Genomic DNA, 115,343 nt, shown 5'->3' with positions numbered 1-115,343 from the left:
GGGCCGCTCTTGGCGACGACCGCGGCGGTGGCGACCTGCTCCACTTCGAGGACGGCGTTCTCCACGTCCATCAGGTCGATGCGGTGGCCGCGCCGCTTGACCTGGTTGTCGCGCCGGCCGCGCAGGAAGACCAGGCCGTCGGGGGTGATCCGGCCCATGTCGCCGCTGGCGTAGGCGCGGTGGACCGCCCCGTCGCGGAAGGTGACGTGGACGGTGGGGTCGCTCGGTTCGGCACCGCGCAGATAGCCCTGGAAGACGGTGGGGCCGGCGATGTGGATCTCCCCCGGGCCGTCGGTGGGCCGGCCCTCCTCGTCGAGCACGTCGATGAGGACGCCGCCGATGCCGCGGCCGATGGGCATTTCCTGGTCGGCGGTCCAGTCGGGCGGCACCCGATAGTAGGTGCAGGCGTTGGTCTCGGTGGGTCCGTACAGGTTGTAGAAGGGAATCCCGTCGAGCACCTTCAGGTACCGCTCCAGCAGTTCCGGGGCGAACGCCTCGCCGCCGAAGGCCGCGAGGCGCAGGGCCGGCGGCGGGGAGTCGGCGATGCCGCCCTGCTGGAGCATGCCGTGGTAGAGGGACGGCGCGGCCATGAAGGCGGTGATGCGCCGGTCGGCCAGCCATCCGACGACGTCCCGCGGGAAGGACCGCAGCAGGTCCGGCATCAAGACCGTGCAGGCCCCCGCGGCGGCGGCGCTGAACAGGTCGAAGGTGGTCAGGTCGAAGGTGAGGGCGGCCTGGGAGCCGATCCGGTCCTGCGGGGTGAGTCCGAACTCGCCGGCGGCCCACAGTGCGTAGTGGGCGACGTTCTCGTGCGAGAGCAGGACGCCCTTGGGCCAGCCGGTGCTGCCGGAGGTGAACAGGATGTAGCCGCCGGAGTCGGTGGGCGCGGGCAGCGGTGCGGGGCGCTCCTCGGGGGTGAGGACGCGCAGCCGGTGCAGGCCGTGATCGAGGGCGCTCTCGGCGACCGGGGCCCCGTCGCGGGCGCGGGTGACGGCGCGGCGGGCCCCGGCCAGGGCGCGGTCGCAGGTCAGCAGCAGGGACAGGCCCGCGTTGCGGATCATGCGGGCGGTGCGTTCCGGCGGGTCGGCGATGTCGAGCGGCGCGGTCACCGCACCGGCCCGCAGCGACGCGTACAGGGCGATGACGGTGGCCGGGGTCTTGGGCGCGTAGACACCGACCCGGTCGCCGGGTGCGACCCCGGCGGCGGTCAGTTCCGCCGCCAGTGCGTCGACGGCGCGGTCGAGTCCGGCGTACGTCCAGCTCTCGCCCTCCCCCTCCAGAGCGGTGCGCTCGGGGTGGAGCCGCGCGGAGCGGGCCAGCAGGGCGTCGAGGCGTACGGCGGGGCGCCCGGTCATCGGGCGGCCTCCGCGGTCGGCGCGTGCGCGGCGAGGAAGTCGCCGACGGTGTCGATGACGAGGTCGGGGCGGACCAGGTGGGGGTAGTGGTCGCAGCCCTCGGGGACCACGCGGCGGAAGGGGCCGCGCACCGCGCGCTCGGCGGCGTCGACCTGAGCGAGGGAGCCGTACTCGTCCGCGTCGCCCTGGATCACCAGCACCGGAGCGGTGACGTCGAGGTCGTCCTCGATGGACCAGCTGCGGAAGGCGGGCGAGAGCCAGACGCCGCTCCAGCGCTCGAAGACCCCCCGGGGGTCGTCGTGCACCATGGCCATCTTCCTGGCGAGCGGGCCGGCTTCGTAGGAGGCGCGGGCGTTCTCGATGCCGATGCGGTTCTCGTCCTCGAAGTACAGGTGCGGGCCCATCCCCACGACGGCCGCCACGGGGTGCGCCGAGGCGTGGAGGAGTCCGATGGAGGCGCCGTCGCTGTGGCCGACGAGGACGGGCCGCCGCAGGCCCAGCGCGCCGAGCAGCTCGGGCAGCACGTCCTGGGCGTGTTCGTGCATGTAGCGGGGGGTGCGGGGCAGCGGGTCGGGGCCGCTGCCGCCGCTTCCGTGGCGGGAGTAGACCAGGGCGCGGCGCCCGGTGGCAGCGGCCAGCCGGGCGGGGAAGCGCCCCCAGGCCGCGAGGCAGCCGAGTCCGCCGTGCAGGAAGACCAGGGGTGCCAGATCCGGGTCACCGTCGATGACGACATATTCGAGGGGACCGTTGCGCACATCTATTACCGGCACAGCAAAAATCCTTCTCAGTGGTGTATGGCAGCGGAACGGAATTCAGCGGAACCGGGCCGTCACAGCCCTCTGCGGGCAGCGAAGACGTACCGGGAAAGGACGGCCGCCGGGTTCGGCAGGTCCGTAAGGAAGACGTACGGAGCAGAGCGAAAAGGTTTCGGGCAGCGGTCATCGGCGGCCCGACGGGCCGAAGTCGGCGTACCGCATGGATCCGAATTACCGGTGAACGCCCGGCGCCGCTGTCCGGCGGCGCGCGGAATTGACGTTACGAAGCCCGTCCAATGGGCATGAAGGGCCCCCGAAATGGCGCCTGACGGGGTATCCTCCGCCGGGCGCCCCGAAAGAACAGGCGCGCCTTTGCTTTCCCTTTAGCTAATTTTTGCGCCTTGCCAGTCGATGGCGCGCACAGACTGATGATCATGATGAAACCCCCGTTGGACACATGGTCACACGCAGCGCCAGATGTTGCCCTGCCGCGCAGGACGGAAACCCCGCCCGCGTGGCGACACCCAGAACACTAGACACCCGACCGCTGTGGGAGAAATGACATTGCTGACCCACCTATACACTCAGCGAATCAATGTCGACCTACGTCATCTCCGATGTTTTCTGGCGGTGGCCGAGGAAGGCGGCTTCACCGCCGCCGGCCGACGACTCCACCTCGCCCAGCCGACCCTCACCCGCACCATCAAGTCCCTGGAAGAGTCTCTCGGGGTCCAGCTCTTCGAACGCAGCACCCGAAGAACGGAACTCACCGAAAAAGGGGAGAAGCTTCGGGAAAACCTCGGACCCCTGCTCGGCCAACTCGACCGGACATTAAAGGACCTACGGGAAGGGGAGAAACTACGCGTCGGGTTCAGCTGGGGACTTCCCGAGGGACTGTCACGATTCGCCGCCCGGTTCGCGGAGGAGACCGGGACCGGAGTCGAATTCGTCCGCTGCGAGATCCCCCAGGACGGGCTCGGCGCCGGCCAGGTGCACGTGGCCCTGCTGCGCGGCACACCACCGCCCAGGAACCTGCGCAGCCGCTTCCTCTACGAGGAGCCCCGCATCGCGGGCGTCCCGGCCGGCTGGGAGCTGGCCGCACGCACCGAACTCGACTGGGCGGAACTCGCCGATCTCCCGCTGGTCGTCAACACCGCCAGCGGCACCACCTTCCCCGACATGTGGCCCGCCGGCCGCCGCCCGGCGGTGGGCGCCGAGTGCCGCAACTACGACGAATGGCTGGAGCAGGTGGCCGCGGGCCTGGGCGTGGGCACCGCGCCGCTCTCCACCGCCCGCCGCTACACGCACCCCTCCGTGCACCTCGTCCCCCTCACCGGCGCCCCCACCGTGAGCGCCCACCTCGTCTACCCCTCGCACGGCGCCCACCCGCAGGCCGCCCGCTTCGTCAACGAGGCCTGGCGGGCGTCCGACGAATTGCAGACGTAGCCACCGCGCCGGGGCCTGCGCCGGGGGCACGCGCCGGGGCCGGGGCCGGCCCCGGCGCCCGGCCTTGTCGTGGCCGGTCATGCGGCGCCCGCCCGGTCCTCGCCGCCGGCCGTGCCGTCGTCGCCGCGCAGGACCGACCACCGTGCGCGCTGCAGGAGTTGGCCCGGGGGCACGCCCAGGTCGTCGGCGAGGTGGCGGGCGGTGCGGTCGAAGACGGCCAGTGCCTCGGCCCGGCGGCCGCCGTGGCGCAGGGCGCGCATCAGGAGGGCGGCGACCGGTTCGTTGAGCGGTTCCTCCGAGGCCAGCACGGTGAGGGCGGCGACCGCGTCGGCGACCCGGCCGAGCCGCAGCAGCCATTCGGCGCGCCGCCGGGCCAGGGCCACCCGGCGTTCGGCGAGCCGCATGCGTTCCGTCTCGGCCAGCGGTCCCGGCAGCCCGGCCAGCGGTTCGCCGCGGAACAGCTCCAGCGACCGGGAGCAGCGCCGCACCGCCGTGCGCAGATCCCCGGCGCGGGCCGCCGCCGCGGCGGCAGCGGCCTCGTCCTCCATGCTCGCCACGTCCACCTCGGCCACGCCGCTCGCCAGTCCGTAGCCGTACCGGTCGCGGCGGATCACCGAGTCCGGGCGCGTGCCGAGCCGCAGGGGTTTGCGCAGCCGGTAGACGTAGACCGGCACGACGTCCGCGTCCGGCGACTCCAGCCCCCAGACGCCGTCCAGCAACTCGCGCCGGCTGACCGTCCGTCCGGGCCGCAGCGCCAGCGCCGCGAGGACGGCCTGCTGGCGGACCGGGCCGACGTCGACGGGTCTTCCGGCGAGCTTGACCCGCAACGGGCCGAGCAGCGAGATCCGCAGCCGCGGGCCGGGCACCTCGGCGGGTGGCAGGCCGGGGTCCGCGGCCGGCCGTGGTGCGTGCGGGCCGAGGCCGGGGACGACCCGTGCGCGGTCGGCGGCGTGGGCACGGGCGGCGGCGCGGTCGGGCAGCCCCAATTTCCGCAGGATGCCTTCCAGTTGTGCGGGCACCCGGTGGGCCGGCAGGCCGAGGGCGTCGGCGATCTCCGCGTCGTCCAGGCCGCCGCCGAGCGCGTGGAGCACCTCGCGTTCGCGGGCGGTGAGGGGGGTGAGGTGCGGGTGTTCCCGGGCGGTGGCCGTCGTCGGCATATGGTGTCCCCGTTCCGTGGTGCGCTCGTCCGGCCACCGGCGGGCCCGCCGGTGGCCGGTGATCACGGTGGCCCGGTGGAGGAACCGTGGACAGGACGCCGAGGCGGCCATATGTGTCCGGTGGCCGCGCTACAGTCCACGACCTGCGAAGGACGTCGTCTCGGGGAACGTCAACTCACGGGGAGGGGCCGTCGGTTGTGGCCGGTGCGTTCGGTGAGGTGTTGCGGCGGCTGCGGAGCCGTACGGGGCTGACCCAGGAGGAGCTGGCGGAGCGCTCCGGGGTGAGCGCCCGCACCATCCGCGGTCTGGAGACCGGCGGCCGCGTCAATCCACGGATGACCACGGTGCAGGAACTGGCCCGCGCGCTGCCGCTCCGGCCGGCCGAACGCGCGCAGTTGCTGCGGGCGGCGGTGGGCACCGGGGAGGACGGAGGCGCGGGACCGGACGGGCCGGAGGCCTACGCGGGCCCGCCCCCGACCACGGACCCGAACGCGCCGGACACGGCCCCCGATACGGCAGCGCCCGCGCGTCCCGGCACGCCCCCGGACCCGCCGGACCCGCCGGACCCGAACGCGCCCGAGGCCGACGCGGGCCCGCCGACCACGGACCCGAACTCGCCGGACACGGCCCCCGATACGGCAACGGCCACGACTCCGGACCCGTCCCCGGACCCGTCCCCGGCCCCCGCCGCGCCCCGCCCCTCCCCCGGCCCCTTGGCCGACGCCGCCGAGCAGTTGGCGGCAGCCGTGGCCGCCCGCTGGCGTCGGGAGGAGGAGCAGCGGCAGGTCCAGGATCCGTTTCCGCTGCCGGTCCGCTGGCGGGCCGCCGCCGAGGAGTTGGCCGACCACTGGGCCAACATCCGCCGGCTACCGCCCGGTGCCGCGGCCGGGCCGCTGGCGCTGGACGGGCGGTTGGACGGCGTCGCGGCGCTGTACCGGCGGCTGCCGTCCGGGCGGCTGGTCGTGCTGGGGCGGTCCGGTTCGGGCAAGACGGTGCTGGCGCTCCGGTTCGTCCTGGACCATCTCGCGTCGCGGACCGCCGGGGAGCCGGTGCCGGTGATCTTCAGCATCGGCGCCTGGAACCCGACCGCGCTCCCCCTGCGGGACTGGCTGGCCGACCGGCTGACCCGCGACCACCCCGGCTACGCAGCCCAGGGGCCCGGCGGGACGACGCTGGCGGCCGCGCTGGTGGAGTCCGGGCGGGTGCTGCCCGTGCTGGACGGCTTCGACGAGATGGCCGCCGGGCTGCGCCGCCCCGCGCTGGAGGCCCTCAACGCCACCACCCTGCCGCTGCTGCTCACCAGCCGCCCCGCCGAGTACGCCGCCGCCGTCGCCGAGACCGACGTCCTCACCTCCGCCGCGGCGGTCGAACTCACCGACCTCACCGTCGACGACCTGGCCGCCTATCTGCCCCGCACCACCCGCAAGCCCTGCCGCACCCGGCCCGCCGCGAACGCCTGGGAGCCCGTGCTGGGCGCCCTGCGCGCGCACCCCGCGTCGCCGCTCGCCGCCGCCTTGACCAATCCGCTGATGGTCGCGCTCGCCCGCGCCGTCTACAGCGACACCCCGGACCACGATCCGGCCGAGCTGCTGGACGGTGAGCGCTTCGGCAGCCGGGAGGCGCTGGAGGACCATCTTCTGGAGAGTTTTCTGCCGACCGTCTACCGCCATCCGCCGGCGCCGGGCGCCCGGCCCCGCCGCGCCGTCGCCCCGGACCGCGCCCGGCACTGGCTCGGCCACCTCGCCCACCACCTCCACCGGCTGCAGACCCCCGACCTGGCGTGGTGGCGGCTGGGCGGCGGGCTGCGCCGCGGTCCCCGTACGGCGGTGACCGCGCTGGTGACGGGGGTGGCCGTCGGTCTCGCCGACACCGCCCTGGCCGCCGCCTTCGGCGGCCCGTACCCGCTGGTGGACGGGGCGGTCGTGGGGCTGCTGGCCGGGCTGATGTTCGGGCTGGTGCACTGGCTCACCTTCGCGGTCCGGGACCTGCCGGTGGCGCCGTCCGCCGTGCGGCTGCGCCTCGGCGGCGGGCCGGTACGCGGCACGGCCGGCCCCCGGCTGGTCATCGGGACGCTGGGCGGCGCGGTCTTCGGCTCCGGCTACGGCGTGGCCGTCGGCCTGATGCACAGCCGTTTCCGCTGGCCGGCCGGGCTGCGGGCCGCCGTCGTCGACGCGCTCTTCTACGGGCTGGTGTTCAGCGTCGCCGCCGGGCTGAGCTTCTGTCTGCTGGGCCTGCTGGAGCGCCCCCTCGACCTGCGCTCCGCCGCCCATCCGCGGGGCCTGCTGCGCACCCACCGGGCAACGGTGCTGGCCCGGCTCGCCGTGTGGGCGCCCGTCTTCGGGGCGCTGGTCGGGGGCGGTGCCGCGGTAGCGGTCGGCCTGCTGCGCGAGGCGCTGGGGCCCCTGGTGTGGAGCCCCGCCGCCGGGCTGGTGCTCGGCACGCTCAGCGGGGTCGGCGGCGCCCTCGGGTACGCGCTCGCGCTGACCGCCTGGGGGCAGTGGCTGGTGCTCGGCCGGTTCTGGCTGCCGTTGACCGGGCGGCTGCCGTGGGCCGTCACCGCCTTCCTCGACGACGCCTACCGGCGCGGGGTGCTGCGGCAGGCGGGCGCGGTCTACCAGTTCCGCCACGCCCGCCTCCAGCACCATCTGGCGCGGGCCCACCGCGCGGGGTCCGGCCTCCGGGGGCCGCGGAACTGACCCTCGTGGGGCGGTCGGCGGGTGCGGTTACCCCGGACGGTGCACACACCGCGCCCCACACCAGGCGCGGTATGGCCGCGATGTGCTCTGATGACCTGGACTGTACTTCGAGGCGAGCGCGTCGTTCGCGCGTTCCGGTGGCGGCGGGCAAGGGGCGGGCGGTGACCGAGGAGCCGGAGGAGACAACGCCTGGCGAGCCGGCCGACGTGCCGTATCTGTCGCTGTTCAACCTGCCGCTCAGCTCGGACCTGGACCGCCTCGGCGAGCAGATGCACGATCTGGCGCGCGCCCAGCGCACTTTCCAGGGGCTGCTCGGCGCGGTCGTCAGCATCAGCAGCGAACTGGAGCTGCCGACCGTGCTGCGGCGGATCGTGCGCACCGCGATGGACCTCGTCGGCGCCCGCTACGGCGCCATGGGCGTGTTGGACGACAGCGGTGAGCAGCTCGCCGAGTTCGTCCCGCTCGGCCTGACCTCACAGGAGCTGACCGGTCTCGCCGGGGTGGAGCTGCCCCGGGGCCGTGGCCTGCTGGGGCATCTCATCCGCCATCCGCAGCCCCTGCGGGTGGACCGTATCGCCGCCCACCCGGATTCGGCGGGCTTCCCGCCCGGGCATCCCCCGATGCGCTCGCTGCTCGGCGTCGCGATCTCCGTGCGCGGCCGGATCTACGGCAACCTCTATCTCTCCGACCGGAAGGACGGGAAGCCGTTCGACCGGCACGACGAGGGCGTGATCCTGGCGCTCGCGGGAACGGCCGGTGTGGCGATCGAGAACGCCCGCCTGTACGACCAGGTCCGCAACAGCTCGGAGCGGTTCCAACGGCTGCTGCTGCCCGAGCTGTTGGACCTGCGGCCGTTCGAGTCGGGCGCCGTCTACCGGCCGGCGCGTACGCCCGGTCAGCTGGGCGGCGACTGGTACGACGCGGTGAAGCTGTCCGACACCTCGTGCATCGCGGTGATCGGCGATGTGGTCGGGCACGATCTGGAGGCCGCGGCGGCCATGTCGCAGACCCGCAACATGCTGCGGGCGCTGACGTTCGAGGGCCACACCCCGCCGAGCGCCGCCCTGACGCAGCTGGACCGCATCATGGACATGACGGGCGGCCAGCTGCTCACCACGGCGTGCGTGGCCCGTCTCGAACCCGCCGACCGGGGCTGGACGCTGCGGTGGAGCAGCGCCGGTCACCCGCCGCCCCTGGTGGTGGCGCCCGACGGCGCCGCGCACTACCTGGAGGCGGAGCCCGGGCTGCCGCTCCGGGTGGACACCGCCCAGCCCCGGCCCGACCACTCGACCTCCCTGCCGCCGGGCAGCACCGTCATCCTCTACACCGACGGGCTGATCGAACGCCACGACCGCTCCCTGGCGGACGGGATGCGCGCGCTCGCGGCGCTCGCCCGCCACCATGCGCGCGAGCCGGTCGACCAGCTCTGCCGCTCCCTCGCCGACCACCATCCCAGCGACGGTCACGACGACATGGCCGCGCTCATCCTGCGTACGCCCGGTCCGTGAGCCGCCCGCCGGACGCCCGCCCCGGCGCGACCAGCGGCACCACGGCGCTCGCGCCGAGCTTCGGCCGGGGCTCGCGCAGCAGGCCCAACTCGATGGCGGTGCGGGTGAGATCGGCCTTGTTGCCGACGTTGAGCTTGGCCCGGATGCGCTTGACGTACGTGCTGACGGTGGCCTCGGACAGGCCCATCCGGCGGCCTATCTGACCGTGCGTCAGCCCCTCGGCGAGCAGCCGCAGCGCCTCCAGCTCGCGGCGGGCGAGCGAGCGCGGCTCGATGCCGCCGGGCTGCTCCAACTCCGCCCGCAGCCGGGGCACGAGCGTGGCGGAGAGATGGAAGCCGCCGGTGACGACGGTGCCGACGGCGCGCAGCAACTCCTCGTCGTCCACCTGGTCGGTGACGCAGCCCAGCACCCCGGCGCGGACGGCGCCCAGCAGGCGGTAGGGCTGGACGAAGCCGGACACCAGGAGCACCGGGGCGCAGGCGACGAGGCGGTCGAGGATCCGCGCCGGGGACTCCGTGCCCGCGTGGTCGTAGGCGGGCGGGCTGTAGAGGATGGCGTCGGGGGCGCCGGCGCCCGGGGTGAGCGGGAGGTCCTGCGCGCGCTCCACCGAGGCGGCCACCTCGAGCCACGGAGCCCGGGAAAGCGCCCTTTCGAGACCGTACCGGACGAGATTCTGGCGCTCGGCAATGACAATGCGCGCACAGCTGGACATGCGTATTCCTGTCGTCAGATCAACGCGTCGTTCCCCGACCCTTCGAGCGGCACACTAGCGGAGAACCAAGGCGATGCGCTCCAACGTACCGTACCGATCGACCTCTTCGGATCGACGGCTCACGGAGCGGAACACCAAATGCTCCGCCGGGGCCCGCACAATAGCCCCGGGTGCCGCCGGAAGGCACATCGGCCGAGGTTTCCCGATTTCCCGGCGGAGGCCTTTTCCGATTGCCGGTGAGCGGTATTCTGTGCCGCCTGTCCCTTACGGCAAGACAATTGGAGAGTACGTACGTGGCTGATCAGGAAAAGTCCCCGCAGTCCGCCGACGGGGCACCGGGGCGCCTGCCGGAGGAGGACCGGCACGGTTTCGTCGCCGCGTTCGTGGGCGGCGTCCGCTCCGACGGTGAGCAGGGCAGGCCCGGCAAGCGGCTGGTGGCGATCGGCGTCGCGGTCGTCGCCGCACTGGGGCTGGGCGCCCTCGCCGTCGGCGTGCTGACCAGCCCGGACGACAAGAAGAACGAGGCGGGCAAGGTCGCCCCGGCGGGCGCCACCGCCAAGGCCGAGGCCGACCACCACGAGAAGGGCCGGGAGTCCCGCACCGGCGACGCCGGGAACGGCGGCGGCACGGGCGGTTCGGGCGGTACGGGCGGCCTGGGGATCACCCCGGACGGGCGGCAGGACATATCCGCGCCGGACCTCCCGGACCCCGCGGGCTCCTCGCACACCCCGCCGGGCCCGAGGGCCACCACCACCGGCGACGGCACCGTCAAGGCCCGGACCCGCGGCGCCGCCCCGGCGTTCACCGCGCTCGCCGGCTACGGCTGCCCGTCCCACGCGACCGCCGGGTTCTGGATGAAGGACCCCGACTTCAACCTGAAGCGGGAGGGCTGGGTCAAGTCCGGCACCGGCGGCTACACGGGCTCCGGCTGCACCGGCCGGTACGTCTCCGTGCCGATGTCGGGCTCGTCGACGAAGTACGACCCGGGCCAGTACGTGCTCTGGAAGTTCGACCACACCGCGAAGTTCAAGGGCCCCGCGACCTGCCGCCTCTCGGTCTACATCCCGGACAACCCGAAGATCCTCTACGTCGGCGGCCACCCCGCCACGTACGCGGTCTACGACGCCGACCGCAGCGGCGGCACGCCCGCCGCCGCCTTCCGCGTCGACCAGGTGAGCAGCCGCGGGAAGTGGGTCTCGCAGGGGCCGTTCAAGGTCCGCAGCGGCCATGTGACGCTGCGGATGTTCAACACCGGCGTCGACCACACGGCGGCCACGCAGTACGCGCACGACGTCGCCGGGCCGGTCCAGCTGAGCTGCGCACCGGCGTAACCGGACGGGCCGGGTCCCGGCCGTTCCGCGAGGAATCGGCCGGGGCCCGGCCCGTTGCCGCCGGTACGCCGGCGTGCTCAGCCGTCCACGACGGGCTTGCCGGTCGGTCCGGGGAAGGCGGAGGTGTGGTCGGCGTGGGCGTAGTAGGTGCCCGTGCGGTCCATCAGGACCATGTACCGCCCGACCAGTTCGATGGCGTTGGCGCACTCCATCAGCACGTTCTTCATGCCGGGGTACATGACGGGGCCGAACTTCTCGGCCGCCTTCCGCACGCCCGGGTCGTCCTTGACGATCGGGCCGGGGTCGGGCTCCTGCAAGGTCACCTCGTGCGGGTTCCGCCTGTCCACGGTCTGGCTCGGGCGCGGCTTCGGGATGGTGTCCTTGTAGGTCGCCTGCTCGCCGAAGACGGTGTGCGAGGCGTCGGCGGCGAGGACGAGGGACTTGAGGCTCTCGTACTGCGCGACCATGTCGGCGGAGGAGAGCCGCAGGAGTTCCATGCTGTCGGCGAGGTCGCCGACGTTGACGGTGAGGGCCGGATGGGTGGGCGCCTTGGCCGGCTTCTTCTCGCCCCCGCCGCCGTTGGTCTGCGGCATCTCGGTGGTGATGGCCGGGGTGGTCTGCCAGAGCATCGAGAGGGTGGGCGGCGGCGCGGCGGTGGGGGGCGGCTCGCTGTCGCCCGACGTGTCCGAGCCGCCGCCGGAGGAGTCGATGGGCACCCGGTGGGGACCGTACTTGGAGTCTTTCGGTTCCACTGCCACAGTTGCCCTTCCGCCGTGCTCACCCCGGGCGATATCCGGTCCTTCCCATCTCATCCAATGCGGGCGCCCGGCAGACAGGTCCCCGTTCAGTGACATGGCATCACCCCTGATCGGTGACGTGGCTCGTGTCGGAAGAGGGACCTGCATCGGGGTCATCCGCGCACCTAGAGTCACCGCGTGGCCTCTCGTACCTTCACCCTCGACGAGTTCCGGATCGAGCTGGACCGGCTCCACGACACCATCGGCACGGTGGGCGGCTGCACCGCCGCCATCGAGGCGGACGTCGCCGCCGTGAAAGAAGCCTTCCGGCAGGCCGAGGCCGTCTGGCAGTCCCCGTCCAGCGCGACCTTCTCCGACCTCCAGCGCGAGTTCAGCGACCACATGGAGACGCTGGTGGCGCTGTTGCACGAGATGAAGCGGCGGATGCGGGCGGCGTACGACGTGTACCACGAGGTCGAGGCCAGGAACACGAAGAACTTCCGCAAGTAGCGCCAGGGGTGCCGCCCCGGTCCCCGGTGGGCCGGGCGGCACCCCTGGTGCGTCAGGCGTCCGCCGTGCCCTGCGGCACGGCGGGCGTCGCCGTCCGGACATCCCTCAGGGAGCCTGCCTGACCGTTGGTGCGGCGGCGCTCCCGCACACGCCCAGGAGCAGCGGTGAGCCCCAGCAAGGACCCCCGGCCCGATCCCCCCGTCACCTACGGCCAGGTGGGCGGCGCGCACCTCTCGATCCGCGTCGACGGCGAGGCGCTGCGGACCTACGGGGAGCAGATCGGCGGGCCGGACGGCGGCGGCGGTCTCGTCGAGGACCTCGGCAACGAGGTGTCCAAGATCTTCAAGGCGCTCACCGACCTCCAGGTCGGCTGGGCGGGCAGGACCGAGGAGGAGGCCGGGGCCTTCTTCCGGCGCCTGGACGCCTGCCTGACGAGCCTCTTCGGCAAGGGCGGCGACAGCGAGAGCCAGGCGAACAGCGTGCTGGCGCGGGTCGCGTTCTCGCTGACGCTGGCGGGCAACAATTATCTGGCCGCGGAGGACGCGTCGTATCAGGAGTTCGGCGACTTCGCCTCGCAGCTCCTGTCGTGGGGCGGGAGCGGCGGCGGGAATCCGGAGGACGTCACCGACGCCACGAAGTCCGCGATCGGCGAAAAATTCTGACCGCCGAATTCGCACCGCCTCGCCATTTCCCCGCCGATGCTCCGCTTGCGTTTTTCTTGCGCTTTTCTTGCGTCTCGCTGACGTCCCGCTGATATTCCCAGCTCGCGCATTGCCGCGGCCCGGCTCTCCTCCTTTCCTTTTCCGTTCTTCCCCACCCAGGTGATGTCGCCATGTACGAGCCCGATACGACCGTTACCGACAACATCTACGCCCTCGGCAACGCGTGGATCGATTTCGGCGACATGCTCTGGGAGAAGATGGCCGCGATGGACTCCTCGGTCCAGGGCGTCCAGTGGAGCGGCGACGCCCATGAGATCGCGGTCACCTGGGCCTGGGGCCTGCTGCGGGAGGGCAAGTTCAAGCCCGCGGTCCAGCACGCCTGGGACGTCGGCAACGCCATCAACGCGTACGGGGACTTCATCAAGGAGGTGCAGGCCAAGGAGTTGCACGCGGCGCGGATGCAGGCGATCAAGCTGATGCTCGTCACGCTGCTCCCGCTGCTCGCCGTCGTGGCCCTGGCGGTGCTGCTGCCGCTGGGCACGATCCTGGCGGCGCTCACCTCGGTGCTGGAGGCCATGGGCGTGGTCATGGAGGGCATCGCCGTCGCCGCCGCCTACGCCGGCGCCATCGCGATCGACGTGATCTTGAACGTGGTGGTGCAGCTCGGCGCCGACATCGGCGCGCAGGCCCTCGCCGCCGCGGTCACCCACACCGACATGCCGGACTTCGGCAGCAAGGAGTGGTGGAAGCACGAGGCCCTCAACCTCGGGCTCGCGGGCGCGGGCAGCCTCCTCGCCCCCGGTCTGAAGGGGCTGGGCGCGCTGCGGCGGGGCGTGGGCGATCTGACGCGCGGTCCGAAGCTGGCACCGCCGAAGTTCGGCCCGTCGAACTCGTTCTCGCCGAAGGCGGGACTCGGTCATCTCGACGGCAAGGTCGTCAACAAGATGCCGGACGTGCCGGGCGGCACCCTCCCGAACCGGAACAACCTCCTGCCCCCGAAGGCGGACACGGTCCGCCCCGGCGGCGGGCTGCCCCGCACCGAGATCCCCCTGAACGCCGAGCCCCACCCGCCGGTGGGCCCGCCGCGCGAGAGCGGCGGGAGCGTCCCGCCCCGCAATGAGGTCGTGCCGCCGAACGGCGCCCGGTCCCCGGGCGAGGTGCCCCACCAGCCGAACGCCGGCCCGGACGCCACGCACGGCCCGAACCCGTCGCGGACCGACCCGGCGTCCGCGCACGTCCCGACGGGCCGGAACGCCCCGCCCGCCAAGGGAACGCCGCTCCCCGAGGAACGGCCCGGCGGCGCCCCCGCCGACCGCCCCGAGCAGCACGGACCGGGGACGACGCCGCAGAAGGACGCGCCGACGTCGTCGCGGACGGCGGACGAGCACGCCGAGATGCCGCCCGTGACGCAGGTGAACGAGCGCGGTGCGCACAACCCCGGCGCGCCGGGCAAGGGCGTGCACCACGTCGGGCAGGAGGGCCTGGAGAAGGTCCCGGGCAGGGCGCACCTGGATCCCGTGCCGCCCGGCCGCACCCCCGCCGCCGACGTCCCGAACGCCAACGCCCCGCGCCAGACGCCCCACGACGCCCGGACCGGCGACCTCATGCCCCACGGCGCCAAGGGGACCGACACCACCGGCGCCCCCGGCACCGCGAAGAACCAGGACCTCACGGGCAATCCCGGCAACGCCAAGGCCCAGGACCTCACCGGCACCCCCGGCAACCAGAAGGCGCAGGACGTCACCGCGCCTGTCACTAAGGACGCCAAGCCCGTCGGGGAGAACGGCAGGCCGCAGCAGACGGCGCGGCCCGAGCCCCACGCCGCGGCCCCCGAGGGCAAGGCCCCGGCCGAGAAGTCCGCTTCGGTGTCGCACTCCGGGGACAGGGCGTCGTTCGAGAACAAGGCGGCCGGCGACCGCACGGCCACCGGCTCGTCGAAGGAACTGTCCAAGGACCTGCCGGCCAGGAGCGAGGGCAACGCCGCCGCCAAGAACGAGGGCCACGCCGCCGCCAGGAGCGACGGGAACGCCGCGACCAGGAACAACGCCCGCGCCGAGGGCGGGCAGACGCAGACCAAGGCGCCGGCGGAGCGCCCGGAGAACACCTCGGCGTCCGCCGGCGGCAAGGGCGACCGGGCCCACGACGCGGCGGCCGAGGGCGTCCACTCCGGCGACCGCACCCAGCTGTCGCACACCGCGGACGACGCCGTCCACCCCGGGCCCGGTACCGGGGAAGGCGCCGGTGCGCCGCACGCGGGCAGCGGTTCCGGCGCGGGCGCGGCCGGCCGGACGGAGCAGTCCGGCGCCGCCGCCGCGAAGGAGGCGGACGCCGCCAAGGAGAAGGCGTGGGCCGCCGAGAGCGACGCGCTGAAGAAGAACACCGCCGAGCGGCTGTCCACCGCCGAACGGGTCCAGAAGCTCGCCTCCGACGAGCACTTCCACGAGGGCGGACGGAAGCTCCAGGAGAAGTTCACGGACACCACCGGCTCGTCCAAGGCGCTCCGGTCGCTGGACGACGTCGAACGGCAGAAGGTCTTCGACGAGTTGGTGGGGGACGCCCGCGCGAAGTTCGACGAGCTCTTCGGGCCGTTCCGGGAGGGGCGCGACGTCCGGCCCGAGGCGCTGGCCAAGGCCGAGCAGCAGTGGAACAAGGAGCTGGACAGGCTCGGCGACACCGTCCGGGGCCGCGCCCAACTGCACAAGCTCCAGGTGAAGTTGGACGCACGGATCGAGACGAAGGTCGCCGAGGCCCGCAAGCAGTGGCGGGCCGAGGGCCATGAGCCGGACCTCGTCGACCGGTCCGCCAAGGAGTACGAGGAGGGCCTGGGGCACGTCGCCGAGGCCACGTACGGCGAGCTGAAGGCGAAGCCGCACTGGCAGGTGAGCAACAAGGGCCAGCGGTTCGACCAGCTGGCGGGCCAGCTGCGCAAGGGGCTGCCCGAACGGCTGGGCCGCGAGCTGGAGTTCCACGCCACGGCCGGCAAGCATCTCGACGCCTGGCAGGAGTTCGGCGCCGGGCTGAGCGCGGAGGAGCGCACCGCGCTGCACGACCGCTACTCCCGCGGCACCCGGGAGGCGTTCGGCGATCTGGTGGACAAGGAGGCGGCCAAGCTGCTCGCCGCCAAGCAGCGCCTGCGCCCGTTGGCCCGGCTCACCGCCAAGGAGCAGCAGCTCGCCCACGATCTGGCGGTCAAGAAGTGGCCGGTGCGCGAGGAGGAGCTGCTCAAGCGCCTGGACGCGGAGATCCAGGCCGGCCAGGACCTCCGGCGCTTCATCGACGATCTGCCCACCCGCCAGCTGGACAAGGGCCTGCCGGACGGACCGCACGGCCCCGGCCGCACGGAGCTGACCGACAGCGTCCACGCCTCGCTGAAGCGCGACGCCGAGGCGCTCCTGGACGACCTGCGCGGCAAGCCACTGGAGACCGGCGCCCGGGACATCGAGAGGTTCACCCAGGACGGGCTGTCGAAGCTCAACCGGAGCCTGGACGAGCGGTTCCGCTTCGAGCGCGGCGTCCAGGAGCGGTGGCACGCCCACCAGCGCCCCGCCGGTGACCTCGACGCCCCCGGCACGCAGGTGCGCACCTGGCAGAACGAGCTGCGCCACCACGCCCTCGCCGACGTCCGCAAGGGCCTGGGCACCGACTACTCCCCCACCCACGTCGACGATGCGCTGAACCGGCTCGATGCGTCCCTCACCGACATCGGCAAGGCGGCGCCGGAGCTGCGGGCGGGCGCCGAGCGGCTGCCGGAGGCCACCGCCGGCGCGAAGGCCGCCTGGGACGAACTGACCGCCGGGCGCCCGGGGTTGCACGCGCCCACCGCGGACCGCATGTGGTCACAGTTCCATCAGGACTGGATGTCCGGGCACGGCAGGGTCTGGTCGGACGGGCGGCTGGACGGCATCCCCTGGCACGCCCCCGAGCGGGCCCCCGAGGTCCCCTACGACGCCGCGCGGGCGGCCGAGCACCAGCAGGCCCGAGGCCGGCTGCTGGACCACTACGAGACCGTCGTCGACATGGCCGGGACGCAGGAGCGGCACCTGTCGCGGCTGGCCGAGGACGTGCGGCGCGCGGCCCGGGAGTGGCAGCCGCCGCATCTGCGGTTCGAGGGCGCGGCGCACACCGCGGAGCGGGCCGCCGAGGCCGCCCGGAACGCGGCCGGGGCGGCCCGGAAGGCGGCCACCGCGGCGCAGGAGGCCGCCGGGGCGCTGGAGCGGATCGCGGGGAAGGGCGGCCGGGGCGGCGCGCCGGGCCCGAAGTCGCTGACCGCCGAGGAGCGGGCCGCCGCGCCCGGCCGGGACACCGTCCCCGCAGGTCACGAGGTCGGCGAGGCGCCGCACGGCGATGTCGCCAAGGTCCAGGAGGCGCGGGGCGCGGCCCGTGCCGCCGAGGACGCGGCGGGGGCGGCGCGGGAGGCGGCAGCGCGCGCCGCGGACGCCACGAAGGCGGCCCGGAAGGCCGCCGAAGCGCTCCCGGACGGGAAGGGCGGCGCGGCGCCGTCGGCCGATGCGCCGGCCGCGGCCCGGGACGCCGCCGCCGAGGCCCGCGAGGCGGCCGGGGCGGCGGAGCGGGCCGCCGCGCGGGCCCTGGACGCGGCGGGTGGCGCGGGCGACGCCGCGGCCGCCGCCCGGCGCGCCGCGGCCGCGGCCAAGGACTCCGGGGCCCACCACTTCCGGGACCTGATCGGCCGTGACACCGCGTGGGTGCCGGGCGCCGATGACATCAAGGCGGTGGTGGACGACGTCGGCGCCGATCTCCGGCGCGAGTTCGACCGGCTCATCGAGCTGCCCGAACCGGGCCTGGCGAAGAACGTCGACGGCGACGCGCTGCACGAGTCCCTGTCGCGGCATCACCGGCAGCTCATCGACGAGCTGCCCACCCGCTTCGACCGGCGCTACCGCGACGGCGACTGGTACCCGACCGCCGACAAGGCCGTCGACGACCTGCTGGCGACCCCGGAGTTCCGCCGGGACCCGCTCCCCGACGACCTCGTCCGCACCGTCAAGGCCCGCTACGCCCAGGACCTGGCGGCGGCCCGGAAGGCGGGGGCGGACGGCGGCGCGGTCGGCGGCGTCCGCGAGCGGCTCGACTTCGCCCGGCAGGCGGAGCGGCAGGTAGACGACCTGATGAAGCGGTACGACATCGGGGGCGACACGGACCTCGCCGGGCGGAACGTCACCCGCGACGAATGGCGGCGCACCACCCGTGAGCAACTGCTCGACACCTACCGCGACATGCGGGAGCTGCACGCGGCGGGCGTGGAGGCGCGCGAGGCGTCCGACCTCGTGCTGAACGGTGCCGCCCGGAAGCTGGAGGAGCAGCTGCGCATCGAGCGGCAGCTGCCCGGGCTGCGGAAGCAGCTGGACGAGGTGGCGTTCCGGCACGATGTGGACGATGCGGTCGCCGAGGCGGCCGGCCGGAGCCTGGAGAAGGACCTCAAGGCCGCGGTGGACGACGCGTTCGGCGCCTACCACGCCGGTGCCGAGGCCGATCCGCACGCCGCCGGGCGCGCGGCGGGCCACGGCCGCAACAGCGTGGCGGCGCTGACGGGCGAGCGGGGGCTCGCCGGGCGGCTGCGCTACCACGAGGAGCTGAACGCCCACCTCCGTGACCTGCGCACACAGGCCGACGGCAAGGATCTGCTCCTCGATCCGGTGACCGTCGAGCGGGTCCACGACAAGCTCGCCGCGGAGCTGGAGCGGCTCGCCGACACCCATCTGGGCGAGGTGCGCACCGGCCGCTCGCCGCTGGCGGGCGGGGAGTTGGACCCGCGCGTACGGCAGTGGCGCCAGGACGCCCGCGCCGCCCTGGACCGCTTCGACGCCGAGGCGCAGATCGACGAGGCCCGGCAGTCGGCCACCCGGGAGGCGGGCGAGGTCTTCGAGGCGACGTTCGGCGACGGGCTGATCCACCACGTCCCGGCGCACGGCAAGTGGTCCGGCGACGACGGGGTGGCCGCCGCCTTCCGGCGTGACCGGGTCGCCCTGGACGACCACTTCCGCCACCCCGGCGCCGACGATCTGAAGACGTGGCTGGACGCCGAGAAGAACGGCGCCGACGACTTCCAAAAGGGCCTGGACCAGGCCCGGGCGCAGCGGCAGCAGCCGCGCCCCGCACCGGACCTGACGGAACCGCAGCCGAAGCAGAGCGCGCCCGCGGGCACCCGCGACACCGCGAACGTCCCCGTCGACAAGGACGCCCCGCACGGCTCGGGCCGCGACCTGACCGGGGAGCGCACGGCCCCGGAGCAGCCGCGTACGCCGGAGCACGCGCAGGACGGCCCCGGGGCGCAGCAGCAGGTCGCCGAGGCCGAGCCGCTGGAACGGAACTCCGGCCGGCGCACCCAGGAGCAGAACGCCGGCGAGATCCAGGAGCAGGCCGTCCAGGAGCAGCCCGCGCAGGGCCCCGGCCACACCCGCGAGCAGGCCCACGGGTCGCCGGAGCCCCACACGGCCGGGTCGCAGGGCTCCGACCGGCTCCAGCCGCAGCTGTTCGTACCGGAACACCCGTCGCCGGGCCGTGCGGACGAGCTGCTCCGGCCCTGGGAGTACGGGGAGGAGCTGCACCGGCGGTCCTGGAAGTACTACGACTCCCATCTCCGCCCCGACCACTGGGACCGCAGGTTCGAGTCCACGCGGCAGGCCGGGCGCCTCGACGAGGAGTTCAGCAGCCGCTTCGCCCGCGGCGTCCGGAGCGGGCTGACCGAGACCGCGGCCGCCGAGGCCGCCGGGCGCGCGGTGGGCCCCGCGTACGAGCGAGCCCGTGCCGCCTGGCTGAAGGAGCAGGACCTGCGCTCGGAGGTCCGGGCGATGCTCCGGCAGGGCCCGCTCGCCCCCGACCGCGGCCCGGCCGGCGGCCTGATCACGGAGAACGACCTCACCCGCGGCCGGCACCACTGGGACGAGCGGGCCTCGCAGTGGTACCGCGCCCAGCTCACCCGGCTGACGGACGCGTACGTGGCGGCGCACACCGCACCGGCCACGGACGGTCAGGTCCGGCAGACGCCGCAGGAGTGGAACCGCACGGTCCGCGCCGCCGCGCAGCGGCTGAGCGCCCTCGCCGCCCCGATGGCCGCCCTCGTGGACCGGTTCACCGCGTACAGCCGCTCCTACGAGTTCGCGCCGTACTCCGAGTGGAGCGCGGCGACCGAGGGCTGGTTCCGGGCCGAGCAGCACCTCGTCCGTGCGCAGGCGATCGAGGCGCTGGAGCGCGATCCGGGCGCCCTGGCCGAGGTGCAGAGGACGTACGCGGAGCGGATGGCGGTGGTGCGGCGCGGCGCCGAGCTGCGCGAGCACCCGGAGCTGCTCGACGGGGCGCCCGCCCCGGCCACGCCCGTCCCCGCGCACGGGGAGTCCGATGACTGGCGGACGCCGGTCATGCACGAGGCCGAGCAGGCGCTCCGCACGGCGTACGACGAGCTGCTCGCCCGGGAGAGCGCGGAGGCCGCGCACCGGCGGCAGCTGCGCGAGAGCGTCGAGGAGTGGGCGCGCGACGGCGGCCGTCCGCTGTCGCCGCAGCAGGCGGAGCAGCTGACCGACGAGATGTCCCGCATCCGCGAGGACGGCGCGACGCCGGAGGAGCTGCGGGAGTCCGCCGAGGACCGGATGACCCTGGAGCGCATGCGCTCCAGGGCCCGCGCACTGGGGCGGGCCGCCTTCGACGACGCCGTGCGGACCTGGAGCCGGACGCTGTCCGCACCCGGCGCCGCGTCCCCCGCCTTCGTCCTCGACGAGGAGCTGATCGCACGGGTCGCGGCGGCGGAGTGGGAGCTTTTCGAGAAGCGGCTCGACGTCCACGTCCGGATGACGTTCGCCGCCCCCGCGGACGCCCGGGGCACCCGTCTGTCCGCCAACAGGACAGCCGGGATACAGCAGTTGCGCGGCCTGCTCGCCGAACTCCCCGACGCCCTGGACCTGCGGGCCCTGCGGGTTTCGGAACTCCGGCGTGCCGGTGCGGAGTTCGACGCGGCCGTGGCGGCCTTCGGCGACCGGCCGACCGAGGAGCAGCGGGCGCTGCTCGCGTCGTTCGGGGTGCGGGGCACCACGCTGTCCGAGGCCGGGCTCGACGCCCTGCGCGAGCGGCACCTCGCCGCGCTGGACACGGCGTTCTCCCGGAATCTGCGGCCGGACACCGTCGCGGCGGCGCGCGGGGAGGACCCCGAGGCGCTGGCGCGGTGGCGGCAGGCGTACGCGGCGACGACGGCGGAGCTGCCGGTGCAACTGGCCCGGCAGGCCGCCCGCGAGGCCGTTCTCGCGCGGACGCTCACGGACGTCACGGCCGCCGCGGCGGAGCTGGGCGGGGAGTCGGAGGCCGCGCGGGCGTTCCTGCGCCACTTCCCCGCGCTGACGCCCGAGCGGGCGCTCGCCGCCGCCGTGGCGACGGTGCAGCACGCCACCGCCACCGCGGTCGACGCGGCGTTCGAGCGGGCCCTCACGGGCGATGCGGCGAAGCGGACCCTTGCCGGCTGGGAGGCCACGTACGCCGGGCTGGCCGGCGGGGACGTGCTGCGGTCGCGGCTGGTGGCGGTCGCCGCCAAGGCCGCGGCGCTCGCCGGGGCGCAGCAGGAGTTCGCGGAGGCGCTCGCGGAGTGGCGGGCCGCGCACCCCGGGCGGACGCTGACGGACGAGGCGGCCGAACGGGCCGCGGCCGGTTTCCGCGAGCGCGCGGCGGCCGGCTTCGACGCGGCGTTCGCCGGGGCGTACTCCCAGGTCGCGGAGGTGTCCGGCGGCCTCGTGGACTGGCAGCTGCGGTGCGCGCGGCTGGTGGAGACCCTCGACGCCCACCTCCGCTTCGAGGCGGAGGTCCCGGCCGCGCTGAGCGCCGCGGGCGCCGCGTTCGACACCCTCGCCGGCCCCCACCCGCTCGACGAGACCACCCGTGCCCGCCTCAAGGCGCGCTTCACCGACGCGCTGATGACCGCCTACCGCCGGGTGTGGGCCCCGCACGACCTCGCGTCGTCCTGGCACCACGACGACGCCGAACCGGCGTCCGCCGCACAGTCCGGCTCCACCGCCGTGGACGGCTTCGCGCTCGGGGACGGAGCGTTCCAGGAGGAGTTCGCTGCCGCGCAGGACACGGCGCAGGACACGACGCAGGACATGACCGTCCCGCACCCGGTGCCCTCCGTGTCCGGCCTGGCGCGGCCACTGACCCGCTCCCAGGCCGCCCAGGAGGAGCTGGCGGCGGCCACGGACGCGGTGCGGCGGGCCCGGGCGCAGCACCCGGAAGCGCCGGAACACGCCACGTCCGAGGAGCTGTTGACGCAGGTGGAGCGCCGCTTCACCGCGGCGCGGGAAAAGTGGCACGCGGCGCTGACCGACGAGGCGGCCGTCGCGCTGCGGGCGGCCCGGGGTGACGCCGAGGGCGCCGCGGCGGAGCTGCGCCGGGCGTCCGCGGCACGTCGGGAGGCGCTCGACGGCCTCGCGGCGGCCGACCGGGCGCACCGGCAGGCGCGGGCCGTGCTGTGGCACGAGGCGTATGCCTACGCCGAACTGCTGCGGGCCGGGCGGAACGCGGCGAGCGACACGACGGACCGGGCGCCGGACACGGACACCCGGCAGCAGACGGCCGCCGCGGAACCGGAGAGCGCGAAGCGGCGCCTGGAGCAGGCGCGGACCGCCGAGCGGCGGCAGGCCGCGCGGCTGCGGAAGGCCGGACAGGAGGCGCAGCGGGCCGACCTGGCCCGGACCGCGGCCGAGGAGGCGTGGACGGCGGCGCGGCAGCGGCTGGAGGCCGCGGCGTTGCGCGCCGGACTGGCCCCCGAGCAGGCGCGCACCCCGGCCGCGCCGGTCCTGGGCGAGTGGCTGATCCCGCTCCCGGCGCCGCTCGCGCCCGCCGCGGCATCGGCCCTCACGGGCGCGGCGCCGCGCCCGGCGACGGCGGCCGCGCCGTCGCCCGTCGCGGTGGAACGCGCGCTGGAGAGCGCCGAGGACCATGTCGCCGCCTCGCTCGGCACGGCCGAGGAGTACGCGCAGGCGCAGTCGGAGCTCCAGGCGCGGCTGCGGGAGTACGACGCGCTCATCGGCGCCGACCGGCGGGCACGCAGCGCGAAGCAGCCCGTGGACCGGACCGCCCTGGACGACCTGGACGAGGCCCTCACCGCGGCACGCGCCCGGCTCGATGCGGCCTCGGCGGTCCTGCGGGACGCGTGGATGCGCCGGGACCAGGCGGAGCGGGCGGCGTTCGCCCAGCTCACCGCGGTGGAGGAGACGCTCACGGCCGGCGCCGTGGCCCCGCAGGCCACCACGCCCAGCTACGCCGACCTCTTCGACGGAGTCGCCGGCGTCCCACAGGTCCAACCGCCCCACCAGCCCTTCACCGCCGCGCCTCTCACCTACGCCGACCTCTTCGACGGAGTCGCCGGCGCCTCACAGGTCCAACCGCCCCATCAGCCCTTCACCGCCGCCCCCCTCACCTACGCCCAGCTCTTCGACGGCGTCTCCGCCGCCCCGCAGCAGCCGGCCTTGACGCCCGGCCAGGGGCTCCAGGCGGTTGCGCCGGCCCCGGCGCAGGCGCTCGTTGCCCAGCCGGACCCGGTGTTCCTCACCACGCTCGTGAGCCGGCTGCAGGCGCCGGTCGTCGACGCGGCCGCGCTGCACGCATGGCTGGCCGGGTACGCCCGGCCCGCCGACGGCTTCGTCCTCGACGCGTTCGACCGCGAGTTCCACGCTCTGACCGCCGCCACCCTCCCCCGCACCGTCGCCGGGGCCCTGGTGCGCAACGCGCTCGGCCCGGCGGACGCCGTCCAGGTCCTTCAGCACTTCTACGGCCCGGCGGCGCAGGACGACCCCTGGGGCATCGATCTGCGGTATGTCGCCGAAGGGGTGCCGCTGGAGCGGCTGCCGCAGGTCCAGGCGTTCGCGCTGCGGCTCGGCCTGTTCCTGCAGGCCGGGCTCGCCCACCAGGCGCTGGACATGGTCCGGCATCTGGACCGGGATCTGCGCACGATCTGGTCCGTCGACGACGCGTTCCAGGAGCTGTGGCAGGACAGTCTTCGAACCGCCTTCCGGAACCACGCCGCGCAGATCCCGGAAGCGCAGGTCAGGCACGTGCTCGGTGAGGTCACCCGTCAGGAGCCCGCGTCCGAGGCGGAAGCGCAGGCGTGGTACCGGCAGTTGACGGACCTGGAGTACCAGCATCCGCAGCTGGGCCGGCGGCCGTTGCCGAACCGGCACCCGGAGGACGGGTGCTACCTGCGGGCGCACATGATCGCGATGCGCCTCCAGCAGTGGAACGCGCGCGTCTACAAGGTCATCGCCGCCCGCACCGGTCCGCTCCTGGGGCTGGAGACCCGGAACACCGAGCACGCCGCCCAGGAGCTGGGCACCACGGCGGTGCGCTGGAGGTACCACATCGCCGCGGCTGTTCGCGTCCGCGCGGCGGACGGCACGGACCAGCTCATCGTGCTGGACCCCGCCCTAGAGCTCGGGCCGCTGCCCGTCACCCGGTGGCTGGCGGAGATCGGCATCGATCCGCAGAGCGGGAGCCAGCGGTTCATCGGCTCGCTCCGGCAGGTGCGCGACCAGATGGCCGCGGATCAGCAGCAACGGCCCGGCCTTTGGCACTCGGTCCGCAATGTGCTCTATCCCGCGGCGGGCCGGTCCGTCGTGGTCATCAGCGAGGCGGCGGCATACTCGTACGCCGCGCTCCGGCATCCGCAGGTGGACTCGTTGCGGAACGCGGACGCCTACCACCGGGGCTTCGGCACGACCGCGCTCGACACCCATACGGACCGGCACATCCACCGCACCCGGCTGCGGGCCGCCAGGGACGGCGTGGAGCGCGACTGGGGCGGCGACACCGCCGCGGCGCAGCAGTGGGCCGCGGACACCTACGACGCACTGCGGCGGGACCAACTGCTCGATCCGGGCAGCGTTCTGGCGCTGCGGCTGCGCAGGATGCTTCCGGCGCAGCATCCCGATGCCGCACCGGCCGTCGTCGTCACCGAGCAGGACCTCGCCCAGTTCCTCGGCCTCAGCACCGACGAGGTCCTGGCGGACACGGTCTGGGACCTGCCCGCCCCCCTCCCCCAGGGCCCCGTGTTCTCCCGCGCCGTCGCGGAGGAACCGGCCGGGACGATCGGCGGCTGGTTGCGGAACACCGGCGCGGCGGAGCGGGAGGCGGCGCTGACCCGCCGGTTCCGCACGGTCATCGGTCCCGGGACGGACGGCGAGGGGCATCACTTCAGCCACTCGATGCTGGACAGGATCGAGCAGGTCCTCACCGGTCTGCCGCGGCGCGACGTGGAGGAGAACCCGCAGCTCAAGGCCATCATCGACGACTCCTCGGGGACGGCCGCCAGCACCTACGACTACGGCGACCGGACGCTCCGTATCGCCCGCCCGTTCCAGATGCCGTCCTGGATGTACACCTCGCTGGGCCGCGGCAACGCCACGCTGCGGTGGGTGATGGACCTGGTGGCGATGTCCGACTACCCGGGGCTGACCACCGCGGAGATCCTCGGGCTCCGCGGTGCGCCGCGTCATGTGATGGCCGGTGTCTCCGATGTCCTGGCGCGCGGCAACCTCGTCACGTGGACGCTGCGGCACGAGGTGGGCCATTCCGTCGACGCGCGGACACGGTGGGCGCAGGAGCACGCGACGGAGGACATGTTCGGCGGCTGGCAGTCCTACGCCACCGACTACGAGCTCGACGAGGTCGCCAGGGCGTTCCTCGCCCTGGCGGAGATCACCGCGGAGCAGGTCGAGGCGGTCTCGGGCGCCGGCGCGTTCGAGCGCCTCGTCGGCGAGGTGTCGTCCCGTATCAAGCCGGTGGGGTCCGACGGCCCGGATCCGGAGCGGATCGCGCTGATCCCCCGGCAGCTCGCCGGAAGCGACCCGGAACTGCGCGGAAGGCTGACGACGATGACCGGCCTTCTGCGGGCCGCGATGGCGCAGCCGTGGACGCGGGACAACGGCGGCGCCGCGCTGCTGGCGCACGACGGGCGGATCTTCCAGGTCGACAACCAGACCGGCGGCTGGATCAGCTATCTGGCCGCGGCGCGTGCCCACGCGGTGTCCAACTACCAGTTCTCCTCGGCCGCCGAGTGGTTCGCCGAGGCGTACGCGGCCTACCACGACCCGCGGGAGATCGACCCGCCCCGGGAGCGGCTGCACCCGGACGTCCGGGAGTGGTTCCGGCGCGCGGCCGAGCCGCCGACGCTGGAGGTCGACCCGGCGCACATCGGGGGCGCCGAGCTGACGCTGACGACATCGGAGGGAGTGGCCTTCGACGCCGCCGACATCAGCAACCTCGTCATCGTCGCGCCCGGTTCGCTGCTGCCGACCGGCCGGTCCTACCTCGTCGCCGGCGACGTGCCCGAGCGGCTCCTGACCCACACCGATCTCGACCTCACCAATCTGCACTTCGCGCACTTCGCCCCGGAGCAGCAGACCGGCGTCCCGGACGGGAACGGCGGGCAGGTCGTCCGGTACCGGGTGCGCGCGAGCGACCTCGACACGGTGCCCTGGAAGGCGGGCGACCCGCTGTATCTGGCACTGCTGCACGGCGAGAAGGGCTGGCTGACCGTTCCGGTGAACGGCAGGCCCGTCCGGGTGTCGGGCACGTCCTTCGGCCGGATGCTGCGGCGGCGGGACAGCGTCGCCGCGCTGAAGGCACGCGCGGGGAACAAGGCGTGGATCGTGCTGGCCGCCTGCGAGGCGGCGGCCACCGACGAGGCGGGCGACTCGGTCGCGCAGCAGATCGCGGACGCCACCGGCATGAACGTCGCGGCGCCGACCACCAAGGTGGCCGCCACCCCGCACGTCAAGGAATTCAGCTTCCTGCTCTACCACGACGCCCAGGGCAACCGCGGCGAGTGGCGGACGTTCACCCCGCGGAACGCGGCGGCCAAGGCCCTGGTGCCGCCCGCCGTCATCGACGTACCGCGGCCGGTGCCCCGGCCCGACCAGGCGCTGGGGCAAGGCCTCATCGAGGAGGCGGCGCGGAGCGAGGATGAGGCGGTGCGCCGGCCCGCCGTGCCGCTCGACCGGGCCGCCCTCCAAGACCGGCTCGACACGTACGCCCGGCGGGACGACTGGGACCAGCTGCGCAGCCACACGCTCCAGCCGCTGCCGAAGGGCCTGACGGTCGGCGGCAGCCACAGTGCGACGGCCGTCGTCCCGCAGCGGCTGCACTTCGTGTGGCTGGGCGGCCGGATGCCCGCCGGCACCTTGGACAATCTGCGCGTCTGGGCGGAGCACGCCGCCGCGTCCGGCTGGCAGCTGAACCTCTGGCTCGACGACGGCGCCCGCACCGCCCACGACGGGCTGCTCACCGGCGATCTGGCCGGCATCGCCGTCCGCGGCATCGACGACGCGACCCTCTTCGACCGGTTGCCGGCCGAGGTCCGCGCCCCGGCCCGCGATCTCGTCGCCTTCGCCCTCTCCCGCGGCGCCTACGCCGTCGCCGCCGACGTCGTCCGCTACGGCGTGCTGTGGCACCAGGGCGGCATGTACCTGGACGTCGATGTCGCCCCGGGCGCGTTCACGCTGCCCACCGAGGAGCTGCGGCTCGGCACCGGCCTCCCCGACCTGCCGCTGCTGGGGCCGCTGCTCCGCGACGAGACCTCGTTCACCAAGATCCGTAACGCGCTGCTCGCCGATGGATTCGCCATCGGTACGAGCCGTGCGGAGCAGCTGGAGAGCGTGGCGCGCTACCGCTACGCCCGCGGCGACCACGGCAACGGCCTCATCGTCACGCCGCCCGGCACCGCCTTCCTGACGGCGCTGCTGACCCATCTGCCCGTCATCGACGTGCCACCGCTCGCCCCCGGCGAGGACCTGGCGGCGTGGGCGATGGTCCACTCCGGCAAGCTGACCCGGTACCAGCACCTCATCGACTCCGGCTCCGCGATGACCGGCCCGGAGTACCTCGTCAACGTCGCCCGGCGGTACGCCGAAGGCCACGACCTGCCACCGGGCGCGCAGCACCGCCCGCTCGACCCCGCTCTTCGCGACCGGTGGCTCCCGCTCCGGTGGCTCGCCGACGCCGGCCACACCGGCGCCGCCGGGACGGCCCCGGCCGCCGAGCGTCCCCTGCTCGCCCCGAAGCAGCAGGCGGAGCTGGCCTACCGGTTGCGGCCGCGCCGCACCCTGGTCGACCTCGTACAGCTCCGGCCGCAGCAGCCGCTGACGCTGCCGGAGTTCCTGCGCGCCGGTGACCTGGTGGCGCTCCACGACGCGCTCTTCCCCGTGGCGCGGTTCGGCCCCGGCCGGTCCCTCTCCCGGCTCATCGCCCTGCGCCGGCTGACCGACCTCGCCGAGGCCGGGCACGCACCGCGCCACCTGACGCCGACGGTGCTCGACGGCCTCGTCCGGCAGGTCTTCCCGCACACCACGGTCGACGCCGGCAGCCGCCGGCTGCTCGTCGCCGCCGCGCAGGACGCCAAGACGCGGTGGCAGCCCCTCACCCCCGAACGCCTCCGCCAGGCCGGCGAGCGCCACCGGGCCGCGGGCTTCATCGACGTCGGCGTGCCGCAGGCCCAGTCACCGGCCGCCCCGGTCCAGGTGCCGGGAGCGCCGGCGGCCGGTCCGGCGCAGCCGCCGGATCTCCTCGACCGGTGGCACACCCGGCGGTACCACCTGGCCGCCGTGGCACGCGGCGCCGGGCCCGCGACCGCGGCCTCGGAGATCGCCGAGCGGCTCCGGACGGCCGGGCCGGGCGCGACGTCGCTGGTGCGCTTCGCCGCCGCGCGTCCCCCGATGCGCGCGGTCAACGTCGACGGCCGGGTGCTGTGGACCGAAGCGGGCGGCTCCCGCTGGCATGCCGATCCCGCCGCGCTGCTCCCCGCCGGACCGGTCACCGTCGACTCCATCGACGTGGGCGCCGACGGCAGGCTGCTGACGGCACCGCCCGCGCCGCTCGGCGAGGACGCCGGCCTCTTCCCCGAGCTGGTGGCCGACCTCGACGCGCTCCGCGCCCTCGCCGCCGCGGCCCCTGCGTCCGGCACCTTGGATCTCCTCCCCGCCGCGGCCATGGCCGAGGAGAGCGCCGACGCGTACGACGACCCCGATGCCGAGCTGGTCCGCGACGTCGTCCACCTGACCTATGAGCTGCCCGGAGGTCCGGTGGCGGGGGCGGCCGGGGAGACGGCCGCGGAGCACGGCGACGCGTCCGACGACGGGACCGGTCTCGTCGAGGAGAGCGTCGAGGAGGTCTACACGCTCACCCGGCCCGCCCCGGTCCAGGCGCAGCAGTCGCTCGCCTTCCCGGCGGCCCAGGAGAGCCGGCCCTACGAAGAGCTGCACGTGACCTTCCCGGAGGCGCCCGTACCGCCGGTCGGCTTCGGGGTCACGGCGGCCGCCGGGCGGTCGGCGCAGTTCCCGCTCGGCCTGTTCGGCTCCGTCGTCGCCTTCGGCGACACCCGCTTCGACGGCACCGTCCTGCCCGGCGGCCCGCCCTCCGGCGTCCTCGGTGACCTGGTCGCCTCGCTGCTGCCGGCCGCGGACGAGATCGGCGCGGCGCTCCACGGCCGCCTGGCGTCCTCGGTACGCGCCCAACTCGGCGCGCATCTGGACAGGTTGGGGGCCAACAACCTCTCCCGGCGGCTGGTCGACGGCGGGCTGACGCTCACCGTGCCCGGCGGCTCCCGGCGCGCCGGACACACCGTCCGCGTCCGGCTGACCGGCATCCACCGCCACCGCGCCACCCCCGCCGCCTCGCCCTACCTGCCCTACGGCGAGAAGCTGATCGGCCCGCAGGAGGCGACCACCAACCGTTCGACGGGCAGTGCGGAGAACGCCGGCGCGTCCGCCGGTCTGAGCGCCGCCGTCAAGGTGCCGCCGGCGCCGGGCGGCGTGCCGGTCACCCCCAAGGCGGGCGCCGGCCTGTCGTCGTCCCGCTCGTACGACCAGAGCCGGAGCACCAACGCGTACACCAACCCGTCGCTGGGCTACAGCGGCGAGCTGACGCACTTCACCTTCGGCGGTGTCCGGCTGGAGGTCACCACGGCGGGCCCGGGGGTGCCCGTGCGGGGCCGGACGCGCTCGCGGGAGGGCGCGCTCCTCGTCGCCTTCCCCACCGAGCTGACGGATCCGGCCACGAACCGCACCGGCACGCCATGGCACGCCACGCTGCCCGACGCCGCGCCCGACGCGCTGCGCCGCCGCTTCACGCAGGAGGTCCTGCGGTTCTTCTCCGTCGGCCAGCACATCGGCGGTCTGGGGCGCCTGCGCGACCAGGTGATCGACGCCTACCCCACCGACGCCCGGCCCGGCAGCCCGCTCCACGAGTATCTGCACCACCGGCTCGGCGAACTGAGCGTGCTGAACGACCTCGCCCGCGTCCTGAACGGCGGGATGACGCTGCCGCCGGTGCCGCTCGGCGGTGGCCGGACGTTGCAGGGCGGGCTGGCGGGGCAGGTGACCGGCGTCGAGCGGATCGGCGACGCGAGCACCCTGCCGACCGTGCTCAACCTGCGCTGGCTGGAACTCCAGGGCGCCTCCGCCACCACCGGCGGCGGCTTCTCCGTCACCGCCGGCGGGACCACCGGCCCGGGCACCGCCCTGCCCGCCCTCCAGTTCCCGGTGACGCTCGACGCCGGTACGTCCACGTCGTTCAGCTCCGCGGGCGACACCGGCGGCGGGCGCTGGCACAGCGTCCGCTTCAACGGGCGGAGCGTGCCGTTCCTACTGACCGTCCGGCTGACGGCCGGAGTGCGGCCGCTCGGCGACCGCCTCGGCCGCGAGTTCCGGGAGACCGTCGCGGTCGTCGTGCGGGTGCCCGAGGAGCTGGCCGGCGCCTTCCAGGACGCGCTGGGCCGCATCGTGGCGGACGAGAGCCTGGGCCGCCTGCCCCACGCCCCGCTGCCGCTCACCTACCCGCCGCAGGCCGACGCCCCGGCGCCGGTGATCCCGCACGAGCTGACGCAGCCGACGGGCAGTTCGGGTCTGTACGGCCCGGTCGGGCTGTCCGCACTGACGCGGCACGGGCACCACACGGACGTCCGCGAGCAGCTGCGCGAGCAGTTCCTGCACGAGCGGCGGTCCACCGGCGCGCCGGAGTGGACGGCGGCGGAGCTGGTCGCCCTGGAGACGTTTCTCGACACCCACTTCCACACCCAGTCGCTGGGCGCCCGCTTCACCGAGCTGTTCGGCGACCGGGACGCGTCCGCCGCCCCCGAGGAGCAGGGGCTGCGCCGGACGTTCCTGCGGCCGCTGGCCGATGGAGGGAGCGAGGCGGTCCACTTCCGGGTGCGTGCCGAGCGGGTGCCCGCCGCGCCCGGGGAGGCCGTCGCACCGCTCTCCGCCGTCCCTCTGGCGCAGGCCGGTTTCGACCTGTGGCCCAGCGCCATGCGGGACTTCGCCAACTCCCGGTCGAACGGCTCCCAGCTGGCGCTGGGCGTGGGCGTGACGAGCGGCTGGGGCCCGCACGCCGGCCACGGGAGCGAGATGAAGCTGTTCTCCCGCAGCCACACCGCCAAACAGGGCCTGACGTCCTACGGGTATCTGCTGTCCGGCCTCAACTACGCGGGCCCCGCGCACCAGTTGACGTACCGGGTGCGGCTGGTCACGTCCGTGACGGTGCGGAAGGTTCCGGCGCCCGGCCTGACGGGGGCGGCGCACCGCCTCCTTCGCGCGGTGCGGCCCGGCCCGGGGTCACCGGCCGGGCGGACGGCCCCCGCGCGAACGATCGAGGGCGAGGCGCGCTGGCTGATCCCGGCGACCGAACCGGCTCCGGCCGCGCCGGTCACCGCGCCCGGGCCCGGACCGTTGACCCTCACCCAGCACGACCGGGTGCTCGGCGTGTCCGGTACCGCCGCGGTGCGCGGGCGCGCCCTGGAACTGCTGACGGCGCACGGCGTCCCGCCCCACCAGGCACGGGCGCATCTGGAAACCGCCCTCACCCACGACCAGTTGGTGGCGGCGCTGCACACCGGCGCGGGTTCGGCGGTCACCCAGGTGGTCCTGGACGGCATCCTCACCAACCGCCGGGTCCGGCTGCTCTTCCGCGCGGAGATCACCGATGTGGTGGACTCCGGCGAGCCGGTCACGCTGTCGACGATGGACCTCGCGGAGTACTCCACGGGCTTCTCCGACGTACACAGCACCACCACCAACCACCTGAGCCACTCCCACTCCGCCACCTTCTCCGGCGGTTCGGGGGAGATGACGGGCGGGCTGGGGTACGGGCTGTCCCTCTCCCCGAGCAAGGGCCGCAGCCTCGCGGAGATCACCAACGTCAGTCCGGGCGGCTTCGTGGCGCGCACCGCGCTGCCGCACCGCCCCCGCACCGGGCGGGTGGTGTGGCATCTGACGGTGCAGACGAAGAACGTCAACCGGTTCGGCGACTGGTCCCCGGCCGTCGAGCAGGATCAGGTCGAGGTCGCGCAGGGCATCACCTTCCTCACCCCGCAGTGGCCGGCCGCCGGCCCCGCGGAGGAGTGGACGGTCCCGGACACCCTGCCGGTCACCGCGCTGCCCCCGGCGTCGGTCAGCGAACGCTTCCTGCCGTCCGCCGACGAGGACGCGTTGGCGGCGGCTCAGGAGCACGGGCACGACCTGGAGAGCCCCGTCACCCTCACCGAGACGGTCATGACGGAGGTCGGGGCGCTCCTGGCCGCCCACGCCACGGCCGCCCTGGACTCCCAGTGGACGCCGCAGACCCCGGGCACGGCGCTGCCCGGCACCCTGGACACGATTCTCACCCCGCGCACCCTGCACGCGATGGCCGACGCCATGGCGGGCGCCGGCACGGTGCTGCACACCACCGTGCCCGGGGCGGGCCACACCACCCACCTCCAGCTGGTGTTCCGCCTCCACCGCGACCCCGAGGGACGAGGCGCGCACTTCACCCACCGGCTGGCGCCCGGCACCGTCAGCCGCTACACCCAGTGGAACACCCGCCAGGAACTCGGCAGGAGCCGCGGCACGGCCACGGGCCACTCGCTCACCCCGGCGTTCCCGGGCGGCTCGGCATCGCTGAGCCATACGACGAGCACCTCGCAGAGCCTGAGCACGAGCGTGCTGACCCGCCGCCACGACGGCTACACCGTCTCCGGCACCCTGGCCACCTTCCGGCTGGACGGCGTGCTGGAGATCGGCCTCCACCGGTCGGTGGTGCCGTCCCGGGGCGTCACCACCCTCAGCCTCGACCTGGCCCGCCGGGCCACCCACGCCTTCCAGGCGATGAGCCCGGGCCCCGTGGCCACCGGACGGGTGCGGCTGCGTGAGGAGATCACCTTCCCGCTGGAGCAGCTGCCGGACCAACCGCCCGCCGCACGGCGGCCGCAGCCCGTCGCCAACCGGCTGGTCACCCCGCATCCGGACACCGACCTCGCGCGCGCCGCCCGCTTCGCGATCACCGCATCCGAGCTGTCCCGCAGGTCCGTGAGCGTGGTCGTCAACCCGGACGCGGTACGGCAGTTGTTCGACCAGGTGACGGCGGCGCTGCGGAGCTACGGCGCGGAGCCGGGCGATCTGGTCCGCGCCGGGCAACTCTCGCGGGACGGCCTGCACCGCTGGTTCGACCCGCACGTCCTCACCCGCCATGTGCAGCTCCACGGCCTCACCGCCACCCCGGCCCCCGTCGGCCCGGCGCTGCGCGGACCGGGCGGCCCGTTCACCGACACCACCGGGGTGCTCTCCCTCGCCGTGCTGCCCGCCGCGCGGGGCGCCTCCCTCGGCTGGCGTCCGGGGACGTCCGAGCGCAGCGACTACGGCTCCCAGAACAACGGCATGTCGTCCGGCACCGGCCTGGGGCAGAGCCTCTCGGCCGGCTGGGGCCAGGGCGTCGCGCCGGGCGAGGACGGGCAGGCGCCGGTCGCCACGGCGAGCGGCGCGCTGTCGCTCGGCCACTCCGCCGGCCAATCGGTCAGCGGTTCCGGCTGGGCGATGAGCCGCGTCGACGGCGCGGCGCAGACCACCTTGTGGCACACCCATGACTTCGCGGACGCCTACGTCAAGGTGGTGCTGCAAGGCGCCAACGAGCGCGGCGCGCTCCGCTACGGCGGCGCATGCCTCACCCTCGTCTTCCGGGTGTCGGACCTGCTGGCCCTGCGGTACTCGCCGGAGGCCACCCTGCTGGGCCTCGGCGACGTGCGACGCACCGCCGTCCCCACGCCGTCCGGCCGTTTCGTCCCGCCGCGGAACGCGGCGGACCGGCAGGACCCCCTGCTTCTGGACCTGGTCCGGGCCCAGCAGATCCCGGCCGTCCCCGGCGTTCTGTTGTGGCGTGTCCGGGCGGTCGACGACACCACCGTCCTCGCGTACGGCGAGCGCCTGACGCACGAGGAGTTCGAGGCGGCATACGTCCACGACGAGCCGGCCGCGGACCCGGCCACGGCGGCGTACACCGTGACGTGGGGCGAGACCGGTCCGGACGGGTACGTCCACGTGTCCGTGCGGGTACCCGCGGTCGACGCGGCGGACGCCGACGCCGAGGAACCGGACACGCCGGACGTCTCCCTCCCGGTGGCCGCCGGGCAGCCCGTGCGGAATCTCGCCGGCGCGCTGGCGCTGCCGGCGGAGGCGCTGCCGGACCTGGTGGCGCTCACCGAGCGGCTGGGCGAGGTGCCGTACGGGCTGCTGAGCCCGGGCCTGACCGGTCGGGCGGCGGCCGGACTCGTCCGGCTGGCACGGGAGTTGGGCACCCTTCCGCAGGCGTTGACCGAGGTCGCGGAGGCGTACCGCACCACTCCGCAGGAGCTGATGGCAGCCGGCGCGCGGCGGTGGACCGGGCTCGTCTCCCAGATCCTGCGGTGGCCCCCGGTCATCGGCACCGACGCGGCGGCCGAACGCAGCCGGGCGGGCCGGGACCACGCGGTCACACGCGTGCTGCGGGCACTGTTCCTGGGCGGACCGGCGGCGGGACACGCGGTCGCGGAAGCCGTCCGGCGGGCACAGCGCGCGGAAGACCTCGCCGCCCTCCCCCCGCAACCACAGGACCGGCTCACCGGCGAACGGCGCACCGCGTTCCTCGCCGGTGGCTCCGCATCGAGCAGCGGCGGCGGGAGCACCTCGCTCCAGGGCACGGTCACCGTGCCGGGGCCGGAGCGGTTCGTGGCGCCGCCGGTGGAGGAGTTCACCCAGCTCCTGCCGCAGAACGTCCAGGCGGCGCAGCCACGGACGATCACACCGCGGGCGGCACAGGCGACCGCGCCGCAGGCGCCGGCGGTGCCTCCGCGGACCCTGCCCGCACCGGCGCCACGGACCCGGCCGGCCCCGGCGGCGCAAGGCCGACCGGCTCCAGCCGTTCAGGACCAGTCGCAAGGCCGGTCGCAAGGCCAGAAGTCCGCCGCCGAGCGGACGCCGGACCTCCGGGCTCCGGCGCCGCTGCCGCTCGCCAACCTGGGCGCCGCACCGGCGCACACCCCCGGCGCCGCCCAGGACACGGCCCCGGCCGTCCCCGCTCCCCTGGTGCCGCTCGTCGTCGACCAGGAGCTGGTCCACGGGCGGCTGCTGGTCACCCGGTGGGTCCCCGCCGGCGCGCCGGAAGGGGCCGGCGCGGCGCTCGGCCGGCTCCGCTACCGGATCGGCTCCCTGGACACCGAGGCGCTGACCGCGGAGCACCCGGTCGCTCCCCTGCTCGCGACGGGCGGCCGGGGCGACGGGCGGCCGCCGCGTGTCCTGCATCTGAGCGGGGCGGTGTTCTGGGACGACTCGGACGCCCCGGACGTCGTCCGGGCGCTGGTGCGGCGGGTCGCGGCGCTCGCCGCCGACGGCGGCGTCGAACCCGGCGCCGATCTGGTGCTCGTCGAGACCAACGGGGCGGTGCTGACCCCCGGGACGCTCGCGGAGTACGGCTTCGCGCGCCTGGGCGACAGTGCGCTGTGGCACCGCACCGGCACCGATCTGGTCACCTCGATGACGGGCACGCCCCGCCCGGCGAACCTGGTCGTCGAGAACTGCGAGTCGGCGCAGTAGCCGGCGGGCCGGGGCGCTCCGCAGGGGGCGCCCCGGCCCGGTCCACGGTTCCGCCGCCGGGGCGGAGATCCCCAGAACGGGGACCTGGGCGGGCTCCGGCCGAGGCCGCAGGATGGCCGTGGACCGCCGCCGTCCCCCGCCCGCCCGCGGCCGCGGTACGCCCGCGCGCCCGCCTGACGGCCCGGTCCGCGCCCTTTCCGAGCACTCCCCGAGGAGCCCCCGTCATGGCCGACAGCCCGTCCTTCGACATCGCCGCGCTCACCCAGCGGATGCGCGATCTTCAGGGGAACCTGGCGAGCCTGGGCGGACTGAAGGACAGCGCGATGACCGGGCACGCGCGCGGCGGGCTGGTCACCGCGAAGGTGGACTCCGACGGGATGCTGACCTCGCTGCGGGTGGATCCGTCGGTCATCGACCCGGACGATCCGCAGTCGCTGGAGGAGATGGTCGTCACGGCGGTCGCCGCCGCGCAGGCGGCGCTGCGGGACATGCGCGCGAAGCAGGTCGGCGAGTTCACCGAGGGCATGCTGAGCCTGGCGGACGGCCTGCGCACCGAGAACCAGCACTACCGGGACTCCCCGCTCACCGATCCCCTCCTCTCCCGCGCCGCCACCTCGCCCTCCGCTCCCGAGGGCGGACCGGCGGCACGCTGAGGAGGCGTCCGGCGGGGCGCCTTCGTCCCCGCCGGACACGCCCCGCCGGACGCCCGCTACGGCGTCGTCACCGCACCACGTCGAAGACGTTCAGCTGGAGCCCGTTCGGATACGTCGCGTGCTCGGTCAGCGTCAGCTTCCGGGTGGGCTGGTCGGCGGTGCTGAACAGGCGCTTGCCGGCGCCGAGGAGCAGCGGGAAGACCAGCAGGTGGTAGCGGTCGATCAGCCCGGCGTCCGAGAGGTGGTGGTTGAGGGTGGCGCTGCCGTGGACGATGATCGGGCCGCCGTCGGTCTCCTTGAGGGCGGCGACCTCGTCGAGGGAGCGCAGGATCGTGGTCTCGCCCCAGTTCGTGGCCAGGGCGTCCTCGGCGAGGGTGGTGGAGACGACGTACTTGGGCATCGCGAGGTAGCCGGCGAAGTCCGGCACGTCCGGCCAGATCGGGCTGAACGCCTCGTAGCTGACCCGGCCCAGCAGCAGCGCGGTGGCCTCCTCCTGCTCGCGGCCCTTGATCTCGTACGCCTCGGGCAGGAAGTCGACGTCGTTGAACGTCCAGCCGGAGTTGCGGTAGCCGGGCTCGCCGCCGGGGGCTTCCACGACGCCGTCGAGTGAGACGAAGGCGGTGCTGATCAGCGTGCGCATCTGGGGTTCCTCGGGATCTGGGGTCCGGCCGCCGCGGCGGCCACCGGGCCCGGACGCGGGCGCGGCGCCCCGACATGATCGCCGACCGCGCGGCCCGGGGGAAGCCCGTGCGTCACCTGCGCCCCGTCCGTCTCAACCGTCCGGAGCACGCGGCGGCCCGGCGGCGGGCTCCGGGAGCGCCCCGGGACCCGCCGCCGGTCAGCTGGTCAGAAGGCGACGGTGGAGACGGTGTGCACCACCGGGTGGCCCGGCTCGTCGAAGCTCACCGTGATCCGCTGCGAGGGCTGCGGCTTCGGGCGGTGTTCGCTCAGCCCCGCGAACTGGCCGTCGCCGGTGAAGTCCCAGCCGACCTGCGCCGCCTGCCGGGGTGTGATGGTGACCTCGCCCTTCTTGAGCGCGCCGGTGCTGCTGCCGATCGCCTTCAGATAGCGCTCCAGGCCCACGCCGTTGGTCCGGAACTGGACGTAGAGCGAGCTGGTGTCCCAGGAGTTCGTCTCGTAGTAGTAGACGGGCGTCGAGCCGAGCGGCACCGGGACGTTGTAGATCCGCTGCTGCACCTTGCTCGGGAAGGCGTTGGTCAGGCCCGTCGCGGCGGCCTCGGCGTCCTTCGTCCCGCCGCTGTCGCGGCTCTGCTCCGCGGAGATCACGATGTAGCCGGCGGGGATGGTGATCAGCAGGAAGACGATCACCGCCATCAGCCAGCGGCGGGGCGTCTCGCGGCCCGGTGCGGCGGCGGGCGGCGGGGCGGCGGCGCCCGTGAGGTCCTGGGTGGTCATCGGCGGCCGGTCCGTTCGTAGCGTTCGTAGCGCTCCACCCGGCGGCGGTTGGCGCGCCGGAAGCGGCGGGCGACCAGCCGGGCGAGGTCCGCGGCACCGACCATGCCGGCCTCGGGGCCCAGCTGCGCCTTGGCGATACGGGCCTCGGGGCGGTAGCCGCGGCCGGTGAGGGTGCGGCGGAAGGCGTCCGTGGCGGGGCCGATCAGCAGGTCGTCGGCGGCGCTGACGCCGCCGCCGATGACGAAGCAGGACGGGTCGAGGGCGGCGGCGAGGTTGGCGATGCCGACGCCGAGCCACTGGCCGATCTCGGCGAGCAGCTCGACGCACATCGCGTCGCCCTCCCGCGCCAGCTCGGTGATGAGCGGCCCGGTGATGTCGGGGACGTTGCCGCCCACCCGCTCGATGATGTTGTACGCGACCGGGGAGTCGGCGGCGGCCAGCTCGCGGGCCTCGCGGACCAGGGCGTTGCCGGAGCTGTACTGCTCCCAGCAGCCGCGGTTGCCGCACGGGCAGCGGTGGCCGCCGGGCACCACCTGCATATGGCCGAACTCGCCGGCCACCCCGTACTTACCGCGCTTGACCTGTCCGTCCTCCAGGATCGCGCCGCCGATGCCGGTGCCCAGCGTGATCATGACGAGGTGGTCCTCGCCGCGTCCGGCGCCGAACCGCCACTCCGCCCAGGCGGCGGTGTTGGCGTCGTTGTCGACCATGACGGGGACGGCGAGGCGGCCCGCGAGGCGGTCGCGGAGCGGTTCGTTGCGCCAGTTCAGATGCGGGGCGAAGAGGACGTTGGAGCGGTCCGCGTCGACCCAGCCGGCGGCGCCGATGCCGACCGCGTGCACATCGTGGCGGTCGGAGAGGTCGAGGACCAGCTCGGTGATGGTGTCCTCGACGACCTTCGGACTCTTGGACTTGTCCGGCGTCTCGGTGCGGACCTGCTCCAGGATCACGCCGTCGGCGTCGACCACGCCCGCCATGACCTTGGTGCCGCCGATGTCGATGCCGACGGTCGGGACGCGCGGCGCGGTCAGGTGCGAGCGGCGCTCACGGGTCCCGGCGGTGCGCAGCACGGTCGCCCGGGCGGGCCCCCTCGGGACGCGTTCACGGTACGTGCTCATCGGCCCACCTCGCCGTGGCTGCGGTGGTGGCCCGGTCGGCTGTGTGCGCGCAAGAGTCGTCTCGTCCCTGCGGGTCGGGAGGCCGGTCGGGCCTCGGTGTGCGGGCGGGGCTGCGGTGCGGGGGCCTTCCCTTCCGGTCCTCGCGACCCCCGGGTGCACGGGTTTGGTGCGATTGTGCATCACCGGCCAGGTCCGGCGCACCGCGGCGTGGGGGCGCGGGCGCATGCGCCGCGCGCCCCGCGGCGCGCTCAGCCGGGCCGGTGGCCGCCGGGGAATTCCCCGGGTGCCTCGCGGGCCAGCTCGTGGCTGAGCTGCTCCAGCTCGCTGCCGCCCGCCATTTGGCGGGTCAGCTCCTCCAGCGAGATCTCCGACCGGGCGTGGCTGCCTGCCATCGCCCCGCGCTTGAGGAGGACGAAGCGGTCGCCGACGAGGTAGGCGTGGTGCGGGTTGTGGGTGATCAACACCACGCCGAGCCCGGCGTCCCGGGCGGCCGCGACGTACTTGAGGACGACGCCGGACTGCTTGACGCCGAGCGCCGCCGTCGGCTCGTCGAGGACGAGGACCTTGGCGCCGAAGTAGACGGCGCGGGCGATGGCGACGCACTGCCGCTCACCGCCGGAGAGGGTGCCGATGGGCTGGTCGACGTCGCGCAGGTCGATGCCCATCCGCAGCAGCTCGCTGCGGGTGGTCTCGCGCATGGTGCGCACGTCGAGGCGGCGGAACGGGCCGCGGCCCAGGGTCGGCTCGGAGCCGAGGAAGAAGTTGCGCCAGACCGGCATCAGCGGGACGACGGCGAGGTCCTGGTAGACGGTGGCGATGCCGCGGTCGAGGGCGTCGCGCGGGTTGACCAGCCGGGTCTCCTCGCCGTCGATGGTGAAGCTGCCCGCGTCGTGCTGGTGCAGCCCCGCGATGATCTTGATGAGGGTGGACTTGCCGGCGCCGTTGTCGCCGAGCACGCAGGTGATCTCCCCGGCGTGCACCTCCAGCGAGACGCCCTCCAGCGCCTTGACGTTGCCGTAGAACTTGCTGACACCGGCCAGCTCGACGAGCGCCGTCATGCCTTCTCCTCCGCCCGTTTGCGCACCCATGCGTTCAGCAGTGTGGCGAGCAGCAGCATCGCCCCGAGGAAGAACTTGAACCAGTCCGGGTTCCACTGCGCGTAGACGATGCCCTTGCTGGTCATGCCGAAGATGAGGGCGCCGACGGCGGAGCCGATCGCCGAGCCGTAGCCGCCGGTCATCAGACAGCCGCCGACGACCGCCGCGATGATGTAGAGGAACTCGTTGCCGACGCCGTCGCCGGACTGGATCGCGTCGTACGAGAACAGCAGGTGCTGGCCGGAGATCCAGGCGGCGAGGGCGACGCCCATGTACAGCCCGATCTTGGTCTTGTGGACCGGGACGCCGACGGCGCGCGCCGCGTCGTCGCCGCCGCCCACCGCGAAGATCCAGTTGCCGACGCGGGTGCGCAGCAGGATCCAGGTGGCGACGGCGACCAGCGCGATCCACCACAGGATGGTGATCTGGATGTCGACGCCGCCGAGCGTCAGATGCGAGGCGAAGACCGCGCGGGCGGAGTCGAAGCCCTCCATGTCGGCGATGGACTTCGTGGAGACGGTGCCGCCGATCAGCTTGGTGAAGCCGAGGTTGAGGCCGGTCAGCATGAAGAACGTGCCGAGCGTGATGATGAAGCTGGGCAGCTTCGTCCGGGTCAGCAGGAAGCCGTTGAAGAACCCGATGGCCAACGTGACCAGCAGCGACACCCCGACGCCGACCCAGGTGTCGGCGGTCATCTGGTAGCTGAACATCGACGAGATCAGCGCCGAGCTGACCACCATCACACCGGCCGAGAGATCGAACTCCCCGCCGATCATCAGCAGCGCGACGGGAACGGCCATGATGCCGATCGTCGACGACGCGTACAGGACGGTGGAGAGGCTGGCGGCCCGCAGGAAGGGTTCGGCGACGAAGGCGAAGAAGACGAAGACGGCGAGGGCGCCGACGACCGAGCCCAGCTCGGGGCGGCCCATCAGGCGGTGCAGCGGGGAGCGGCGCAGCAGCCGCTCGTCGCCGGCCGCGGCGTCCGCGAGCTGTGGCGCCGCGCCCTTTCCGGCCGGGCTCATCGAGTACCCCGCTTCGTGTACTCCTGGAGGGCCGCGGCGTCCTTCTTGGTGATCACCTGCGGTCCGGTGAGCACGGGCTTGCCGCCGCCGAGCATGTCGGAGTTGTACTTGTACAGCCACAGCAGGTCGATCGCCTCGTACCCCTGGAGGTAGGGCTGCTGGTCGACGGCGAAGCCGAGGGAGCCGTCCTCGATGCCGTCGGCGACCTGCGCGTTGAGGTCGAAGGTGTCGATCTCGGCCTTGCTGCCGGCCTGCTCCTTGGCCTTGACGGCGGTGGGCGCGAAGGGCGCGCCGAGGGTGACGACCGAGTCGATCGACGGGTCGGCCTGGAGCTTGGACTCGATGGACGACTGGACGTCGGGCATGTTGGTGCCCTCGACGTACAGCTTCTGCAGCTCGCCCTTGAAGGTCTTCCTCGTACCGTCGCAGCGCTGCTCGTGGCCGACGTTGCCCTGCTCGTGCAGGACGCAGAGGGCCTTCTTGCGGCCGCGGCGGTTCAGCTCCTCGCCGACCGCCTCACCGGCGACCGTCTCGTCCTGGCCGATGTGGCTGAGCGCGCCGAACTTCTTCGAGTCCTCGGCGCCGGAGTTCACCGTGATCACCGGGATCCCGGCCTTCTCGGCCTTGGCCACGACGTCCTTCATGGCGTCGGGCTTGGCGAGGGTGACGATCAGGCCGTCGACCTTCTGGTCGATGTAGGACTGCACCAGCTGGCTCTGCCGCTGGGCCTCCTTGTCGTGGCCGTAGACGAACTTGATGTTGTCCTTGGCCGCGGCCTGCTGTGCGCCGTTCTGGACGATGTCCCAGAAGGTGTCGCCGTCCCCGGAGTGGGTGACCATCGCAAAGGTCCACCTGGGGGTGTTCACCGCCGCCTTGCCGCCGGCGGCCTGCGCCGCCCGGGCGTCCTCGGCACGTTTGCCTCCGGTACTGCTGCACCCCGCGAGGGAGGCGCCGAGCACCGCCGCCAGCACGGCGCCCATGACGCGTACGCCTCTTCGAACCCTTGCCACGAGGTCTTGCCCTTCCGCCGATTGTCACGCTCTGTCGGGGAGTCGCCGCGTACCGTTCCCGGAACGCCGGCCCCAACCGACCAAGTATCCGTTACCTGCGATCTGTACCGGTTCGTGGGGTCTGGCGCCGGGCCGGCGGCGGTGGCTCCGGCCCGGGAGCGTAGCCGAGGGACGCCGGCGGAGCGGGACCACGGGGGAAGAACGGGCGGGGCGGGCACTGCTCCGGCGGGCGGGGACGCCACGGCCGGCAGCAGGCTGCCGGGCGCCACTGTCACCGACAGGAGGAATCCGAGGCGGCGGCATCCGCAGGCCGCCGGGGCGCCCGCAGGTGCGACACCCGGGCCGGCGGCAGATTGCGCCATACGACGACGCCGCCGTCGCCCTCGCCGTAGCGGTCGGAGAACTCGGCCAGTACGTCCGCGACCGCGCGGTGGCGGGCGGCCTCGGCGCGAGGGGCGAACAGCGTGCGCAGGGCCAGCGTGCCGAGATAGCCGAAGAAGGTCAGATGCCCGCCGGGGACCAGTGCGGCCAGGTACCGCTCCATCACGGCACGCACCGTGCCGGGGTCGAAGTTCGCGAAGGGCAGACAGGAAACGATCATGTCGTAGCCGTCCTCCGAGAGCGGCATGCGGCAGATCGACCCGTGGACGATCCGGATCTGCCCGGACGCGGCGGCCAGCGCCGGATCCGACCGCAGCGCCGAGGTGAGAAGCCGTACGAACCGGGGGTTGATCTCGACGGCGTCCAGCCGGTCGCCCGGCCCGATGCGCTCCGCCAGGGCGCGGGTGACCGTACCGGTTCCCGCGCCGACCTCCAGGACGCGCAGCGGACCGCGGCCGCCGGGGGCGGGCAGCGGCGCGGCGAGCCGCCGGGCGAGCGGGGAGCCGCTCGGCGCGACGGCGCCGGTGGCGTGCATGGAACGGGTGGCCTCGCGGAGAAACACGGCGGCGCCGTTGCGCCGCCGGGCGCCGACCGGGGCGGAGGGCGAGGGAGCGGATGTGGCGGTGGCCGGTGTGTGAGTCATGCCCGTGACGCTAGGCAGCGGCCGAACCCGTTCCATCGGCCGTTCCGCCCCGGCGACCCTGTACGAAAGTAGGGGGCCGGAGCCGCCAACCGACCGAGGTGAGACGGATGTTGCCTGCCTATGGTGACCTGGTGAACAAGGTGACGGGCCGCGTCCGGCCGTGGTGGGCCGAAGCGCTGCTGGTCTGCGTCGTCGGCGCGGGAACGGTGCAACAGGCATACATGGGTGCGGGCGCCACGCTGCTCAGCCCTCGCGTCGGGGTGGCCCTGCTCTTGACCCTCTCGGTCCTGTTGCGGCGCCGCCGGCCCGTGTACGCCGTCGTGAGCACCACGGCGGGCGCGGTGTCGCTGGGATTGTTCTTCCCCCTGTTCGTCGTCTTCTTCCACCGCGTCTCCCGAGGCCGGTACCGCTTCGAGGGGCTGTGCGTGGTGGTCGCGGTGATCGGAAGTTCGCTGGCGCACCCGGGGGACAGCCTGTGGATGACCCGCAAATACGGGCCGCTGATGGTGTTGCTGATCGCGCTGGCCATCGGACAGGCCAACCGCCTCCGGGTGGAGCGCGAACTGCGCATCGAGCAGGCCCGGCTGGAGGAGCGCGCCCGCATCGCCGCCGAGATGCACGATGTGCTCGCCCACCGGCTCACGGTCATCGCCCTGCACACCGGCGCCCTCAAGCAGCGGGCCGCCGGCCTTCCCGAGCCGGTGGCCACCCGGATCGGCCTGCTGCGCACCGCGTCCACCGACGCGCTCGGAGACCTGCGGCACGTACTGGGCGTGCTGCGCGGCCACGACGCCGGAACGACGCCGGCCTCCCGGGTGCCCGGCTTGCCGGAACTCTCGACGCTGATCGATGAGGCCCGGGCGGCCGGACAGCAGATCGAAGCGGTCATCGAGGGCGACCCCCGCTCCCTGCCCGCCGGCTACCGCCTCGCCGTTCACCGGCTCGCGCAGGAAGCCTTGACCAACATCCGTAAACACGCCGCCGGAGCGCCCGCGCACCTCGAGGTGTTCTACGGCCCGCCGCATTGCACAGTGGTGATCCGCAACCCGGCCGGCACCTCGGCCGAAGGTGCGGCCGAGGGGCCCGGCTACGGCCTGGTCGGACTGACCGAACGGGTGGCCGCGCTCAACGGCCGTCTGGAATACGGGCCCACCGCATCAGGAGGCTGGCGGGTGGCGGCCACCATCCCCTTCGACGACCGGCACGACAGGAGGGCGGCGTGATACGGACAATGATCGTCGACGACGACGGCCTGGTCAGGCTGGCACTCGCCGACATCCTCGAAGGCGCCCCCGGCATCACCGTCGCCGCCCAGGCCTCCGACGGCCGCGAAGCCATACAACAGGCCGGCGCACGGCGCCTGGACGTCGTGCTGATGGACGTGCGGATGCCTCACATGGACGGAATCGAGGCCACCGGACGGCTGACCGCGCTGCCCGAACCGCCCAAGGTCATCATGCTCACGACGTTCGACCTCGACGAGTACGTCTACGACGGGCTGGCCGCGGGTGCGGTCGGCTTCCTGCTGAAGGACACCGAACCGGACCACATCATCCGAGCCGTCGAAGTCGTCGCCGACGGACAGGCGATGCTCCACCCCCATGCCGCCCGACGGCTCATCGAACACCATCACCACACCGCACGCGGCACCTCGGCAGCCGCCCGGAAGCGGGTGGGACGCCTGACACCGCGCGAGACCGACGTACTCGGGCTCCTGGCGAGCGGGGCTTCCAACGCCGAGATCGCCACCGGCCTCGGCATGCGGGAAAGCACGGTGAAAGCGCACGTCAGCCGCATCCTGGCCGCCCTGGAGGTGGACAACCGGGTACAGGCGGCGCTGTGCGCGAGAGACGCCGGGTTGACGGGCTGAAGCCGCTGCGCCTCTGCGCGCTCGCATTTTTTTGGGGGGCGGCGAGCGGATGGTTGAGAACGAAGCCGGTGGCGTGCGGGCATGGGGCCTGGAGATTCTGGGGGTGCAGCGCCCGGGGTGGAGTAGGGTTCCCGGGGTCGACCAGGCCTCCCCGATCGAGGATCAGCCTTTGACCCCGTACTCCCTGGCGTTCTACGTGGACGTCGTCGCCACCGGAACCTTGCTCGGCGTGGGTCCCGCGGGCTCTCCCGACCAGGTCACCAGGGCCCTGGGACCGGACCTTGCCGAGAACTCCTTCGGCAACCACAGCCTGTGCCGCGACTACGGCCTCGTCGAGTTCTCCTGGGACCGCGCACGTGCCGACCAGCCCTGGTCAGGCAACCACTTCACCCTGCAGGTGCACAGGCTCGCCTGCCGGGACCGCACCCTCGTGAACGAGGAGCTCCGCGCCCGGTACGGGCGGTTCGCTTCCCGGCTCCGGTTCGAGAAGCTGCGACGCCTGCTGGAGCGGCGCGGAGTTCCCCTTCTGGAGATACCGGAAATCCCGGCGAACGCTCCGTACTTCCGTACCTTCTGGCAGCCCGATTCCCAGGTAGCCGTCTCCACCATCGGTACCCACGGTGAGTACAGCACTCCGGACAATCTGAAGGTCGGCGACGTGTACAGCATTCACGCCCCGATGACGGCCGAGGAAGTCGAGTGCCGAAAGGGGCAGGCCGGACAGCACCAGGGTGGGCCGGGGCGCGCAACTCACAGAGGCCTTGCCGGATGAGCAACCCTCACTCAGCGGGTGCCCGCCTCGCGCAGCCTCGCCAGGATGCGCGTCAGGGCCTCCCTGGCCGGCAGATGCGTCAGGCCCTCCGTGAGGGGGAGATGCACGGGGCAGAACCACACGCAGTGCTCCGGGTGGCCGGCCCAGTCATCCGGGTATGTCTGCGTCGGCCGGAAGTCCACGAGGGTGAACTCCTCGTTCGCAAAGGCGGAATGACCGCACGGAACGCGGCACAGGGCGCAATGCGGCGGCATCATCGGGTGCTCTCACTCTCTGCCGGGTCGAGACCTGCCGACCGCTCAGCGTAACCAACCCCACGAGCCCAGTCTGCCGCCGCAAAGGCGAACGGAGCCGGGGCGCCCGCCCACCCGGCTCCCCGTCCGCCCCCGGGTCACTTCATCCAGGCGTCCTCGTACTTCCGGTACGTCCCGTCGTGCGTCGCCAGGTGGACCCACTGGTTGACGTACGCGGTGAACTCGGCGTCGCCGCGCGGCAGGGCGTACGCCTTCTCGGAGAAGGTGAACGGCTCATCGGGGTGGAGCGCGCACAGCTCCGGGTGGATCTTCGCCTGGTAGCGCGTCTCGCCCGCGTCGGTCATCATCACATCGGCGCGGCCGGCGATGATCTCGTCGAAGATCGTGGTGTTGTCCGGATGGACGGTGATCTTCGCCTGCTTCAGCCGCGCCCGTGCGAACTCCTCGTTCGTCCCGCCGGGATTGACGACCACCCGCGTTCCCGGCCGGTCGATCTGCTCCAGCGTCCCGTACTTCTCCTTGTCCGCGCAGCGCACGATCGGCGTCTTGCCGTCCTCGCGGGTCGGCTCGCTGAACGCGACCTTGCGGGCCCGCGGCAAGGTGATCGAGACCCCGCCCATGGCGACATCGCACCGCCCCGCGGCGAGGTCCCCGACCAGCGACGCCCAGGTGCTCGCCACGTACCGGGGCTCGGCGTCCAGGCTCTTCGCCAGGTCCTTCGCCATGTCGATGTCCACACCGCGGTACGCGCCCGTCTTCGGGTCGCGGTAGGTGTAGGGCCGGTAGTCGCCGGTGGTACAGACCCGCAGCACCCCTCGGCGCGGCACCGCGTCCAGCAGCGAGCCGCCGGGCTGCGGACGGTGCGTCCCCGCCGCGGTCGGCGCCGCACCGGGCGCCGGCGCGGGCGTGGCCGCGGACGGCGCGGCGGCGGTGGCGGCGAGCAGCACGGCCAGGGCGGGAAGAACGGCGGAACGCTTCATACGGCGGGCTCCTGACGGGGGTGAGGCCGGGGCGGGGGCGGCGCGGACAGCGTGGCAGAGGGGGCGGGGCGGGTGAAGGGGGTGATCGGTGGGTGGGACGGGGACGGGGCGCCGATCCCACGGGCGCGGCTCCGCCAAGTCCGCCACACTGGGCCGTACTTGCCCGACGATCATTTCGCGGAGCCGCTCGCTTCGCGAGAGACTGGAGAGAGCGCGATGCCGCAGCAGCTGGACGTGGTGCTGACCAAGGCCGGACGGACCAAGATCCGGTATCCGGCCGAGGTGCTGGCCGACGACGGCGCCCGGATCTCCGTCCTGGCCGCCTGGGCGGCGCCCGGGGTCCGCGACTTCGGCTTCGTACGCTTCGAGCCCGGCGACGAGTTCACCGAGCACTACTGGCGCGATCGCTGGTACGCCGTCAAGGAGGTGCGCGACGGCCGGGGGACGCTCAAGGGCTGGTACTGCGACATCACCCGCCCCGCGGTGGTCCGCGACGGCGCCACGGGCCCCGCGGAGCTGACGGTGGAGGACCTGGATCTCGATCTGTGGGTGTCGGCGGACGGCTCCCAGGTGCTCCGCCTGGACGAGGACGAGTTCGCGGCGAGCGGCCTCGCCGACCACGACCCGGACGCCGCCCGCCAGGCCCGCTCCGCCCTCGACACCTTGGAACGGCTCGCGAAGGAGGGCGCCCTGCCCGCTCTGCTGACCGCTTGACCACCACTCAGCCGACACTCACCCGACACGGGATCCGGCCCGCCCCGGGCCTTCCCGGACCACGCCTTCCCGGGGCGGACCACTCCTTCCTGGACCACGCCTTCCCGGACCACGCCTTCCCTGGCCGGGCCCGCGCGAGCCCGGCCCGCGACCGGCGCCCACCGCCCGAAGAGGAGAGACGACCGTGCCGCACACCCTGAACCTCTGGCGCCACCGGCTCGGGACCGTACCCGGGTCGGTCTGGCGCCGGACCGATCTCCGGGTACTGATCCTCGCCGACACCGGGCTCACCGCCCTCCCGGCAGAGATCGGACGATTGCGCCGGCTGCGCACCCTGGATCTGGGCCACAACGCCCTGACCTCACTGCCCGACGAACTCGGCGCGCTGACCGAGCTGACCGGCTGCCTCTACCTCCACGACAACCAGCTGACCCGGCTCCCCGACTCGCTGGGCCGGCTGACGCGGCTGCGCTACCTCAACGCCGGCGACAACCTCCTCACCGCGCTGCCCGAGACCGTCGGCGCCATGACCGGCCTCATCGAACTCCGCGCCGAGCACAACCGGCTCACCACGCTGCCCGGCACGATCGGCCGGCTGCACCGCCTGCGCGAACTCTGGCTGCGCGGCAACGCCCTCACCCGGCTGCCGCCGTCGGTGGCCGCACTGCACGAGCTGCGCCATCTCGACCTGCGGGACAACGCCTTCACCGAACTGCCCGGGGCGCTGGCGGAACTCCCCCGCCTACGCCACCTCGACCTGCGCAGCAACCGCCTCGCCGACCTCCCGGAATGGCTCGCCCACCTGCCCGCACTGGAGAAGCTGGACCTGCGGTGGAACGCCGTCGCACCCGACCACCCGCTGGTGACGGCCCTGGAGCGGCAGGGGTGCGTCGTCTGGACGTGAACGCCCCGCACCCGCCACTCGTCGGGCCCTTTCTCCCGTAACCGGAGCCGGAGCCATAGCCGTAGCCGCAGCCATCGCCCCCTTCTTCGTCCTCGTACGAACTCCTTCCGTACTCGTAGGGCCTCCCTGCCGGCAGATCTCAGTACTCGTAGAACTCCGCCGCGCTCTCCGGGACCGGGGCTCCGGAGGCGGCTTCCACGAGGCGGGGCAGCAGGGCGGAGGCGCGCTTGGTCACGGTGTCGCGGTCGCCGTCCGAGAGGGCGGAGCCGAGGCCGACGGCCGCCGCGCCCGCCGCGATCCACTCGGGGGCGCTCTCGACGCTCACCCCGCCCGACGGGAGCAGCGGCGCCTGCGGCAGGGCGGCGCGGATCTCGCCGAGCCAGGACGGCCGGCGCTCCGCCGCGGGGAACACCTTGAGCGCATCGGCGCCCAGCTCCAGGGCGCGGACCATCTCGGTCGGGGTGGCGACGCCGGGGAAGACGGGGACGCCGTAGCGGTGGCCCGTACGGATCACCTCCTCGTCCAGGCTCGGCGAGGACAGGAAGCGGGCCCCGGCGTCGACCGCCATCCGGGCCGACATCGCGTCAAGAACCGTCCCGGCGCCGATGACCGCGTCCTCCCCCAGCTCACGGGTGAGCGTGGTGACGGCCTCCAGCGCGAACGGCGTGGTCAGGGATATCTCCAAGGTGGTGACGCCCGCCGACAACAGGGTGTCGGCGGTGGCGCTCGCCTCGTCGTACGTCGTGCTGCGCACGATGGCGAAGACCCGCTGCGCCAGCGCGGCCCGGGTGATCTCCCAGCGATACACGGCAGTTCGCCGCCCTTCCTCGTCCGTGAACGACCGTGCCCACCCGGCCGCGGCCGGTACGGCGGTCTCCGCGCGCGGGCGACCCGCGACAGGTCGGAGCATTACCGTCGATGCCCGGTCATTTCTTGATTCGACCGGAACGCTACCGGCAGCCACTGACAATTCTCCCGTGGGGGGCCACCGTACGTCCCCGAAGCGGCGACATCCCAGGGATCTTTCAGGGTTACCCGCGCGGCAACTCCCCGCGACCGTCCTGACCTCGGGCGTCGCCCCGCCGCCCGGTGCGGGAACCACCCGGAACGGGGACCGCACGGGGACCGGACCGGTGACGGAAGGGAGCGGGACGGCGGCGGACCAGGGCCGGAAGGGATCGGCCGCGGGCCGCCCGGCGGTCCCGGAAACGACGCGACGGCGGCCGGGATGCCCGCAGCATCCCGGCCGCCGTCTGTGCCCGGTGGGTACCGGGCGCCGGCTCAGCAGCCGAAGTCGACGAGGTCGAAGGTCGCGTAGTGGTCGGAGGTGTAGTAGTCCTCCTGCTTCTTCTCACCGGTCACGATGCGGCGCGCGCCGCGGTCCGGGGAGCCCGGGGTGACGACGGTGAACTCGTGGTAGTAGCCGGAGCTCTGCTTCGGCAGGATCCCCTCGCGGTTCGAGAAGACCGTGCCGTCCTTCGGGTAGGGGTAGGGGCCGCCCTTGGCGATCAGGTCGAGGGTGTCGTGGGCCTCGGCGGGCAGCTTGGACTGGCAGATCTTGCCGACGCTCGCCACCCGCACGTGCTGCGCGGACACCGCCGCGTGCGCCGTGGCGGTGCTCGGGGTGGCCGCGACGGCGGTGCCGCCGAGGAGAAGGGCCGATGCGAGGGCGCCCGCGGCGCCGATCCTGGTGATCCGTGGGGGGATTCTCATGGCCCCAAGCATGACGCGCGTAGACATGGCCCTGTCAATGCCAAGGAGCGGAAGTTTCCCGGCCGTTCACGAGGTTCCCCCGAAAGGAGCAACGCGGCCACGCCCGCGCCCCTTTGCGGTCACCCCCGCCCCCGACACACCACCACCGCACCCCGACTCCCCTGCGCCGAGCGGCCGTTGCGGCTCCGCACACCGACCGCCCGCCACCCACGACCACTCGCCGACCGCTCGCCGACCGTCGGCCCCCGATTCCCCCCTGCGGCTCAATGATCCGACCACTTCGCCGCACACGGCTCCCCGCTCCGCATCACGTCGCCCACGCCCTCGGAGCTCGCGCCTCGCACAAGGGCACCCGCGCGAGATCCCTCCGAGGGAGAGCAGCGAGCCCCGTACGGGATCACCCGGAGGGGACGGAAGAGAGGGCCGGGCGGTCTTTGCCTCTGGGGCAAAACTTTTGCCTCAGAGGTCAAGGCTGGCTATACCGGATACATGACCGAACTCCCGCAGGACGCCCCCGCCGAGGCGGCGGATCTGCCCACCGTCGCGCCCCGGCTGCGCGATCTGCGGCGCCGCAGCGGGCTGACGCTGGAGACGGCCGCCCGGCGGGTCGGGCTGTCGCCCGCGCATCTGTCCCGGCTGGAGACCAATCGCCGCCAACCGTCGCTGCCGATGCTGCTCGCGCTGGCCCGCACGTACGGGACCACGGTATCGGACCTCCTGGGCGAGACCGCGCCGGAGCGGGATCCGATCATGCGGGCCGGCCGGACCGAGCCGTCCGAGGCCGGCGGCTGGACGTACTGGACGGTCGGCGGCGCCGGCCGGGCCATGCAGGCGCTCCGGGTGCACGTACCGCAGCGGGCGCAGGGCGATCTGGTGCGGGTGCATCCGGGCGAGGAGTGGCTGTACGTCCTCACCGGGCAGCTGCGGCTGACGCTCGGCGAGGCGGTGCATCTGCTCGGCCCCGGGGACGCGGCGCACTTCGACTCGCTGACCCCGCACCGCATCGCCGCGACCACCCACGCCGGCGCCGAGCTGCTCTTCGTCCACACCCTGCTGCAGAGCGGCGCCGCCGAGCTGTGCCTGGGGGACGACGCCCCGCGGCGCGGCCTGTGAGCGCCCATCGCCTTCGGTGCCGCGGAGCCGCCGCGCACCGCACCGCTTCGTGAGGGAAGGACGAACGCCGTGCCCGACCACTCCACCTCCGCCGTACCGGGAACGCCCGACGCCACCGACGCCGACGCGCCGCCGCCGACCTCCCGGACGTATGTCGAGAACAAGCCGCCGCGCGGGCTCTACGTGCGGGTCTTCATCTACGTCGTGGCGACGCACGTGCTGCTGGCGTTCATGAGCGTGCTGGTGTACGCGGCCAAGACGCGCTGACACAGCCGGGGCGCCCCGGGCCGCCGGGCGGGCCCGTGCGGGCGGTGCTCGCCCGGCCTTTCCGGCGCGTCGGCGGGCCGTCCGGTACCGGGCCAGCACGCTGAGGGCACACCCCACGGCCGCCGGGCCGCGCGCCGCGCACGGTGCGGCGCCGTGGGCGGCCGTCCCGTACCGGAGGAGATGCCGCCATGGTCCGACCCGCCGACACCGCGCCCCGGCCGACCTCGGACGCCGTTCTCGACGCCGCCGTGCGCGCCCTCGCCCCGGACTCCGGCGCGAACCGGGCGGTCGAGCGGATCGCCGCCGGTCAGGCGCCGCGCACGGTGTTCACCACGCTCGCGCTGGAGCAGCACCGGGTGATCGCCTCGGACCGGCTCAGCTTCCGCCATCTGACGCACCGGGCCGACGCCGATCCGCCGGTCGCGGCCTTCTTCGATCTGCTCGCGGACGGTGAGACGGTCGCCCTGGAGCGGCTGGACGCGCTCAACGAGGCGCTGGGGATCGCCCCGGCCACCCTCGACGGGTACGAGCCGCGGCCCGGCTGCCAGGCGTACCCGTCGTACGTGGCGCGGCTGGCGCTCGGTGCGGAGCCGGTCGATGTGGTGATCGCGCTGACCGCGAACTTCGCCTCCTGGGGCGCGTACTGCGCCAGGGTGGGCCGGGCGGCGCGGGAGCACTACGGCCTGCCGGACGCGGCGTGCGGGTTCTTCGACCTCTTCGCGAAGCCCTCGCCCGCACTGGACCGGCGGGCCCTGACGGCCGTCGCGCACGGGCTGGAGACCGGTCAGGCCCGGCCCCTGGAGGCGCACCGGCACGGCCGGCTCCTCCAGGCGTACGAGCTGATGTTCTGGGGCGCGCTGGAGGCGTGAGCGGTGCCCGGCCGCCGGTGCGGGCGGCCGGGCGGCGCGTCAGCCCCGCTCGGGGCGGGTGAGGAGGTCTCCGGTGGGCGCGGCGAGGGTGGCGCCGTCGTTGATCTTGCGGCCGCGCAGCCAGGTGGAGCGCACCACGCCGTGCAGGGTCTTGCCGGCGTACGCGGTGATCTTGTTGCGGTGCTGGAGGGCGGCCGGGTCGACGGTGAACGTCTCGTCGGGCGCGAGGACCGCGAAGTCGGCGTCCCGGCCCGCCTCGATGGCGCCCTTCCGCCCGAGGCCGACCAGCGCCGCGGGGGCGGTGGCCATCCAGCGGACCACGTCCTCCAGGGAGTGGCCGCGGGCGCGGGCCGCCGTCCAGATGGCGGGCAGGCCCAGCTGGAGGGAGGAGATGCCGCCCCAGGCGGCGCCGAAGTCGGCGGTCTTGAGGTCGGCGGTGGACGGCGAGTGGTCGGAGACGATGCAGTCGATCGTGCCGTCGGCCAGGCCCTGCCACAGGGCGTCCTGGTTGGCGCCCTCGCGGATCGGCGGGCAGCACTTGAACTCCGTGGCGCCGTCGGGGATCTCCTCGGCGGTCAGGGTCAGGAAGTGCGGGCAGGACTCGACGGTGATCCGTACGCCCTCGGCCTTGGCGGCGGCGATCAGCGGCAGCGCGTCGGCGGAGGAGAGGTGCAGGACGTGGACCCGGGCGTCCAGCCGCCGGGCGAGCGCGATCAGGGCGGCGATCGCGTCGTCCTCGCAGACGCGCGGGCGCGAGGCGAGGAAATCGGCGTACTTCGGGCCGCTCGGCACGGGCGCCGCGTCCAGGTGGTGCGGGTCCTCGGCGTGCACGATCAGCAGGCCGCCGAAGCCGGCGATCTCCTCCAGGGCGAGGGCCAGCTGCTCCTGGTCCAGCTCCGGGAACTCGTCCACGCCGGAGGGCGACAGGAAGCACTTGAAGCCGAAGACCCCGGCGTCGTGGAGCGGGCGCAGGTCCTTGACGTTGCCGGGGATCGCGCCGCCCCAGAAGCCGACGTCGACATGGGCCTTGGCGGCGGCGACCTCGCGCTTGGCGTCGAGGTGGGCGGTGGTGGTGGTCGGCGGGAGGCTGTTGAGCGGCATGTCCACGAGCGTGGTGATGCCGCCCGCGGCGGCCGCGCGGGTGGCGGTCCAGAAGCCCTCCCACTCGGTGCGCCCGGGGTCGTTGACGTGTACGTGGGTGTCCACCAGGCCGGGCAGCAGGACGTCGTCGCCGAAGTCCTCGACCCGCGCGCCGTCCGGCACCGCGGCGTCGTGCGGCCCGACCGCCGTGATCGTCCCGCCGCCGACGGCGACGGACGCGGCGCGCGTCCCCTCCGGGGTGATGACGCGCGTACTGCGCAGCACCAGCTCTACTTCGGACACCCGGTCCCCTCCTCGTCTCTCGTGCTCCGTGCGGCCGGCGACCGGCCGCGGGGCCGGCCGGGCCGCACGGTGGCGTTCACCAGGCCTTCAACAGACTGTTGAAGGAGTTTTGCCGCCGGATCCGGGCCCGTCAAGACCCCCCCGGGCCTGGCGGACGCCCTCCCGGAGCCGCCCCGGCCAGCGCTCACGACGGGAGGACGGAAATCCTCTTCCCACCACTGGCCGATTCCACAAAATGGATAATAAGTTTCGCGGAGCAGAACGTAACCAGGGCCATCGGCCAGGTCAAGGGATCACGGACATCGAGATCACGGCCCGGACCGAGTTCCGCGACCGAGGCGCTGACCGGCGCGAACGACTGTGCGGTACGCCGTGTGTCCGGGAAACGGGACCGGTAGGCTGCACCGGTCGGGCCCGGCGCCCGTACCAGCCGTGACCGACCCCTCCGCCCCGAAAGGAAAGCGACGTGCCGCCGTCCAGCGCCAGCACCTCCGCCGCCGATGCCAAGCCCGCGGGCGGCGGTGTCCAGTCCCTTGAGCGCGCCTTCGATCTGCTGGAGCGGATGGCCGACGCCGGGGGCGAGGTCGGCCTCAGCGAGCTGTCCGCCAGCAGCGGCCTCCCGCTGCCCACCATCCACCGCCTGATGCGCACCCTCGTGGCCTGCGGTTACGTCCGTCAGCAGCCCAACCGCCGCTATGCGCTGGGCCCCCGCCTGATCCGCCTGGGCGAGAGCGCCTCGCGACTGCTCGGCACCTGGGCGCGGCCGTTCCTGGCCCGGCTGGTCGAGGAGACCGGCGAGACCGCCAACATGGCGCTGCTCGACGGCGACGAGATCGTCTACGTCGCGCAGGTCCCCTCGCGGCACGCCGTGCGGATGTTCACCGAGGTCGGCCGGCGGGTCCTGCCGCACTCCACCGGCGTCGGCAAGGCGCTGCTCGCCGGGCACCCGCCGGAGGAGGTCCGCGCGCTGCTCGGGCGGACCGGCATGCCCGCGGCGACGGAGAAGACGATCACCGACCCGGACACCTTCCTCGACGCGCTCGCCGAGGTCCGGCGCCTGGGCTACGCGGTCGACGACAACGAGCAGGAGATCGGCGTCCGCTGCTTCGCGGTGCCGGTCCCCGACTCCCCCACCTCCGCGGCCATCTCCATCTCCGGACCGACCGGCCGGGTCACCGAGGCGTCGACGGAGAAGGTCGTACCGGTCCTCCAGGAGGTCGCCGCCCAGCTGTCGGTGGCGCTGGCCAACCAGACACCGGCCTGAGCACCGCCGCGTCCACCGCGGATCCCGGTTCGCCGGGTGGCCCGTGGTGGCGCGCGGACCGGCCCCGGGGTGGACGTCCCGGGGCCGGCCGTTTGCCGGCGTGCGGCCCGGACGCTTCCGGGATGCTCGGCCCCGGACGCTTCCGGGCGGTCCGGCCGCCTCCCGGCGCCTCAGCCGCGTCCCGGCGGTCTGCCGAACCGTTCGACGCCCGCGCGGACGTCGGCCAACGCGGGCGACAGGGCGCTGACGGACCCCACGGCGCCGGCGATCAGCAGCAGCGAACGGCGCAGCCGGGGCACCTCGGGCAGCCCTTCGCGGACCATCGCCTCCAGGGCGGCCAGTTCGTCGTCGGCCACCGCCCGATCCGGTAACTCATAGGACAGCAGGGCCAGTTCGCGGCGGAGCCGGACCACCGCGGTGCGCAGTTCATACCTCCGCGGATCGACCCCGGCCACGCCGGGACATCCGCACCCCCCTTGCCTCAGCTCCACGACGACGGCGTCCTCCAGGGAAGTTGAGCGTTCGACAATGCGGGACAGTTAACGCCACGGCGCACCGGATGCGCCATATGCGGGACACGATCCGTCCGGGCTCGCCGTCGGCCCCGGGCGGCGGCAGGGACCGACGGCGGGATCCGCACCCGTTCGGCGGGGCGCGCCGACGCCCGGAGCCGTCCGCCGTACGCCGTCGCGCACGGCGCGCGGCCCGCGCGGCGCGCCCCGCAAAACCCTCCAGCCTTCCCGCCAGGGGCCCGGACCACTCCACCGCACATCTGCTCACCCGCCCCGCCTTCCGCGTGAGCGTCCGCCGGGGCAGGCGTACGGAGCCCCGGGACGGAGCAGCATCCTTCCGGGCATATCCGGTATATCCCAGAATCGGAGAACGCGATGGACTCTCAACGCGACCCGTACAGCGACCCCGAGCCGGAGCACGGCCACGACGCGGCCCCCGACGGGCGCCACACCAGCGTGGTCCAACTGATCTGCCGCGCCTACGGACTCGCGGACGCCTCGGAAATCACCGTCGAGCACATGCACCGGTACGTCACCGAGCGCCGCCTCGCGGAACAGCGTACGCACGGCATCCGCGGCGCCCTGCGGCCATGGATCCCCCGCCCGCGTACGGCGGGCGACGCGGGCTGACGCCGGCGGACCGCCGGAGGCAGGAGGGACCGAAAGCCGGCAGGGGCCGGGCGCCGCGAGCCCGCGTGGCACCGCTGGGCGGCGCCCGGCCCCCGGGGCGCGGCGCCATGGGGTATGCACTCCCCCATGACACCGACACCGCACCCGTCCACTCCGGCACCGCCCCCGGGGCGCCCGCCCCACCCGGGAAAGGTGGCGGGGCTGCTCCTCGCCGCCGGGGGCGGGCGGCGGCTGGGCGGGCGCCCGAAGGCGCTGCTGGAGTTCCGCGGCCGGCCGCTGGTGGAGCATGCGGCGCGGGTGCTGCGGGAGGGCGGCTGCGGCCCCGTCCACCTCGTCCTGGGCGCCGCGGCGTCCGAGGTGCGGGCCCGCGCCGACCTCTCCGGCTACGCCGTGCACACCAACCCCGACTGGACCTCCGGAATGGGCTCCTCGCTGCGGACGGGCCTGGCCGCGCTCGCCGGTTCGGGGTGCGGGGCGGCGCTCGTCATGCTGGTGGACCAGCCGGGCATCGGCCCGGAGGCGGTGGCGCGGGTGGCGGCGGCGTACGACGGTCCGGGCGCACTGGCGGCAGCCGCGTACGAGGGGCGGCGCGGGCATCCGGTGCTCTTCGGCGCGGACCGGTGGGCGGAGATCGCCGCGACCGCCGAAGGCGACCGCGGCGCCCGCGCCTATCTGCGCCGCCACGGCGCCGAACTGACCCTCGTCGAGTGCGCGGACATCGCGGCGGCGGACGACATCGACACCCCGGAGGATCTTCACCTCCTCGGGTGAACGGCGGCTGCGGGGTGGGGAGTTCGGGTGGCGCCACGCGGGGAGCTTTCAGGAACCCTTCCCGAAAGCCGGCCCCCTGCCGCGCCGGCGCTCCCGGGCCTCCTCCCCCGGAATCAGGCCGCCTCCGCACCGCACACGGCATGGCACTCGGAGCCACCACGGGGCCGCTTCTGTCGACCCGGAGAATCTCGACATCAACAAACGATTGAACTTCCGCGATAAGGAAACTAGTCTCCACTGGTCAGAAGCGCCCTGAACCCGAACGGCGCCCGCGACCGTACGAACGACCCCGCGGCACCCCGTGCCGCGCGGCCCGTGGCGGCCGCCCGGCAGCGCCGCTGAATGGAGTGACAGCTCATGTCCGCACCAGCGCCGTCCCCGCTGGCCCTCGCCCACGTCGACCCCGCGCGCGTGCCCGCGCGTCAGGACGAGGTCCTCACCGACGCCGCACTCGCCTTCCTGGCCGAGCTGCACCACCGGTTCACCCCGCGCCGCGACGAGCTGCTCGCCCGGCGCGCCGAGCGCCGCGCCGAGATCGCCCGGACCTCCACCCTGGACTTCCTGCCCGAGACCGCGCACATCCGCGCGGACGACAGCTGGCGGGTCGCCGAGGCGCCCGCCGCGCTCACCGACCGCCGGGTGGAGATCACCGGCCCGACCGACCGCAAGATGACCATCAACGCGCTGAACTCCGGCGCCAAGGTCTGGCTCGCCGACTTCGAGGACGCCTCCGCTCCCACCTGGGAAAACGTCATCACCGGCCAGCTCAACCTCACCGACGCCTACGAGCGCCGCATCGACTTCACCGACCCGCGCTCGGGCAAGTCGTACGCCCTCAAGGACGCCGCGGAGCTGGCGACCGTCGTCATGCGGCCGCGCGGCTGGCACCTCGACGAGCGGCATCTGACGGTCGACGGCAAGCCCGTCCCCGGTGCGCTGGTCGACTTCGGCCTGTACTTCTTCCGCAACGCGCAGCGCCTCCTGGACCTCGGCAAGGGCCCGTACTTCTACCTGCCCAAGACCGAGTCGCACCTGGAGGCCCGCCTCTGGAACGACGTCTTCGTCTTCGCCCAGGACTACGTCGGCATCCCCCGGGGCACCGTCCGCGCCACGGTCCTCATCGAGACGATCACCGCCGCGTACGAGATGGAGGAGATCCTCTACGAGCTGCGCGACCACGCCTCGGGGCTGAACGCCGGCCGCTGGGACTACCTCTTCTCCATCGTCAAGAACTTCCGCGACGGCGGCGCCAAGTTCGTGCTGCCGGACCGCAACGCGGTGACGATGACCGCGCCGTTCATGCGCGCGTACACCGAACTCCTCGTCCGCACCTGCCACAAGCGCGGTGCGCACGCGATCGGCGGGATGGCCGCGTTCATCCCCAACCGCCGTGATCCGGAGGCCAACGAGAAGGCGCTGGCGAAGGTGGCGAACGACAAGGACCGCGAGGCCGGGGACGGGTTCGACGGCTCCTGGGTCGCCCACCCCGACCTGGTGCCGATCGCCCGCGCTTCGTTCGACGCGGTCCTCGGCGACCGGCCGAACCAGAAGGAGCGGCTGCGCGAGGACGTCGACGTCAAGGCGGCGGCCCTGATCGCCATCGACTCGCTGGAGGCGAAGCCCACCTATCAGGGCCTGGTCGACGCGGTGCAGGTCGGCATCCGGTACATCGAGGCGTGGCTGCGGGGCCTGGGCGCCGTCGCGATCTTCGGCCTGATGGAGGACGCCGCCACCGCCGAGATCTCCCGTTCGCAGATCTGGCAGTGGGTCGACGCGGGCGTCGTCTTCGAGGAGGACGGCCACGCGGGCGAGAAGGTCACCGCCGAGCTGGTGCGCTCCGTCGCCGCCACCGCGCTGGCCGACATCCGCGCCGAGGCCGGCGAGGAGGCGTTCGCCGCCGGCCGCTGGCAGCAGGCCCACGACCTGCTGCTCCAGGTCGCCCTCGACGCCGACTACGCCGACTTCCTGACCCTTCCGGCGTACGCGGTCCTGGAGGGCTGAGAACGGCGCCCGCACCGGCCCAGGGCGCGGCCACCGGGGTCCGCCCACCGCCGCCGCCCCCCGGCTGCCCGCACCGGGCGGCGGGGGCGGCGGCGGGCCGGGCGGGCGGCGAGTACGCTCGTCGGCATGCCGCCGCCCCCGCCCGAGCCCGTCCGCCACGGCGGCGGCGCGCCCCGGCCGGCGGGCCGCGCCTTATCGGAGGGACGGCGGACGGCGGACACCGCCCGGACCGTGCTCTTCGCGGCGCGCAGCGCGGTGGCGCTGCACCGCCTCCTCGACACCCTCCCGGTCTTCGCCGGTGACCACCGCATCACCCGCGTCTTCTCCCTCGTCCCCGGCTCGGACTTCTCCACCGACGCGCTCGCGGCGCTGGAGGCCGCCGGGGCCCGCACCGTCCCCTGGAGCCAGGCCCTCGGCACCACCTACGACCTGACGCTCGCCGCCAGCCCCAAGGGCGATCTGCACCGCCTCCGCGGGCCGCTCGCGCTGCTGCCGCACGGCGCCGGGTTCAACAAGTCGCTGCCCTCCGACGGTTCGGCCCGTGCGGCGTCCGGCCTCGACGCCGCCTATCTGGTGCGCGGCGGCACCCCGCTGGCCACGCTGCACGCCCTCGCCCACCCGGGGCAGATCGCCCGGCTCGCCGCCGGGAGCCCGGAGGCCGCCGCCCGGGCCACGGTCGTCGGCGACCCCACCCTGGACCGGCTGCTGGCCTCCCGGGGCCTGCGCGACCGCTACCGCGCCGCGCTCGGCGCCGGCGGCCGCCGGCTGATCGCCCTCACCTCGACCTGGGGCCCGCGGTCGCTGCTCGCCCGCCACCCCTCGCTGCCCGCCCGCCTCACCCGCGAACTGCCGCTGGACGAGTACCGGTTGGCGCTGCTGATCCACCCCAACGCGCACAGCAGCGCGGGCCGCCACGAACTCACCGAACGCCTCGCGCCCGCCCTCGCCGCCGGTCTGACGATGGCCGCGCCGTACGAGGAGTGGGCTTCGGTGCTGGTGGCGGCCGATGCCGTGCTGTGCGACCACGGGTCGACGGCGCTGTACGCGGCGGCGCTGGGCCGCCCGCTGCTGTCCGTGTGCGACGGCGGCGACGAGCTGATCCCCGGCACCCCGATGGACCGTCTCCTCGCGGCGGTTCCCGTCTTCGAGAAGCCCGGTGACATCGCCGAGGCGCTGCGCACGCACCGCGCCGAGCACGTCACCGACATCGCCGCCGCGGCCTTCGCCGAACAGGGCAACGCCCTGCCCCATCTGCGCGCCCGGCTCTACGCCTGCCTGGGCCTGACGCCGCCCACCACGCCCCTCGCGCCCCGGCTGCTGCCCGTACCGCGCGCCGCCGCGCCGCTCCCGGCGGCCTGCGCGGTACGCACCCGGGTGCACGGCACGGCGGTCTCCGTGGTCCGCCACCCGGCGGCCGACGATCCCGAGGACCGCCCCGGTGACGAGGGCCCCGACGCCCCGGCCGGGCATCTCGCCGTGGAGGAGGACGCGGCCGGCGTCCCGCTGGCCCAAGGGGCGGCGCTGTTGTTCCGGCGCGCCCGGGGCGGGCCGGGCGACGCGGCGTGGACCGCGGCCGGCTGGATCGACGACGCGCTCGCCGCGTACCCGGGGCGCCGCACCGTCGCCGCCGTCCTCACCCCGTCGCTGTCGGTCCTGCGCCGCCGCGGCGGTCCGCTGCTGGCGGCGCGGACCGAGCCGTACGACGAGGCGGGGCGGATCGTCCGCCCGGACCAGGCGGCGGTGCTCTCCGCGCTCCACGCCTGGCTCACCGCCACCCCGGACGCCGCCGCACCCGCGACGCTGGCCTGCACGATCGGGGCGCGCACCTACCGGGTCCACGTGACGGAGGGGACGGCGGAGCAGGCGCGCCGGGAGCTGTGAGGCCGAGCGCCTGGGCGGGGGGGCGGCGAGGAGCGTGCCGGCGGAACGGCCGGCGCCCGACCACGAAAAAGGCCCCCTCCTCGAATGAGGAAGGGACCTTGTCCAGAGCGCCCGGCAGGCCTTGCACCTGCATTTCCCACCGGTTGGTGGGCGTCTTTCCTTGGACCACGAACGCACGCTCCACCCGCCGTTCCCGGGGGCGAAGTTGCACCATGATCATATCGGATCGCGGCGGCGCCACGCACCACGCCGGCCCGGTCGGCCCCGCATCCGCCGGCTCCCCGCCCCGCCCGCCGGAAGCGGGCCCGCGCGACCTCCGGCGCCGCCTCACGCCCCCGCGGCCGCCCCGCCCTCCCGTGCCCGGATCGCCGCGGCCCGCTCCCGGTGCCCGGCCGCCGCCTCCGCGCGCCCGGCCTCGTCCTCCAGCTCGGCGAGGGCGTCGAGGACCCGGGCCTCCTCGAAGGTGGAGCCGCGCCGCCGGGCGGCGTCGAGCGCGGCCCCGAAGCGGCCGCGCGCGGCATCGAGGCGGCCCTGGCGCCGCTCCACCCGGCCCAGCGCGAGGACCGTACGGGCGGTCATCCGGTCCCGCTTCAGCTCCTGCGCCGCCGCGTGGGCCGCGGTCAACTCCGCCTCCGCGAGGCCGAGTTCGCCGAGGGCCTCGCGGGCCAGGCCGAGCTGGTAGGTGAGCAGCATCGCGCCGTAGGCGTTGTTGATCTCGCGGTGGATGGTGCGGGAGCGCACATAGTCGGGGACGGCTTCGGCCCAGCGTCCGCTCTCCGCCCCGAGGCGGCCGCGGAACTCCAGCGCGGAGGCGTAGAGCTTGCGGTCCGCCTTCTCCTGCCCCAGCAGTTCGGCGCCGTGCACCGCCGCGGTCAGCTCCCGTCCGGCGTCGGCGAACCGCCGCTGCTCCCACAGCGGACGGGCCAGCTGGCAGCGCATCCGGATGGTGGCCCGGAGGTTCTCGGCGCGCTGCGCGGCGTCCCGGCCGAGGGCGAAGGTCACCGCGGACCCGGCGCTGTGCGGATGGTCGAGCAGATGCGTCCACAGCGGTTCGCACAGCGCCCAGGCCAGGTCGTACCAGCCCGCGTCGTGGGCGATCCGGACGCAGGCGTGCAGGGCGCGCCGCTCGGCCGTCAGCCAGCGGTGGGCGACGGCCTTCCGCTCCGGCTCCGGCGCGTCGAGGTCCACGTCGTCCGCGCCGGGCACCGGCGGAGCGGCCGGGGCGAGGGTCAGCCGCGGGCCGGCGGCGCGGGTGTCGGCGCGCTGGGCCTGGCGCAGGTACCAGCCGACGACGCGGCGCAGCCCGTCGGCGCTCTCCTGCGGGTCGCCGTCGTCGCGGGCGCGGCGCAGCGCGTGGGCGCGGACCAGCGGGTGCATCCGCGGGCGCCGGACGGGCGGCCCGGCCGCGCCCTCCTCCGCGGGGTCGCACACCACGTCGACCAGCCCGGTGTCGGCCAGCTCCGCCAGCGCGTCCTCGGCGCTCTCCCGGTCCGTGCCCAGCAGCGCCGCGACGGCCGCCTCGGAGATCACCTCGCCCGCCTCCGCGGCGAGCAGCCGGTACAGCCGCCGGGCCTGCGGGGCGAGGTCGCGGTAGGCGGCATCCCATACGGGCTCGATGTCGGGCACGCCCTTCTCCCGGAGTTCGGTGGCGAGTCCGGCGAGCAGCCGCGGCCAGCCGCGGTGCCGGTGCCTGCGCACCCAGCGCCCGGCGACCCGCAGCGCCGCGGGCGAGCCCGCGCACAGCCGGGCCAGTTCCGCGGCGGTCTCGGGCGCGGCGGACAGCTCGGGGTCGTCGACGATCCGCAGCAGCAGCCGTACGGCGTCGGCCTCCCGCAGCGGTTCGAGGGACAGCTCCACCGCGGCGGCGTGCTCCAGGTCGTCCAGGCGGCGCGATCCGGCGAGGATCACCACGCTGCCGGCCGACGCCGGGAGCAGCGGTTCGGCCTCCGAGGCGTAGCGGACGTTGTCGATGACGACGACCAGCCGGCGGCGTTGGGTGCGGTCCCAGTACTGCGCGGCGCGCCCGGCGAACGTCGGCTCCACCCACTCGGGGGTCACGCCCAGATCGCGCAGCAGGCGGGCGAGCACATCGCTGAGGCAGACGCCGCCGTCGTGCCGCATGCCGTCGAGGTCGACGTAGAGGACGCCGTCCGGGTACCCCTCGCGCAGGGTCCGGGCGAGCCGGAAGCCGAGGGTGGTCTTGCCGACGCCGCGCAGTCCGCGGAGCGTGACGATCAGCGGGCGTTCGGCGTCGGGGCGGTGGCGCTCCCACTCGCGTACGGTCCGCAGGACGAGGGCCTGTTCGTCGTCCCGGTCGGTGAAGTGGGGCACTTCCGGAGGTAACTGACAGGGCGGCCGGTGCTCGTGCGACTGGTGCAGGTGCAGCTCCCGGACCGAATCGGCCTGGACCAGGCTGTTGACGTGGGCCTGACCGCCCACGCTGTTCCGCGTCTCCTCGGCCATACGCCAACTGTATGTGGTGCGCCCTCGCGGCGTGCGGCACTTCGCCGGGGCGGGCGCGGGCGCGGCGCCGCCCGGACTCCGGACGGACAGCTTCGCTGGTGGCGGGGGCACGAGGCGCTCCGGACCGCTCCCGTCCCGCGGCCACTCCCCCGCAACTCCCTTTGTCCGTAAGGGAATCGGCGTCCACGGGGTTGTGCGCGACAGCTATACGCGCCCCCTCAAGTCTGGTAGGAAAGCTTCCTAACGATTGGGGAAACCCCCACAGCCCACTCCGAAATCGGAGGATCGTATGCGCTCCCGGTCGATAGGGTCACGTGTGACCAAAATATCCACCCGCGTCGTCCTCGGCGTGGCACTGCTCGCCGTCCCCGCGACCGCGGTCGCGGCGACGTCCATCCCAGGCGGCAAGCCGGATTCCGCCACACACTCCACGCACCCCTCCCGTGCGGCGTCGGGGCTCGACGACCCGGCGAAGAAGGAAATCGCGATGAAGCTGGTCTCCAGCGCGGAGAACTCCTCGCTGGACTGGAAGGACCAGTACAAGTACATCGAGGACATCGGCGACGGCCGTGGCTACACCGCCGGCATCATCGGCTTCTGCTCCGGCACCCACGACATGCTCGAACTCGTCGAGCTGTACGCCAAGCGCAAGCCGGACAACATCCTGGCGAAGTACCTGCCGGCGCTGCGCAAGGTCGACGGTTCCGACTCCCACGCGGGGCTCGGCGACGCGTACGTGAAGGACTGGAAGAAGGCGGCGCAGGACCCCGACTTCCAGAAGGCGCAGAACGACGAGCGGGACCGGGTGTACTTCAACCCGGCGGTCAAGCAGGGCAAGGCCGACAAGATCGGTGTGCTCGGGCAGTTCGCGTACTACGACGCGATCGTCATGCACGGCGACGGCGACGAGGACACCAGCTTCTCCAGCATCCGCGAGCGGGCCCTGAAGAAGGCGAAGCCGCCGTCGCAGGGCGGCGACGAGAAGAAGTACCTCAACGCGTTCCTGGACGCCCGGGTCTGGGCGATGGAGCAGGAGGAGGCGCACAGCGACACCAGCCGCGTCGACACCGCGCAGCGGGTCTTCCTCAAGGACGGCAACCTCGATCTGCACACGCCGTTGAAGTGGAAGGTCTACGGCGAGGACTTCCACATCGGCTGAGCCGGTGCGGGAGGGGGAAACCCCGAGGGGAAGCGGGCGGCGGCCCGCGGCGGAGACGGCCGAGGCCGTTCCGGCGCGGGCCGCCGGTTGCGTTCAGCGGCGGTGGCCGGGGAGCCGGGGTGCGTCGTCGGCCGAGCGGCGGGCGGGCTGCGGCGGGACGGTCGGGGCGGCGGCCGGGGGGTCCGCCGGAGCGGGCGGCGGGGGTCCGTCGCCCTCGCCCGTGGCTGCGTCCGCGGCGGCGGGCTCCGCGGGCCGGCCGCCGAGGTGGTTGAAGGCCAGGTTGAGGACGAGGGCGATCAGGGCGCCGGTGCTGATGCCGGAGTCCAGGACGACCAGCAGGTCCTTGGGGAAGGCGTGGTAGAAGTCCGGCGCGGCGATGGGGATCAGGCCGATGCCGACGGCGGCGGCGACGATCAGCGCGTTCTCGCCCTTCTCCAGCGCCGCCGTGGCGAGCGTCTGGATGCCGCTGGCGGCGACCGAGCCGAACAGCACGATGCCCGCACCGCCCAGCACCGGCAGCGGCACCAGCGAGATCACCGAGGCGGCCACCGGACACAGCCCGAGGACCAGCAGGATCGCGCCGCTGACCGCCACCACGAAGCGGCTGCGGACCTTGGTCATCGCGACCAGCCCGATGTTCTGCGCGAAGGCGCTGGTGGCGAAGCCGTTGAAGAGCGGGCTGAGGGCGGTGCCGAGGGTGTCGGCGCGCAGGCCGCCCTCGATGGTCCGCTCGTCGGCGGGGCGGCCGACGATCCGGCCGAGGGCGAGCATGTCGGCGGTCGACTCGGTCATGCAGACCAGCATCACGATGCACATCGACACGACGGCGGCGGCGTTGAACTGCGGTGCGCCGAAGTGGAACGGCGTCGGGAAGCCGAGCGGGGCGGCGCCGGAGAGCGCCGCGAAGTCGGTGAGGCCGACGGGGATCGCCAGCAGCGTGCCGGCGATCAGCCCGAGCAGGATGGAGATCTGCCGCAGGAAGCCGCGCAGCACCCGCCGCAGCACCAGCACGATCACGAACGTCGCCGCCGCCATCGCGATGTTGGTGAGCGAGCCGTGGCCGGGTGCCGAGGCGTCGCCGCCCTGGGACCAGTTGAAGGCGACCGGCAGCAGGGAGACGCCGATGAGGGTGATGACGGTGCCGGTGACCACCGGCGGGAAGAAGCGGACCAGCTTGGAGAAGTAGGGGGCGAGGAAGAAGCCCAGCACCCCGGCGATGATGATCGCGCCGAAGATGACCGGCAGCGCATGCTCCGGTCCCTGGGCCTTGCCGATGGCGACCATCGGGGTGACCCCGGCGAACGACACCCCGTTGACGAAGGGCAGTCTGGCGCCGACCTTCCAGAAGCCGAGGGTCTGCAGGAGCGTGGCGATGCCCGCGGTGAAGAGGCTGGCGCCCACCAGGAACGCCGTCTCGGTGGGGCTCAGCCCGCAGGCCGGCCCCACGATCATCGGCGGGGCGACCACCCCCGCGTACATGGCGGCCACGTGCTGCAGACCGCTGGTGAACATCTTGAGGGGCGGGAGGAGTTCGTCGACCGGATGGGTGCTCCGGTCCGACCCCGGCGTTGCGGCCACTGCGGGCCTCCTGTCGATTTCCGCGCGGCTCCTGCGGGGAGCGGGCGCTTTGCTGTCACGGAGGGAGTGGTGCGGGTGGTGCGCGCGCTCGGGGATGCCGGCGCGGTGGGGGGTGTACGGAGATGACCGCGCGGGTGGGCGGCGAGTACGGGACGCCGGTGGGCGGAGTGCGGAGGGCGGCGGTGCGGTGCTCGTGGCGGCACGGCCGTGGCGGGGCGGTGGTCCCGGGGCCCGGGGACGCGGGGTGCGCCCCGCGTCCCCGGGGTCGGGCGCTCGCGGAGCCGCTGGGGTTCCGCGAGCCCGGCCGGGAGCCGTCCCTCCCGGTCGGGTTCGGTGGGTGGCGCCGCCGGTCACCGGCGGCGCCACGGATGCGGTGCCGCGGGGTCAGTCCCCGGCGGCGATCCGGGTCAGGCGCCGCGCCTCGTCGCGGGCGGCGCGGGCGACGGTGTCCTCGTCGACCCGGGTGAGGTGCCCGTCCTCGACGACCGGGCGGCCGCCCACGAGGGAGAGGGTCACCGGTGCCGCCGCCCCGAAGACCAGCGCGGTGACGGGGTCGGCGATGGAGGAGTGGGCGAGTCCGTCGAGCTTCCAGAGCACCAGGTCGGCGAGTTTGCCGGGCTCCAGCGAGCCGAGTTCGCCGGCGCGGCCCAGGACCCGGGCGCCGCCGTGGGTGCCGAGACGCAGCGCCTTGCGGGCGGTGAGCGCGGCCTCCTTGTGGGCGCCGAGGCGGTTGATGAGCAGGGCGTTGCGCAGCTCGGTGTGGAGTTCGCCGGATTCGTTGGAGGCGGTGCCGTCCACGCCGAGGCCGACGGGGACGCCGGCGGCGAGCATGTCGGGGACGCGGGCGATGCCGGCGGCGAGGCGGGCGTTGGACGACGGGCAGTGGGCGACGCCGGTGCCGCTGCGGGCGAAGGCGTCGATGTCGGCGTCGTTCATGTGGACGCAGTGGGCCATCCACACGTCCTCGCCGAGCCAGCCGGTGGTCTCGAAATAGGCCGTGGGGCCCATGCCGAACAGCTGGTGGCAGAACTTCTCCTCCTCCACCGTCTCCGAGCCGTGGGTGTGCATCCGCACGCCCTTGCGGCGCGCCAGCTCGGCGCTTTCCCGCAGGAGTTCGGTGGAGACGGAGAAGGGGGAGCAGGGGGCGGCGGCGAGGTGGACGAGGGAGCCGAAGGAGGCGTCGTGGTGGGTGTCGATCGCCTCCTCGGTGGCGAGCAGGGCGCCTTCGGTGGTCTCGACGGCGAAGTCCGGGGGCAGTCCGCCGTCCTTCTCGCTGCGGTCCATCGAGCCGCGGGCGAGGGTGAGCCGGGCGCCGATCGCGGCGGCGGCCTCCAGCTCCGCGGCGACGAGGTCCCCGGCGTCGTGCGGGAAGACGTAGTGGTGGTCGCAGGCGGTGGTGACGCCGCCGCGGACCATCATGCCGAGGGAGCCCTGGGTGGCGGCGGCCAGCATCGGCGCGTCGATCCGGGCCCAGATCGGGTAGAGCGCGACCAGCCAGTCGAAGAGGTTGTGGTCGGTGGCCAGGCCGCGGGTGATCCACTGGTAGAAGTGGTGGTGGGTGTTGACCAGCCCGGGGGTGACCAGGTGGCCGGTGCCGTCGATGCGGCGGGTGACGTGCGCGAGGCCCGCGGGCGCCGGGCCCGCGCCCACCGCCTCGATGGTGTGGCCGGCGATCACGACGTGTCCGGTGGGGTGGACGGTGTCGTGGGCGTCGACGGTCGCGACGGCGCAGTTCTCGATGACGATCCGCCCGGTCGCGCGGTCAGGGGATGCCGGTGCTGCCTGCGCTGTCGGTGCTGCCGGTGCTGTCATGGGACTTCCTGCTTTCACTGCGGCGGTCGGGCACGGCAGGGCCCTAGGAGATTTGAGTGCCGGAGCCGGACGGGGCGGCTGACAGTACCGCTGTCCGTGAGGTGCGCCGGGTGCCGAGATGGTGGAAGAACAGGTTGAGCAGGACGGCGACCAGGGCGCCGGCGCTGATGCCGGAGCCGAGGACGGTCTGTGCCCAGGCGGGGAAGCCGGCGTAGAAGGTCGGCGCGGCGAGCGGGATGATGCCGGCGCCGAGTGAGACGGCCACCAGGATGATGTTGGAGCTGTCGTCGAGCCCGGCTTCGGCGAGGGTGCGGATGCCGCTGACGGCGATCGAGCCGAAGAGGACGATCCCGGCGCCGCCGAGGACCGGCATCGGCACGAGCGAGACGACCGCGCCGAGGACCGGGAACGCCCCGAGGACCAGGAGAGTGCCACCTGCTGCGGCGACCACGTAGCGGCTGCGGACCCGGGTCAGCGAGACGACGCCGACGTTCTGGGCGAAGGCGCTGGTGGCGAAGCCGCCGAAGACGGGCCCCAGGAGGGTGGCGAGGCCGTCGGTGCGCAGCCCGCGGGTGAGGGTGGCGCCGTCGCAGCGGCGGTCGCAGATCTCGCCGAGCGCGAGCATCCCGGCGGCGGACTCCGTCATCAGGACGAGCATCACGATGCAGAGCGAGAGGATCGCGGCGGGCTGGAACTCCGGCGGGCCGAAGGCGAAGGGGGTGGGCAGTGCGGCGACGGGCGCGGAGCGCAGCCCGTCGAGGCTGGCCATGCCGAAGGGGAGCGCCGCGAGGGTGCCGATGACCAGGCCGAGCAGCAGGGCGACCTGTTTGCCGAAGCCCTTGGCGAAGCGCTGGATGAGCAGGATCACCAGGAGGGTGAAGGCGGCGAGGGCGAGGTTCTTCATGTCGCCGAACCCGGGGGCGCTCTTGTCGCCGCCCTGGGCCCAGCCGACCGGTACCGGCATGAGGGTGACGCCGATGAGGGTGATGACCACGCCGGTGACCAGCGGCGGGAAGAAGCGGAGCAGTCTGCCGAAGAACGGGCCGACGGCGAGGCAGAAGACCCCGGCGACCATCACCGCCCCGTAGATGGCGGGGAGTTGGTGGCCCTTGGCGGTGGTCTCCGCGATGGCGAGCATCGGGGTGATCCCGGCGGAGCTGGCCGCGTTGACGAAGGGCAGGCGGTTGCCGACGGCCTTGCGGATGCCGAGGGTCTGCAGGAGGGTGGCGCAGCCGGCGATCAGGAGGCCGGCGGCGATGAGGCGGGTGCGGCCGGCGGCGTCCAGCCCGACGGCCTGGCCCATGATGAGCGGCGGGGTGACGACGCCGGCGTACATCGCGGCGATGTGCTGGAGGGCGGCGGGAATCAGCCGCTTGGGCCCCGGCTTCTCGTCCACGGGGTGGACGGCGGGGGCGGGTTGGTGCCGGTCGTGCGGGTGCTGTGCCATGGGTGGGTCCCCTCGAGGATGCGCGTCCCCTCCCCCCTGGGCGCGGGGAGGGGACGCTGGGGCGTGTCCGTGCGGCCCGTCGTCCGTCCGCAAGCGGATCGTGACGGGGCTTCGCGGACACGCCCCTGGGCACGGCGCTGCGTCCAAGCCGTCAGAGGTTGGTCAGATCCTGGGGGATCAGGGCTTCGACACCGTCGCGCAGAACAGTGGCTTCGATCAGGCCGTACGGGCGGTCCGCCGCGTAGTAGACGGCGCCGTCGGCGGCATCGTTCTTGAGACCGAACGGCTCCAGGTCCACCTTGAAGTGGTGCTTGTTCGGGAGCGAGAAGCGGATCTCGTCGATCTCGGAACGGTTGTTGATGATGCGGGACCCCATCTGGTACAGGGTCTGCTGGAGCGAGAGGCTGTAGGTCTCCGCGAACGCCTCCAGCATGTGCTTCTTGACCTGGGCGTAGGAGCGTTCCCAGTGGGGCATCCGCTGGTCGTCGTCGGTCCAGTTGAACCGCCAGCGGCTGGAGACCTCGGTGGCGAGGATGCGGTCGTAGTCCTCCTTGAGCGTCGTATACTTGTCCTTGATGTAGCCCCAGAACTCCGAGTGGGTGGAGTTCATGACGACCAGGTCCTTCAGACCGGAGATGATCTGCCAGCGCTCGCCGTCGTAGGTGATCTCCGTCAGGCGGGTCTCCTGGCCCTTGCGGACGAAGGAGTGCTTGACGTCGTCGGCGCCGATGAAGCGGGAGTTGCCGTCGGAGGTGGCGATCCGCTCCCAGGCGTACTCCTCGATGCGGATGCGGGCCCGCTTGATCGGTTCCTGGCTGGTGACGAAGTGGCGGGCGAGGTGGATGCCGAACTGCTCCGCCGATTCGATGCCGTGTTCCTTGGCGAAGGCGTACACCGTGTTCTTGGTGGTGTCGGTGGGGAGGCAGTTGGCGTTGGAGCCGGAGAGGTGGACCTCTTCGAGGTCGCCGGAGAGGGCGACGGAGACGTTGAGGTCCTTGATGTGATGGGTGTCGCCGTCCCGGACGATCTTGACGACGCGGTTCTCCGCTTTGCCGTACTGGTTCTGGCCGAGCATCACAAGGCGGGGCGTGGCAGGGCGGTTGGCGGTCATGTCGGTGCTAGCTCCCTCGGTATACGGAGTAGCCGAACGGGTTGAGCAGCAGCGGTACGTGGTAGTGCTCGCCCGGGTTGACGGCGAAGGTGATCGCCACCTCCGGGAAGAAGGCACCGCTGTCCCTTACGCGGGGGGCGTCCTGCTGTTCCTCGGCTTGCTGACGGGGGCGGGACTCGAAGTACCCCTCGACGGCGAAGTCGAGGCGTACGTGGGTGGTGCCTGCCGGCAGGGCCGGCAGGTCCTTGCAGCGTCCGTCGGCGTCGGTCGCGGAGGCACCGTGGGCGTGCCAGTCGCCGTCGCGCCCCGAGCGCACGGCGAGCGTGAGGGCGACGCCCTCGGCGGGGCGGCCCACGCTGGTGTCCAGGATGTGGGTGGACACCGACGTCGGTGCGGCCGTCTCGCTGCTCATGCGGGGTCTCCTTCGGCGGTCTCCGTCATACGGTGCAGACGGATGCGGTTGATCTTGCCCAGCTCCGCCCGGACGATCGCGCGTTCCTGCTCCGGCGCGTTGCCGAGGCGGGCCCGGACGGCGTCCCTCATCTGCTCCCCGGTGCGTCCGGAGGCGCAGATCAAGAAGACGTGCCCGAACTTCTCCTGGTAGGCGAGGTTGAGGTCGAGCATCTCCTCCTTGAGCGCGGCGGAGGCCGAGGCCATGCCGCTCTGCTCGCGGGAGGAGGTGGGATCGCCCGGCTTCGGCCTGCCGATGGGCGGGTGCCCGGCCATCGCCTCCGCCAGGTCGTCCGCGGTCAGCTCCGCCGTGGCGGCGTCGCTGGCTGCGTACAGGGCGTCGGTGGTGGCGTACGGGCGGCGGGCGGCGAGTGCGCTCCCCCAGGCCTTGCTGGCGCAGACCTCGTGCAGTGCGGCGAGTGCCGTACCGTCGTCGGCCGCGTTGAACCGGGCGAGGCCCGGGGTCGTACTCGAAGACACGGGAAGCCTCCGTGGCCTGATGCTGATGGCTGCTTGGCTGGGGAACAGCTAAGACCTCCGGCAACATCACGTCAACACTTTGTTGAAAAGTCGGCAACGCAAAAGCCGCCGCCCGGATTTTCCGGACGGCGGCTCGCGCCAATCGGCCGCCGTGATAGGGCCGTTGCGGGCTCAGTCCTCCCGCTTCGCGGCGTTCTCCCTGTTCAGGTAGTTGTAGACGGTGAAGCGGCTGACCCCCAGCGCGCCGGCGACGGTCTCCACGCCGTGGCGGACGGAGAAGGCGCCGCGGGTCTCCAGGATGCGGACGACGGACTGCTTGGCCTTGCGGTCGAGATCGGCCAGCGGCACGCCGTGGCGGCGCTCCAGCTCGGCCAGCAGATGATCGAGCGATTCCGACAGATGCGGCAGCCGCACCGCGACCCGCTCCTCCCCCTCCCAGGTGAGGACGACGTCGTCGCCGCGGGCGAGCTGAGGGGCGACCATCTGCCCGCCCATCGCGTCGACCAGCGGCTTGACCGCCCGGACGAACGGGTGATCCGCGGGCTCCGTCACCGGGCGCCCTCCCCGGACCCGGCGCCGTCGACCACGTTGACCTGGAGGGAGACGCGGGTGGCGCCCGCCTCCAGGGTGTCGCGCAGCAGGGCGGTCACCGCGTCGAGGACCCGCCCGGCGTCGCCCTCGGCGGTGTTGCCGAACGGGCCGACGTCGACGGCGTCCAGCCCGGCGCCCGTGACGACCTCGCGCGCCACCACCGCATGGGCGGGCGCCTCGTCGAGATCGAACGGTTCGGTCGTGAACTCCACTCTCAATCGCACGCCGCTCAACCTACGCGGGCACCGCCGCCACCACCAGAAAATGCCCCGGCCCCCTCTTGACAGCCGCCGAGACCGCCAGGCACTGTTCCGTTACGCAGAAAGAATATTCCACCATGCAGAATATTCACTCAGTACGCGCCATGCCCTTGATCTCTCACTCGGAAGGAGCGTCGGGCCTCATGGGGTTCACGGACACACGCTTCAACGTCAACCTGTCGATCCTGTTCACCGAACTCCCGCTGCTGGAGCGCCCGGCGGCCGCGCGGGCCGCGGGGTTCACGGCGGTGGAGCTGTGGTGGCCGTGGACCGACGCGCCCGTCCCCGAGCAGGCGCAACTCGACGCCCTGCGGGACGCGTTGCGCGATGCGGGCACCGCGCTGACCGGCCTGAACTTCTACGCGGGGCAGCTGCCGGGGCCGGACCGCGGCGCGCTGTCGCTGCCGGGTGAGGAGTCCGCGCGGTTCCGGGCGAACGTCCCGGTGGCGGTGGCGTTCGGCCGCTCGCTCGGCTGCACCGCCTTCAACGCGCTCTACGGCAACCGCGTCGAGGGCGTCGACCCGGCCGAGCAGGACGCGCTGGCGCTGGAGAACCTCGCCTTCGCGGCGCGGGCGGTCGGCGCGGACGGCACCTTGCTGATCGAGGCGCTGAACGTCCCCGAGTCGCCGCGCTGCCCGATCGTCTCCGCGCCGAAGGCGATCGAGGTCGTCGACGCGGTGAACGCCGCGACCGGCCTGGACAACGCCCGCTTCCTGATGGACCTCTACCACCTGTCCATGAACGGCGAGGACCTCGACGAGGTCATCGACCGCTACACGGGCCGCACCGCGCACGTCCAGATCGCCGACAACCCCGGCCGCGGCGCGCCCGGCACCGGCGACCTGGACCTCGGCGGTCTGCTCGCCCGGCTGCGGAAGAACGGCTACGACGGCTACGTCGGCCTGGAGTACAAGCCCGGCGACGGCCCCTCCGCGGGCGCGTTCGGCTGGCTGCCCGCGCCGCTGCGCGCCGCGCACTGACCCCGCCCGCCGCCCCCTGCCGACTGCGAAAGAGGCTTCACGATGAGCAACCTTCCCAAGATCGCATGGATCGGCCTCGGCATCATGGGCTCGCCCATGGCCGAGAACCTGATCAAGGCCGGTTACGCGGTGACCGGCTACACCCTGGAGGCCGACAAGCTCGACCGGCTGGCCGCGGCCGGCGGCACCGCCGCGGCGTCGATCGCCGAGGCGGTCCGCGAGGCCGATGTGGTGATCACGATGGTCCCGGCCTCCCCGCAGGTCGAGGCCATCGCGTACGGCCCGGACGGCATCCTGGAGAACGCCCGGCACGGCGCGCTGCTGATCGACATGTCCTCGATCACCCCGCAGACCAGCATCGATCTGGCCGCGAAGGCCGCCGCCAAGGGCATCCGGGTGCTGGACGCCCCGGTCTCCGGCGGTGAGGCCGGTGCCGTCGAGGCGGTGCTGTCGATCATGGTCGGCGGTGAGCAGGCCGACTTCGACGCGGCGAAGCCGCTCTTCGAGGCGCTGGGCAAGACCATCGTGCGGTGCGGTCCGCACGGCTCGGGGCAGACGGTCAAGGCCGCCAACCAGTTGATCGTCGCCGTCAACATCCAGGCGTGCGCGGAGGCCGTGGTCTTCCTGGAGAAGTCCGGCGTCGACCTCGGCGCGGCCCTCGACGTCCTCGGCGGCGGGCTGGCCGGCTCCACGGTCCTGGCGCGGAAGAAGGAGAACTTCCTCAGCCGCGACTTCGCCCCCGGCTTCCGGATCGATCTGCACCACAAGGACATGGGCATCGTCACCGACGCGGCCCGCAACGTGGGGGCGGCGCTGCCGGTCGGCGCGGTCGTCGCGAATCTGGTCGCCTCGCTGCGCGCCCAGGGCGACGGCGGGCTCGACCACTCCGCCCTGCTGCGCGGCGTGGAGCGGCTGTCCGGGCACTCCGCCGGCGCCTGATGGGCGGCGCGCCGCGGCGCGTCCCCGCGCTGGGCGGCGTGGTCCGCGCCCTGCACGGGGCGGGCTGCGACACGGTCTTCGGCTGCCCGGGCGACGCGCTCGACCCGCTGTACGCGGCGCTCGATGCGGCCGGCATCGCGCGCCTCGCGGTCCGGCACGCGGAGAGCGCGCCGCACATGGCGATCGGCTGGTCCCGCGTCCGGGGCCGGGCGGCGCTCGCGGCGGTACCGGGCGACGCCGGTGCCGCCCGGGTGCTCCCGGCGCTGGCGGTGGCCCTGGCTGATGCGGTGCCGCTGGTGTGCGTCGTCGGCACCGGCACACCGGCCGGCCCGAGCGGCGCGCCGGACCCGGTACGGCTGGCGCGGCCGCTGGTGAAGTGGGCGGTGCGCGTCGAGCAACCCGCCCGGCTGGCCTGGGCGTTCCGGGAGGCGCTGTGGACCGCGCGGGAGGGGAGCGCGGGCCCGGTGCTGATCGAGCTGCCGGCGGCGGTCGCCACCGCCACCGTCCCCGCGGGCGGGCCCGGCGACCTGCCGCCCGCACCGCCCGGCCCGGCCCGGCCGCCGGCGCCGCCCGCCGAGCCGCCGCCTGCGGCGCACCCGGAGATCGCCGGATGGCTGGCGGGCGGGGCGGAGACCTACCTGGTGGGGGCGGACGCCGCGGCGTATGCGGCGGCCGGGGGCGGCCGGCTGCGGGCGGTGGCCACCGCCGCCGGTCCCCCGGGCTGGGAGATCCCCACCGCGATCGGCGTCCGCACGGCGCTGGACGCGGCGGAGCCGGCCGGTGCGGACGGTGCGGAGGTGGTCGTGCTGCTCGACGATCCGCACGGCTTCCCGGCGCTCGCCGGGGAGTTGGCCCTCGCGGCGCACCGCGGCGTCCCGCTGGTGCTGCTGATGCCGCCGGGCCGCGCCGGGCTCCGGCCGGGTCCCGGTGCGGACGGGTCCACCGAGGACGCGTCCCTCACCGACCAGGTGAAGCTCGTCGCGGCGTACGGCTGCGCGGGCCGCACCGCCGACGGGCCGAAGGAGCTGCGCTCCGCGCTCGCCTGGGCCCGTAAGGAAGCCGTCTCCACCCGGCGGCCGGTCCTGGTGCGGGCCGGGTACGCCGCGGCGGCGCCCCGCACCGCCCCGGGCTGAGGCCCGGGCACCGAGACTTCCGGACGGCGTCCGCGCCGACACCTGTCCTGTCGCGCCCAGGCGCGGCCGCCGTCCGGAACACCCCGTGCCGTACCGGCAGTTCTTTGCCCGCACTTGTTTCAACAAACTGTTGACGTTTGGTCGGGGCGGTTCCTACGCTCCCGACATGCGGAAGCCAACTTCCGCGCTCTCGTACGGAAGGTCATCATGACGAAGCCCACGCCGACCGCGCGCGTTCTCACCACGGAGTCCGGCGCCCCCGTCGCCGACAACCAGAACTCCTCCACCGCCGGCGTCGGCGGCCCGATCGTCCTCCAGGACCAGCACCTGCTGGAGAAGCTCGCGCGGTTCAATCGCGAGCGCATCCCGGAGCGCGTCGTGCACGCCCGGGGCTCCGGCGCCTACGGCCACTTCGAGGTGACCGACGACGTCACCGGCTTCACCAGCGCCGACTTCCTGAACACCGTCGGAAAGCGCACCGAGCTGTTCATCCGCTTCTCGACCGTCGCCGACAACCTCGGCGGGCCGGACGCGGCGCGCGACCCCCGCGGCTTCGCCGTGAAGTTCTACACCGAGGAGGGCAACTACGACCTCGTCGGCAACAACACGCCGGTCTTCTTCATCAAGGACCCGCTGAAGTTCCCGGACTTCATCCACTCCCAGAAGCGCGACCCGTTCACCGGCAAGCAGGAGCCGGACAACGTCTGGGACTTCTGGGCCCACGCCCCCGAGGCCACCCACCAGGTCACCTGGCTGATGGGCGACCGCGGCATCCCCGCGTCGTACCGCCACATGAACGGCTACGGCTCGCACACCTACCAGTGGACGAACGCCCAGGGCGAGTCCTTCTTCGTCAAGTACCACTTCAAGACGAACCAGGGCATCCGCTGCCTCAGCGCCGAGCAGGGCGCCGAGCTGTCCGGCACCGACCCGAACAGCCACCAGACCGATCTGCTGCAGTCCATCGAGCGCGGCGTGTACCCGTCGTGGACGCTGTACGTGCAGCTCATGCCGGTGGCCGAGGCGGCGGACTACCGCTTCAACCCGTTCGACCTCACCAAGGTGTGGCCGCACAGGGACTACCCGCTCCAGCGGGTCGGCCGCATGGTGCTGGACCGCAACCCCGACAACGTCTTCGCCGAGGTCGAGCAGGCCGCCTTCTCGCCGAACAACTTCGTCCCCGGCATCGGCCCGTCGCCCGACAAGATGCTCCAGGGCCGCCTCTTCGCCTACGCCGACGCCCACCGCTACCGTCTGGGCGTCAACCACACCCAGCTGCCGGTGAACGCCCCGAAGGCGACCGTCGCCAACAACTACGGGCGCGACGGCCTGATGGTCACCAACGGCTACGACCGGCACGCGAAGAACTACGAGCCCAACTCCTACGGCGGGCCCGTGCAGAGCGACCGGCCGCTCGCCGCGCCGCTCGCCGTGGACGGCCACGTCGGCACCCACGCGGCCCCCGCGCACACCAAGGACGACGACTTCTTCCAGGCGGGCGAGCTGTACCGGCTGATGTCCGAGGACGAGCGGCAGCGGCTGATCGCCAACATCGCCGGCGGTCTCGCGCAGGTCAGCCGCGAGGACGTCATCGAGAAGAACCTCGCCCACTTCCACGCGGCCGACCCCGAGTACGGCCGGCGCGTCGAGGCGAAGGTCCGCGAACTGCGCGAGGACTGACGGGAGGTCGGTTTACCCGCGCATCCGTACCGGCCGGTCCGCTGAGGGGTGGCCGGCCGGTACGGAAGGGAAGCGCGGTGCTCCGCGGTACCCGGGGAGACCAGTGCGGTGGCAGCGCGCGCCCGGCAGGCGCGCCCTCCCCGCCGCGGAGCCCGCCTCTCCCGCTCCTCTGCACGACCCCACACACTCCGTCCGGCGCCGCGCTGTCCTGTCGCGCCCGAAACGCGCGTCGCCGGACGGGAACCACCCGCGTACGGCCCGGATCCGCACGGTCACGGATCCGGGCCGTACGTGTGCGGGAAGGCGGCGCGCGACAGCGGCCGCGCGCGCCGGGGCACGCGCCCCCTGCGCCCGGACCCGTGCCCCGCGGGGGCCGTACGCTCCCCCGGTGTCCCCGGCCGACCGGCCGCGATCGGCGCGAATTGGCCCCCTGACGGCCTGTTCGGGGGCACGATGGCAGAAATCAGCGGGCGTGCGGCGCCGGAAGACCGCCGCCCACCGATAGAACGCCAGGAGCGACCATGGCCGACAGCGTGCCGGTGCGGTGCCCCACGTGCCGCCGCGAGAACGCCTTCACCCCTCCGACCTTCCCCTGCGCGTGCGGGGCGCCGTTGACGGTGCCGGTGCTGCGCGGCGGTGTCCCCGTCGAGATCGTGCACCGCACCTGGCAGGGTTCCTGGGTGATGGTGCGCTGCGACATCTGCGGCCGCCAGGACGAGTGGCCGGCGCCGGAGTCCGGCTGTGTCTGCGGCACGGTCGTGCGTATCCCGGTGGTGCCCGTCCCGCCCGCACCGCCGCACGCCGCCGCCTCCGGCAGCCGCGGTACGGCACCCGCCGCCCCGCCCCAGGTGCTGCGCCCGGCGTTCCGGCCGGTCACCATCCGCACCGCCCGGGACTGCGTCACCGCCGCCGCGCAGTACCTGAAGTGGCTGGGCTTCACCGACGTCCGCCGCACCCAGGAGCGGACGGCGTCCGGGGTGGATCTGCGGGGCACCGGCGTGGTGGCGCAGGTCGATCCGACGACGCGGTCCACGGCGCTGCGCGAGATCGAGTGCGTCTGGCTCAACGGCCTCCACGACTCGGCCATCGCCGTCTTCTTCTCCCTCGCCGGCTACGCCCACGACGCCCGCTGCCGCGCCGACGACCTGCACATCCCGCTCTTCGTCATGGATCTGACGGGCACCCCGCAGCCGGTCAACGACGCCGCGGACGAGCTGATCCGCAACGGCGCGCGGCCGGGCGGCTGACGGGGCCCGCCGCCGCCCGGGCCGTGGGCCCGGGCGCGCCCGCCCCGGAATCCGGTTGCGGAGAAGCGGCCAGGCGGCGCAGACTCCGCGGATGATCATCCGCCCGGCCCGCGAATCCGAACTTCCCGCCCTGCGCTCCCTGGAGAGCGCCGCGGGCGCGCCCTTCCACGACATCGGCATGACCGCCGTCGCGGAGGACGAACCGCCCGCCCTCGGCGTCCTCGCGGCGAGCCTGCGCGCCGGGCGGCTGCTCGTGGCGTACGAGGAGGGCGGCCCGGGCGACGGCCTGGCCGGGTATCTGATGTGGGAGCCGGTCGACGGCGCCACCCACATCGAGCAGGTGTCGGTGGCCCCCGCCTACGCCCACCGCCGCATCGGACAGGCGCTCATCGACCGGGCCGCAGCCGACGGCGGCGGCCGCCCGCTGACCCTGACCACCTTCCGCGACGTGCCGTGGAACGCGCCCTACTACGCCCGCCTCGGCTTTCGCCCGCTCGCCGACACGGAGCTGACACCCGGCCTGCGCGCCATCCGGGCGCACGAGGCGGAACTGGGCCTGGACCGGTGGCCCCGGCTGTGCATGCGGCGGGAGGCGGCCGGGTGAGGAGCGGCTGACGGCGAGGGGGGCGGGCGACGGTCCGGGGCGAACGTTCGTCCCCGGGCACGGCCCGCCGCTCCCCGGCGGCCACCGCCCGACGCCCGCGGGCCTGGGCCTCGGGCCTCGGGCCTCGGGCCTCCCAGGCTTCCGGCCTCCCGGTCTCCGGGCCTCCCTGCCGCCGCCCGGCATAATGCCGCCATGATCGATGCCCAGGCGCTGCGCGCCGTCTGCCTGGAACAGAACGGCGCGGGCGAGGAGTTCCCGTTCCCGAGCAGCCCGGATCTGTCCGTCTTCAAGGTCTGCGGCAAGATCTTCGCGCTGACGGACCTGACGTCCGAAACGCTCTCCGTCAGCCTCAAGTGCGACCCCGAGCTGGCCCCGCAACTGCGCGCCGCCCACCCGGAGATCGTCCCCGGCTACCACCTCAACAAGCGGCACTGGAACACCGTCGCGCTGACCGGTGCGCTCCCCGACCAACTGGTGCGGGAGATGATCGAGGACTCCTACGACCTGGTCGTCGCCGGTCTGCCGCGCGCCCAGCGGCTCCTCCTCGACCGGGCGAGGCCCCGCCGGAGCTGAGAGTCCGCCGCGCCGCCCCGGAGGCGGTCACCCCGTGCGCGTCAGGCCGTACGGTGCAGCCGCCACACCAGGTCCACGCGGGTCCCCGGCCCGCCGGTGGGCGAGGGTGCGGGGCGCTCCACCGCCTCCCGTGTCACCACCCGCCAGGTCTCCGGCAGCGCGAGCTGCTCCAGGACGCCGTCGAGCGTCGGGAAGACCGCCTCGAAGGGGTGGTCGTGCTCGCCCTGCCAGGACGGCCAGCCGCCGTGCAGCACCAGCAGCAGCGTGCCGCCGGGGGCGACCGCCGCGGCGGCCAGCCGCAGGACGCGGTCTTGGTCCAGCGCCACCGGCGACTGCAGGAACTGCGCGCTGACCAGGTCGTACCTCCCCTCCGGGAAGGTGACGCCCAGCTCGTGGCGCTGCCAGTCGGTGCGCGCCGCGACGCCCGCCTCGGCGGCGTGGACGGCCGCGCGCTCCAGCGCCGTCGCGGAGATGTCGACGCCGGTGACGCGCCAGCCGCGCCCGGCGAGCCAGACGGCGTCGGCGCCCTCCCCGCACCCCAGCTCCAGGGCGGTGCCCGGTGTCAGGCCGGCGGCCTCGCGGACCAGCAGCGGGTTGGGGTCGCCGCTCCAGACCCGCTCGCGGTAGCGGTAGCGGTCCTCCCAGAAGCGGGCCGGGCCGGTGGTCGGGGGCGTGGTGGGCATGGCGCTCCTCGGGTGGTCGGCGCTCCGGCGCGCCCGGCGGGCGCGCCGGCGGCCAGGATCGCGCCGGCGGCGGGGACCGCCAAGGAAGATTGCCGGAACGGCAAGACCGGCCCGCCGGCCACCCGGGACGGACCGGACGCACGGGTGGCGCGCCCGCACGGACCGGACGCCCCGCCCCGGCTCCGCTACCCCTCCCCCGCCAGCCGCTCCCGCAGCTCGATCTTGCGGACCTTGCCGCTGACCGTCATCGGGAACTCCTCGACCAGTTCGAGCCGGCTCGGGATCTTGAAGTGGGCGAGCCGGGAGCGGCAGTAGTCGGTGAGTTCGTCGAGGGTGAGCGGGTCGGCGGGGTCGCGGAGGATGACGCAGGCGGCGATCGTCTCGCCGTACTTCGCGTCCGGGACGCCGACCACCTGGACGTCGGAGATCTTCGGGTGGCCGTGCAGGAACTCCTCGATCTCGCGCGGATAGACGTTCTCGCCGCCCCGGATGATCATGTCCTTGATGCGGCCGACGATGCGGACGTAGCCGTCGTCGTTCATCACCGCCAGATCGCCGGTGTGCATCCAGCGCTCCGCGTCGATGACCTCCGCGGTGCGCTCCGGCTCCTCCCAGTAGCCGAGCATCACGCTGTAGCCGCGGGTGCACAGCTCGCCCGTGGCGCCGCGCTCCACCGTCCCGCCGGTCGCCGGGTCGACGATCTTGACCTCGATGTGCGGCAGCACCCGGCCCGCGGTCGCCGTGCGGTGCTCCAGGTCGTCGTCGCGGCGGGTCTGGGTGGAGACCGGGGAGGTCTCGGTCATGCCGTAGCAGATGGACACCTCCGCCATGTGCATCTCGGCGACCACCCGCTTCATGATCTCCTCCGGGCACGGCGAGCCCGCCATGATCCCGGTGCGCAGCGACGACAGGTCGTACCCGGCGAAGTCGGGGTGCTCCAGCTCGGCGATGAACATCGTCGGGACGCCGTAGAGCGAGGTGCAGCGCTCGTCCTGGACGGCGCGGAGCGTGGCGGACGCCTCGAAGGAGGGCGCGGGGATGACGATGCAGGCGCCGTGCGAGGTGGCCGCGAGGTTGCCCATGACCATGCCGAAGCAGTGGTAGAAGGGGACCGGCAGGCAGATCCGGTCGTGCTCGGTGTAGCCGACGGTCTCCCCCACCGAGAAGCCGTTGTTGAGGATGTTGCGGTGGGAGAGGGTGGCGCCCTTGGGGAAGCCGGTGGTGCCGGAGGTGTACTGGATGTTGACCGGGTCCCCGGCCGAGACCTCGGCGGTGCGGGCCGCCAGCCGCTCCCGGGGCACGGCGGCGCCGGACGCCAGCAGCTCGCCCCAGCCCGGGTCGCCGAGGTGCACCACCTTGTGCAGTTCGGGGCAGTCGCCGCGCACCTCGGCGGCCATCTTGCGGTAGTCGCTGCTCTTGTGGCCGGTGGCGGCGACCAGCAGCCGGGTGCCCGACTGCCGCAGGACGTAGCCGAGTTCGTGGGTGCGGTAGGCCGGGTTGACGTTGACGAGGACGGCGCCGATGCGGGCGGTGGCGTACTGGAGGAGCACCCACTCGGGGCAGTTGGGCGACCAGATGCCGACCCGGTCGCCGTTGCCGATGCCCTGGGCGAGCAGCCCGAGCGCGACCTCGTCGACGTCGTGGTCCAGCTCCGCGTAGGTCCAGCGGCGCCCGGAGGGGACGTCGACCAGCGCCTCGCGGTCGCCGAACCGCGCGGCGGTGCGGGCGAGGTCGGCGCCGATGGTGCGGTGGATCAGCGGCTGTGCGCTGTCCCCCCGGGCGTAGGCGGACGCCGTGCCGTCCGGGGACGGGGCGTCGGCGGTCTCCGTGGCGGGTGGGGTCATCGGTGGTTCTCCTCCCGGTATTCGGCGCCGCCGTCGCCCTGCGCGGTGCGTTCGCGCAGCTCGATACGGCGGATCTTGCCGGAGACGGTCTTGGGCAGCTCGGCGAATTCCAGCCGCCGGATGCGCTTGTACGGGGCGAGCACCGTACGCGAGTGGGCGAACAGCGCCTTCGCGGTCTCCGGCCCGGGCTCCCACCCCTCGGCCAGCACGACGTACGCCTTCGGGACGGCGAGCCGCAGCGGGTCGGGCGCCGGGACGACGGCGGCCTCGGCGACCGCCTCGTGCTCCAGGAGCGCGCTCTCCAGCTCGAACGGGGAGATCTTGTAGTCGGACGCCTTGAACACGTCGTCGGCGCGGCCGACGTAGGTGATCCAGCCGTCGCCGTCGCGGGCGCCGATGTCGCCGGTGCGGTAGTAGCCGCCCGCCATCACCTCGGCGGTGCGCTCCGGGTCGCCGTGGTAGCAGGCCATCAGGCCGACCGGGGACGAGGAGAGGTCCAGCGCGATCTCGCCCTCGTCGCACGGGGCGCCGGTGACCGGGTCGAGCAGGACGACGTCGTAGCCGGGCGTGGGGCGGCCCATCGAACCGGGCTTGATCGGCTGACCTGGTGTGTTGGCGACCTGGACGGCGGTCTCGGTCTGCCCGAAGCCGTCGCGGATGGTCACGCCCCAGGCGGCGCGGACCTGCTCGATGATCTCCGGGTTGAGCGGTTCGCCAGCCGCGACGATCTCCCGCGGCGGGTGGGTGAGCGCCGACAGGTCGGCCTGGATGAGCATCCGCCACACGGTCGGCGGCGCACAGAAACTGGTCACCTCGGCGCGGTCCATCTCGGCCATCAGCCGGCCCGCGTCGAAGCGGGTGTAGTTGTGGATGAAGACGGTCGCCTCGGCGTTCCAGGGGGCGAAGAGATTGGACCAGGCGTGCTTGGCCCAGCCGGGTGACGAGATGTTCAGGTGCACATCGCCGGGGCGCAGCCCGATCCAGTACATCGTCGCCAGATGCCCGACCGGGTACGAGGTGTGGGTGTGCTCGACGAGCTTGGGGCGGGCGGTGGTGCCGGAGGTGAAGTACAGCATCAGCGAGTCGTCGGCCCGGGTCGGCCCGGTCGGCTCGAACGCCTCGGACGCCTCCCGCGCCTCCTCGTACGCCAGCCAGCCCGCGGGCGCGCCGCCCACCGCGATGCGGGTGTAGTCGCCGGGCACCTCGTCGAACTTGGGGGTGTCCTCGGCGCGGACGACGACGAAGCGGGCCTTGCCGCGGGTGATGCGGTCGGTGAGGTCGACGGGGCCGAGCAGCGGCGTCGCGGGGATCACCACGGCGCGCAGCTTCATCGCGGCGAGCGCGGTCTCCCACAGTTCGGCCTGGTTGCCGAGCATCACCACGATGCGGTCGCCGGGGCGTACGCCGCGGGCGGCGAGCCAGGAGGCGGTGCGGTCGGAGCGGCGGCGCATCGCGTCGAAGCTGATGCGGGTCTCGGTGCCGTCCTCCTCGACGATGTGCAGGGCGGTGCGGTCGTTGCCGCGGGCGATGACGTCGAACCAGTCCAGCGCCCAGTTGAAGTGGGCCGGCCGCGGCCAGCGGAAGTGCGCGCGGGCGCCGTCGTAGTCGTCGCCGAAGCGCACCAGGAGGTCCCGGGCGGCCCGGAACTCCTCGGTGGCGTCCGGCGAGCGGCCCTGCTGCGTCCCGTCCCTGTCCGACATGTGTCCTCCTCATTGCCCCACGCCTGGTGGACATCGTGTAATCAGTGACGCATGTCTCACCACCCCCGTACGGGGGGAAGCGGAGGTTACGGGTGTACGGCGAGCCGGGGACGGACACGTCCGCAGACCTGGGGGCGGCTCTGGCGCGGTTGCGCCGCGGCAGCGGACTGCCGGTGGCGTTCGGCGGATTGCACGGCGGGAACGGACGCTACCGGCTGACGTCCCTGACGGGCACGGCGACCGCCGCGCTGCGCGGTCTCGACATCCATCACGGCAACGGCGTCGGCGGCAAGGCGGTGGCGCTGCGCCGCCCGTTCACGGTGACCGACTACCACTCCTCCGCGGTGATCAGCCACGAGTACGACACGGCCGTCGCCACCGAGGGGCTGCGGTCGGTGGTGGCGGTGCCGGTGGTCGTCCGGCGGCGGGTGCGCGGGGTGCTGTACGGCGCGCTGCGCACCCCGGTGCGGCTCGGTGACGGCGCGCTGTCCGCGGTGCTGGACGCGGCGCGGGAGCTGGAGGAGGCGCTGCTGCTCCAGGAGGAGGCGGCGCGGCTGCTGGCGGCGGCGCGGCAGCCGGCCGCCGATCCGGCGCGGTGGGAGGAGGTCCGCGAGGTCCACGGAGATCTGTGGACGCTGGCCCACCGGGTCGCCGATCCGCTGCTGCGCCAGGAGATGCTGACCGCCTGCGGGCGGCTGGCCGCCGCCTCCCCGGACCGCGCGGCGCCGCCCGGCGAGGCGCCCGCGCTGCCCGCCGCGCGCGAGACCCCGGCGCTGGCGCCGCGCGAGGTGGACGTCCTGGTGTGCATCGCGGCGGGCGCCGCCAACGCCGAGGCGGCGGAGCGGCTGGGCCTGCGCCCGGAGACGGTCAAGAGCTATCTGCGGTCGGCCATGCGGAAGTTGGGCACGCATTCGCGGATGCAGGCGGTGATCGCGGCGCGGCGCCGGGGGCTGTTGCCGTAGCGGGCGGGTACGGCGGGGAGCGGGTGTGGCGACCGGCAGGCGCGGCGGGCAGCGGGCGCGGCGACCGGCCGGGTCCGTCCGCCGGCGCCGCCGGGCCCGCCCGGCGTGCCGTCCCCCGTCCTGTCCGGCGTGCCGACCCCGTCCCGTCCGGCCCGCGCACCGGCGAAAACACCGTTGCCGCACCCCCGTCCCGGCCGTCATCATCCCCGCATGATCGATGCCTCCGCCCTTGACGAGAAGCCCGTCCTGACCGGCGCCCGGATCCGGCTGGTGCCACTGGCCGCGCGGCACGCCGCCGACTACCACGCCGCGACGCTGGACCCGGAGATCCGGCGGCTGACGGGCAGTCACCGCGACTTCACCCGGGCGGAGATCGAGCGGTGGTGCGGCGGCGCGGCGGCGCGGGCCGGGCGGCTCGATCTCGCCGTCGAGGACCGGGAGAGCGGCCGGTTCCTCGGGGACGTCGCGCTGATGGACGTCGATCCGGACAACGGCCACGCCACCCTGCGCATCCTGCTGGTCGCCGGGGCCACCGACCGCGGTCTGGGCAGCGAGGCCGTCCGGCTGCTGCTCGGCCACGCCTTCGACCGCGTGCGGCTGCACCGCGTCCAGCTGGAGGTCTTCGCCTACAACCACCGCGCCCGGCGCGCGTACGAGCGCTGCGGTTTCACGGTGGAGGGGCGGATGCGGCAGGCGCTGCGCTGGGACGGCGCCTGGCACGACGTCCTGGTGATGGCGGTGCTGCGGACGGAGTGGGCGGACGGCGCCGCACGGGAGGCGGGCGCCACCGTCTGATCCGCGGCGGCGCCCGCCTCCCGTGCGTGAGGGGGCCCGCCGTCAGGCGACCGACCCTATCCGCGGCGGCGGGTCCCGGTGGATGGGCGTGTGCGCGCCGGTCAGGGGCGCGCCGGTGCCGCCGCGGCGGTTGGCGACGATCTCGGCGGCGATGGAGAGCGCGGTCTCCTCCGGGGTGCGGGCGCCGAGGTCGAGGCCGATCGGGGAGCGCAGCCGGTGCAGCTCCAGCTCCGTCAGCCCGGCCTCGCGCAGCCGTTCCAGGCGGTCGAGGTGGGTGCGGCGGGAGCCCATCGCGCCGACGTACGCCACCGGCAGCCGCAGCGCGCGCTCCAGCAGCGGGACGTCGAACTTCGCGTCGTGGGTGAGGACGCAGAGCACCGCGCGGGCGTCCAGTTCCTGGGAGTCGAGGTAGCGGTGCGGCCAGTCGACGACGATCTCGTCGGCGTCGGGGAAGCGGTCGGCGGTGGTGAAGACGGGCCGGGCGTCGCAGACAGTGACGTGGTAGCCGAGGAACTTGCCGACCCGCACCAGCGCGGCGGCGAAGTCGATCGCGCCGAAGACCAGCATCCGCGGCGGCGGCACCGCGCTCTCCACCAGCAGCGTCACCGGCTCCCCGCACCGCGATCCGTCCGCGCCGATCTCGACGGTGGCGGTCCGCCCCGCCTCCAGCAGCGCCCGGGTCTCGGCGACGGCGGTGCGGTCCAGGTCGCGGTGGCCGCCGAGGCTGCCGGTGACGGCGCCGTCGGGGCGTACCAGCAGGGCGCGGCCCAGCAGCGCGGGCGGGCCCTGCACCACGCGGGTCAGGGCCGCCGCCTCCCCGCGGGCGGCGGCGGCCAGCGCCGCGGCGAACACGTCGGGGTCCGGCGTCCGCGCGCCGTCCGGCGGGCCCTCGGCGCGCACCGGGGTGACGAGGATGTCTATGGTGCCGCCGCAGGTTAGGCCCACGGCGAAGGCGTCCTCGTCGCTGAAGCCGAAGCTTTCGCGGACCGTCTCGCCGCTCTCCAGTGCCTGCTGGCACAGCTCGTAGACGGCGCCCTCCACGCATCCGCCGGAGACCGAGCCGATGGCCGCGCCGTCGGCGTCGACGGCGAGTGCGGCACCGGGGTGGCGCGGTGCGCTGCCGTGGGTGGCCACGACGGTGGCCACCGCGAAGTCGCGTCGTTGCCCGACCCACCGGTGCAGTGCGTCGGCGATGTCCAGCATCTCGATTCTCCTCAGGGAAGGGGGCGGGCAGGTTATCCGACGCCGAGCAGGTTTTCGATCGGGTGAAGGGCAAAGTAGACGACGAAGACCAAGGTCAGCGCCCACATGAAGCCCCCCACCTCACGCCGTCTGCCCTGTGCCGCCCGGATGGCGGTGTAGGAGATGACGCCGGCGCCGACGCCCGCGGTGATCTGGTAGGTGAACGGCATCAGGGCGACGGTGAGGAAGACCGGAACGGACGTGGCGCGGTCGCTCCAGTCGACATGGGCGGCGGCGCTCATCATCATCGCGCCGATGACGACGAGGGCGGCCGACGCGACCTGCGCCGGGACCAGTTGGGTGAGCGGGGTGAAGAACAGGCAGGCGGCGAAGAGGAGCCCGGTGACCACCGCCGACAGGCCCGTCCGGGCACCCTCGCCGACGCCGCTCGCCGACTCGATGAAGACGGTCTGGCCGGAGCCGCCCGTCACCCCGCCGATCGCGCCGCCGGCGCCGTCCACGAACAGCGCCCGGGACAGGCCCGGCATCCGCCCCTGGTCGTCGGCGAGGCGCGCCTCGGTGCCGACGCCGATGATGGTGGCCATCGCGTCGAAGAACCCGGCGAGCACCAGCGTGAAGACGATCATGCCGACGCCGAGGCCGCCCAGCGACTGCCAGCCGCCGAACTCGACGTGCCCGAAGAGCCCGAAGTCGGGGGCGGCGACGGCGCTGCCGTGCAGGGCGGGGGCGGTGCCCTGCCAGTCCTTGTCGGTCAGATGGGCGGCCTTGGTGACGGCGATGGAGACGACGCTGCCGGTGACGATGCCGAGGAGGATGGCGCCGGGCACCTTGCGCGCCTGGAGCATGAAGATGAGCAGCAGGGTGAGGCAGAAGAAGAGCACCGGCCAGCCGGAGAGCTTGCCGGTGAGCCCGAGGGTGAGCGGGCCGCCCTCGCCGCGGCCGACGAATCCGGCCTTGACCAGCCCGAGGAGGGCGACGAACATCCCGATGCCCATGGTGATGGCGTGCTTGAGGGCCTGCGGGATCGCGTTCATGATCATTTCGCGGAGGCCGGTGACCACCAGCAGCATGATCACGGCACCGTAGAGCACGCACATGCCCATCGCCTGCGGCCACGTCAGATGCGGGACGACCTGCGTGGTCAGCGCCGCCGAGACGTTGAGCCCGGCGGCGAGCGCCAGCGGCACCTTGCCGATGAACCCCATCAGCAGCGTGCACAGCGCCGCGCCCAGCGCCGTCGCGGTGACCACCGCGGCGTGCGGCGGCGCCTGGCCGGTGACGTCGGGCGTGCCGAGGATCAGCGGGTTGAGCAGCAGGATGTAACACATCGCCATGAACGTCGTGACGCCGCCGCGTATTTCCCGCGCGGGCGTCGAGCCCCGCTCGGTGATGTGGAAGCAGCGGTCGAGCCACGCGCGTGAGGCGGGCCGGTGCGCGCCGCGGCCCGCGTCGTCCGCCGTCGTCGGTGGCCGGGTGGGCTGGTGGGTCATGGTGCCTGGCTCCCAGGGTGCTCTGGGGACCCGCGCCTGGGCGGGCCCCGGGACGGAACATCGGCTGCACGACCCGGGGGACGGCCCGAGGCGGACGGGGGCCGTCCGGCGCTGCGCGGACGGCGACCGGGCCGGGGTGCGGCGCACGCCCGGCCCGGTGGCCAGGGTCTGTCGTCACGCTCCTGTCGTCGCACGGCGGGCGGGAGTGTGACGGCAGACCCTAGGTGCCGGTGAGGTGTTCGGGCCGCACCGGAGTTCTGTTCAGCTCCAGGCCCGTCGCGTCGCGGATGGCCGCGAGGACGGCCGGGGTGGACGAGAGGGTCGGGGCCTCGCCGATGCCGCGGAGCCCGTACGGGGCGGCGTCGTCGGCGAGTTCGAGGACGTCGACCGGGATCGTCGGGGTGTCCAGGATGGTGGGGATGAGGTAGTCGGTGAAGGAGGGGTTGCGGACCTTGGCGGTCACCGGGTCGACGAGGATCTCCTCCATCACGGCGACGCCCAGCCCCTGGGTGGTGCCGCCCTGGATCTGGCCGACCACCGACAGCGGGTTGAGCGCCTTGCCGACGTCCTGTGCGCAGGCCAGCTCGACGACCTTGACCAGCCCGAGGGCGGTGTCCACCTCGACGACGGCGCGGTGCGCGGCGAAGGAGTACTGGACGTGGCCGCGGCCCTGGCCGGTGCGCAGGTCGAACGGTTCGGTGGGCCGGTGCCGGAACTCCCGCTCCAGATCGACGGCCTCCTCCCCCAGCACGTCCGCGAGGTCCGCGAGCACCTCACCGCCGTCGGTGACCACCTTGCCGCCCTCCAGCAGGAGTTCGGCCGTCGCCCACGCCGGGTGGTACGCGCCGAACCGCTGCCGGCCCAGCCGGAGCACCTCCTCGCGGACCGCCTCGCAGGTGTGCTTGACCGCGCCGCCGGTCATGTACGTCTGCCGGGAGGCGGAGGTGGAGCCGGCCGAGCCGACCTGGGTGTCCGCGGGGTGGATGGTGACCTGCCGGACGCCGAGTTCGGTGCGGGCGATCTGGGCGTGGACGGTGACGCCGCCCTGTCCGACCTCGGCCATCGCGGTGTGCACGGTGACGACCGGCTGGCCGCCGGCCACCTCCAGCCGCACCCGGGCGGTGGAGTAGTCGTCGAACCCCTCGGAGAAGCCGACGTTCTTGATGCCGACGGCGTAGCCGACGCCGCGCACCACGTCCTCGCCGTGGGTGGTGTTGGACAGTCCGCCCGGCAGCGCCCGGATGTCGGCGCCCTCGGTGGTCTCCCACTGCTGCTCCGGCGGCAGCGGCAGCGCCTTGACGCGGCGCAGCAGTTCGGCGACGGGCGCCGGGGAGTCGACGGGCTGCCCGGTCGGCATGAGCGTGCCCTGCTCCATGGCGTTGATCCGGCGGAACTCCACCGGGTCCATGCCGAGTTCCGCCGCGACCTTGTCCATCTGCGCCTCGTACGCGAAGCACGCCTGGACGGCGCCGAAGCCGCGCATCGCGCCGCAGGGCGGGTTGTTGGAGTAGAGGGCGAGCGCCTCGATCGCCACGTCGTCGACGGCGTAGGGGCCGACGGCGAGGGAGGCGGCGTTGCCGACGACCGCCGGGGAGGAGGAGGCGTAGGCGCCGCCGTCGAGGACGATGCGGCACCGGACGTGGGTGAGCCTGCCGTCCTTGGTGGCGCCGTGTTCGTAGTGGAGCCTGGCGGGGTGGCGGTGGACGTGGCCGAAGAAGGACTCGAAGCGGTTGTAGACGATCTTGACGGGTTTGCCGGTGCGGAGCGCCAGCAGACAGCCGTGGATCTGCATCGACAGGTCCTCGCGGCCGCCGAAGGCGCCGCCGACGCCGGAGAGCGTCATCCGGACCTTCTCCTCGGGCAGTCCGAGGACGGGCGCGATCTGCCGCAGGTCGGCGTGGAGCCACTGGGTGGCGACGTAGAGGTCGACGCCGCCGTCCTCGGCGGGCACCGCGAGCCCCGACTCCGGGCCGAGGAACGCCTGGTCCTGCATGCCGAAGACGTAGTCGCCGGTGACGACGACATCGGCCCGCCGCGCCGCGGCGTCCGCGTCGCCGCGGCGGATCGGCTGGCGGTGGACGATGTTCGGGTGCGGGACGTGCGGCGCGTGGCGGTCGGTGCGGTGCTCGTGGACGAGCGGGGCGCCCTCGGCGGTGGCGGACGCCTCGTCGGTGACGACCGGCAGCTCCGCGTACTCGATCTTGATCCTGGCGGCGGCGCGGCGGGCGGTCTCGGGGTGGTCGGCGGCGATCAGCGCGACCGGCTCGCCGTGGTGGCGGACCTTGCCGTCCGCGAGGACCGGCGTGTCCTGGACCTCCAGGCCGTAGTGCCGGACCTCGGTGGGCAGGTCGTCGTAGGTGAGGACCGCGTACACGCCGGGGGTCGCCAGCGCCTCGGAGGTGTCGAGGGAGACGATCTCGGCGTGCGCGACGGTGGAGCGCAGCGTGTGGCCCCAGAGCATGTCCTCGTGCCACATGTCGGAGGCGTACGCGAACTCGCCGGTGACCTTGAGGGTGCCGTCCGGGCGGAGCGTGGAGACACCGATGCCGGCGGGGGCGGTGGAGCCCTGGGTGAGGCCGGTGGGGGTGCGGGTGACTCCGGCCATGTCAGGCCCCCGTCTCTGCGGTCGGGGCGGCGGCGCGGGCGGCCGCGAGGCGGACCGCGTCGAGGATCTTCTCGTAGCCGGTGCAGCGGCAGAGGTTGCCGGACAGCGCCTCGCGGATGTCGGCGTCGGAGGGCTCGGGGTGGCGTTCGAGCAGTTCGTCGGCGGCGACCAGCAGGCCGGGGGTGCAGAAGCCGCACTGGACGGCGCCGGCGTCGATGAACGCCTGCTGGACGGGGGCGAGCGGGGCGTCGGTGCCGGGGGCGGGCCGGGCCTGCCGGCGGCGGGCCGCGTCCGGGTCGGTGCCGCAGGCGCCGGGGGTCCCGGAGGCGCATCCGCGCCCGGCGCGCTCCTCGGCGACGTCCGCCAGCCCCTCGACGGTGACGACCTCGCGGCCCTCGGCCTGTCCGGCGGCGACCAGGCAGGCGCAGACCAAAGTGCCGTCCAGGCGGACCGTGCAGGACCCGCATTCACCCTGCTCACAGGCGTTCTTGGAGCCGGGCAGGCCGAGCCGCTCGCGCAGCACGTACAGCAGGCTCTCGCCCTCCCAGACGTCGTCGGCCTGCTGGGGGCGGCCGTTGACGGTGATGTTCACGCGCACTGTGCGCTCCTCTCCTGTCCGCGGTAGGACTCCCAGGTCCAGCCGAGGGTCCGGCGGGCCATGACGCCGACCGCGTGGCGGCGGTAGGCGGCGCTGCCGCGGACATCGTCGATGGGGTTGCAGGCACCGGCCGCGAGCTGCCCGAACTCCCGGGCGAGGGACGGCGGGAGCGGCTCGCCCGACTCCCACAGCCCGGCCTCGTCCAGCGCCGCGGTGAGGAACTCCTCGGCGGCCCTGGCGCGGACGGGGGTGGGCGCGGCGGAGCCGATGCCGGTGCGGACGGTGCGGGTGTCCGGGTGGAGCGCCAGGCCGAACGCGCAGACCGCGATGACCATGGCGTTGCGGGTGCCGACCTTGGAGAACTGCTGGGGGCCGGTGGCCCTCGGGATGTGGACGGCGCGGATCAGTTCGTCCGGCTCCAGGGCGTTGCGTTTGACGCCGCGGTAGAAGTCGTCGATCGGGATCATCCGGCGGCCGCGCACCGACTCCGCCTCGACCTCGGCGCCGGAGGCCAGCAGCGCGGGGTGGGCGTCGCCGGCCGGGGAGGCGGTGCCGAGGTTGCCGCCGACGCCGCCGCGGTTGCGGATCTGCGGGGAGGCCACGGTGTGTGCGGCGAGCGCCAGTCCGGGCAGCTCGGTGCGGAGGTTCTCCATGATCTTCGTGTACGGCACCGACGCCCCCAGGCGTACGGTCCGCTCCCCGGTCTCCCACTCCTCCAGGTCGCCGATGCGGCCCAGGTCGAGCAGGTACGCGGGGCGGCGGTGGTCGAAGTTGATCTCGACCATCACGTCCGTGCCGCCCGCGAGGGGTACCGCCGAGGGGTGCTCGGCCTTCGCGGCGAGCGCCTCCTGCCAGGTGGCGGGGCGAAGGAAGTCCATCACGGCTCTCTTCCAGGATGAGGACGAAGTAGGGCAAAGTACGGGAATCTCACAGAAGACTCTCGCTCGCCACCCACGGTGGGTCTCCACCGGTCGCGCCGCCGGCGAGCAGTTCATGTCCTGTTCATGCCGTCGGTGCCAGTCAACGCGGGGCCGCGCCCCGGGGTGCAGTCACCGAAAACATGAAGCGGTTGGCTGGCCACACGGCATGTCTTGTAGATTCGAACGAAAAGCGGGGCCGGTACGCCCCGCGGCATTCACGGCACCACCACTCAGCACAGATCGGCGGGCGAGGTCATGCGGCTCCGCACACTCCTGGACACGGCATCCCTGGGCCTGACCCTGCTCGGGGGCGAGGACGAGCTGGAGCGTACGGTCCGCGGCGTCATGACCACCGACCTGCGCGACCCCAGCCGCTACCTCTCCGGCGGCGAGCTGGTCCTGACCGGCCTGGCCTGGCGCCGCGAGCCGGGCGACTCCGAGCGGTTCGTCCGCATCCTGGCCGCCGAGGGCGTCGCCGGGGTGGGCGCGGGCACCGCGGAGCTGGGCCCCGTCCCCGAGGACCTGGTCGAGGCCTGCGCCCGGCACCGGCTGCCGCTCTTCTCCGTCCCCGAGGCCGTCTCGTTCGCCTCCGTCACCGAGCACGTCGTCCGGCACATCTCCGCCGAACGCGCCGGCGACCTCGCCGCCGTCGTCGACCGCCACCGCCGCCTGATGACGTCCGGCCCGGCGGGCGGCGGCCCGGACGTCGTCCTGGACCTCCTCGGCTCCGACCTCGACCTGCGCGCCTGGGTGCTCTCCCCCACCGGCCGCCGGATCGCCGGCTCGACCCTGACCGACCAGGGCCCCGAGCTGCCCGAGGGCCGGGGCGCGGAGCTGGCCGGGGCACATCTGGCCGCCGCCCGCGAGGGCCGCCCCGGCCCGAACCGCGTCACCCTCGACGACACCGCGTACGCGCTCTTCCCCGTACGGCAGGAGGGCCGCGAGGGGCGCGAGGAGCTGCTGTCGGAGTGGCTGCTGGCCGTCGAGGCGGACATCGGTGACTGGCCCGCCGAGCGGCTCGACCTGCTCCGGGGCGTCACCCAGCTGATCGCCGTCGAACGCGAGCGGCGGGACACCGCGCGCACGGTGCGGCGCAGGCTCGCCCAGGAGGTGCTGGAGCTGGTCCAGGCGGGCGCCGCGTCCACCGAGATCGCGGCCCGGCTGCGGCTGGCCGCCCCGGTGCTGCTGCCCGGTCCGAGCGGCGCGCCGCACTGGCAGATCGTGGTGGCCCGCGTCGAGTGGGACGGCGACGAGGGGCCGGGCGGCCCGGTGGCGCAGGCCCTCCTGGAAGAGGTGCTTGCGGCCCCCGGCACGTCCGGGCCGGAGCCGTCCGACCGGATCGCGGTGGCGCACCTCGGCGACGAGGCGGTGGCGCTGGTGCCGCTGCCCGCCACCGCCGACGGCGCGGGCGAGGGGCTGCACGCCACCGCGCTGCTGGCCGCCGTCGAGGAGCCGCTCGGCCGCGGGCTGGCCGACGACGGCCGGCTGACCATCGGCGTCAGCGCGCCCGTGCACTCCGCCGACGGGCTGCGCGGCGCGCTGGAGGAGGCCCGGCACGCCCGCCGGGTGGCCGCCGCCCGCCCCGGCCGGGTCGCCGCCGCCGGCCACGAGGAGCTGGCCTCGCACGTCCTGCTGCTGCCGTTCGTCCCCGACGACGTACGGCGGGCGTTCACCGCACGGCTGCTGGACCCGCTGCGCGACTACGACCGCCGCCACCGCGCCGAGCTGATCCCCACCCTGGAGGCGTTCTTGGACTGCGACGGGTCGTGGACCCGCTGCGCCGGGCGGCTGCATCTGCACGTCAACACCCTGCGCTACCGCGTGGGCCGCATCGAGCAGCTGACGGGCCGTGACCTCTCCCGACTGGAGGACAAGCTCGACTTCTTCCTCGCGCTGCGGATGAGCTGAGGCCCGCCGCCGCGGAATCCGTCGCGGCGAGGAGGCGGGGCGCACACCGGGGCGGGCGGTGCGAGGGAACCGGTGTGGCCGTACGGTTCCGGGTCGCGCGAGGGCGCCGGACGCCGCGTCCGGGCCTGCCGTATCCGCCCCGCTCCCGGGCCCGTCCGGGGTGCCGCGACCGGGCGGCGGCGGGGCGGTGTGCGCCGGGTGCGCCGGGCGTGCGCCCGGCCCGGCGGCCCGGTGATCACCGGCCGTTTCCCGGGACCGGAGCGGTTCCGGGCGTTTGTGAAAACTTTCACCCGAGCCCTTGGCCGCGCCACGGAATCCGTGCTGAGATGCGCCCACGGCTTCGGCCACGGCTTCCATTTCCAGCTCAATGGCGCGCTCGGGAGGGCAAGGTGGCGGATACCGCTATGCCGAAATCCGCGAAACCCGAGGGATCACCGGACGCCGCGGCGTCCCCCGCATCCCCGCGATCCACGACTTCGGCAGCGGCCCGCCGGCCCCCGGCCCCGCCCCCACCCGACGCGGCCCGCACGCCCGGCGACGACCCGCTCGACCGCGCCGTGTGGCGGCTGCGCTCGCGCGGCTGCTGGGACGACGCGGCGGCGCTGCTGGAGCCGCACGCCGCCCGCAGCGCACCGCTCGCGCTGCACCGCGCCGCCCTCCTGGTGGAGCGGTGCATGTACACCGCCGCGGGCTGGGCGGCGGCGGAGGACGCGCTGCGCACCGCCGAGGCGCTCGCCGCCGACGACGCGGAGCGCGGCGGGGCGGCCTGCGAACGCGGGCATCTCGCCTACACCGCCACGGTGCTGGGCGTCCGCGACCGTGCCGACGAGGCCCGGTCCGCGCTCGGCCGGGCCGCGGCGCTCCTCGCGCCCGACGCGCCCGGACGGCCGCTGCTGGACTTCCGGCGCGGGCTGATGTCCGAACACGTCGCGGACAGCCCGCAGTCCGCGCGCGCCGCCTACCGCCGGGCCCACGCCGGCGCCACCGCCGCCGGCGACGCCCTGCTGCTCTCCGCGACCTGGCGCCATCTCGCCGGGCTCGCCCTGCGGGACGGCGAGGTGGCCGAGGCGCGGCACGGGTTCGCCGAATCGCTGCGGATCCGGGAGGAGTTGGGCTTCCTGGTCGGCACGGCGCCCGCGCTGGTCGCCCTGGCGGACGCGGCGCCGGAGGCGGACGCCGACCGCCTGCTCATCGAGGCGGCCCGCCTCTTCCGCCTGATGGGCGGCCTCCCCACCTGGCTCACCGGACGCTTCCCCCGCACGCTCCTGGACGAGGACGGCGGCGCGGACCGGGCGGGCGAGGAGCCCGGATGACGGCGGGATGACGGCGGGGTGACGGCGGGGTGACCGTGCCGCCGGGGCGGACGCCCTGCTCCGCTCCGGGTCCGTCCCGCACGGCGCGGCTCCCCCAAGCCCCCTGACGCCACCGCCCCTTGAAGCACCGCGGACACCCCCGTCAACCCCTTGGGGTCGGCCATGCCCGTCCGCGCCGTCATCGGCCGAAAACCTACGGCGGCGGGGCCGGAACGGCCGCCGCGGCGGGCCGTCGTACCGGCGCAGCCAGGGCATCTCGGCCGCATCCCACGGCCGTTACGGGCGGTCCGACGCCGGGTCGGAGCGCCGAAAATGGCCGCAAGTGACGGTGTCGGCCCGGGGTCCGGGCTGGATGCTGGTCCGGTCCCCGCCCTTCGGCAGAGCTTTCAGGAGGCATCCGTGGCAACTGAAGCGCACCGCTCCCCCACCTCGTCCGACTGGGGCAAGGCTGATTTCGAGGCGATCTACAACTGCCCGGATCCACGCCGCTACTTCACGACGCTCCAGCCGCTCGACTACCAGATCCCGCACCACGGCCAGGCGGTGTTCCGCGCCGCCGTCGACGCCCTGCACCGCCACCGCACGGACCGCCCGCCGTTGCGCGTCGTCGACCTGTGCTGCTCGTACGGCATCAACGCCGCGCTCCTCAACCACCGGCTCGCCCTCACCGACCTCTACGACCGCTACACCGGCCCCGGCGCGGACGGCGGTGAGCGGACGGCGGCCGACCGGGCGTACTTCGCCGCCCGGCGCCGGGCCGACGCGGTCCACATCACCGGGATCGACGCGGCGGACCGGGCGGTCCGCTACGGACGGGAGGCGGGACTGCTGGACGCGGGCTTCGCGGAGAACCTGGAGACCGCGGAGCCCACCCCCGCGCTGCGCGCCGCGCTGGCCGGCACCGATCTGATCACCGTCACCGGAGGCGTCGGCTACATCACGGCCCGCACGTTCGGGCACCTCCTGGACTCGGTGACCGCGCCGCCGTGGGTCGCCGCCTTCGTACTGCGGACCGTCTCGTACCGCCCGGTGTCCGATCTGCTGGCGGACGCCGGACTGGTGACGGAGAAGCTGCCCGCCCGAACGTTTCGCCAGCGCCGGTTCGCGGACGACGGCGAGCGGCAGGCGGCCTTCACGGCGCTGGCGGGGCACGCGTTGCCGACCGCGGGCAAGGAGGACGACGGCTTCTACCACGCCGATCTCTATCTCTCCCGTCCGGCCGCCGATGTCGCCGACCTGCCGCTGGAGAAGCTGGTGACGGACTGACCGCACGGCGCCCGGCCGGCGGTCGGCCGGGCGCCTCAGAACCGGTGGCGGGCGAGCGAGAGATGGTCCCGGGCGAGCCGTTCGGCGCGCTCCGGCTCCCCGGCGGCCAGCGCGTCCACCAGCGCCAGATGCTGGGCGGCGTCGGCCTGGAGCTCCGCCGGGCGCGGGCGGGGGCCGCCGGCCGGGCGGCGGGCCCGGCGCAGCAGATCGTCGACGACCGCCGCCAGCCGGCGGTTGCCGGTGAGGGACATCAGCGCGTGGTGGAAGGCGCGGTCCGCCTCGGCGTACCCGGCACGGTCGCCGCGCGCCGCGGCCGCGACCCCGTCGGCGGCCAGCTCCCGCAACCCCTCCCAGCGCTCCGGGCACTCCACCGCGCCCGCCAGCCGGACCACCGCCGGGATCTCCAGCATCGCCCGGACCTCCGCCACCTCGGCGAGGTCGCGGACGCTGTGCTCGGCGACCCGGAAGCCCCTGTTGGGCACCACCTCGACGGCGCCCTCGCCCGCGAGCTGCTGCATCGCCTCCCGGACCGGGGTAGCCGAGACGCCGTACCGCCCGGCGAGCGCGGGCGCGGAGTAGACCTCCCCGGGCGTCAGCTCCCCGGCGAGCAGCGACTGCCGCAGCGCCGCGAGGATCTGCGCGCGGACGGAGTGCCGCCGCGGCCGGACGAGGGGCGGCACGGACTCGGGCCGGGGTCCGGACCCGGGCCGGAGTCCGGCGGCGACCGCGCCGGGGGCGGCGCGCTCCTCCCCGTCCGCGGCACGACCCGTCCGGTCCGCGGCGGATCCGCTCCGGTCCGCCGCGGGACCGGCCTGGGCGGGCACCCGGGGACGGGCCGCCGGGCCGTGGTCCGCTGTGGCCTGTTCCATGGGGGCGCCTCCTGACATCCCCCGAACTTTAGGCGCCGAGGGCGAAGGTTCCCAGCTCGCACCCCACGGGTACGCTTCCGTTAAGGTAAGCCTTACCTGCTAACGATCGCGATTCGGTGGTCTCCGCATGCCCCCTGCCCTCGCCACGTCCGCCCGCACCTCCCCGCTCTCCGGCGCCTATGCGCGGCTGGCCGAGGTCTTCCCCGCGCTGCGGGTGACCGAGGCGGACGCGGCCCTGCCGGAGGGCGGCGGCTGGGTGGGCGCCGCGGCCCTGGCGGCCGGCGGCGAGGCCCTGGAAACCTTCCTGGCCTGGGACGATGCGCAGGTCCAGCGGGACTACGGCACCCGGGCCCGGCCCGATGTGGTGGCCTCCTTCGCCCTGCACCGCTACGCCTGGCCGGCCTGCCTGCTGATCACCGTGCCCTGGTTCCTGCACCGCCGGGTGCCGTCGCTGCCCGTCGACGGCGTCGCCTTCCACCGCGACCGGGGCCGGATGGCCGTACGCGTTCGCTCGTTCGCGTGTCTTCCCGGGGACCCGGCGGCGGAGCTGCCCGGGGCGCGGGTGGTCCCCGACGAGGAGGCGCTGCGCGGTGCGGTGCGCGAGGCGGTCGCCGAGCACCTGGGGCCGGTACTGGACGGCTTCCGCGGCCGGATGCGGCGCGGCCCGCGCGCCCTGTGGGGCATGGCGTCTGACGAGATCGTCGAGGGGCTGTGGTACCTCGGACATCTGCTGGGCGAGGAGCGGCGCGCCGTCGCCGAGCTGGAGCGGCTGCTGCCCGGCGCCACCGCCCCGTACGTCGGCTCCGCCGCTTTCCGCGAGCTGACCGGGCCGAACGGCGAGGCGCTGCCGACCCGGGACCGCGCCAGCTGCTGCATGTTCTACACGCTGCGGCCCGAGGACACCTGCGTCACCTGCCCCCGCACCTGCGACGCCGACCGCGTCGCCCGGCTGACCGCCACCGCCTGACTCCGCGTCAGACGTCCGTCCGGGCCCGCACGGTGCGACGCGCCGCGCCGGACAGCAGCACCACCACGCCCGCCAGGATCGTGCCCCGTGAGGCGTACAGCACGGGCTGCGGCGCGTGCGCCGGGTTCACGGCGAAGGCGAGGACGCCGTAGAGCAGCAGCGCGGCGGCGGCCACGGCCAGCCGGTGGCGCTGCCCCCAGCCCGGACGCCGCGACCAGTGCGCGAGGAGCACCCCGAGCAGCGTCAGCGCGACCGCCGCGACGGCCACACCGCGCCAGGCCCACTGGTCGTTGAGGGTGACGAACGCGGCGAGCAGCACCAGCGCGGCGAGGCCCGCACACCACGGCGGCGGGACGGATCCGCCCGCCCGCGGCGCCCGCCGCGGCAGCGCGAAGGCGGCGCCGGCCGCCGCGGCCACCGCCGCCCCGACGGCGATCAGCTGCCCGGGCCGCGCGTGGAAGTCCGGCAGGACGACCAGCTGATAGGTGAAGAAGACCGCACCGGCCAGGTAGACCACGGTGAGCACCGCCGTCCCCCGCCATCCCAGCCAGGGGCGCCCGGCGCGGCCCGGTACGCAGGACTCGATCACGGCGACGGGCGCGCCGAAGCTCCAGACCACATGGCCGACGAGGAAGGTCAGCAGCTGACTTGCGTCGACGTCGAGCCCGGGCAGCAGGGTGGGCAGCGGTCCGTCGGCGAAGTCCCGGTGGTTGAAGAGCGATTGGTCGATCCAGCCCGCCTGGATCAGTCCCGCCGCGGTGGCGAGCAGCAGCAGCGTCGGCCAGCCGCGCCCGGTGCGCCGGGTGAGGTCGCGGATGAGCACCGCGGGCGCGCCGTAGATCGGCAGCACGAACACCACGGCGACCAGCAGGTCCACGGGGCTGGTGAGCACGCCCTGATAGCCGATCAGGTACTCGGCGCAGAACGGCGACAGCAGGAGCAGACCGGTGACAGGGGCGGCGCGGCGCCATAACGGCCGCCGGGCGGACTGGGCGAGGACAGCAGGCTCTGAGGACACCCGGGCACATTAACAGAGCAGCCACTCTATTATTCAGGGGTGCGTACCGTGAACCCCGAAGTCCATGCCCGCCGCCGCGCCGCGATCGTCGAGGCGGCGGCCGCCGAGTTCGCCGCCCACGGCGTCGACGGCACCGGCACCGCCGCGATCTGCCGCCGGGCCGGTATCGGCTCCGGCACCCTCTTCCACTACTTCGCCACCAAACGGGAGTTGTTCCACGCGGTCTTCGCCGACGATCTGCCGCGGATGGCCCGGCGCTGCGCCGAGGCGCTGGCCGCCCCCGACCCGGAGGCCGGGCTCGACCTGCTCACCGGCCATCTGATCGCCGAACTCGCCGACCCGCTGGCCCCCGGTCTCGCCTCCGCCGCCCTCCTCCAGGCCAACCGCGACCCGGAGTTCGCCCGGCTGCTCACCGCCCTCGACGCGCAGCTCCAGGAGGCGTTGACGACCCTGCTGGAGCGCCTGGCCAAGGCCCCCGGGCGCGCACTGCCGCTGCCCGCGCCGTCCGCCGCCCGCTGGATCCGCAACCTGATCGACGCCGCCCATCTCACCGCCGGCGCCGCGGATCGCGAGGCCACCACCGCCGAACTCCGGCTGATCCTGTCGTGGTTGATGGGACGCGGTTCCGTCCCGCCGGGGAAAATCCCATAATTCCACCGCGGCGGCGCCAACTCCCCTTGCCCGCTCGGCTCTTTTGCCACCGTAATAAATCCATCCCGCCCTTTCCGACCTCGCCGGGAAAGGGCCGGGATTGGGCCGATCGGGTCGGTCCCGGGTCCGGTGGCGTGTGGCGAATGCGTGGGGCGCGTTCTGTGATGAGATGCGGCCGTGGGGTGTGAAGGGGAGCCGGGCCGCCCGCGCCGTTCGGAGGAACGCCGGGAATACCGCCCGCATTCCGGAACGGCGTACCGGGCTCCGGCACCCGCCCGTTCCGCCGCGGCACTTCGGCCGATCCGGTACGGACATCATCCGTTCCGATGCGAGGAGAGCAAGGTGGCCACCCTTCATATTTCGGTAGTGGTGCCGTGCTTCAACGAGGCAGACGTCATCGAGAAGTTCCACACGGCGCTCGTCGCCACCCTCGACCGCACCGGGGAATCCTTCGAGATCTGCTACGTGGACGACGGGAGCGCCGACCGCACCGGAGCGCTGCTGCGCGCCCTCGCCGCGGCCGACCCGCGCGTGCGCTACACCTTCTTCAGCCGCAACTTCGGCAAGGAAGCCGCCATGCTCGCAGGTCTGCGCATGTCGCGCGGCCGGGCGGTGGTCTTGATGGACGCCGACCTCCAGCACCCGCCGGAGCTGATCCCGCGGATGGTCGCGCTCCAGCGGCACGGCTACGACCAGGTCGTGCCGCGGCGGGACCGCGCCGGTGACGCGCTGGTGCGCACCGCGCTCAGCCGCACCTACTACGCGCTGGTGCGCCGCTTCATGGACGTGGAACTGGTGGACGGCGCCGGGGATTTCCGGCTGCTGTCGCGGCGCGCGGTGGACAGCGTGCTGTCGCTACCGGAGAGCAACCGCTTCTCGAAAGGCATCTTCTCCTGGATCGGATTCGAGACGGTCACCTTCCGGTACCGCAATGCCGAACGCGCCGCCGGCTGCTCGAAATGGGGCAGCAGAAGGCTGCTGAATTACGGCATCGACGGCCTCCTCTCCTTCAACAACCGCCCGCTGCGCCTCGCCATCCACGGCGGACTCTGGGTCTTCCTCTCCGCGCTCGCCTACGCCCTGTGGGTCGTCGCCAATGTCGCGCTGAACGGCGCGAACGTACCGGGCTATGCGACGCTGCTGACCGCCGTCGTGGCGCTGAGCGGAATCCAGCTCGTCACGCTCGGCGTCATCGGCGAATACGTGGGCCGCATTTACCACGAGGCGAAACGCCGGCCGCCGTATGTCGTCCGGGAGACCGACGCCGCTCCGGCGGCCGATCCGGTGCCCGTGACCGTCCCGGCGAGGGCGGCGGTGCGCGGGCCGCGGCCCGCGCCGCGCCCGGCCCTGCGGCTGCCGCGGCTCCCCGGGCAGTTCGCCGTGTTCGTCCTCATCGGCTTCGCCAACACCGGCGTCTACCTCGCCGTCTACGCCGCGCTCAACCGCGCCATCCCCTATCTCGCCGCGCACGTTCTGGGTTACGCGGTCAGCACCGTCGGATCGTTCCTGCTCAACGCGCGTTTCACCTGCCGGACCCGGCCCACCTGGCGTGGCCTGGTGCGCTATCCGCTGTCGAGCGTCTTCAACCTGGTGGCCTCCGGTGCGCTGCTCTACGTCGCGGTCAGCCGCTTCGGCGCGGACCGGAACCTCGCCGCGCTCGCCGCCGGGGTCCTCGTCACCCCCGTCACCTTCCTGCTCGCCCGGTGGGCCATCACCTCGGGCGGCGCGGTATCCGCTCCCCCGCGCCGGACGGCCGCGCCGCTCGGGCGCCCGGCCGACCGGACCGAAGCGGGCTGACCACCTCACGGACCGGCCGCCCGCGCGGGCGGCGACGTCGAAAGGCAGTACCGCCATGGCCGACCGCGCCACCGGCACCACCGTCCCCCGCGAACCGGCGCCGCGACCGGCGGCGCGGACCGCCGCGCCGGAGCCCGCCGCCCGGCCCGGCGGCCGCTGGGTGGCGCCGCTCGCCCTGGCGCCGCTGACGCTCCTCGCCGCCGCGTCGTGGGCGGGCCGGTGGGTGCGGCCGAGCGGCGACGAGTGGTGCTTCCTGCCGACGGTGCGCGACGGCGGCGTCCTCGCGCTGGTCGACACCTTCTACACCAAGGACAACGGGCGGGTCGTCAACGCCCTGCTGGTCGGCGCGTACGCCAGGTTCGACGTCGCCGGCCACCAGTGGTTTCCGCTGCTCAGCGGCGTGCTCGTGGTGGGGATCCTGTGGGCGGTGGTGGCGGCGGCGCTGCGCCGGGCCCGGCTCACGGCGCCCGCCGGGACCGCGCCGCTCGTCGCCGCCGTCCTCGCCGCGCTCTTCCTCTTCGCCTCCCGGAACACGTACAAGACGTTCTTCTGGCCCGCCGCGTCCGTGTCGCACACCCTGCCGCCGGTGCTCGCCTGCGCGGCGGCGCTGCCGCTGCGGCGGGCCCGGACGCGCGCCGGGCGGCGGCTGGCCCTGGGCACCGTGGCCGTCGCGGGTGTCCTCATGGCGACGCTGTCGGAGGAGACCACCGCCGTCGCCGTGCTGGCGTTGGCCGCCGCCTGGCTGCTCACCGGGCGGATCGCCGGGGAGCGGATGCGGCCGTTCCTGCGGCGCTGGTGCGCGGCGGGCCTGGCGGGCTGTCTGCTCGGCGGGGTGCTGCTCGCCACCTCCCCGGGGCTGCGGATCCGCCGCGAGCGGCACTCCGCGGCCACCTCGCAGCTGTTCGCCCCGGACTCGCTGCTCGGCGCCCTGGAGGGCTTCGCCCGCATCCTCGGGATGCTGCTGACGAACTGGCACTACCTCGCCGCCGTCGCCGCCGGCGTGCTGCTCGCCCTGCTCACCCGGCGCACCGGCGGCGCACCGCCCCGCCCGCCGTGCGGCGCCGTGCCGCTCGCCGCCGCCGGCATCGCGGTCTTCCTGCTCTCCGGCTATCTGTGCACGCTGCTGGCGTATCCGGTCTTCGGCGTCCATGTGACCTCGTCCACCCGCATCTGGAACGACTTCGTCCTGCTCTATCTGGCGCTGCTCCTCGGCGCGGGCGTGCAGCTGGGCCGCGCGGTACGGCGGCGGGTGCGGCGGACCGGGCCGCCGCTGATGGCCGCCGCCGCGGTGTGCGCGGTGGTCTGCGCCGCGCTGCTGGTCGCACTGGCGCACCTCGACACCGCGATGCGGGCGCGGGCGCAGGCGTGGGAGCGGCAGGACCGGACGCTGCGCGCCGCGGCGGCCGCCGGGGCGCGGACGGTGCCGTACACCCCGCTGGTCATCGCGGAGATGACGGAGCCGTTCGACGCGCACGGCACCCCGCGCTGGTCGGCGCCGTGCGTCGCGGACTACTACCACGTCGACCACGTCACCCTCGGGACCCGGCGGCCCTGACCGGCGCGGCCGCGGCCACCCGGGTGAACGCCGCGGCGCGCCGGTTTCCGCCCCGGGCCGCGGCGGGACGCTCAGGTGGCGGCCCGCCCGCGGGCGACGGCCGTCGCACGCCGGGCCGGACTCCGCGCACCCGCCCGGCCAGGCAGACCGGGAGGGCGCATGGCTGACGGATCCCGCACGGCCGGGCGGCGGCCGCGCCCCGGCCCCCTCGCGGTGACCGCGGCCCTGCTGCTCCTCGCCCTGACGCTGACCGCCCTGCTGACCCCCGCCGGCCCCGCCGCCACGGGTGATCCGGCGCAGGCCCGCGGCGGCGACCGGGCCGCGTCCTGCCGGCGGACGCTGGTGGGCGTCGCGCACGAGGACGACGACCTGCTCTTCGTCACCCCGCAGATCCAGCAGCTGCTGACCGCCCGGTGCCCGGTGCACACCGTCTACCTGACCACCGGCGACGCGGGCCACGCGGCGCCGTGGGGCAGCTACGTCCTCGACCGCGAGCACGGCGTCCGCGCCGCCTACGCGCGGCTGGCCGGCGCCCCGGACGTCTGGCGGCGCGACGACCGCACCGTGCGGGCGGCGCGCATCCCGTCGTTCACGCTCGCCGGACGGCCCGAGGTCCGGCTGACGTTCCTCGGCCTGCCGGACGGCTTCCCGTACGGCGAGGGCAGCACCGCGCACCACCGCCAGAGCCTGCTGAAGCTCTTCCGCGGCGAGCAGCGCGTGCTGCGCTCGGCCGACGGCACCCGCGCCTACACCGACGACTCCCTCGTCGACGCGCTGGCCGCGCTGGCCCGGGAGGGGGACACGGACAGCTTCCGGACGCTGGACTTCGACAACACCCGCTTCGGCGCCCCCGCCGACCCGCGCGCCGACCACAGCGACCACGCCGTCGCGGCCCGCTACGTCCGGCGGGCCGCCTTCGCCGTCCAGGGCCGCCCGGACGTCCGCGGGTACGTCGGCTATCCGCTGAGCACCCTGCCCGCCAACCTGACGCCGCAGCAGGCGCGGCGGAAGACGGCGGGCTTCGACGCGTATCTGCGCGGCGTCACCTGCGTCCCGCTGCGCTGCCCCGAACCGCATCCGACGGGCCCGTACCGGGCGTGGCTGCACCGGGAGTACCCGCGGACGCACCGGGCTCCGCGGGGCGGCGAGATCATGTCGGGGATCGGCGGCACGGACCGGCGCGGCGCCGTGGAACGCTGTCTGGACGCGGGCGCCGCCCCGGCCGCCCGGACCCGGCCGTGCGACGGCTCGCCGGGCCAGTCGTGGACGTTCGGCCCCGGCGGACGGCTGCGGCCGGCGGCCGGGCGCCTGTGTCTGACGGCCGCCGCCGCACCGGCCCTCGCCCCGTGCGACGGGCCACGGGGCCAGACGTGGTGGACCGACGGCCGGGGCCGGATCGGCTCCGGCGACCGCTGCCTCCACCAGGACGACATGGCCCGGCCCGCACCCGCCCTGCGCCTGGCCCCCTGCACGCCGTACCGCCCGGAACTCCTCTGGCTGCGGTGAACGCCTGCCCGGTGGCACACCTGCCCGCCGGATATCGAACACAGCCCGGCGCGCTGCCACACGTATTCGACGGACACGCCGACAAGCGCAGCTCACCTTGCACACCTTGGCGTTCACTTGTCCCGAATCCCGGGGCGCGGGCGGTGACTTCCGTCAAGGTGGCGCGCGAAAACGCGTACCCCTACCCGAAGGATCCCCGAATGAGAATGACCGACACGGCACTGGACTGGCTGGTTCCGGGGGTGCTGCTGCTCGCCGGGGTACTGACCGCCGGGGGTGTGCTGCTGTTCAGCCGGCGGGCGGCGAACCGGTCGTCGGCCGGTGAGGACTCCTGGGAGCGCAGCGAGGAGCGCCGCCGCCGCAAGGAGACCGTGTACGCCATGGCCTCCTACCTGCTGCTGTTCTGCTGCGCGGCGGTGGCCGCGGCGCTGTCGTTCCACGGCCTGGTCGGCTTCGGCAAGCAGAACCTCAACCTCTCCGGCGGCTGGGAGTACCTCGTCCCGTTCGGCCTCGACGGCGCGGCGATGTTCTGCTCCGTGCTCGCGGTGCGCGAGGCCAGCCACGGTGACGCGGCGCTCGGCTCGCGGCTGCTGGTGTGGACGTTCGCCGGGGCCGCCGCGTGGTTCAACTGGGTGCACGCGCCGCGGGGCCTGGACCACGCGGGCGCGCCGCAGTTCTTCGCCGGGATGTCGCTGTCGGCGGCCGTCCTCTTCGACCGGGCGCTGAAGCAGACCCGGCGCGCGGCGCTGCGGGAGCAGGGCCTGGTGCCGCGGCCGCTGCCGCAGATCCGGGTGGTGCGCTGGCTGCGGGCGCCGCGGGAGACGTTCGCCGCCTGGTCGCTGATGCTGCTGGAGGGCGTGCGGTCGCTGGACGAGGCGGTGGAGGAGGTCCGGGAGGAGCGCCGGGAGAAGACGCAGCGCCGGCTGCGCCGCCGCGACCAGGGGCGGATCGACCGGGCCCGGATCCGGGCGCTCAACCGGCAGCACCGCGGCTGGGGCCTGCGCCGGGCGGCGCGGCAGCTGCCCGTGGAGCCGTCCGGGAACCCGGCCGGTGCGCCGCCGGAGCCGGACGCCGCCCCGGCCGGCGCGCCGCAGCCGGTGTCCGCCGGTGAGACGCCGCAGGCGGCCGCGGGCGAACCGCCGTCGCAGGCCCGGCCGGCGCTGAAGGCGGTCAGCGGCGCCGAGGCCGCTGCCGCCCGGTCCGCCGGGGCGCGCACGCAGCCCGTCGATCTGACGGCGGAGGACGACACCCAGACGCTGCCGCGGCTGGACTCCCTGGAGGAGAAACTCGCCGAGATCGAGCGGCAGTTCGGCTGACGGAAGCGGCGGACCGCGCCCGTGCCCTGTGGACGCCTTGTCGGTCTTCGTGGATGCAGACGGGAGTCTGACGACAGGCCCCCTAGGCCGGTCCGCCGCCCAGTTCGAACCAGACGGTCTTGCCGAGGGCGTGCGGCCGTACGCCCCAGGCGTCCGCCAGGGAGCGGACGAGGATCAGGCCCCGGCCGGAGGTGCCGTCGCCTGTCGGCGGGCGGGGCTCGGGGCGGGCGGAGGCGCAGTCCCGCACCTCGACCCGTAGCCGGTCGGTGACCGTGGCGGTGAGCAGGGCGCCGCCGGTGGTGTGCACCAGGGCGTTGGTGACCAGTTCGCTGACGAGCAGCGCCGCGGTGTCGCCGAGCCCGGCGGGCTCCGGACCGTCCCAGCGGCGCAGCAACTCCCGTAACGCGCGCCGCACTTCCGCGACCGCCCCCAGATCGGCGGGGCGAATTCTTCGCTCCAGCACTCCTGGTCCGCGGGCGACCACCGCGGTGCCCCGGCCCCCCTCGGCCACCGCACCGTGTCGCTCGCCGTCCTCGCGCCGCACAGGCTGACGCATCCTCTCCCCCGCCCCCCAGACGTCCCACCGGCTCTCTCGAACAGCCTCACGGAGATGCATGCCCACGGGGAAAGGCGACATGCTTCGACTTTCACAGGTCCACCCCACCGGGCTCCGGGCCACAGACGGAACGGCGCGATCCGGACATTCGGCGTTCATCTCTTGCACGGCACGGCGTCACATACGGGGAATGTTGCGCAGGTTGGACCGCGCCATCTGAAGCATCCGGCCGACGCCGCCGTCCAGCACGATCTTCCCGGCGGAGAGCGCGAAGCCGGACACCATCTCGGCGCCGACCTTCGGCGGGATGGACAGCGCGTTGGGGTCGGTGACGACATCGACCAGCGCGGGCCCCTTGTGCGCGAAGGCCTCGCGCAGCGCGCCGCGCAGCTGCTTGGGCTTCTCGACCCGGATCCCGTGCGCGCCCGCCGCCCGGGCGAGAGCGGCGAAGTCCGGGTTGCGATTGGTGGTGCCGTACGACGGCAGGCCCGCGACCAGCATCTCCAGTTCGACCATGCCGAGCGAGGAGTTGTTGAACAGCACCACCTTGACCGGCAGGTCGTACTGGACGAGCGTCAGGAAGTCGCCCATCAGCATCGCGAAGCCGCCGTCGCCGGACATGGAGACGACCTGCCGCCCCGGATCGATGAACTGCGCGCCGATCGCCTGCGGCAGCGCGTTCGCCATCGAGCCGTGGGTGAACGAACCGATCACCCGGCGGCGGCCGTTGGGCGTGAGGTAGCGGGCGGCCCAGACGTTGCACATGCCGGTGTCGACGGTGAACACCGCGTCGTCGTCGGCCTCGTCGTCGAGGACGGAGGCGACGTACTCCGGGTGGATCGGGATGTGCTTCTCGACCTTGCGGGTGTAGGCGCTGACCACGCCCTCCAGTGCGTCGGCGTGCTTCTTGAGCATCCGGTCGAGGAAGGCGCGCTGCGATTTGATCTGCACCTTGGGTGTCAGACAGCGCAGCGTCTCGCGGACGTCGCCCCAGACGCCGAGGGCCAGCTGCGAGCGGCGGCCGAGGTGTTCGGGCCGGACGTCGATCTGCACGATCTTCACGTCGTCGGGGAGGAAGGCGTTGTACGGGAAGTCGGTGCCGAGCAGGATCAGCAGATCGCACTCGTGGGTCGCCTCGTACGCGGCGCCGTAGCCGAGCAGTCCGCTCATGCCGACGTCGTACGGGTTGTCGTACTGGATCCACTCCTTGCCGCGCAGGGCGTGGCCGACGGGCGCCTTGACGCGTTCGGCGAACTCCATCACCTCGGCGTGGGCGCCCGCGGTGCCGCTGCCGCAGAACAGGGTGATCTTGCCCGCCGCGTCGACGAGTTCGGCGAGCCGGTCGATCTCGGCGTCGCCGGGGCGGACCGACGGGCGGGCGGTGACCAGGGCGTGTTCGATGGCACGGTCGGGCGCCGTCTGGGAGGCGATGTCGCCGGGCAGCGAGACGACGGACACTCCGCTGCGGCCGACGGCGTGCTGGATGGCGGTCTGCAGGACCCGCGGCATCTGGTGCCGGCTGGAGATCATCTCGCTGTAGTGGCTGCACTCGGCGAACAGCCGGTCGGGGTGGGTCTCCTGGAAGTAGCCGGTGCCGATCTCGCTGGAGGGGATGTGCGAGGCGAGCGCGAGCACCGGGGCCATCGAGCGGTGGGCGTCGAAGAGTCCGTTGATGAGGTGGAGGTTGCCGGGGCCGCAGGATCCGGCGCAGGCGGTGAGCTTGCCGGTGACCTGCGCCTCGGCGCCCGCGGCGAACGCGGCGCTCTCCTCGTGCCGGACCTGGATCCAGTCGATCGCCCGCGAGCGGCGGATCGCGTCGACGATCGGGTTGAGGCTGTCGCCGACGACGCCGTACAGCCGTTGCACCCCGGCCCGCACCAGGATGTCCACGAATTGCTCGGCCACGGTCTGCTTCGCCATGTCCCGCTCGCTCCTTCGCCGCCGTCGGTGAGCCGTTCCCTCCCATGAACCCATGAGGCGCCGGGGTCCGCCTCCGCTGCCACCCGGGCGGACGGCAGGGGGCGGGGCGGCGGGGCGGTCGGTGCCGGGTGCGGCGGGGCGGTCCGCGGTGTGCCGTACGGGCGGGCCGTGCCCGTGGGTGCGCTACGTGTCCCAGACCCCGACGGCCGTGCGGTCGCGGGCATGGCCCTTGACCCGGACCTGGGCGGAGGTGAGGAAGGAGGTCAGGCCGGGCGGCGGGCCGGAGAAATCGGTGGCGAGGCGGTCGGCGAGCCCGGGTTCGTCGGCGAGCGGTTCGGCGAGCCCGGCGCTGCACAGCAGCAGGGCGTCACCGCGCCGCCCGGTGACGGTCCCGAAGAGGAACGGCGCGGGCTGCCCGGCGCCGTCCGGATCCGCCCCGGGCGCGTCCGTCACCGGGCCGGCGGCGGACGGTTCGAGGTCTTCCCAGACGCCGTCGCGCAACCGCAGGAAGCCGCCCTCGCCGACGCCGAAGAAGACCCGGGTACGGCACGCCGGGTCGGCGGGCAGCAGCAGGCAGCGCACCGCGGCCGGCGACTCCGACGCCTCGCCGGGGCCCGCGGTGCGGCCGCGCAGCTTGCCGTAGCCGCGGCCGGCGAGCCGCTGGAGCCCCGACCGCAGGGCGCTGCGGTGGTCGGTGCGCAGGTCCTCCGCCAATCGGGTGCAACTACGCGCCACCGCCCCGCCGATCCAGGCACAGGCGTCGTGCGCCGCGCGCGGATCCCCGGCGGCGGGCCCGGACGCCACGGCCGCCAGGATCAGCGTCTGCGCACCGCTCCCGAACCGCGCCAGCAGCAGGGCGTCGCGGCGGGGCGCCCCCCGGTAACGCGCCGAGTCCCCGCGCTGCGACACCGCACGCAACGTGAGCGAGCCGTACTGCGCCCCGTCCAGCACGGTGTCCGGCACCAACTCCCCCAGCGCCGCGGGATCGGCAACGGGCAACGCGACGGGCTCGGCCGCGTAGGTGGGCGGCCGGTGCCCGATGAAACCGGGGGCGGGAGCGGGAGCGGGAGCTGTGGTGGGAGCGGGAGCGGTGACCGGGGCGGGCTGGGGGGCGGGGGTGAGCTTCTCGTCCGGCTCGAGGTGGGGGGCCGGGGTGGCTTCGGGTGGTTCGGGGAGGCCGGGTTCGGTGACCGGCCCGGGGTGGGAGGCAGAGGTGCTGTCCCCGTCCGGCTCGGGGCGAAGGGCCGGAGCGGCTTCGAGCGGTTCGGGGAGCACGGGTTCGGTGACCGGCTCAGGCCGGGGCTCAGCGGTGCTCTCCCCGTCCGCCTCGGCCCGGGGCTCCAGGGCGGCTTCGAGCGGTTCGGGGAATACGGGTTCGGTGACCGGCTCAGGCCGGGGCTCAGCGGTGCTCTCCCCGTCCGCCTCGGCCCGGGGCTCCGAGGCGGCTTCGAGCGATTCGGGGAGCACGGGTTCGGTGTGCCGTACGGGCGGGGCGTCCGGGGGCTCGGTGGCCGTTGGCTCATCGGGAGTTGGCGGCGTGTCCGTGTCGGGTTTCGGCGCCTCGTCGGAGGGCGCGGCATCCGCGGCCGGGGTCGGCGCCGCGCCGACGGGTGGTGCGGGATCTGCGGCCGGGGCCGACACCTCACCGGGCGGCGCGGTTTCCCCGTCCGGTGCCGGCGCTTCACCGCACGGCCTGGTCTCCGTATTCATCGCGGACGCAGTGACCGGCTCGGGCTCCCCCGGTCCGGCCTCGGGAGACTCCGGGTGGGCCTCGGGCTCCGGCCCGACCTCGGGCTCCGGGCCGACCTCGGGAAACCCCGGTCCGACCTCGGGCTCCGCCGCGGCTCGCCTCCCCGATACGTCCCCGGTGTCCGGCTGCGCCTCGGCTTGCGGCGCGGGCTCCGGGGGTGCCTCGGCTTGCGGCGCGGGCTCCGGGGGCGTCGTCTCCGGGCGGGCCGGAGCGATGGGGGACGGTTCGCCGGGTGACGGTTCCGCCGGGGCCTCGGCCCGGTCCGTCGGTGGCCGCTCGTCGGGGAGCGGCTGCGGTGCGGGCGGCGTGCGTACGCCCGCGCAGGGCCGGGCGGACGGCAGTTCTTCCGGGGGCAGCAACCCGGGCGGCAGCGTCCCGGAGCGGAACGGCCACGGCGGCGCATCGGCGGCGGACCGGCCGGCCGGCAGCTCCTCCGGTGGCAGCAGCCCGGGCGGGAGCAGCCCAATGGTGGGCAGCGGGGCCGGGCGGGGTGCGTCGCCCGTCGGCGCCGGTCCGTCGGCGGAGGGCGGCACCGTCCCGGCGGGCGAGGGCGCGGACCGTACGTCGGCGGTTGGCGTCCCGGGCTCCGCGGCGTCGGCGTCCTCCGCCGGGCGCGGGCGCTCCGTGGCCGGGCCCGCCGCGGTCGACCGCGGCTCCCCCGGGGCCTCGTCCCGCGACCGCGGCCCGGCCGGGGGCGGAGGCACCGGGGCCGAGGGCGACGGAACCGTAGCGGTCGGGCCCCCGGCCGCGGCGGGCAGCTCCGGGCCTGCCGCGGAGGAATCCCGGGACTGCACGGGCACGTCCGGGGACGTCACGGAGGAATTCCGGGGCTGCACAGGCGCGTCCGGAGACACCGCGGAGGAATTCCGGGGCTGCACAGGCGCGTCCGGAGACACCGCGGAGGGCTCCGGTGACACCGCGGCGGTGCCCGGGGACGCCCCAGCGGAATCCGGTGATGCCACGGCCGGCCCCGGAACCGACGCCGCCCCGGAAGAAGCCGGAGCCGAGGCAGAAGCCGCCGCACCCGAAGCCGAGGTGGCAGCGCCCGAGGCCGAGCCGACCGGAGCCGAAGCGGATGCCACCGAAACGGATGCCACCGGAGCCGCTGCGCCCGGACCCGGAGCCGAGGCGGTGGCGCCGGAAGCCGAGGTTGCCGGAACCGGGCTGACCGGAGCCGAGTCGGAAGCCGCCGCACCCGGAGCCGATGCGGTGACTCCCGCGGCCGAGGTGGCCGGAGCGGAGGTGACCGGAGCCGAGGCAGGCACCGAGGCAGACCGGGCCGGCCCCGTAGCCGCTCCGGCCGCAGCCGCAGCCGACAGCCGGAGCGCCTCGGCCGGAACCGGCGCACCGGCGCCCGATGCTGTCGGCCCGCCAGGTACGGGGACCGCACCCGGGCCGGTCGCGGCCCCCGGTGGTGTGTTCAGCGCGCGGAGGGCCGATGCGACCCGTTCGTCCAGGGTGTCGGTGGCTCCGGACGGGCCGGTGTCGCTCGGTGCGTACGGGGCCGGGCCCGGGGTGCCGGGGGCGTGGCCCGGATGGTCCCGGTCCGGACGGATGTCGCCGTAAAGCTGCCGCCACCAGTCGTCCTCCGGCCCGCGGCATGGTGCGCCCTGCTGGTTCATGCGCCGTATTGTCCACGCGCCGGCGGCGGGGAAACAGGGCGCGAAGAAGTGTTCGCCCGGACGTTCCGCCGGACGGCCCACCGGCCGCCGGACCGCGCGGCCGGGCGCCGGTGCGGGCCGGGCGGGCGCGTACCACGCGGGCCGGGGCCCGGCGTCCCGGTGGGACCGGTCCGGGGAGCGCGTTCGGGTCACGTCCGGCAGGCTTGGGCCATGAGCGTGCGCAGCGTGCCGGACCGGGGGTGTGCCGTGGCGGGAGCGGTGGGCCGGCCCGGCGGGGACGCCCGATGAGCGGGTGGCAGCTGTTCGCCGTCGGGCTGGTGCTGCTGCTCGGGCTGCTCGGGGTGCTGGTGCCCGGCGTGCCCGGGACGCCCATCGTCTGGGCGGGGGTGCTGTGGTGGGCGATGGCGGAGCAGACGTCGGTGGCGTGGACGGTGCTGATCGCCGCCACCGCGCTGCTCCTGCTCCAGCAGGCGGTGAAGTTTCTGCTGCCGACGCGCAATCTGCGGGCCGCGGGGACCCCGTACCGCGTGCTGTTCCTCTCCGGCGCCGCCGGGATCGCCGGGTTCTTCGTGATTCCCGTGATCGGCGCGCCGCTCTGCGCCCTCGGCGCGCACTACCTGCTGGAGCGGGCCCGGCTCGGCAGCCACGGCGACGCCTGGGCCGCCACCCGTACGGCGATGCGGGCCGTCGGGCTGAGCGTGCTGGTGGAGCTGTTCGCCTGTCTGCTGGTGGTGGGCGCGTGGGCGGGCGCGGTGCTCGCCGGGTGAGGCGGGGCGTTCACCCGGTGGCGAGCGCCGGCAGGGCGAACTCTCCGGGCGGGACGCGGCCCGCGTTCCACAGGTGGTGCAGGGCGTAGGCGCGCCACGGGCGCCATGCCTCGGGCGCGCCGTCCGGGCCGGCGTCCGGGTCGCCGAGGGCCCGCATCCTCAGGTGGCCGACGGCCCGTGCGCCGATACCGGGCAGCGCCCGCAGGACCCGTTCGGCCTCGGCGCGGTCGGCGCCCGCGCCGAGGTCGAGCGTGCCGTCGGCGAGCGCCGTGCAAAGGGCGCGTACCGGCTCCGGGACCTCGGCGGACAGGAGGGCGCCGGGGGCCGGGAAGACATGGGTGAGGCCGCCGTCGGCGGCGTCCAGCGGCTTGCCGTGGGCGGCGACCAGCGCCGCGGCGCGCTCCGGGGGCCCGCCGAGCACGGCCTTGACGGCCAGCTCCTCGGGGTCGGCCGCGCCCGGTGACCGCAGGCCCGGGCAGGCGGCGACGAGCGGGCCCAGCAGCGGGTCGCCGCCCAGCCGCTCGGCGACGGCGTACGGGTCGGCGTCCAGGTCGAAGAGGCGCCGCAGCCGCTGCACGGCGGTGGCCAGATCGCGCGGGTCGGTCAGCCGCAGCCGGCACTCCAGCCAGCCGCCGCCCTCCGGGACCCGCTCCCCCGCGCGCGGCCGTCGCCGGGCCGCGCCGCCGGTGGCCTCGTCGACCTCGGCGATGGCGGTGCCGTAGCTGAGCCGCAGGGTGCGCCGGTACGTACGGCGCCCGCGCGGGCCGACCGTCTCCTCCACCCCGGGGACGGCTTCGGCCGCGAGGAAGTCGAAGAGTTCGGCGGCGGCGTACGGGCCGCGGTGGGCCAGGCGCAGCGGTATGCCGTGGGGCGCGGGGCCGTCCGCCGCGCGCCGGGTGCCGGTGCGGGCCGGACCGCGCAGCGCGGCGGCGCGCAGCTCGCGCGGGGTGCCGGCGTAGATCTCCCGCATCGTGTCGTTGAACTGCCGGATGCTGGCGAACCCGGCGGCGAACGCCAGCTCCGTGACGGGCAGCTCGGTGGTCTGGAGCAGCACCCGCGCGGTGTGCGCGCGGCGCGCCCGGGCCAGCGCCACGGGGCCTGCGCCCAGCTCGGCGGTGAGCTGCCGCTGGACCTGGCGGGTGCTGTAGCCGAGGCGGCGGGCGAGCCCGGCGACGCCTTCCCGGTCGACGACGCCGTCGCCGATGAACCGCATGGCCCGGCCGACGAGGTCGGCGCGGACGTTCCACTCCGCGGAGCCCGGCACGGCGTCCGGGCGGCAGCGGCGGCAGGCGCGGAAGCCGCCCGCCTGCGCGGCGGCGGCCGACGGGAAGAACCGGACGTTGGCGCGTTTCGGGGTGACCGCGGGACAGCTCGGACGGCAGTAGATGCCGGTCGTCGTGACGGCGAAGAAGAACTCCCCGTCGAACCGTGCGTCCCGGCTCGACACCGCCTCGTACCTGGTCTCGTCATCCATCACGTCTCCCAGTGTGCGCCGCCGCCGGGCCCCGGACCGGCGGAAATCGGACGTGGGGGTGGGGCGCCGTGGGCGTGCGGGAGCGCGGAAGCGGCAGCCGGCCTCCGGGCTCAGCAGCGCTCCGCGGGAGCCGGCACCGCCCGGCGCGACGGCTCGTCCCGTCCGGCCCCGCGCCGGCGGCCCGCCGGCCGCAGCCACACCGCGACCACCGCCCCCAGCAGCACCAGGACGCCGGCGGCGATGCCGGTGGCCGCCGAGAAGCCCGCGTCGAAGGCGTCCCGGGCACCGCGCAGCAGCGCCGCGCCGGTCCGGCCGCCGAGGTGCGCCGCGATCTTCGAGGCGGCGCCGAGCGAGGTGCGCGCCGCGTCCCGCTGCGCTTCGGTGGCGCCCGGCACGGGCCCGAAGTCCGAGCGGTAGACCAGCGTCAGCACGGTGCCCAGCGAGGCGAGTCCCAGGCCGGCGCCGAGCGAGAAGGAGGTCTCCTGGATCGCCCCCGCCGCGCCGGCCCGTTCCGGCCCTGCGGCGCCGAGGACGGCGTCCGAGCCCAGCGTCATGACCACGCCCGAGCCGAGGCCCGCGGCGACGAGCGCCCCGATGTTGCCCGCCGATCCCAGGACGCTGAACGCCGCCAGCGCCGCCGCCATCAGCAGCAGTCCACCGGCCAGGCCCCGGTGGCGGCCCAGCCGCCCGCTCAGCCGCGGCGCCGACGCGGCGCCCACCGCGTTGGCCACCGCCAGCGGCACCAGCGCCAGCCCGGCCCGCAACGGGGCCTGCCCGTCCACCAGTTGGAGCCGCTGGGTGAGCAGGAA

83 protein-coding genes (2 of these 83 running past the window's edge) are annotated in these 115,343 nt (G+C 74.4%); 41 read left to right on the top strand and 42 right to left on the bottom strand.

Annotation, left to right across the window (positions count from 1 at the left end; all coding sequences use genetic code 11):
* Both ABT345_RS21400 and ABT345_RS21395 read right to left on the bottom strand, forming a co-directional pair.
* Positions 1-1,355 carry the 5' portion of an amino acid adenylation domain-containing protein gene (locus ABT345_RS21400; protein WP_345089756.1) on the bottom strand. The gene continues 208 nt to the left of window position 1, outside the view, so only the first 1,355 of its 1,563 coding nucleotides appear in the window; it begins with the start codon at positions 1,353-1,355; its stop codon lies off the left edge, out of view.
* The gene (locus ABT345_RS21395) at positions 1,352-2,125 is read right to left on the bottom strand and encodes an alpha/beta fold hydrolase (RefSeq protein ID WP_345089759.1); all 774 of its coding nucleotides are present in this window, start codon (positions 2,123-2,125) and stop codon (positions 1,352-1,354) included. Before ABT345_RS21395 ends, ABT345_RS21400 begins: the two co-directional genes overlap by 4 nt.
* 543 nt (positions 2,126-2,668) lie before the next feature.
* On the opposite strand from ABT345_RS21395, the gene ABT345_RS21390 reads away from it, so the two are divergent.
* The gene (locus ABT345_RS21390) at positions 2,669-3,556 is read left to right on the top strand and encodes a LysR family transcriptional regulator (RefSeq protein WP_345089762.1); all 888 of its coding nucleotides are present in this window, start codon (positions 2,669-2,671) and stop codon (positions 3,554-3,556) included.
* Between the two features lie 77 nt (positions 3,557-3,633).
* Here the strand turns inward: ABT345_RS21390 and ABT345_RS21385 are convergent, their stop codons facing one another.
* Positions 3,634-4,713: an AfsR/SARP family transcriptional regulator gene (locus ABT345_RS21385; protein WP_345089765.1), complete on the bottom strand. Its 1,080-nt coding sequence runs from the start codon at positions 4,711-4,713 to the stop codon at positions 3,634-3,636.
* A gap of 197 nt (positions 4,714-4,910) precedes the next feature.
* On the opposite strand from ABT345_RS21385, the gene ABT345_RS21380 reads away from it, so the two are divergent.
* Positions 4,911-7,409: a helix-turn-helix domain-containing protein gene (locus tag ABT345_RS21380; RefSeq protein WP_345089767.1), complete on the top strand. Its 2,499-nt coding sequence runs from the start codon at positions 4,911-4,913 to the stop codon at positions 7,407-7,409.
* 161 nt (positions 7,410-7,570) lie between these two features.
* On the top strand, positions 7,571-8,917 hold the full coding sequence (locus ABT345_RS21375; protein WP_345089770.1) for a PP2C family protein-serine/threonine phosphatase: 1,347 nt from the start codon (positions 7,571-7,573) through the stop codon (positions 8,915-8,917).
* Here ABT345_RS21375 and ABT345_RS21370 read toward each other — a convergent pair.
* Positions 8,892-9,524, bottom strand: a complete 633-nt coding sequence (locus ABT345_RS21370; RefSeq protein WP_345089773.1) for a response regulator transcription factor — start codon at positions 9,522-9,524, stop codon at positions 8,892-8,894. The genes ABT345_RS21375 and ABT345_RS21370 overlap by 26 nt on opposite strands.
* A gap of 398 nt (positions 9,525-9,922) precedes the next feature.
* Here ABT345_RS21370 and ABT345_RS21365 point away from each other — a divergent pair, with 398 nt between their 5' ends.
* A complete protein-coding gene (locus ABT345_RS21365; RefSeq protein ID WP_345089776.1) occupies positions 9,923-10,960 on the top strand; it encodes a hypothetical protein in 1,038 nt (345 codons plus the stop codon).
* Positions 10,961-11,037: 77 nt separating this feature from the next.
* Here ABT345_RS21365 and ABT345_RS21360 read toward each other — a convergent pair whose 3' ends face one another.
* Complete coding sequence (locus ABT345_RS21360; protein ID WP_345089779.1) at positions 11,038-11,676, bottom strand: hypothetical protein; 639 nt, start codon at positions 11,674-11,676, stop codon at positions 11,038-11,040.
* A gap of 219 nt (positions 11,677-11,895) precedes the next feature.
* On the opposite strand from ABT345_RS21360, the gene ABT345_RS21355 reads away from it, so the two are divergent.
* The 4 genes from ABT345_RS21355 to ABT345_RS21340 all read left to right on the top strand — a co-directional run bounded on the left by ABT345_RS21355 (position 11,896) and on the right by ABT345_RS21340 (position 36,384).
* On the top strand, positions 11,896-12,207 hold the full coding sequence (locus ABT345_RS21355; protein WP_345089781.1) for a WXG100 family type VII secretion target: 312 nt from the start codon (positions 11,896-11,898) through the stop codon (positions 12,205-12,207).
* Between the two features lie 164 nt (positions 12,208-12,371).
* The gene (locus tag ABT345_RS21350) at positions 12,372-12,869 is read left to right on the top strand and encodes a hypothetical protein (RefSeq protein ID WP_345089784.1); all 498 of its coding nucleotides are present in this window, start codon (positions 12,372-12,374) and stop codon (positions 12,867-12,869) included.
* A gap of 170 nt (positions 12,870-13,039) precedes the next feature.
* Positions 13,040-35,731 (top strand): protein-glutamine glutaminase family protein, encoded by a 22,692-nt coding sequence (locus ABT345_RS21345; RefSeq protein ID WP_351323053.1) that lies wholly within the window; start codon positions 13,040-13,042, stop codon positions 35,729-35,731.
* A gap of 224 nt (positions 35,732-35,955) precedes the next feature.
* A complete protein-coding gene (locus ABT345_RS21340; protein ID WP_345085859.1) occupies positions 35,956-36,384 on the top strand; it encodes a YbaB/EbfC family nucleoid-associated protein in 429 nt (142 codons plus the stop codon).
* Between the two features lie 67 nt (positions 36,385-36,451).
* Here the strand turns inward: ABT345_RS21340 and ABT345_RS21335 are convergent, their stop codons facing one another.
* From ABT345_RS21335 to ABT345_RS21305, 7 genes are all read right to left on the bottom strand, one after another.
* A complete protein-coding gene (locus ABT345_RS21335; RefSeq protein ID WP_345085857.1) occupies positions 36,452-37,024 on the bottom strand; it encodes a dihydrofolate reductase family protein in 573 nt (190 codons plus the stop codon).
* Between the two features lie 206 nt (positions 37,025-37,230).
* Entirely contained in the window at positions 37,231-37,800 is a 570-nt protein-coding gene (locus ABT345_RS21330; RefSeq protein WP_345085855.1) for a hypothetical protein, read from the bottom strand.
* Entirely contained in the window at positions 37,797-38,918 is a 1,122-nt protein-coding gene (locus ABT345_RS21325; RefSeq protein WP_345085853.1) for an ROK family glucokinase, read from the bottom strand. Before ABT345_RS21325 ends, ABT345_RS21330 begins: the two co-directional genes overlap by 4 nt.
* Positions 38,919-39,166: 248 nt before the next feature.
* Positions 39,167-39,976, bottom strand: a complete 810-nt coding sequence (locus ABT345_RS21320; RefSeq protein WP_345085851.1) for an ATP-binding cassette domain-containing protein — start codon at positions 39,974-39,976, stop codon at positions 39,167-39,169.
* Positions 39,973-41,040: an ABC transporter permease gene (locus ABT345_RS21315; protein ID WP_345085849.1), complete on the bottom strand. Its 1,068-nt coding sequence runs from the start codon at positions 41,038-41,040 to the stop codon at positions 39,973-39,975. The genes ABT345_RS21320 and ABT345_RS21315 overlap by 4 nt, the downstream gene beginning before the upstream one ends.
* Positions 41,037-42,020, bottom strand: a complete 984-nt coding sequence (locus ABT345_RS21310) for a sugar ABC transporter substrate-binding protein (RefSeq protein ID WP_345085847.1) — start codon at positions 42,018-42,020, stop codon at positions 41,037-41,039. The genes ABT345_RS21315 and ABT345_RS21310 overlap by 4 nt, the downstream gene beginning before the upstream one ends.
* 301 nt (positions 42,021-42,321) lie before the next feature.
* A complete protein-coding gene (locus ABT345_RS21305) occupies positions 42,322-43,074 on the bottom strand; it encodes a class I SAM-dependent methyltransferase (protein WP_345085845.1) in 753 nt (250 codons plus the stop codon).
* A 107-nt stretch (positions 43,075-43,181) separates the two neighbouring features.
* On the opposite strand from ABT345_RS21305, the gene ABT345_RS21300 reads away from it, so the two are divergent.
* The 3 genes from ABT345_RS21300 to ABT345_RS21290 all read left to right on the top strand — a co-directional run bounded on the left by ABT345_RS21300 (position 43,182) and on the right by ABT345_RS21290 (position 45,716).
* Positions 43,182-44,297, top strand: a complete 1,116-nt coding sequence (locus tag ABT345_RS21300) for a sensor histidine kinase (RefSeq protein ID WP_345085844.1) — start codon at positions 43,182-43,184, stop codon at positions 44,295-44,297.
* On the top strand, positions 44,294-44,944 hold the full coding sequence (locus tag ABT345_RS21295; protein ID WP_345085842.1) for a response regulator transcription factor: 651 nt from the start codon (positions 44,294-44,296) through the stop codon (positions 44,942-44,944). The genes ABT345_RS21300 and ABT345_RS21295 overlap by 4 nt, the downstream gene beginning before the upstream one ends.
* 169 nt (positions 44,945-45,113) lie before the next feature.
* Positions 45,114-45,716 carry a hypothetical protein gene (locus ABT345_RS21290; protein WP_345085840.1) on the top strand — a complete coding sequence of 201 codons (603 nt, stop codon included), beginning with the start codon at positions 45,114-45,116 and terminating at the stop codon, positions 45,714-45,716.
* An 11-nt stretch (positions 45,717-45,727) separates the two neighbouring features.
* On the opposite strand, the gene ABT345_RS21285 is transcribed toward ABT345_RS21290, so the two are convergent.
* Both ABT345_RS21285 and ABT345_RS21280 read right to left on the bottom strand, forming a co-directional pair.
* Positions 45,728-45,898 (bottom strand): hypothetical protein, encoded by a 171-nt coding sequence (locus tag ABT345_RS21285; protein ID WP_345085838.1) that lies wholly within the window; start codon positions 45,896-45,898, stop codon positions 45,728-45,730.
* Between the two features lie 209 nt (positions 45,899-46,107).
* On the bottom strand, positions 46,108-46,950 hold the full coding sequence (locus ABT345_RS21280; RefSeq protein ID WP_345085836.1) for a transporter substrate-binding domain-containing protein: 843 nt from the start codon (positions 46,948-46,950) through the stop codon (positions 46,108-46,110).
* Between the two features lie 216 nt (positions 46,951-47,166).
* Between ABT345_RS21280 and ABT345_RS21275 the strand changes: the two genes are divergently transcribed.
* Complete coding sequence (locus ABT345_RS21275) at positions 47,167-47,664, top strand: ribonuclease FAU-1 family protein (RefSeq protein ID WP_345085834.1); 498 nt, start codon at positions 47,167-47,169, stop codon at positions 47,662-47,664.
* A 184-nt stretch (positions 47,665-47,848) separates the two neighbouring features.
* Positions 47,849-48,568 carry a leucine-rich repeat domain-containing protein gene (locus ABT345_RS21270; RefSeq protein WP_345085832.1) on the top strand — a complete coding sequence of 240 codons (720 nt, stop codon included), beginning with the start codon at positions 47,849-47,851 and terminating at the stop codon, positions 48,566-48,568.
* Between the two features lie 139 nt (positions 48,569-48,707).
* Here ABT345_RS21270 and ABT345_RS21265 read toward each other — a convergent pair whose 3' ends face one another.
* On the bottom strand, positions 48,708-49,376 hold the full coding sequence (locus tag ABT345_RS21265; protein WP_345085830.1) for a bifunctional 4-hydroxy-2-oxoglutarate aldolase/2-dehydro-3-deoxy-phosphogluconate aldolase: 669 nt from the start codon (positions 49,374-49,376) through the stop codon (positions 48,708-48,710).
* Positions 49,377-49,849: 473 nt separating this feature from the next.
* Positions 49,850-50,281 carry a ribonuclease gene (locus tag ABT345_RS21260; RefSeq protein ID WP_345085828.1) on the bottom strand — a complete coding sequence of 144 codons (432 nt, stop codon included), beginning with the start codon at positions 50,279-50,281 and terminating at the stop codon, positions 49,850-49,852.
* Between the two features lie 489 nt (positions 50,282-50,770).
* On the opposite strand from ABT345_RS21260, the gene ABT345_RS21255 reads away from it, so the two are divergent.
* From ABT345_RS21255 to ABT345_RS21245, 3 genes are all read left to right on the top strand, one after another.
* A complete protein-coding gene (locus tag ABT345_RS21255; protein ID WP_345085826.1) occupies positions 50,771-51,394 on the top strand; it encodes a helix-turn-helix domain-containing protein in 624 nt (207 codons plus the stop codon).
* A gap of 69 nt (positions 51,395-51,463) precedes the next feature.
* Complete coding sequence (locus tag ABT345_RS21250; RefSeq protein WP_345085824.1) at positions 51,464-51,661, top strand: DUF6126 family protein; 198 nt, start codon at positions 51,464-51,466, stop codon at positions 51,659-51,661.
* A 188-nt stretch (positions 51,662-51,849) separates the two neighbouring features.
* A complete protein-coding gene (locus ABT345_RS21245) occupies positions 51,850-52,530 on the top strand; it encodes a thiaminase II/PqqC family protein (RefSeq protein WP_345085822.1) in 681 nt (226 codons plus the stop codon).
* Between the two features lie 39 nt (positions 52,531-52,569).
* Here the strand turns inward: ABT345_RS21245 and allB are convergent, their stop codons facing one another.
* Complete coding sequence (gene allB / locus ABT345_RS21240; protein ID WP_345085820.1) at positions 52,570-53,913, bottom strand: allantoinase AllB; 1,344 nt, start codon at positions 53,911-53,913, stop codon at positions 52,570-52,572.
* 466 nt (positions 53,914-54,379) lie between these two features.
* On the opposite strand from allB, the gene ABT345_RS21235 reads away from it, so the two are divergent.
* The gene (locus ABT345_RS21235; protein WP_345085818.1) at positions 54,380-55,177 is read left to right on the top strand and encodes an IclR family transcriptional regulator; all 798 of its coding nucleotides are present in this window, start codon (positions 54,380-54,382) and stop codon (positions 55,175-55,177) included.
* A 170-nt stretch (positions 55,178-55,347) separates the two neighbouring features.
* On the opposite strand, the gene ABT345_RS21230 is transcribed toward ABT345_RS21235, so the two are convergent.
* The gene (locus ABT345_RS21230) at positions 55,348-55,632 is read right to left on the bottom strand and encodes a DUF5955 family protein (RefSeq protein WP_345085816.1); all 285 of its coding nucleotides are present in this window, start codon (positions 55,630-55,632) and stop codon (positions 55,348-55,350) included.
* Between the two features lie 432 nt (positions 55,633-56,064).
* Between ABT345_RS21230 and ABT345_RS21225 the strand changes: the two genes are divergently transcribed.
* From ABT345_RS21225 to ABT345_RS21210, 4 genes are all read left to right on the top strand, one after another.
* Entirely contained in the window at positions 56,065-56,319 is a 255-nt protein-coding gene (locus ABT345_RS21225) for a hypothetical protein (protein ID WP_345085814.1), read from the top strand.
* Between the two features lie 192 nt (positions 56,320-56,511).
* Positions 56,512-57,090: a nucleotidyltransferase family protein gene (locus ABT345_RS21220; RefSeq protein ID WP_345085888.1), complete on the top strand. Its 579-nt coding sequence runs from the start codon at positions 56,512-56,514 to the stop codon at positions 57,088-57,090.
* Between the two features lie 357 nt (positions 57,091-57,447).
* Positions 57,448-59,091, top strand: a complete 1,644-nt coding sequence (aceB, locus tag ABT345_RS21215) for a malate synthase A (RefSeq protein ID WP_345085812.1) — start codon at positions 57,448-57,450, stop codon at positions 59,089-59,091.
* A 126-nt stretch (positions 59,092-59,217) separates the two neighbouring features.
* Positions 59,218-60,972 (top strand): translation initiation factor 2, encoded by a 1,755-nt coding sequence (locus ABT345_RS21210; protein ID WP_345085810.1) that lies wholly within the window; start codon positions 59,218-59,220, stop codon positions 60,970-60,972.
* Positions 60,973-61,299: 327 nt separating this feature from the next.
* Here the strand turns inward: ABT345_RS21210 and ABT345_RS21205 are convergent, their stop codons facing one another.
* A complete protein-coding gene (locus tag ABT345_RS21205; protein WP_345085808.1) occupies positions 61,300-63,435 on the bottom strand; it encodes an NB-ARC domain-containing protein in 2,136 nt (711 codons plus the stop codon).
* 289 nt (positions 63,436-63,724) lie between these two features.
* On the opposite strand from ABT345_RS21205, the gene ABT345_RS21200 reads away from it, so the two are divergent.
* Positions 63,725-64,594, top strand: coding sequence for a chitosanase (locus tag ABT345_RS21200; protein WP_345085807.1), 870 nt, complete (start codon positions 63,725-63,727; stop codon positions 64,592-64,594).
* 93 nt (positions 64,595-64,687) lie between these two features.
* Here ABT345_RS21200 and ABT345_RS21195 read toward each other — a convergent pair whose 3' ends face one another.
* The 8 genes from ABT345_RS21195 to ABT345_RS21160 all read right to left on the bottom strand — a co-directional run bounded on the left by ABT345_RS21195 (position 64,688) and on the right by ABT345_RS21160 (position 72,275).
* Positions 64,688-66,172 carry a nucleobase:cation symporter-2 family protein gene (locus ABT345_RS21195; RefSeq protein ID WP_345085805.1) on the bottom strand — a complete coding sequence of 495 codons (1,485 nt, stop codon included), beginning with the start codon at positions 66,170-66,172 and terminating at the stop codon, positions 64,688-64,690.
* 384 nt (positions 66,173-66,556) lie between these two features.
* Positions 66,557-67,984 carry an 8-oxoguanine deaminase gene (locus tag ABT345_RS21190; protein WP_345085803.1) on the bottom strand — a complete coding sequence of 476 codons (1,428 nt, stop codon included), beginning with the start codon at positions 67,982-67,984 and terminating at the stop codon, positions 66,557-66,559.
* A 43-nt stretch (positions 67,985-68,027) separates the two neighbouring features.
* A complete protein-coding gene (locus ABT345_RS21185; RefSeq protein WP_345085801.1) occupies positions 68,028-69,431 on the bottom strand; it encodes a nucleobase:cation symporter-2 family protein in 1,404 nt (467 codons plus the stop codon).
* Positions 69,432-69,582: 151 nt separating this feature from the next.
* Positions 69,583-70,542 (bottom strand): factor-independent urate hydroxylase, encoded by a 960-nt coding sequence (gene pucL / locus ABT345_RS21180; RefSeq protein ID WP_345085799.1) that lies wholly within the window; start codon positions 70,540-70,542, stop codon positions 69,583-69,585.
* A 7-nt stretch (positions 70,543-70,549) separates the two neighbouring features.
* Positions 70,550-70,954 carry a hydroxyisourate hydrolase gene (uraH, locus tag ABT345_RS21175; RefSeq protein ID WP_345085797.1) on the bottom strand — a complete coding sequence of 135 codons (405 nt, stop codon included), beginning with the start codon at positions 70,952-70,954 and terminating at the stop codon, positions 70,550-70,552.
* Positions 70,951-71,472, bottom strand: coding sequence for a 2-oxo-4-hydroxy-4-carboxy-5-ureidoimidazoline decarboxylase (gene uraD / locus ABT345_RS21170; protein WP_345085795.1), 522 nt, complete (start codon positions 71,470-71,472; stop codon positions 70,951-70,953). Before uraD ends, uraH begins: the two co-directional genes overlap by 4 nt.
* A 171-nt stretch (positions 71,473-71,643) precedes the next feature.
* A complete protein-coding gene (locus ABT345_RS21165) occupies positions 71,644-72,024 on the bottom strand; it encodes a helix-turn-helix domain-containing protein (protein WP_345085793.1) in 381 nt (126 codons plus the stop codon).
* A complete protein-coding gene (locus ABT345_RS21160) occupies positions 72,021-72,275 on the bottom strand; it encodes a YkoF family thiamine-binding protein (protein ID WP_345085886.1) in 255 nt (84 codons plus the stop codon). The genes ABT345_RS21165 and ABT345_RS21160 overlap by 4 nt, the downstream gene beginning before the upstream one ends.
* A 191-nt stretch (positions 72,276-72,466) precedes the next feature.
* On the opposite strand from ABT345_RS21160, the gene ABT345_RS21155 reads away from it, so the two are divergent.
* The 7 genes from ABT345_RS21155 (at position 72,467) to ABT345_RS21125 (ending at position 79,479) form a co-directional block, all read left to right on the top strand.
* Positions 72,467-73,303 carry a TIM barrel protein gene (locus ABT345_RS21155; RefSeq protein WP_345085791.1) on the top strand — a complete coding sequence of 279 codons (837 nt, stop codon included), beginning with the start codon at positions 72,467-72,469 and terminating at the stop codon, positions 73,301-73,303.
* Positions 73,304-73,345: 42 nt separating this feature from the next.
* The gene (locus ABT345_RS21150; protein ID WP_345085789.1) at positions 73,346-74,242 is read left to right on the top strand and encodes a 2-hydroxy-3-oxopropionate reductase; all 897 of its coding nucleotides are present in this window, start codon (positions 73,346-73,348) and stop codon (positions 74,240-74,242) included.
* A complete protein-coding gene (locus ABT345_RS21145) occupies positions 74,242-75,375 on the top strand; it encodes a thiamine pyrophosphate-binding protein (RefSeq protein WP_345085787.1) in 1,134 nt (377 codons plus the stop codon). Before ABT345_RS21150 ends, ABT345_RS21145 begins: the two co-directional genes overlap by 1 nt.
* 207 nt (positions 75,376-75,582) lie before the next feature.
* Positions 75,583-77,055, top strand: a complete 1,473-nt coding sequence (locus ABT345_RS21140; protein WP_345085785.1) for a catalase — start codon at positions 75,583-75,585, stop codon at positions 77,053-77,055.
* A 521-nt stretch (positions 77,056-77,576) separates the two neighbouring features.
* A complete protein-coding gene (locus ABT345_RS21135) occupies positions 77,577-78,302 on the top strand; it encodes a hypothetical protein (protein WP_345085783.1) in 726 nt (241 codons plus the stop codon).
* A gap of 91 nt (positions 78,303-78,393) precedes the next feature.
* A complete protein-coding gene (locus tag ABT345_RS21130; RefSeq protein ID WP_345085781.1) occupies positions 78,394-78,906 on the top strand; it encodes a GNAT family N-acetyltransferase in 513 nt (170 codons plus the stop codon).
* Between the two features lie 192 nt (positions 78,907-79,098).
* The gene (locus tag ABT345_RS21125) at positions 79,099-79,479 is read left to right on the top strand and encodes an MmcQ/YjbR family DNA-binding protein (RefSeq protein WP_345085779.1); all 381 of its coding nucleotides are present in this window, start codon (positions 79,099-79,101) and stop codon (positions 79,477-79,479) included.
* A 41-nt stretch (positions 79,480-79,520) separates the two neighbouring features.
* Here the strand turns inward: ABT345_RS21125 and ABT345_RS21120 are convergent, their stop codons facing one another.
* The 3 genes from ABT345_RS21120 to ABT345_RS21110 form a co-directional block, all read right to left on the bottom strand.
* Positions 79,521-80,162: a class I SAM-dependent methyltransferase gene (locus ABT345_RS21120; protein WP_345085777.1), complete on the bottom strand. Its 642-nt coding sequence runs from the start codon at positions 80,160-80,162 to the stop codon at positions 79,521-79,523.
* Positions 80,163-80,347: 185 nt separating this feature from the next.
* Entirely contained in the window at positions 80,348-82,006 is a 1,659-nt protein-coding gene (locus ABT345_RS21115; RefSeq protein WP_345085775.1) for an AMP-binding protein, read from the bottom strand.
* Positions 82,003-83,706 (bottom strand): AMP-binding protein, encoded by a 1,704-nt coding sequence (locus ABT345_RS21110; RefSeq protein WP_345085773.1) that lies wholly within the window; start codon positions 83,704-83,706, stop codon positions 82,003-82,005. The genes ABT345_RS21115 and ABT345_RS21110 overlap by 4 nt, the downstream gene beginning before the upstream one ends.
* Before the next feature lie 128 nt (positions 83,707-83,834).
* On the opposite strand from ABT345_RS21110, the gene ABT345_RS21105 reads away from it, so the two are divergent.
* Both ABT345_RS21105 and ABT345_RS21100 read left to right on the top strand, forming a co-directional pair.
* Entirely contained in the window at positions 83,835-84,668 is an 834-nt protein-coding gene (locus tag ABT345_RS21105; RefSeq protein WP_345085884.1) for a helix-turn-helix transcriptional regulator, read from the top strand.
* 210 nt (positions 84,669-84,878) lie between these two features.
* The gene (locus ABT345_RS21100; RefSeq protein WP_345085771.1) at positions 84,879-85,463 is read left to right on the top strand and encodes a GNAT family N-acetyltransferase; all 585 of its coding nucleotides are present in this window, start codon (positions 84,879-84,881) and stop codon (positions 85,461-85,463) included.
* 42 nt (positions 85,464-85,505) lie between these two features.
* On the opposite strand, the gene ABT345_RS21095 is transcribed toward ABT345_RS21100, so the two are convergent.
* The 5 genes from ABT345_RS21095 to ABT345_RS21075 all read right to left on the bottom strand — a co-directional run bounded on the left by ABT345_RS21095 (position 85,506) and on the right by ABT345_RS21075 (position 92,237).
* The gene (locus ABT345_RS21095) at positions 85,506-86,666 is read right to left on the bottom strand and encodes an XdhC family protein (RefSeq protein ID WP_345085769.1); all 1,161 of its coding nucleotides are present in this window, start codon (positions 86,664-86,666) and stop codon (positions 85,506-85,508) included.
* A 32-nt stretch (positions 86,667-86,698) separates the two neighbouring features.
* Complete coding sequence (locus tag ABT345_RS21090) at positions 86,699-88,156, bottom strand: NCS2 family permease (protein ID WP_345085767.1); 1,458 nt, start codon at positions 88,154-88,156, stop codon at positions 86,699-86,701.
* A gap of 220 nt (positions 88,157-88,376) precedes the next feature.
* Positions 88,377-90,761: a xanthine dehydrogenase family protein molybdopterin-binding subunit gene (locus ABT345_RS21085; protein ID WP_345085765.1), complete on the bottom strand. Its 2,385-nt coding sequence runs from the start codon at positions 90,759-90,761 to the stop codon at positions 88,377-88,379.
* Position 90,762: 1 nt separating this feature from the next.
* Positions 90,763-91,359 (bottom strand): (2Fe-2S)-binding protein, encoded by a 597-nt coding sequence (locus ABT345_RS21080; RefSeq protein WP_345085763.1) that lies wholly within the window; start codon positions 91,357-91,359, stop codon positions 90,763-90,765.
* Complete coding sequence (locus ABT345_RS21075) at positions 91,350-92,237, bottom strand: FAD binding domain-containing protein (protein WP_345085761.1); 888 nt, start codon at positions 92,235-92,237, stop codon at positions 91,350-91,352. The genes ABT345_RS21080 and ABT345_RS21075 overlap by 10 nt, the downstream gene beginning before the upstream one ends.
* Positions 92,238-92,534: 297 nt before the next feature.
* Here ABT345_RS21075 and ABT345_RS21070 point away from each other — a divergent pair, with 297 nt between their 5' ends.
* The 3 genes from ABT345_RS21070 (at position 92,535) to ABT345_RS21060 (ending at position 96,766) form a co-directional block, all read left to right on the top strand.
* The gene (locus tag ABT345_RS21070) at positions 92,535-94,187 is read left to right on the top strand and encodes a PucR family transcriptional regulator (protein WP_345085758.1); all 1,653 of its coding nucleotides are present in this window, start codon (positions 92,535-92,537) and stop codon (positions 94,185-94,187) included.
* 404 nt (positions 94,188-94,591) lie between these two features.
* Positions 94,592-95,500: a hypothetical protein gene (locus ABT345_RS21065; RefSeq protein ID WP_345085756.1), complete on the top strand. Its 909-nt coding sequence runs from the start codon at positions 94,592-94,594 to the stop codon at positions 95,498-95,500.
* A gap of 399 nt (positions 95,501-95,899) precedes the next feature.
* Entirely contained in the window at positions 95,900-96,766 is an 867-nt protein-coding gene (locus ABT345_RS21060) for a hypothetical protein (RefSeq protein WP_345085754.1), read from the top strand.
* 35 nt (positions 96,767-96,801) lie between these two features.
* On the opposite strand, the gene ABT345_RS21055 is transcribed toward ABT345_RS21060, so the two are convergent.
* Positions 96,802-97,635, bottom strand: a complete 834-nt coding sequence (locus ABT345_RS21055; protein WP_345085752.1) for a GntR family transcriptional regulator — start codon at positions 97,633-97,635, stop codon at positions 96,802-96,804.
* A 127-nt stretch (positions 97,636-97,762) separates the two neighbouring features.
* Here ABT345_RS21055 and ABT345_RS21050 point away from each other — a divergent pair, with 127 nt between their 5' ends.
* The gene (locus tag ABT345_RS21050) at positions 97,763-98,602 is read left to right on the top strand and encodes a (2Fe-2S)-binding protein (RefSeq protein ID WP_345085750.1); all 840 of its coding nucleotides are present in this window, start codon (positions 97,763-97,765) and stop codon (positions 98,600-98,602) included.
* A 7-nt stretch (positions 98,603-98,609) separates the two neighbouring features.
* On the opposite strand, the gene ABT345_RS21045 is transcribed toward ABT345_RS21050, so the two are convergent.
* Positions 98,610-99,620: an AF_0692 family protein gene (locus ABT345_RS21045; protein WP_345085748.1), complete on the bottom strand. Its 1,011-nt coding sequence runs from the start codon at positions 99,618-99,620 to the stop codon at positions 98,610-98,612.
* Between the two features lie 39 nt (positions 99,621-99,659).
* Here ABT345_RS21045 and ABT345_RS21040 point away from each other — a divergent pair, with 39 nt between their 5' ends.
* From ABT345_RS21040 to ABT345_RS21020, 5 genes are all read left to right on the top strand, one after another.
* On the top strand, positions 99,660-100,271 hold the full coding sequence (locus ABT345_RS21040) for a TetR/AcrR family transcriptional regulator (protein WP_345085746.1): 612 nt from the start codon (positions 99,660-99,662) through the stop codon (positions 100,269-100,271).
* A 342-nt stretch (positions 100,272-100,613) separates the two neighbouring features.
* A complete protein-coding gene (locus ABT345_RS21035; RefSeq protein WP_345085744.1) occupies positions 100,614-102,068 on the top strand; it encodes a glycosyltransferase in 1,455 nt (484 codons plus the stop codon).
* A 55-nt stretch (positions 102,069-102,123) separates the two neighbouring features.
* Complete coding sequence (locus ABT345_RS21030) at positions 102,124-103,623, top strand: DUF6056 family protein (protein WP_345085742.1); 1,500 nt, start codon at positions 102,124-102,126, stop codon at positions 103,621-103,623.
* A 159-nt stretch (positions 103,624-103,782) separates the two neighbouring features.
* On the top strand, positions 103,783-105,129 hold the full coding sequence (locus tag ABT345_RS21025; protein ID WP_345085740.1) for a ricin-type beta-trefoil lectin domain protein: 1,347 nt from the start codon (positions 103,783-103,785) through the stop codon (positions 105,127-105,129).
* Between the two features lie 200 nt (positions 105,130-105,329).
* On the top strand, positions 105,330-106,445 hold the full coding sequence (locus ABT345_RS21020) for a DUF2637 domain-containing protein (protein WP_345085738.1): 1,116 nt from the start codon (positions 105,330-105,332) through the stop codon (positions 106,443-106,445).
* A gap of 82 nt (positions 106,446-106,527) precedes the next feature.
* On the opposite strand, the gene ABT345_RS21015 is transcribed toward ABT345_RS21020, so the two are convergent.
* The 3 genes from ABT345_RS21015 to ABT345_RS21005 form a co-directional block, all read right to left on the bottom strand.
* Positions 106,528-107,001 (bottom strand): ATP-binding protein, encoded by a 474-nt coding sequence (locus tag ABT345_RS21015; RefSeq protein ID WP_345085736.1) that lies wholly within the window; start codon positions 106,999-107,001, stop codon positions 106,528-106,530.
* Between the two features lie 177 nt (positions 107,002-107,178).
* A complete protein-coding gene (locus ABT345_RS21010; RefSeq protein ID WP_345085734.1) occupies positions 107,179-108,921 on the bottom strand; it encodes a pyruvate dehydrogenase in 1,743 nt (580 codons plus the stop codon).
* 183 nt (positions 108,922-109,104) lie between these two features.
* The gene (locus ABT345_RS21005) at positions 109,105-110,388 is read right to left on the bottom strand and encodes a protein phosphatase 2C domain-containing protein (RefSeq protein WP_345085732.1); all 1,284 of its coding nucleotides are present in this window, start codon (positions 110,386-110,388) and stop codon (positions 109,105-109,107) included.
* 2,189 nt (positions 110,389-112,577) lie between these two features.
* Between ABT345_RS21005 and ABT345_RS21000 the strand changes: the two genes are divergently transcribed.
* Entirely contained in the window at positions 112,578-113,060 is a 483-nt protein-coding gene (locus ABT345_RS21000; protein WP_345085730.1) for a DUF456 domain-containing protein, read from the top strand.
* Between the two features lie 10 nt (positions 113,061-113,070).
* Here ABT345_RS21000 and ABT345_RS20995 read toward each other — a convergent pair whose 3' ends face one another.
* On the bottom strand, positions 113,071-114,534 hold the full coding sequence (locus ABT345_RS20995) for a DNA-3-methyladenine glycosylase 2 family protein (protein WP_345085728.1): 1,464 nt from the start codon (positions 114,532-114,534) through the stop codon (positions 113,071-113,073).
* A 110-nt stretch (positions 114,535-114,644) separates the two neighbouring features.
* Positions 114,645-115,343 carry the 3' portion of an MFS transporter gene (locus ABT345_RS20990; RefSeq protein ID WP_345085726.1) on the bottom strand. The gene runs 864 nt beyond the window's last position, so 699 of the gene's 1,563 nt are visible here — the last part of the coding sequence; the start codon falls outside the window, past its right edge; its stop codon occupies positions 114,645-114,647.

It is taken from the genome of Streptomyces sp. NPDC000404, assembly GCF_040300365.1.
Taxonomy (GTDB): Bacteria; Actinomycetota; Actinomycetes; order Streptomycetales; family Streptomycetaceae; genus Streptomyces; species Streptomyces ramulosus.
Note: the sequence above shows the minus strand (reverse complement) of the source record. Positions and strands in the feature narration are given on the sequence as shown.

Excerpts from the sequence above, each read along its gene's own strand:
- ABT345_RS21390 (WP_345089762.1), top strand. The coding sequence starts at position 2,669 with ATGACATTGCTGACCCACCTATACACTCAGCGAATCAATGTCGACCTA.
- ABT345_RS21385 (WP_345089765.1), bottom strand. The coding sequence starts at position 4,713 with ATGCCGACGACGGCCACCGCCCGGGAACACCCGCACCTCACCCCCCTC.
- ABT345_RS21345 (WP_351323053.1), top strand. The coding sequence starts at position 13,040 with ATGTACGAGCCCGATACGACCGTTACCGACAACATCTACGCCCTCGGC.
- ABT345_RS21340 (WP_345085859.1), top strand. The coding sequence starts at position 35,956 with ATGGCCGACAGCCCGTCCTTCGACATCGCCGCGCTCACCCAGCGGATG.
- ABT345_RS21335 (WP_345085857.1), bottom strand. The coding sequence starts at position 37,024 with ATGCGCACGCTGATCAGCACCGCCTTCGTCTCACTCGACGGCGTCGTG.
- ABT345_RS21330 (WP_345085855.1), bottom strand. The coding sequence starts at position 37,800 with ATGACCACCCAGGACCTCACGGGCGCCGCCGCCCCGCCGCCCGCCGCC.
- ABT345_RS21325 (WP_345085853.1), bottom strand. The coding sequence starts at position 38,918 with ATGAGCACGTACCGTGAACGCGTCCCGAGGGGGCCCGCCCGGGCGACC.
- ABT345_RS21320 (WP_345085851.1), bottom strand. The coding sequence starts at position 39,976 with ATGACGGCGCTCGTCGAGCTGGCCGGTGTCAGCAAGTTCTACGGCAAC.
- ABT345_RS21315 (WP_345085849.1), bottom strand. The coding sequence starts at position 41,040 with ATGAGCCCGGCCGGAAAGGGCGCGGCGCCACAGCTCGCGGACGCCGCG.
- ABT345_RS21310 (WP_345085847.1), bottom strand. The coding sequence starts at position 42,020 with ATGGGCGCCGTGCTGGCGGCGGTGCTCGGCGCCTCCCTCGCGGGGTGC.
- ABT345_RS21305 (WP_345085845.1), bottom strand. The coding sequence starts at position 43,074 with ATGACTCACACACCGGCCACCGCCACATCCGCTCCCTCGCCCTCCGCC.
- ABT345_RS21300 (WP_345085844.1), top strand. The coding sequence starts at position 43,182 with ATGTTGCCTGCCTATGGTGACCTGGTGAACAAGGTGACGGGCCGCGTC.
- ABT345_RS21280 (WP_345085836.1), bottom strand. The coding sequence starts at position 46,950 with ATGAAGCGTTCCGCCGTTCTTCCCGCCCTGGCCGTGCTGCTCGCCGCC.
- ABT345_RS21275 (WP_345085834.1), top strand. The coding sequence starts at position 47,167 with ATGCCGCAGCAGCTGGACGTGGTGCTGACCAAGGCCGGACGGACCAAG.
- ABT345_RS21260 (WP_345085828.1), bottom strand. The coding sequence starts at position 50,281 with ATGAGAATCCCCCCACGGATCACCAGGATCGGCGCCGCGGGCGCCCTC.
- ABT345_RS21255 (WP_345085826.1), top strand. The coding sequence starts at position 50,771 with ATGACCGAACTCCCGCAGGACGCCCCCGCCGAGGCGGCGGATCTGCCC.
- ABT345_RS21245 (WP_345085822.1), top strand. The coding sequence starts at position 51,850 with ATGGTCCGACCCGCCGACACCGCGCCCCGGCCGACCTCGGACGCCGTT.
- ABT345_RS21225 (WP_345085814.1), top strand. The coding sequence starts at position 56,065 with ATGGACTCTCAACGCGACCCGTACAGCGACCCCGAGCCGGAGCACGGC.
- aceB (WP_345085812.1), top strand. The coding sequence starts at position 57,448 with ATGTCCGCACCAGCGCCGTCCCCGCTGGCCCTCGCCCACGTCGACCCC.
- ABT345_RS21210 (WP_345085810.1), top strand. The coding sequence starts at position 59,218 with ATGCCGCCGCCCCCGCCCGAGCCCGTCCGCCACGGCGGCGGCGCGCCC.
- ABT345_RS21205 (WP_345085808.1), bottom strand. The coding sequence starts at position 63,435 with ATGGCCGAGGAGACGCGGAACAGCGTGGGCGGTCAGGCCCACGTCAAC.
- ABT345_RS21200 (WP_345085807.1), top strand. The coding sequence starts at position 63,725 with ATGCGCTCCCGGTCGATAGGGTCACGTGTGACCAAAATATCCACCCGC.
- ABT345_RS21190 (WP_345085803.1), bottom strand. The coding sequence starts at position 67,984 with ATGACAGCACCGGCAGCACCGACAGCGCAGGCAGCACCGGCATCCCCT.
- ABT345_RS21185 (WP_345085801.1), bottom strand. The coding sequence starts at position 69,431 with ATGGCACAGCACCCGCACGACCGGCACCAACCCGCCCCCGCCGTCCAC.
- pucL (WP_345085799.1), bottom strand. The coding sequence starts at position 70,542 with ATGACCGCCAACCGCCCTGCCACGCCCCGCCTTGTGATGCTCGGCCAG.
- uraH (WP_345085797.1), bottom strand. The coding sequence starts at position 70,954 with ATGAGCAGCGAGACGGCCGCACCGACGTCGGTGTCCACCCACATCCTG.
- ABT345_RS21155 (WP_345085791.1), top strand. The coding sequence starts at position 72,467 with ATGGGGTTCACGGACACACGCTTCAACGTCAACCTGTCGATCCTGTTC.
- ABT345_RS21150 (WP_345085789.1), top strand. The coding sequence starts at position 73,346 with ATGAGCAACCTTCCCAAGATCGCATGGATCGGCCTCGGCATCATGGGC.
- ABT345_RS21145 (WP_345085787.1), top strand. The coding sequence starts at position 74,242 with ATGGGCGGCGCGCCGCGGCGCGTCCCCGCGCTGGGCGGCGTGGTCCGC.
- ABT345_RS21140 (WP_345085785.1), top strand. The coding sequence starts at position 75,583 with ATGACGAAGCCCACGCCGACCGCGCGCGTTCTCACCACGGAGTCCGGC.
- ABT345_RS21135 (WP_345085783.1), top strand. The coding sequence starts at position 77,577 with ATGGCCGACAGCGTGCCGGTGCGGTGCCCCACGTGCCGCCGCGAGAAC.
- ABT345_RS21130 (WP_345085781.1), top strand. The coding sequence starts at position 78,394 with ATGATCATCCGCCCGGCCCGCGAATCCGAACTTCCCGCCCTGCGCTCC.
- ABT345_RS21125 (WP_345085779.1), top strand. The coding sequence starts at position 79,099 with ATGATCGATGCCCAGGCGCTGCGCGCCGTCTGCCTGGAACAGAACGGC.
- ABT345_RS21120 (WP_345085777.1), bottom strand. The coding sequence starts at position 80,162 with ATGCCCACCACGCCCCCGACCACCGGCCCGGCCCGCTTCTGGGAGGAC.
- ABT345_RS21115 (WP_345085775.1), bottom strand. The coding sequence starts at position 82,006 with ATGACCCCACCCGCCACGGAGACCGCCGACGCCCCGTCCCCGGACGGC.
- ABT345_RS21110 (WP_345085773.1), bottom strand. The coding sequence starts at position 83,706 with ATGTCGGACAGGGACGGGACGCAGCAGGGCCGCTCGCCGGACGCCACC.
- ABT345_RS21100 (WP_345085771.1), top strand. The coding sequence starts at position 84,879 with ATGATCGATGCCTCCGCCCTTGACGAGAAGCCCGTCCTGACCGGCGCC.
- ABT345_RS21095 (WP_345085769.1), bottom strand. The coding sequence starts at position 86,666 with ATGCTGGACATCGCCGACGCACTGCACCGGTGGGTCGGGCAACGACGC.
- ABT345_RS21090 (WP_345085767.1), bottom strand. The coding sequence starts at position 88,156 with ATGACCCACCAGCCCACCCGGCCACCGACGACGGCGGACGACGCGGGC.
- ABT345_RS21085 (WP_345085765.1), bottom strand. The coding sequence starts at position 90,761 with ATGGCCGGAGTCACCCGCACCCCCACCGGCCTCACCCAGGGCTCCACC.
- ABT345_RS21075 (WP_345085761.1), bottom strand. The coding sequence starts at position 92,237 with ATGGACTTCCTTCGCCCCGCCACCTGGCAGGAGGCGCTCGCCGCGAAG.
- ABT345_RS21070 (WP_345085758.1), top strand. The coding sequence starts at position 92,535 with ATGCGGCTCCGCACACTCCTGGACACGGCATCCCTGGGCCTGACCCTG.
- ABT345_RS21065 (WP_345085756.1), top strand. The coding sequence starts at position 94,592 with ATGCCGAAATCCGCGAAACCCGAGGGATCACCGGACGCCGCGGCGTCC.
- ABT345_RS21055 (WP_345085752.1), bottom strand. The coding sequence starts at position 97,635 with ATGGAACAGGCCACAGCGGACCACGGCCCGGCGGCCCGTCCCCGGGTG.
- ABT345_RS21050 (WP_345085750.1), top strand. The coding sequence starts at position 97,763 with ATGCCCCCTGCCCTCGCCACGTCCGCCCGCACCTCCCCGCTCTCCGGC.
- ABT345_RS21030 (WP_345085742.1), top strand. The coding sequence starts at position 102,124 with ATGGCCGACCGCGCCACCGGCACCACCGTCCCCCGCGAACCGGCGCCG.
- ABT345_RS21025 (WP_345085740.1), top strand. The coding sequence starts at position 103,783 with ATGGCTGACGGATCCCGCACGGCCGGGCGGCGGCCGCGCCCCGGCCCC.
- ABT345_RS21020 (WP_345085738.1), top strand. The coding sequence starts at position 105,330 with ATGAGAATGACCGACACGGCACTGGACTGGCTGGTTCCGGGGGTGCTG.
- ABT345_RS21015 (WP_345085736.1), bottom strand. The coding sequence starts at position 107,001 with ATGCGTCAGCCTGTGCGGCGCGAGGACGGCGAGCGACACGGTGCGGTG.
- ABT345_RS21010 (WP_345085734.1), bottom strand. The coding sequence starts at position 108,921 with ATGGCGAAGCAGACCGTGGCCGAGCAATTCGTGGACATCCTGGTGCGG.
- ABT345_RS21000 (WP_345085730.1), top strand. The coding sequence starts at position 112,578 with ATGAGCGGGTGGCAGCTGTTCGCCGTCGGGCTGGTGCTGCTGCTCGGG.
- ABT345_RS20995 (WP_345085728.1), bottom strand. The coding sequence starts at position 114,534 with ATGGATGACGAGACCAGGTACGAGGCGGTGTCGAGCCGGGACGCACGG.